The 113,862-nt window shown below is 60.4% G+C and carries 107 protein-coding genes, 1 tRNA gene and 1 pseudogene (1 of these 109 running past the window's edge); 61 read left to right on the top strand and 48 right to left on the bottom strand.

Features of this window, described 5'->3' with window-relative positions; all coding sequences use genetic code 11:
• Window positions 1-167: 167 nt before the first annotated feature.
• Entirely contained in the window at window positions 168-1,736 is a 1,569-nt protein-coding gene (locus tag CPH57_RS23170; RefSeq protein ID WP_096242748.1) for an ABC transporter substrate-binding protein, read from the bottom strand.
• 196 nt (window positions 1,737-1,932) lie between these two features.
• Window positions 1,933-2,952, bottom strand: a complete 1,020-nt coding sequence (gene argF, locus CPH57_RS23175; RefSeq protein ID WP_096242749.1) for an ornithine carbamoyltransferase — start codon at window positions 2,950-2,952, stop codon at window positions 1,933-1,935.
• A gap of 162 nt (window positions 2,953-3,114) precedes the next feature.
• On the opposite strand from argF, the gene rraB reads away from it, so the two are divergent.
• Complete coding sequence (rraB, locus tag CPH57_RS23180) at window positions 3,115-3,540, top strand: ribonuclease E inhibitor RraB (RefSeq protein ID WP_004933365.1); 426 nt, start codon at window positions 3,115-3,117, stop codon at window positions 3,538-3,540.
• Between the two features lie 180 nt (window positions 3,541-3,720).
• Window positions 3,721-4,485, top strand: a complete 765-nt coding sequence (miaE, locus tag CPH57_RS23190; protein WP_015376459.1) for a tRNA isopentenyl-2-thiomethyl-A-37 hydroxylase MiaE — start codon at window positions 3,721-3,723, stop codon at window positions 4,483-4,485.
• A gap of 15 nt (window positions 4,486-4,500) precedes the next feature.
• On the opposite strand, the gene CPH57_RS23195 is transcribed toward miaE, so the two are convergent.
• From CPH57_RS23195 to pepA, 5 genes are all read right to left on the bottom strand, one after another.
• Window positions 4,501-6,108, bottom strand: coding sequence for a GMC family oxidoreductase (locus tag CPH57_RS23195; protein WP_096242750.1), 1,608 nt, complete (start codon window positions 6,106-6,108; stop codon window positions 4,501-4,503).
• A 227-nt stretch (window positions 6,109-6,335) separates the two neighbouring features.
• The gene (locus tag CPH57_RS23200) at window positions 6,336-6,839 is read right to left on the bottom strand and encodes a GNAT family N-acetyltransferase (RefSeq protein WP_033636872.1); all 504 of its coding nucleotides are present in this window, start codon (window positions 6,837-6,839) and stop codon (window positions 6,336-6,338) included.
• Between the two features lie 200 nt (window positions 6,840-7,039).
• Window positions 7,040-9,916: a valine--tRNA ligase gene (locus CPH57_RS23205; RefSeq protein WP_096242751.1), complete on the bottom strand. Its 2,877-nt coding sequence runs from the start codon at window positions 9,914-9,916 to the stop codon at window positions 7,040-7,042.
• A 12-nt stretch (window positions 9,917-9,928) separates the two neighbouring features.
• Complete coding sequence (locus CPH57_RS23210) at window positions 9,929-10,378, bottom strand: DNA polymerase III subunit chi (RefSeq protein ID WP_042783579.1); 450 nt, start codon at window positions 10,376-10,378, stop codon at window positions 9,929-9,931.
• A gap of 84 nt (window positions 10,379-10,462) precedes the next feature.
• Window positions 10,463-11,974, bottom strand: coding sequence for a leucyl aminopeptidase (pepA, locus tag CPH57_RS23215; protein ID WP_004933352.1), 1,512 nt, complete (start codon window positions 11,972-11,974; stop codon window positions 10,463-10,465).
• 282 nt (window positions 11,975-12,256) lie between these two features.
• Between pepA and lptF the strand changes: the two genes are divergently transcribed.
• The 6 genes from lptF to CPH57_RS23245 all read left to right on the top strand — a co-directional run bounded on the left by lptF (window position 12,257) and on the right by CPH57_RS23245 (window position 17,482).
• Window positions 12,257-13,351 (top strand): LPS export ABC transporter permease LptF, encoded by a 1,095-nt coding sequence (gene lptF, locus CPH57_RS23220; RefSeq protein ID WP_033641697.1) that lies wholly within the window; start codon window positions 12,257-12,259, stop codon window positions 13,349-13,351.
• Complete coding sequence (gene lptG, locus CPH57_RS23225) at window positions 13,351-14,421, top strand: LPS export ABC transporter permease LptG (protein WP_033641698.1); 1,071 nt, start codon at window positions 13,351-13,353, stop codon at window positions 14,419-14,421. Before lptF ends, lptG begins: the two co-directional genes overlap by 1 nt.
• A 151-nt stretch (window positions 14,422-14,572) precedes the next feature.
• The gene (locus CPH57_RS23230) at window positions 14,573-15,292 is read left to right on the top strand and encodes an autoinducer binding domain-containing protein (RefSeq protein ID WP_096242752.1); all 720 of its coding nucleotides are present in this window, start codon (window positions 14,573-14,575) and stop codon (window positions 15,290-15,292) included.
• 993 nt (window positions 15,293-16,285) lie between these two features.
• A tRNA-Leu gene (locus CPH57_RS23235) sits at window positions 16,286-16,370 on the top strand.
• 213 nt (window positions 16,371-16,583) lie between these two features.
• Window positions 16,584-17,105, top strand: a complete 522-nt coding sequence (locus CPH57_RS23240; protein WP_072626407.1) for a type IV secretion protein Rhs — start codon at window positions 16,584-16,586, stop codon at window positions 17,103-17,105.
• Window positions 17,102-17,482, top strand: coding sequence for a putative T6SS immunity periplasmic lipoprotein (locus CPH57_RS23245; protein WP_096242753.1), 381 nt, complete (start codon window positions 17,102-17,104; stop codon window positions 17,480-17,482). Before CPH57_RS23240 ends, CPH57_RS23245 begins: the two co-directional genes overlap by 4 nt.
• Window positions 17,483-17,559: 77 nt before the next feature.
• On the opposite strand, the gene CPH57_RS23250 is transcribed toward CPH57_RS23245, so the two are convergent.
• From CPH57_RS23250 to CPH57_RS24760, 7 genes are all read right to left on the bottom strand, one after another.
• Window positions 17,560-20,694 carry a type I restriction endonuclease subunit R gene (locus CPH57_RS23250; protein ID WP_096242754.1) on the bottom strand — a complete coding sequence of 1,045 codons (3,135 nt, stop codon included), beginning with the start codon at window positions 20,692-20,694 and terminating at the stop codon, window positions 17,560-17,562.
• Window positions 20,694-21,875, bottom strand: coding sequence for a DUF4268 domain-containing protein (locus CPH57_RS23255; RefSeq protein ID WP_096242755.1), 1,182 nt, complete (start codon window positions 21,873-21,875; stop codon window positions 20,694-20,696). The genes CPH57_RS23250 and CPH57_RS23255 overlap by 1 nt, the downstream gene beginning before the upstream one ends.
• On the bottom strand, window positions 21,868-23,250 hold the full coding sequence (locus CPH57_RS23260; RefSeq protein ID WP_096242756.1) for a restriction endonuclease subunit S: 1,383 nt from the start codon (window positions 23,248-23,250) through the stop codon (window positions 21,868-21,870). Before CPH57_RS23260 ends, CPH57_RS23255 begins: the two co-directional genes overlap by 8 nt.
• Complete coding sequence (locus tag CPH57_RS23265) at window positions 23,240-24,949, bottom strand: class I SAM-dependent DNA methyltransferase (RefSeq protein ID WP_096242757.1); 1,710 nt, start codon at window positions 24,947-24,949, stop codon at window positions 23,240-23,242. Before CPH57_RS23265 ends, CPH57_RS23260 begins: the two co-directional genes overlap by 11 nt.
• 183 nt (window positions 24,950-25,132) lie before the next feature.
• On the bottom strand, window positions 25,133-26,050 hold the full coding sequence (locus CPH57_RS23270; RefSeq protein ID WP_096242758.1) for a restriction endonuclease: 918 nt from the start codon (window positions 26,048-26,050) through the stop codon (window positions 25,133-25,135).
• A 91-nt stretch (window positions 26,051-26,141) separates the two neighbouring features.
• A complete protein-coding gene (locus CPH57_RS23275) occupies window positions 26,142-27,260 on the bottom strand; it encodes an HNH endonuclease signature motif containing protein (protein WP_096242759.1) in 1,119 nt (372 codons plus the stop codon).
• A gap of 230 nt (window positions 27,261-27,490) precedes the next feature.
• Complete coding sequence (locus CPH57_RS24760) at window positions 27,491-27,808, bottom strand: hypothetical protein (protein WP_096242760.1); 318 nt, start codon at window positions 27,806-27,808, stop codon at window positions 27,491-27,493.
• Window positions 27,809-28,345: 537 nt separating this feature from the next.
• Here CPH57_RS24760 and CPH57_RS23285 point away from each other — a divergent pair.
• Genes CPH57_RS23285 through CPH57_RS23295 form a run of 3 tightly spaced genes read left to right on the top strand, consistent with a single transcriptional unit; the run spans window position 28,346 to window position 29,748 of the window.
• Window positions 28,346-28,879, top strand: a complete 534-nt coding sequence (locus CPH57_RS23285; protein ID WP_096242761.1) for a type IV secretion protein Rhs — start codon at window positions 28,346-28,348, stop codon at window positions 28,877-28,879.
• An 11-nt stretch (window positions 28,880-28,890) separates the two neighbouring features.
• The gene (locus CPH57_RS23290; protein ID WP_096242762.1) at window positions 28,891-29,316 is read left to right on the top strand and encodes a putative T6SS immunity periplasmic lipoprotein; all 426 of its coding nucleotides are present in this window, start codon (window positions 28,891-28,893) and stop codon (window positions 29,314-29,316) included.
• 12 nt (window positions 29,317-29,328) lie between these two features.
• Window positions 29,329-29,748: a putative T6SS immunity periplasmic lipoprotein gene (locus tag CPH57_RS23295; RefSeq protein ID WP_096242763.1), complete on the top strand. Its 420-nt coding sequence runs from the start codon at window positions 29,329-29,331 to the stop codon at window positions 29,746-29,748.
• A gap of 15 nt (window positions 29,749-29,763) precedes the next feature.
• Here the strand turns inward: CPH57_RS23295 and CPH57_RS23300 are convergent, their stop codons facing one another.
• Window positions 29,764-31,194 carry a 6-phospho-beta-glucosidase gene (locus tag CPH57_RS23300; protein WP_096242764.1) on the bottom strand — a complete coding sequence of 477 codons (1,431 nt, stop codon included), beginning with the start codon at window positions 31,192-31,194 and terminating at the stop codon, window positions 29,764-29,766.
• Window positions 31,195-31,338: 144 nt separating this feature from the next.
• Complete coding sequence (ascF, locus tag CPH57_RS23305; protein WP_096242765.1) at window positions 31,339-32,781, bottom strand: PTS cellobiose/arbutin/salicin transporter subunit IIBC; 1,443 nt, start codon at window positions 32,779-32,781, stop codon at window positions 31,339-31,341.
• A gap of 284 nt (window positions 32,782-33,065) precedes the next feature.
• Between ascF and CPH57_RS23310 the strand changes: the two genes are divergently transcribed.
• Complete coding sequence (locus CPH57_RS23310) at window positions 33,066-34,088, top strand: LacI family DNA-binding transcriptional regulator (RefSeq protein WP_142001843.1); 1,023 nt, start codon at window positions 33,066-33,068, stop codon at window positions 34,086-34,088.
• Between the two features lie 15 nt (window positions 34,089-34,103).
• Here CPH57_RS23310 and CPH57_RS23315 read toward each other — a convergent pair whose 3' ends face one another.
• The 5 genes from CPH57_RS23315 to CPH57_RS23335 all read right to left on the bottom strand — a co-directional run bounded on the left by CPH57_RS23315 (window position 34,104) and on the right by CPH57_RS23335 (window position 38,791).
• Window positions 34,104-34,835, bottom strand: coding sequence for a Fic family protein (locus CPH57_RS23315; RefSeq protein ID WP_096242766.1), 732 nt, complete (start codon window positions 34,833-34,835; stop codon window positions 34,104-34,106).
• The gene (locus tag CPH57_RS23320) at window positions 34,832-35,095 is read right to left on the bottom strand and encodes a hypothetical protein (protein ID WP_047025142.1); all 264 of its coding nucleotides are present in this window, start codon (window positions 35,093-35,095) and stop codon (window positions 34,832-34,834) included. Before CPH57_RS23320 ends, CPH57_RS23315 begins: the two co-directional genes overlap by 4 nt.
• A 109-nt stretch (window positions 35,096-35,204) precedes the next feature.
• Window positions 35,205-36,167: a GTPase gene (yjiA, locus tag CPH57_RS23325; RefSeq protein WP_096242767.1), complete on the bottom strand. Its 963-nt coding sequence runs from the start codon at window positions 36,165-36,167 to the stop codon at window positions 35,205-35,207.
• Between the two features lie 21 nt (window positions 36,168-36,188).
• Window positions 36,189-36,392 carry a YbdD/YjiX family protein gene (locus CPH57_RS23330; protein ID WP_004953088.1) on the bottom strand — a complete coding sequence of 68 codons (204 nt, stop codon included), beginning with the start codon at window positions 36,390-36,392 and terminating at the stop codon, window positions 36,189-36,191.
• Window positions 36,393-36,610: 218 nt separating this feature from the next.
• Window positions 36,611-38,791 carry a carbon starvation CstA family protein gene (locus tag CPH57_RS23335; protein ID WP_047025144.1) on the bottom strand — a complete coding sequence of 727 codons (2,181 nt, stop codon included), beginning with the start codon at window positions 38,789-38,791 and terminating at the stop codon, window positions 36,611-36,613.
• Window positions 38,792-39,227: 436 nt separating this feature from the next.
• On the opposite strand from CPH57_RS23335, the gene sfnG reads away from it, so the two are divergent.
• Window positions 39,228-40,322 carry a dimethylsulfone monooxygenase SfnG gene (sfnG, locus tag CPH57_RS23340; RefSeq protein ID WP_025305137.1) on the top strand — a complete coding sequence of 365 codons (1,095 nt, stop codon included), beginning with the start codon at window positions 39,228-39,230 and terminating at the stop codon, window positions 40,320-40,322.
• A 4-nt stretch (window positions 40,323-40,326) separates the two neighbouring features.
• Here the strand turns inward: sfnG and CPH57_RS23345 are convergent, their stop codons facing one another.
• The 9 genes from CPH57_RS23345 to CPH57_RS23385 all read right to left on the bottom strand — a co-directional run bounded on the left by CPH57_RS23345 (window position 40,327) and on the right by CPH57_RS23385 (window position 50,050).
• The gene (locus CPH57_RS23345; protein ID WP_096242768.1) at window positions 40,327-41,211 is read right to left on the bottom strand and encodes a LysR family transcriptional regulator; all 885 of its coding nucleotides are present in this window, start codon (window positions 41,209-41,211) and stop codon (window positions 40,327-40,329) included.
• 27 nt (window positions 41,212-41,238) lie between these two features.
• A complete protein-coding gene (locus tag CPH57_RS23350; protein WP_019453282.1) occupies window positions 41,239-41,931 on the bottom strand; it encodes an MgtC/SapB family protein in 693 nt (230 codons plus the stop codon).
• 111 nt (window positions 41,932-42,042) lie between these two features.
• Complete coding sequence (locus CPH57_RS23355) at window positions 42,043-42,822, bottom strand: ABC transporter ATP-binding protein (RefSeq protein ID WP_096242769.1); 780 nt, start codon at window positions 42,820-42,822, stop codon at window positions 42,043-42,045.
• A 585-nt stretch (window positions 42,823-43,407) separates the two neighbouring features.
• On the bottom strand, window positions 43,408-44,490 hold the full coding sequence (locus tag CPH57_RS23360) for a porin (protein ID WP_096242770.1): 1,083 nt from the start codon (window positions 44,488-44,490) through the stop codon (window positions 43,408-43,410).
• 31 nt (window positions 44,491-44,521) lie between these two features.
• On the bottom strand, window positions 44,522-45,313 hold the full coding sequence (locus CPH57_RS23365) for an ABC transporter ATP-binding protein (RefSeq protein WP_046688160.1): 792 nt from the start codon (window positions 45,311-45,313) through the stop codon (window positions 44,522-44,524).
• A 16-nt stretch (window positions 45,314-45,329) separates the two neighbouring features.
• Window positions 45,330-46,856, bottom strand: a complete 1,527-nt coding sequence (locus CPH57_RS23370) for an ABC transporter permease subunit (RefSeq protein ID WP_089192526.1) — start codon at window positions 46,854-46,856, stop codon at window positions 45,330-45,332.
• 677 nt (window positions 46,857-47,533) lie between these two features.
• Entirely contained in the window at window positions 47,534-48,223 is a 690-nt protein-coding gene (locus CPH57_RS23375) for a trehalose-6-phosphate synthase (RefSeq protein WP_046688161.1), read from the bottom strand.
• Between the two features lie 13 nt (window positions 48,224-48,236).
• On the bottom strand, window positions 48,237-48,647 hold the full coding sequence (locus CPH57_RS23380) for a GNAT family N-acetyltransferase (RefSeq protein WP_042783609.1): 411 nt from the start codon (window positions 48,645-48,647) through the stop codon (window positions 48,237-48,239).
• 32 nt (window positions 48,648-48,679) lie between these two features.
• The gene (locus tag CPH57_RS23385; protein WP_069100380.1) at window positions 48,680-50,050 is read right to left on the bottom strand and encodes a glutamine synthetase family protein; all 1,371 of its coding nucleotides are present in this window, start codon (window positions 50,048-50,050) and stop codon (window positions 48,680-48,682) included.
• Window positions 50,051-50,286: 236 nt separating this feature from the next.
• Between CPH57_RS23385 and CPH57_RS23390 the strand changes: the two genes are divergently transcribed.
• Window positions 50,287-50,586: a hypothetical protein gene (locus tag CPH57_RS23390; RefSeq protein ID WP_096242771.1), complete on the top strand. Its 300-nt coding sequence runs from the start codon at window positions 50,287-50,289 to the stop codon at window positions 50,584-50,586.
• 15 nt (window positions 50,587-50,601) lie between these two features.
• On the opposite strand, the gene CPH57_RS23395 is transcribed toward CPH57_RS23390, so the two are convergent.
• Genes CPH57_RS23395 through CPH57_RS23405 form a run of 3 tightly spaced genes read right to left on the bottom strand, consistent with a single transcriptional unit; the run spans window position 50,602 to window position 52,089 of the window.
• Window positions 50,602-51,003 (bottom strand): putative T6SS immunity periplasmic lipoprotein, encoded by a 402-nt coding sequence (locus CPH57_RS23395; RefSeq protein ID WP_089195423.1) that lies wholly within the window; start codon window positions 51,001-51,003, stop codon window positions 50,602-50,604.
• Entirely contained in the window at window positions 51,000-51,200 is a 201-nt protein-coding gene (locus CPH57_RS24610) for a hypothetical protein (protein ID WP_157993251.1), read from the bottom strand. Before CPH57_RS24610 ends, CPH57_RS23395 begins: the two co-directional genes overlap by 4 nt.
• Window positions 51,172-52,089, bottom strand: coding sequence for a LysR family transcriptional regulator (locus tag CPH57_RS23405; protein WP_047572821.1), 918 nt, complete (start codon window positions 52,087-52,089; stop codon window positions 51,172-51,174). Before CPH57_RS23405 ends, CPH57_RS24610 begins: the two co-directional genes overlap by 29 nt.
• 168 nt (window positions 52,090-52,257) lie before the next feature.
• On the opposite strand from CPH57_RS23405, the gene CPH57_RS23410 reads away from it, so the two are divergent.
• From CPH57_RS23410 to CPH57_RS23440, 7 genes are all read left to right on the top strand, one after another.
• Window positions 52,258-52,956: a CoA transferase subunit A gene (locus tag CPH57_RS23410; protein WP_004933280.1), complete on the top strand. Its 699-nt coding sequence runs from the start codon at window positions 52,258-52,260 to the stop codon at window positions 52,954-52,956.
• 11 nt (window positions 52,957-52,967) lie between these two features.
• Entirely contained in the window at window positions 52,968-53,621 is a 654-nt protein-coding gene (locus tag CPH57_RS23415) for a CoA transferase subunit B (protein WP_089197641.1), read from the top strand.
• A 14-nt stretch (window positions 53,622-53,635) separates the two neighbouring features.
• A complete protein-coding gene (locus CPH57_RS23420; RefSeq protein ID WP_060660003.1) occupies window positions 53,636-54,820 on the top strand; it encodes an acetyl-CoA C-acetyltransferase in 1,185 nt (394 codons plus the stop codon).
• A gap of 18 nt (window positions 54,821-54,838) precedes the next feature.
• Window positions 54,839-55,762 carry a 3-hydroxyacyl-CoA dehydrogenase family protein gene (locus CPH57_RS23425; protein ID WP_096242772.1) on the top strand — a complete coding sequence of 308 codons (924 nt, stop codon included), beginning with the start codon at window positions 54,839-54,841 and terminating at the stop codon, window positions 55,760-55,762.
• A gap of 42 nt (window positions 55,763-55,804) precedes the next feature.
• Window positions 55,805-57,199: a GntP family permease gene (locus CPH57_RS23430; protein ID WP_197705155.1), complete on the top strand. Its 1,395-nt coding sequence runs from the start codon at window positions 55,805-55,807 to the stop codon at window positions 57,197-57,199.
• A gap of 12 nt (window positions 57,200-57,211) precedes the next feature.
• Entirely contained in the window at window positions 57,212-57,982 is a 771-nt protein-coding gene (locus CPH57_RS23435) for a 3-hydroxybutyrate dehydrogenase (RefSeq protein WP_096242774.1), read from the top strand.
• Window positions 57,983-58,351: 369 nt separating this feature from the next.
• On the top strand, window positions 58,352-59,488 hold the full coding sequence (locus CPH57_RS23440) for a porin (RefSeq protein WP_046688171.1): 1,137 nt from the start codon (window positions 58,352-58,354) through the stop codon (window positions 59,486-59,488).
• 36 nt (window positions 59,489-59,524) lie between these two features.
• Here CPH57_RS23440 and CPH57_RS23445 read toward each other — a convergent pair whose 3' ends face one another.
• Window positions 59,525-60,346 (bottom strand): helix-turn-helix transcriptional regulator, encoded by an 822-nt coding sequence (locus tag CPH57_RS23445; RefSeq protein ID WP_096242775.1) that lies wholly within the window; start codon window positions 60,344-60,346, stop codon window positions 59,525-59,527.
• Window positions 60,347-60,466: 120 nt separating this feature from the next.
• Between CPH57_RS23445 and CPH57_RS23450 the strand changes: the two genes are divergently transcribed.
• The 5 genes and pseudogenes from CPH57_RS23450 (at window position 60,467) to idi (ending at window position 63,868) form a co-directional block, all read left to right on the top strand.
• On the top strand, window positions 60,467-60,844 hold the full coding sequence (locus CPH57_RS23450; protein ID WP_046688173.1) for a hypothetical protein: 378 nt from the start codon (window positions 60,467-60,469) through the stop codon (window positions 60,842-60,844).
• A gap of 10 nt (window positions 60,845-60,854) precedes the next feature.
• On the top strand, window positions 60,855-61,730 hold the full coding sequence (locus CPH57_RS23455) for a helix-turn-helix domain-containing protein (protein WP_033641740.1): 876 nt from the start codon (window positions 60,855-60,857) through the stop codon (window positions 61,728-61,730).
• Window positions 61,731-61,963: 233 nt separating this feature from the next.
• Window positions 61,964-62,881, top strand: a pseudogene (locus CPH57_RS23460) (L,D-transpeptidase family protein); the annotation flags it as partial.
• Between the two features lie 142 nt (window positions 62,882-63,023).
• Complete coding sequence (locus CPH57_RS23465; protein ID WP_096242776.1) at window positions 63,024-63,251, top strand: non-oxidative hydroxyarylic acid decarboxylases subunit D; 228 nt, start codon at window positions 63,024-63,026, stop codon at window positions 63,249-63,251.
• 41 nt (window positions 63,252-63,292) lie between these two features.
• A complete protein-coding gene (gene idi / locus CPH57_RS23470) occupies window positions 63,293-63,868 on the top strand; it encodes an isopentenyl-diphosphate Delta-isomerase (protein WP_069100389.1) in 576 nt (191 codons plus the stop codon).
• 55 nt (window positions 63,869-63,923) lie between these two features.
• On the opposite strand, the gene CPH57_RS23475 is transcribed toward idi, so the two are convergent.
• The gene (locus CPH57_RS23475) at window positions 63,924-64,226 is read right to left on the bottom strand and encodes a hypothetical protein (RefSeq protein WP_004933246.1); all 303 of its coding nucleotides are present in this window, start codon (window positions 64,224-64,226) and stop codon (window positions 63,924-63,926) included.
• Between the two features lie 542 nt (window positions 64,227-64,768).
• On the opposite strand from CPH57_RS23475, the gene CPH57_RS23480 reads away from it, so the two are divergent.
• The 6 genes from CPH57_RS23480 (at window position 64,769) to CPH57_RS24495 (ending at window position 71,494) form a co-directional block, all read left to right on the top strand.
• A complete protein-coding gene (locus tag CPH57_RS23480) occupies window positions 64,769-65,176 on the top strand; it encodes a biopolymer transporter ExbD (protein ID WP_021504179.1) in 408 nt (135 codons plus the stop codon).
• Between the two features lies 1 nt (window position 65,177).
• Complete coding sequence (locus tag CPH57_RS23485; protein ID WP_096242777.1) at window positions 65,178-65,918, top strand: energy transducer TonB; 741 nt, start codon at window positions 65,178-65,180, stop codon at window positions 65,916-65,918.
• Between the two features lie 39 nt (window positions 65,919-65,957).
• A complete protein-coding gene (locus CPH57_RS23490; RefSeq protein ID WP_096242778.1) occupies window positions 65,958-68,201 on the top strand; it encodes a TonB-dependent receptor in 2,244 nt (747 codons plus the stop codon).
• 46 nt (window positions 68,202-68,247) lie between these two features.
• On the top strand, window positions 68,248-68,898 hold the full coding sequence (locus CPH57_RS23495; protein WP_033641743.1) for a MotA/TolQ/ExbB proton channel family protein: 651 nt from the start codon (window positions 68,248-68,250) through the stop codon (window positions 68,896-68,898).
• Window positions 68,891-70,138, top strand: a complete 1,248-nt coding sequence (locus CPH57_RS23500; protein ID WP_096242779.1) for a phospholipase D-like domain-containing protein — start codon at window positions 68,891-68,893, stop codon at window positions 70,136-70,138. Before CPH57_RS23495 ends, CPH57_RS23500 begins: the two co-directional genes overlap by 8 nt.
• Window positions 70,139-70,297: 159 nt before the next feature.
• Window positions 70,298-71,494, top strand: coding sequence for a hypothetical protein (locus tag CPH57_RS24495; protein ID WP_150130719.1), 1,197 nt, complete (start codon window positions 70,298-70,300; stop codon window positions 71,492-71,494).
• Window positions 71,495-71,542: 48 nt separating this feature from the next.
• Here the strand turns inward: CPH57_RS24495 and CPH57_RS23505 are convergent, their stop codons facing one another.
• From CPH57_RS23505 to CPH57_RS23520, 4 genes are all read right to left on the bottom strand, one after another.
• Window positions 71,543-72,652, bottom strand: a complete 1,110-nt coding sequence (locus tag CPH57_RS23505; protein ID WP_033641745.1) for a P1 family peptidase — start codon at window positions 72,650-72,652, stop codon at window positions 71,543-71,545.
• Between the two features lie 2 nt (window positions 72,653-72,654).
• Window positions 72,655-74,031, bottom strand: coding sequence for an APC family permease (locus CPH57_RS23510; protein ID WP_096242780.1), 1,377 nt, complete (start codon window positions 74,029-74,031; stop codon window positions 72,655-72,657).
• 125 nt (window positions 74,032-74,156) lie between these two features.
• Window positions 74,157-75,665: a CoA-acylating methylmalonate-semialdehyde dehydrogenase gene (locus CPH57_RS23515; RefSeq protein ID WP_089195433.1), complete on the bottom strand. Its 1,509-nt coding sequence runs from the start codon at window positions 75,663-75,665 to the stop codon at window positions 74,157-74,159.
• A 10-nt stretch (window positions 75,666-75,675) separates the two neighbouring features.
• Entirely contained in the window at window positions 75,676-77,016 is a 1,341-nt protein-coding gene (locus CPH57_RS23520; protein ID WP_033641748.1) for an aspartate aminotransferase family protein, read from the bottom strand.
• A gap of 135 nt (window positions 77,017-77,151) precedes the next feature.
• Here CPH57_RS23520 and CPH57_RS23525 point away from each other — a divergent pair, with 135 nt between their 5' ends.
• On the top strand, window positions 77,152-78,081 hold the full coding sequence (locus CPH57_RS23525) for a LysR family transcriptional regulator (RefSeq protein WP_033641749.1): 930 nt from the start codon (window positions 77,152-77,154) through the stop codon (window positions 78,079-78,081).
• Window positions 78,082-78,216: 135 nt separating this feature from the next.
• Here CPH57_RS23525 and CPH57_RS23530 read toward each other — a convergent pair whose 3' ends face one another.
• On the bottom strand, window positions 78,217-79,344 hold the full coding sequence (locus tag CPH57_RS23530; RefSeq protein ID WP_096242781.1) for an iron-containing alcohol dehydrogenase: 1,128 nt from the start codon (window positions 79,342-79,344) through the stop codon (window positions 78,217-78,219).
• A gap of 229 nt (window positions 79,345-79,573) precedes the next feature.
• Here CPH57_RS23530 and CPH57_RS23535 point away from each other — a divergent pair, with 229 nt between their 5' ends.
• From CPH57_RS23535 to CPH57_RS23545, 3 genes are all read left to right on the top strand, one after another.
• Window positions 79,574-80,332 carry a helix-turn-helix transcriptional regulator gene (locus tag CPH57_RS23535; protein WP_046898053.1) on the top strand — a complete coding sequence of 253 codons (759 nt, stop codon included), beginning with the start codon at window positions 79,574-79,576 and terminating at the stop codon, window positions 80,330-80,332.
• A 101-nt stretch (window positions 80,333-80,433) separates the two neighbouring features.
• Window positions 80,434-81,735, top strand: a complete 1,302-nt coding sequence (locus tag CPH57_RS23540; protein WP_096242782.1) for an FAD-binding oxidoreductase — start codon at window positions 80,434-80,436, stop codon at window positions 81,733-81,735.
• 18 nt (window positions 81,736-81,753) lie between these two features.
• On the top strand, window positions 81,754-82,119 hold the full coding sequence (locus CPH57_RS23545) for a cupin domain-containing protein (RefSeq protein ID WP_015376517.1): 366 nt from the start codon (window positions 81,754-81,756) through the stop codon (window positions 82,117-82,119).
• Window positions 82,120-82,157: 38 nt separating this feature from the next.
• On the opposite strand, the gene CPH57_RS23550 is transcribed toward CPH57_RS23545, so the two are convergent.
• From CPH57_RS23550 to CPH57_RS23565, 4 genes are all read right to left on the bottom strand, one after another.
• On the bottom strand, window positions 82,158-82,964 hold the full coding sequence (locus CPH57_RS23550; protein ID WP_033641754.1) for an alpha/beta hydrolase: 807 nt from the start codon (window positions 82,962-82,964) through the stop codon (window positions 82,158-82,160).
• Between the two features lie 95 nt (window positions 82,965-83,059).
• On the bottom strand, window positions 83,060-84,172 hold the full coding sequence (locus CPH57_RS23555; protein WP_033641755.1) for a class II histone deacetylase: 1,113 nt from the start codon (window positions 84,170-84,172) through the stop codon (window positions 83,060-83,062).
• A complete protein-coding gene (locus CPH57_RS23560; protein WP_033641756.1) occupies window positions 84,169-85,356 on the bottom strand; it encodes an MFS transporter in 1,188 nt (395 codons plus the stop codon). The genes CPH57_RS23555 and CPH57_RS23560 overlap by 4 nt, the downstream gene beginning before the upstream one ends.
• Window positions 85,357-85,496: 140 nt before the next feature.
• Window positions 85,497-86,144: a LuxR family transcriptional regulator gene (locus tag CPH57_RS23565; RefSeq protein ID WP_049294794.1), complete on the bottom strand. Its 648-nt coding sequence runs from the start codon at window positions 86,142-86,144 to the stop codon at window positions 85,497-85,499.
• A gap of 482 nt (window positions 86,145-86,626) precedes the next feature.
• On the opposite strand from CPH57_RS23565, the gene CPH57_RS23570 reads away from it, so the two are divergent.
• From CPH57_RS23570 to CPH57_RS23600, 7 genes are all read left to right on the top strand, one after another.
• A complete protein-coding gene (locus CPH57_RS23570; RefSeq protein ID WP_096242783.1) occupies window positions 86,627-88,339 on the top strand; it encodes an arylsulfatase in 1,713 nt (570 codons plus the stop codon).
• The gene (locus tag CPH57_RS23575; RefSeq protein WP_096242784.1) at window positions 88,336-89,520 is read left to right on the top strand and encodes an anaerobic sulfatase maturase; all 1,185 of its coding nucleotides are present in this window, start codon (window positions 88,336-88,338) and stop codon (window positions 89,518-89,520) included. Before CPH57_RS23570 ends, CPH57_RS23575 begins: the two co-directional genes overlap by 4 nt.
• 129 nt (window positions 89,521-89,649) lie before the next feature.
• Window positions 89,650-91,143, top strand: coding sequence for an APC family permease (locus CPH57_RS23580; RefSeq protein ID WP_096242785.1), 1,494 nt, complete (start codon window positions 89,650-89,652; stop codon window positions 91,141-91,143).
• Window positions 91,118-91,708: a DUF3156 family protein gene (locus CPH57_RS23585; RefSeq protein ID WP_096242786.1), complete on the top strand. Its 591-nt coding sequence runs from the start codon at window positions 91,118-91,120 to the stop codon at window positions 91,706-91,708. The genes CPH57_RS23580 and CPH57_RS23585 overlap by 26 nt, the downstream gene beginning before the upstream one ends.
• Window positions 91,701-92,483: an SDR family NAD(P)-dependent oxidoreductase gene (locus CPH57_RS23590; protein ID WP_096242787.1), complete on the top strand. Its 783-nt coding sequence runs from the start codon at window positions 91,701-91,703 to the stop codon at window positions 92,481-92,483. Before CPH57_RS23585 ends, CPH57_RS23590 begins: the two co-directional genes overlap by 8 nt.
• 10 nt (window positions 92,484-92,493) lie before the next feature.
• Window positions 92,494-93,291 (top strand): molybdenum cofactor biosynthesis F family protein, encoded by a 798-nt coding sequence (locus CPH57_RS23595; RefSeq protein ID WP_004933186.1) that lies wholly within the window; start codon window positions 92,494-92,496, stop codon window positions 93,289-93,291.
• Window positions 93,292-93,295: 4 nt separating this feature from the next.
• Complete coding sequence (locus CPH57_RS23600) at window positions 93,296-94,087, top strand: SDR family oxidoreductase (RefSeq protein WP_096242788.1); 792 nt, start codon at window positions 93,296-93,298, stop codon at window positions 94,085-94,087.
• A 104-nt stretch (window positions 94,088-94,191) separates the two neighbouring features.
• Here the strand turns inward: CPH57_RS23600 and hpaR are convergent, their stop codons facing one another.
• A complete protein-coding gene (gene hpaR, locus CPH57_RS23605; protein ID WP_042783637.1) occupies window positions 94,192-94,644 on the bottom strand; it encodes a homoprotocatechuate degradation operon regulator HpaR in 453 nt (150 codons plus the stop codon).
• Window positions 94,645-94,972: 328 nt separating this feature from the next.
• On the opposite strand from hpaR, the gene CPH57_RS23610 reads away from it, so the two are divergent.
• From CPH57_RS23610 to hpaC, 11 genes are all read left to right on the top strand, one after another.
• Window positions 94,973-95,605, top strand: coding sequence for a fumarylacetoacetate hydrolase family protein (locus CPH57_RS23610; protein WP_047572761.1), 633 nt, complete (start codon window positions 94,973-94,975; stop codon window positions 95,603-95,605).
• A complete protein-coding gene (locus CPH57_RS23615; protein ID WP_096242789.1) occupies window positions 95,602-96,366 on the top strand; it encodes a fumarylacetoacetate hydrolase family protein in 765 nt (254 codons plus the stop codon). Before CPH57_RS23610 ends, CPH57_RS23615 begins: the two co-directional genes overlap by 4 nt.
• Window positions 96,363-97,817, top strand: coding sequence for a 5-carboxymethyl-2-hydroxymuconate semialdehyde dehydrogenase (gene hpaE / locus CPH57_RS23620; protein ID WP_033651367.1), 1,455 nt, complete (start codon window positions 96,363-96,365; stop codon window positions 97,815-97,817). Before CPH57_RS23615 ends, hpaE begins: the two co-directional genes overlap by 4 nt.
• Window positions 97,818-97,867: 50 nt before the next feature.
• On the top strand, window positions 97,868-98,725 hold the full coding sequence (hpaD, locus tag CPH57_RS23625) for a 3,4-dihydroxyphenylacetate 2,3-dioxygenase (protein ID WP_015376537.1): 858 nt from the start codon (window positions 97,868-97,870) through the stop codon (window positions 98,723-98,725).
• A 9-nt stretch (window positions 98,726-98,734) separates the two neighbouring features.
• On the top strand, window positions 98,735-99,121 hold the full coding sequence (locus tag CPH57_RS23630) for a 5-carboxymethyl-2-hydroxymuconate Delta-isomerase (RefSeq protein WP_004933172.1): 387 nt from the start codon (window positions 98,735-98,737) through the stop codon (window positions 99,119-99,121).
• A 14-nt stretch (window positions 99,122-99,135) separates the two neighbouring features.
• Window positions 99,136-99,939, top strand: coding sequence for a 2-oxo-hept-4-ene-1,7-dioate hydratase (gene hpaH / locus CPH57_RS23635; RefSeq protein ID WP_033641768.1), 804 nt, complete (start codon window positions 99,136-99,138; stop codon window positions 99,937-99,939).
• 76 nt (window positions 99,940-100,015) lie between these two features.
• Window positions 100,016-100,810 carry a 4-hydroxy-2-oxoheptanedioate aldolase gene (hpaI, locus tag CPH57_RS23640; RefSeq protein ID WP_033641769.1) on the top strand — a complete coding sequence of 265 codons (795 nt, stop codon included), beginning with the start codon at window positions 100,016-100,018 and terminating at the stop codon, window positions 100,808-100,810.
• Window positions 100,811-100,813: 3 nt separating this feature from the next.
• Window positions 100,814-102,184, top strand: a complete 1,371-nt coding sequence (gene hpaX / locus CPH57_RS23645) for a 4-hydroxyphenylacetate permease (RefSeq protein WP_096242790.1) — start codon at window positions 100,814-100,816, stop codon at window positions 102,182-102,184.
• Window positions 102,185-102,218: 34 nt separating this feature from the next.
• Window positions 102,219-103,115 (top strand): 4-hydroxyphenylacetate catabolism regulatory protein HpaA, encoded by an 897-nt coding sequence (gene hpaA, locus CPH57_RS23650; protein ID WP_004933161.1) that lies wholly within the window; start codon window positions 102,219-102,221, stop codon window positions 103,113-103,115.
• Window positions 103,116-103,293: 178 nt separating this feature from the next.
• Window positions 103,294-104,856, top strand: coding sequence for a 4-hydroxyphenylacetate 3-monooxygenase, oxygenase component (gene hpaB, locus CPH57_RS23655; RefSeq protein ID WP_019454961.1), 1,563 nt, complete (start codon window positions 103,294-103,296; stop codon window positions 104,854-104,856).
• A 16-nt stretch (window positions 104,857-104,872) separates the two neighbouring features.
• Window positions 104,873-105,388 carry a 4-hydroxyphenylacetate 3-monooxygenase, reductase component gene (gene hpaC / locus CPH57_RS23660; protein WP_004933156.1) on the top strand — a complete coding sequence of 172 codons (516 nt, stop codon included), beginning with the start codon at window positions 104,873-104,875 and terminating at the stop codon, window positions 105,386-105,388.
• A 34-nt stretch (window positions 105,389-105,422) separates the two neighbouring features.
• Here hpaC and ampH read toward each other — a convergent pair whose 3' ends face one another.
• Window positions 105,423-106,565 carry a D-alanyl-D-alanine-carboxypeptidase/endopeptidase AmpH gene (gene ampH, locus CPH57_RS23665; RefSeq protein WP_033651366.1) on the bottom strand — a complete coding sequence of 381 codons (1,143 nt, stop codon included), beginning with the start codon at window positions 106,563-106,565 and terminating at the stop codon, window positions 105,423-105,425.
• A gap of 125 nt (window positions 106,566-106,690) precedes the next feature.
• Window positions 106,691-107,449 (bottom strand): FadR/GntR family transcriptional regulator, encoded by a 759-nt coding sequence (locus CPH57_RS23670; RefSeq protein WP_033641770.1) that lies wholly within the window; start codon window positions 107,447-107,449, stop codon window positions 106,691-106,693.
• Between the two features lie 235 nt (window positions 107,450-107,684).
• Here CPH57_RS23670 and CPH57_RS23675 point away from each other — a divergent pair, with 235 nt between their 5' ends.
• Genes CPH57_RS23675 through fucP form a run of 7 tightly spaced genes read left to right on the top strand, consistent with a single transcriptional unit; the run spans window position 107,685 to window position 113,846 of the window.
• Window positions 107,685-108,425 carry an SDR family oxidoreductase gene (locus tag CPH57_RS23675; protein ID WP_047572748.1) on the top strand — a complete coding sequence of 247 codons (741 nt, stop codon included), beginning with the start codon at window positions 107,685-107,687 and terminating at the stop codon, window positions 108,423-108,425.
• Window positions 108,426-108,450: 25 nt separating this feature from the next.
• On the top strand, window positions 108,451-109,296 hold the full coding sequence (locus tag CPH57_RS23680; RefSeq protein WP_060558517.1) for a fumarylacetoacetate hydrolase family protein: 846 nt from the start codon (window positions 108,451-108,453) through the stop codon (window positions 109,294-109,296).
• A 14-nt stretch (window positions 109,297-109,310) separates the two neighbouring features.
• A complete protein-coding gene (locus CPH57_RS23685) occupies window positions 109,311-110,588 on the top strand; it encodes an L-fuconate dehydratase (protein WP_096242791.1) in 1,278 nt (425 codons plus the stop codon).
• 14 nt (window positions 110,589-110,602) lie between these two features.
• Window positions 110,603-111,466, top strand: coding sequence for an amidohydrolase (locus CPH57_RS23690; RefSeq protein WP_096242792.1), 864 nt, complete (start codon window positions 110,603-110,605; stop codon window positions 111,464-111,466).
• Window positions 111,444-112,220, top strand: a complete 777-nt coding sequence (locus CPH57_RS23695) for an SDR family oxidoreductase (protein WP_046688200.1) — start codon at window positions 111,444-111,446, stop codon at window positions 112,218-112,220. Before CPH57_RS23690 ends, CPH57_RS23695 begins: the two co-directional genes overlap by 23 nt.
• Window positions 112,217-112,576: an L-rhamnose mutarotase gene (locus tag CPH57_RS23700; RefSeq protein ID WP_096242793.1), complete on the top strand. Its 360-nt coding sequence runs from the start codon at window positions 112,217-112,219 to the stop codon at window positions 112,574-112,576. Before CPH57_RS23695 ends, CPH57_RS23700 begins: the two co-directional genes overlap by 4 nt.
• Window positions 112,577-112,616: 40 nt before the next feature.
• Window positions 112,617-113,846, top strand: coding sequence for an L-fucose:H+ symporter permease (gene fucP, locus CPH57_RS23705; RefSeq protein WP_096242794.1), 1,230 nt, complete (start codon window positions 112,617-112,619; stop codon window positions 113,844-113,846).
• 1 nt (window position 113,847) lies between these two features.
• Here fucP and CPH57_RS23710 read toward each other — a convergent pair whose 3' ends face one another.
• Window positions 113,848-113,862, bottom strand: the 3' end of a protein-coding gene (locus tag CPH57_RS23710) for an MFS transporter (RefSeq protein ID WP_096242795.1). 1,188 nt of this gene lie beyond the right edge of the window; the window shows 15 of its 1,203 coding nt (coding positions 1,189-1,203); the start codon falls outside the window, past its right edge; its stop codon occupies window positions 113,848-113,850.

Genomic DNA, 113,862 nt, shown 5'->3' on the forward strand with positions numbered 1-113,862 from the left:
ATAGGCAGTCGGTTTTGTCGATTGCGGCTAACAAAACAAACGTCGTTTTTCATGCTTTCTCCTGGCAAATTGTGGCGCATTATACTCGCGCTTTTCGCCACTGCAAGCGTTAAAACGCCGTTTTTTGCCGCCCCGCAATCGATTGGCCGGCGATGGCCGCCTGCGGGCTATTTGCTGACGCGATCGTAGTAGACCATGTCGGCGTTCAGCCCCTGCTGGTAGCCTTTGACGTTGTCGCGCAGCACCACTTCGGTTTTGGCCTGATCGATAAACACGTACGGCGAACTGCGCTGCAGCTCCTGCTGCATGGCGGTGTACAGCGCGCGGCGCTTGGCCGGATCGGCTTCGGCCAGTGCCGCCAGCGTCTGCTTATTCAACTGCGGGATCTGCCAGCCGTTCAGCCCGGCCACCGTGCTGCTCTTGCCGTCGTTGTAGGCAAAGGCGCTGGCGTTGGAGTGGGCGTCGAAGTAATCCGGGATCCACAGGCGGATCGCCGCCTGATGCTGCCTGGCGCGCACGCGGGAGTAAACCTGGCTGCCCGCGGCCGGCAGCAGCTCGACCTTCACGCCGGCAGCGGCGAAGCTACCCTGCAGCGCCTGCGCGATGGTGATGAACGGCGGTTTGTTCTCTACGTCCAGCGTAAAGGCGGCGTGGGTGATGCCCGCCTTGGCCAGAATGGCTTTCGCCTTGGCCGGATCGTAGCGGAACGGGTTGGTCTCCAGCGCGCCCGGCAGCCCGACCGGCAGGAAGCTCTGATGCACGAAGTATTGGCCCTTCAGCAGATCCTGGGTGATGCCCTGATAATCCACCAGGTAGCGCGCCGCTTCCCAGAAGGCCGGGTTGTTCAGCAGCGGATTGGCGCCGTTGCCGGTGTTGAACACCAGGTAGTTTTGTTCGGCGGACGGGATCTCCAGCACCTTAACCCCCGGCTGGTTCTTCAGCGTGTCGGTCTGGTCGGCGCCCAGTTCGCGGGCGATATCGGCGTCGCCCTGCTGGACCAGCAGGCGGCGGGTGGCCGGATCCGGCACGTTCTTGATGATGATGTTTTTCAGCTGCGGCTTGTCGCCCGGCGTCGTGGGGTTGGCGTCCAGCACGATCGCCTGATGCGGCTGATAGACGCGCATCTTGAACGGGCCGCTGCCGGCGGAGTGCATTTTCAGCCAGGCGTTGCCGAAGTCGCCGTCTTTGACGTTGGCCAGCGCCGCCTTGCTGTCGACGATCGAGGCGATCGGCGTCGAGAGGATATTCAGCGCCACCGCCGGGCTGACGTCCGCCGTCCAGCGCAGCTGCACGGTATGGTCGTCGATCTTCTTCAACTGCGCGTCGATGTTGTCCGGCTGCCAGCCGAGCACGTTGAGGATGAACGCCGGCGACTTGTTCATTTTCACCGCGCGGCTGTAGGAGAAGATCACGTCGTCGGCGGTCAGCGGGTTGCCGGAGGCGAACGCCGCCTGCGGCCGCAGTTTTACCGTCAGCGTTTTGGCCGCCGCATCGCTCTGCCAGCTTTCTGCCAGCACCGGTGCCACCTTGGCCGGATCGTCGCGATCCGCCTGCACCAAGCGCTGGTACAGGCTGGGCACCGTCTGGATGCTGGAGAGTTCGTTGGCTTCCGCCGGATCGAGGCTGACGATGTCATCCAGCGATTGCACCACCACCAGCGTATTCGGCGGCGTGGCGGCTAACGCGGCGGCGGGCAAGGCGGCGAGAAGGAACAGCGGCAAGAGTTTGGCTTTCATCGGTGTGTATCCCCTGAAGGCGCCGCAGGGCGGCGCTGAGAACGGTTTGTTATCGTTGGTTTTTACGGCGCGGGCGCCGTCGGCCTGTCACGGTAGAACCTTTGCCGGCGGCGGGCAAAGGCCAATGCGCTATTTGATATTCCAGGAATATATTAGCCGCCCTGGCCGGGGGCGCCAGGGCGGAGGGAGAGGCGTGTCAGAGCGTTGCGCTCAGCGTGGCGACCAGCACCGCCTTGATGGTATGCAGCCGGTTTTCCGCCTGATCGAACACCACGCTGTGCGCCGACTCGAACACTTCGTCGGTCACTTCCATGCCGCCGTGCAGATCGTACTGCTGCGCCATCTGCTTGCCGAGCGTGGTTTGATCGTCGTGGAACGCCGGCAGGCAGTGCAGGAACTTCACGTTCGGGTTGCCGGTCAGTTTCAGCATCGCCATGTTGACCTGATACGGCCGCAGCAGCGCGATACGCTCCTGCCAGGTCTCTTTCGGTTCGCCCATCGACACCCACACGTCGGTGTAGAGGAAATCGGCGTCTTGCACCCCTTCGGCGATGTCTTCGGTCAGGGTGAGTTTCGCGCCGGTTTGCTGCGCCAGCGCCTGGCATTCGGCCACCAGCTCCGGCTGTGGCCAACAGGCCTTCGGCGCCACCAGCCGCAGATCCATGCCCGCCAGCGCGGCGGCTTCCAGCAGCGTGTTGCCCATGTTGTTGCGCGCGTCGCCGACGTACGCCAGCTTCACTTCGTTCAGCGCCTTGCCCGGCAGGTGTTCCTGCACGGTGAGCAGATCCGCCAGCAATTGGGTAGGGTGGAACTCGTCGGTCAGGCCGTTCCACACCGGCACGCCGGCGTGTTCCGCCAGGGTTTCCACCAGCGCCTGGCCGTAGCCGCGATACTGAATACCGTCGTACAGGCGGCCCAGCACCCGGGCGGTGTCTTTCATCGACTCTTTATGGCCGATCTGGCTGCCGCTTGGGCCGAGATAGGTCACCTGCGCGCCCTGATCGAATGCGGCAACTTCGAAAGAGCATCGCGTGCGGGTCGAGTCTTTTTCGAAGATGAGCGCAATGTTTTTGCCCTGCAGCCGGCGCTGTTCCTGCCCCAGCTTTTTGGCCTGTTTCAGATCGGCCGCCAGCTTCAGCAGCGCCTGCAGTTCGGCGGGGGTGAAATCCATTAACCTCAGAAAGTGACGTTGGTAGAACGCATTGCCGGTGCTCATAGTCCGATTCCCTGATTGTGTAATTGAATTAAAATTCACTTTATATGTATGAATATTCAATTTCAACCCCGGCGAGGAAATCTTTCACGTTTATCGTGGAAGCAACGTCGGCGGTGTGTGAAAATAGAAGGAATGAAGGCCATTTGACTTGAGGATATAGGCATGGCAAACCGCGAATTGCTGGAAGAACAACGTGAAGAGACCCGCCTGATCATCGAAGAGCTGCTGGAAGACGGCAGCGATCCGGACGCGCTCTACACCATCGAGCACCATCTGTCCGCCGAGAAATTTGAGGTTCTGGAGCAGGCCGCCGTTGAAGCCTTCAAGCTGGGCTACGAAGTGACCGACGCCGAAGAGCTGGAAGTGGAAGACGGTTCGCTGGTGATGTGCTGCGACGTGATCAGCGAAGTCGGCCTGAACGCCGAGCTGATCGACGCCCAGGTAGAACAGCTGGTGGCGCTGGCGGAGCGCTGCGGCGTCAACTACGACGGCTGGGGCACCTACTTCGAAGATCCGAACGGTGAAGACGGTGAGGATGACGAAGACGGCGACTACATTGACGAAGACGACGACGGCAAACGCCACTAATTCCTTTCCTATTAATGCCTGTGGGCCGGCTCTCGCCGGCCCCTGATATCCCCGTCGTCTTTCAAGCTGCAGCGTTGTTGGCTGCACTCTCTCACCCCAGTCACTTACCTGAGTAAGCTCCTGGGGATGAGTGAGCTGGCCGCCTAGCTGCAACTTGAAATACATAGGGCAATGAAGCCGATGACATACCAATCCCTGCTAGCCCCGATTTTAAGCTTCCTGCACTGTGAAACTCCCGACGCCTGGATCGACGCCGCGCGCCGTCCGGAAAACCTGCAGCTGTTGCTGACCGACCACCTGGTGTGCGAGCTGAAAGCCGCGCAGACCGGCATGTGGTTGATCCGCCGCTACGTGGCGGACAAAGAGAGCGGCGACGCGCTGTTGGCGCTGCTGCGGCCCTACGAGGCATTTCTGCACGAAGCGCAGGGCGCGCCCGACACATTGTTCCGTCAGGGCCAGTTCACCCGTAAGATCCTGCCGAAAAATGGCTCGGCCTACGGCCAGGATCTGGCGGATCGCATGGTGCTGCTGATCAAGGAAGAACTGCATCACTTCTCGCAGGTGCTGGAGATCATGCAGGCGCGCGGGATCCCGTATCGTAAGATCACCGCCAGCCGCTATGCCAAGGGTATGATCCGCGAGATCCGCACCCACGATCCGGCGACGCTGATCGACAAACTGATCTGCGGCGCCTACATCGAAGCGCGATCCTGCGAGCGCTTCGCCAAACTGGCGCCGCACCTGGACGATGAGCTGAACCGCTTTTACGTCTCGCTGCTGCGATCCGAAGCGCGCCACTATCAGGACTACTTGACGCTGGCGGAACAGATCGCCGGCGGCGACATCAGCGAACGGGTGGCGCATTTCGGCCGCCTCGAAGCTGAACTGATCCTGTCGCCGGACAGCGAGCTGCGTTTCCACAGCGGCGTGCCCGCCGCCGCCTGACGTTGAGGCGCGCCCTTACTGCGGCGCGCCCAGCAACAGATCCACCGCCTTTTCCGCCAGCATAATGGTCGGCGCATTGGTATTGCCGCTGGTGAGCTGCGGCATCACTGAGCAGTCGATCACCCGCAGCCGTTCAAAACCGTGCACCCGCAGCTGCGGATCGGTCACCGCGTCCTGCGGCGACGGCCCCATGCGGCAGCTGCCCACCGGGTGATACACCGTCTTGCAGAAGTTGCGCACAAAGGCTTCCAGCTGTGCGTCGTCGCGCGTCCACTCCGGCTGCGGCATCAGCAGATCTTTGATCAGCGGTTTCAGCGCCGCGGTTTGCAGGAAGCCCAGGCCGAACTTCACCGCGCGCACGCTACCGGCCAGATCGTCCGGGTGGCCGAGGTAGTTAGCGTGCAGCTTGACCGGATCGCGCGGGTTGCTGCTGCGCAGCAGCACTTCGCCGCGCGCCTTCGGTTGCAGATAGCCGACCTTGAGCGTGAAGCCGTGAATGTTCGGCAGCGGCTCGCCGGGCACGTCGTCCCAGCTGTCCAGCAGCGGCAGAAAGTGGATCTGCACGTCCGGCCGGCCGTCGCCCCGGCTGTCGGTGAAGGCGGCGCCTTCCAGCACGTTGGATGAGAGCACCCCGCTGCGAAACGCCAGCCACTGCGCGCCGTGGCTCAGCGCCTGCAGGCCGCGATCGGCGCCGAACAGGCTGATCGGCTCGCGGGTGCTGACGTTGATCGACATGTGCAGGTGGTCGTGGAAGTTTTTACCCACCGGCAGATCCGCCCGCACCTCGATGCCCAGCTGCTGCAGGTGGTCGCGCGGGCCGATGCCGGACAGCATCAGCAGCTTCGGCGAACCGACCGCGCCGGCGCTGACGATCACCTCTTTGGTGGCGCGCGCGGTCACTTCCGCGCCGCCGTTCTGGCTGTAGACCACGCCGGTGGCGACGTTGCCCTCGAAGGTCAGCCGGTGCGCCAGGGCGTTCAGTTTCACCACCAGCCGCCGTTCGTCGCGCACCGCCTTCAGGTAGGTGCGGGCGGTGCTGGCGCGCTCGCCGTTGCGGGTGGTGGTTTGGTAGAAACCGACGCCGTGCTGGCTGTCGCCGTTGAAGTCGTTGCGATAGGGCAGGTTCAGCTCCTGGCCGGCGCGGATAAACGCCATGCTGAGCGGGTGGCGATAGCGGTTTTCGCTGACCGGCAGCAGCCCGTCGGCGCCGTGGTAGTCGTCGGACAGGCTTTCGTTGGCCTCGGCGCGTTTGAAGTAGGGCAGCACCTCCCGGTAGCTCCAGCCGGCGCAGCCATAGCGCTCGGCCCAGTCGTCGTAATCTTGCGGCTGGCCGCGCAGGTAGATCATGCCGTTGACCGAACTGCTGCCGCCCAGCACTTTGCCCTGCGCGATCTGCATGCGGCGGTTGTTGGCGTGCGGTTCCGGTTCCGTTTCGTAGGGCCAGCTCTTTTTGGCGATGATCTTGGCCACGCCGGCCGGCATCTTGATAAACAGGTTATTGTCGTCGCCGCCGGCTTCCAGCAGCAGCACCCGCGCCTGGGTGCGGCGGATCAGCTGCGCCGCCAGCACGCAGCCGGCGGAACCGGCGCCGACGATAATGTAATCAAAGGTGTTTTCCGACATGACAGCTCTCCGTGCGCGATTGGGATACTGGCAGAGTAGCGCGGAGGAGCAAGCGGTCAATTTACGATCGTTAATTTATTAACGAACTTCACATTAAATTTACATCGCGGTTTTTAACGTCAGTTTATCTGCTTGAAAAACGGCGTTATAGCGAGTTTTACTGATTGATTGCGATATTAATAAAAAAGGCGCAGCAAGCTGCACCCTGATGAAGAGGCGGGGGGCGATTACAGCGTTTTCAGCATGGTGACTTCGCAATCGACGTGGCCGGTGGCGCCCATCGCGTGGTCGATGTGTTCAAAGCCCAGGTGTTCGTACAGCGCGACGGCCTGCGTCAGGCTGGCGGTGGTCTCGAGGTAACAACAGCGGAAGCCGTGCCGGCGGGCGAAATCCAGCGCCTGCAGCGCCAGGCGTTTCGCCAATCCCTTGCCGCGCAATACCGGCAGGAAATACATCTTCTGCAATTCGCAAATATCGTCTGCGCCGCCCTGCAGCGGCGCGATGCCGCCGCCGCCGGCGACCTGGCCGTCCACCTCGATCACCCAGTAAGCGCTGCGCGGCAGGCTGTAGAGCTGATACAGGGCGTCCAGATTGGGATCGGAGACGGTATAGCCTTTATCCGCCGTCAGGCCGTGCTCGGCGGAGACTTCGCGAATGACGTGAGCAATGGCGGCATTGTCTTCCGCCGTGATGGGGCGCACCAGCAGGCGCGCCGGGGTTGCTGTTGTCATGTTTACACTCGCCATTGAAAGAGACCACGTTCGTTTTTCGTTTTTATCGCAGCACGAAACGCGCCGGGGATTATTTCCCGGCGGCGTCCCTGCAGCAGTAATATCTTGTAATAACATCTAACCCGGCCCGGATGCAACGGCGATAAAAAAACAGCGGGGAAGACCCCGCTGTTTTTCAGGCGTTGGCGTGAGCCGGTGGATTACAGCGCAGCGATGGTCGCCTGCTGTTCCTGCAGCTTCACTTTGCCTTCTTTGCAGGCCGCCAGACGATCGCGTTCTTTGGCGACCACCGCCTCCGGCGCGCGCGCCACGAAGCCTTCGTTCGCCAGCTTGCCTTCGATCGAAGCGATTTCCGCATCCAGTTTACCCATCTCTTTGGCCAGACGCGCGATCTCGGCGTCCTTGTCGATGAAGCCGGCCATCGGGATCAGCAACTCGGCGCCGTCCACCAGCTTGGTGACGGAGACCGGGCCTTTCTCTCCGGCCGGCAGCAGCGCGATGGATTCCAGGCGCGCCAGACGGGCGATAAAGCTTTGGTTCTCCTGCACGCGGCGCTGGGCGTCGGCGCTGCAGTTGCGCAGCAGCACGTCGAGCGTTTTGCTAGGCGCGATGTTCATCTCGGCGCGGATGTTGCGCACGGCGATGATGGTTTGCTTGATCCACTCCAGATCGTTCAGCGCCTGCTCGTCTTCCAGCGCGGCGTCGTAGGCCGGGAACGGCTGCAGCATGATGGTGTCTGCGGTCGTGCCGGTCAGCGGCTTCACGCGCTGCCAGATGGTTTCGGTGATGAATGGAATGATCGGGTGCGCCAGGCGCAGCAGCGCTTCCAGCACGGTAATCAGCGTGTGGCGGGTGCCGCGCTGTTCCGCTTCGCTGCCGTTGCTCACCACCGGCTTGGTCAGCTCCAGATACCAGTCGCAGAACTGGTTCCAGGTGAATTCGTACAGGATGTTGGCCGCCAGATCGAAGCGGTAGGTGTCCAGCGCTTCGCGGTAGGCTTTCACCGTGCGGTTGAATTCGGCCAGGATCCAGCGATCCGCCAGCGACAGCACTTTCTCGCCGCCGTTGAAGCCGCAGTCGTGCGCTTCGGTGTTCATCAGCACGAAGCGGCTGGCGTTCCACAGCTTGTTACAGAAGTTGCGGTAGCCTTCCAGGCGCTTCATGTCCCAGTTGATGTCGCGGCCGGTCGATGCCAGCGCCGCCAGGGTGAAGCGCAGGGCGTCGGTGCCGTGCGGCTCGATGCCGTTCGGGAATTGCTTCTCGGTGCGCTTGCGGATTTTCTCCGCCAGCTGCGGCTGCATCATGTTGCCGGTGCGTTTTTCCAGCAGATCTTCCAGCGAGATGCCGTCGACCATGTCCAGCGGATCGATCACGTTGCCTTTGGACTTGGACATCTTCTGGCCTTCGTCGTCGCGGATAAGACCGGTCATGTAGACGGTCTTGAACGGCACCTGCGGCTTGCCGTTTTCATCCTTGATGAAGTGCATGGTCAGCATGATCATGCGCGCGATCCAGAAGAAGATGATGTCGAAGCCGCTGACCATCACGCTGGTCGGGTGGAAGGTTTTCAGCGCCTCGGTCTGCTCCGGCCAGCCCAGGGTAGAGAAGGTCCACAGGCCGGACGAGAACCAGGTGTCCAGCACGTCTTCGTCCTGGGTCAGCACCACGTCGGCGCCCAGGTTGTTCTCGCTGCGCACTTCTTCTTCGCTGCGGCCCACGTAGACTTTGCCGTTCACGTCGTACCAGGCCGGGATGCGGTGGCCCCACCACAGCTGACGCGAGATGCACCAGTCCTGGATGTCGCGCATCCAGCTGAAGTACATGTTTTCGTACTGCTTCGGTACGAACTGGATGTCGCCCTGTTCGACCGCTTCCACCGCCACTTTGGCCAGCGGCGCGGTGCGCACGTACCATTGGTCGGTCAGCATCGGTTCGATCACCACGCCGCCGCGGTCGCCGTAAGGCACCGTCAGGTCGTGCGGTTTGACCTCGTCCAGCAGGCCCAGATTATCGAAGGCGGCAACCACCGCTTTCCGCGCCGCGAAACGCTCCAGGCCGCGGAACTCGGCCGGGATTTCGCTGCAGTAGTCGGTGCAGACTTCGCCCAGGGTGTTGAACACTTCCGCTTCCTGACGGATGTCGCCGTCGAAAGTCAGAATGTTGATCATCGGCAGGCCGTGGCGTTTGCCGACTTCGTAGTCGTTGAAATCGTGCGCCGGGGTGATCTTCACGCAGCCGGTGCCTTTTTCCATATCGGCGTGTTCGTCGCCGACGATGCGGATGCGGCGGCCGACCAGCGGCAGAATGATCTCTTTGCCGATCAGGTCTTTATAGCGCGGATCTTCCGGGTTGACCGCCACGCCGGTATCGCCCAGCACGGTTTCCGGACGGGTGGTGGCGACCACCAGGTAGTCTTTGCCCTCGGCGGTTTTCGCGCCGTCGGCCAGCGGGTAGCGCAGGTGCCACATGGAGCCTTTGGATTCGCGGTTTTCCACTTCCAGATCGGAGATGGCGGTGCGCAGCTTCGGATCCCAGTTCACCAGGCGCTTGCCGCGGTAGATCAGGTCTTCTTTGTGCAGACGGACAAACACTTCGCGCACCGCGTTCGACAGGCCTTCGTCCATGGTGAAGCGCTCGCGCTCCCAGTCCACGGAGTTGCCCAGACGGCGCATCTGGCGGGTGATGGTGCCGCCGGATTCCGCCTTCCACTGCCAGATTTTGTCGATGAACGCGTCACGGCCGTAGTCGTGGCGGGTTTTGCCTTCTTCCGCGGCGATCTTGCGCTCCACCACCATCTGGGTGGCGATGCCGGCGTGGTCGGTGCCCGCCTGCCACAGGGTGTTTTTACCCTGCATGCGCTGATAGCGAATCATGGTGTCCATGATGGTCTGCTGGAACGCGTGGCCCATGTGCAGACTGCCGGTGACGTTCGGCGGCGGGATCATGATGCAGAAGCTTTCCTGGCTGGTGTCGCCGTTCGGCTTGAAGTAACCCTGACTCTCCCAGTGATCGTACAGCTTCTGTTCGATCTGTTTTGGGTCGTATGCGGTGTCGAGCTGACTGTTTGTCTTTTCCATTCTTTATCGTATTCAGTGAGTTGGCGGCGTAGCCGTGGTCAAATGGAAGCCGACGCTGCGATAGGCCTTGTAGCGGTCGCGCGCCAACTGTTTCAGAGTGTCTTCGTAAGGAACGAAGTCTACCACTTCATGGAAAGCGGTAGCAAAATCGGCAAACTGCGGCAGCAGGGCGATCAGCAGATCGCGCGGGGCGTTGCCGCGCTTGCCGGGCCAGCACAGTTCCACCGGCGCGCCGTAGTGCGGCCCTTCGCCGGCCAGGTTGTGCGGCACGAATTCATGCGGCTCGCGCTGCCACAGCGCTTCGTCCAGCCGCTGGGCCTGCTCCTGACTCTCGCAGGCGATCAGCACCCGCTTGCCGGCGCGGAAGCCGCTGGCGGCAACGGCGCAGGCCACGGCCTCATGGGCGCTGAGCGCGCCTGACGGTTCCGCGTTGTCGAGCAAATAAAACGTCGCCTGTTTCATTAAGGATCCACCGCTGCCGATAAAAAAATGTAGGGGCACAGCATGCTGTGCCCCTTGGGATTATACCTGAATTACCGCTCAGATTTAATCGTCGCCGTTCAGGCCTGCGCGGTTGAGCAAGAACTGAGACAGCAGCGCCACCGGGCGGCCGGTCGCGCCCTTGGCTTTACCAGAGCGCCAGGCGGTGCCGGCGATGTCCAGGTGCGCCCAGGTGTACTTGCGGGTGAAGCGCGACAGGAAGCAGGCGGCGGTGATGGCGCCGCCAGGGCGGCCACCGATGTTCGCCATGTCGGCGAAGTTGGAGTCCAGCTGCTCGTAGTACTCGTCGGCCATCGGCAGGCGCCAGGCGCGGTCGCCGGCCTGCTCGGAAGCGCCCAGCAGCTCGTGCGCCAGCGGGTTGTGGTTCGACATCAGGCCGGTGATGTGGTGGCCCAAGGCGATCACGCAGGCGCCGGTCAGGGTGGCGATGTCGATCACCAGCTCCGGCTCGAAGCGCTCGACGTAGGTCAGGGTGTCGCACAGCACCAGGCGGCCTTCGGCGTCGGTGTTCAGCACCTCGACGGTCTGGCCGGACATGGTGGTCAGCACGTCGCCCGGACGATACGCCCGGCCGCCCGGCATGTTTTCACAGCCGGCCAGCACGCCGATCACGTTCAGCGGCAGGTTCAGCTCCGCCACCACGCGCATCACGCCGTACACGGTCGCCGCGCCGCACATGTCGTATTTCATCTCGTCCATGCCGTCGGCCGGTTTGATCGAGATGCCGCCGGAGTCGAAGGTCAGCCCTTTGCCTACCAGCACGATCGGCTTAGCGTCCGGATTTGGGTTGCCCTTATATTCCATCACCGACATCAATGATTCGTTCTGCGAACCGGCGCCGACCGCCAGATAGGCGTTCATGCCCAGCTCTTTCATCTGCTGTTCGCCGATGACGCGGGTGGTGATGTTAGTGCTGAAGGCGTCCGCCAGTTGGCGGGCCTGCGAGGCCAGGTAGCCGGCGTTACAGATGTTCGGCGGCATGTTGCCGAGATCTTTGGCCGCCTTGATGCCGGAAGCCACCGCCAGGCCGTGCTGGATGGCGCGCTCGCCGCTGGTGAGCTCACGGCGGGTCGGCACGTTGAACACCATTTTGCGCAGCGGACGACGCGGCTCCACCTTGTTGCTTTTCAGCTGATCGAAGGTGTAGAGCGTCTCTTTGGCGGTTTCCACCGCCTGACGCACTTTCCAGTAGGTGTTGCGGCCTTTCACGTGCAGTTCGGTCAGGAAGCAGACCGCTTCCATCGAGCCGGTGTCGTTGAGGGTATTGATGGTTTTCTGGATCACCTGCTTGTATTGGCGCTCATCGAGCTCGCGCTCTTTGCCGCAGCCGATCAGCAGGATGCGCTCGGAGAGAATGTTGGGCACATGGTGCAGTAGCAGCGTCTGCCCGACCTTGCCTTCCAGTTCGCCACGGCGCAGCAATGCGCTGATATAACCATCACTGATTTTGTCGAGTTGTTCTGCGATAGGGGACAGGCGGCGCGGTTCGAAAACGCCGACTACAATACAGGCACTGCGCTGTTTTTCCGGGCTACCGCTTTTTACACTGAACTCCATGCACTCTCCTGAATCTTAAAGACAAAGGCGGACGCTACGGCTAGAATAACCGACTCCGTAACGATCTCCTGCCATTTGAGTTAACGGATTATGTTAACCTGAACGGCATAAATTGCTCTGTTTTGGCGACTATAAGCAAGTTCCTATAGGACACCCAAACGGCTTGATGTTGTAATACTATTTTAGCTGTGAAGGTTGCCATATGATGAGAATAAATGGCGGATTAACGATGAAATTATCGATTTTCCTGCAAAAAGACAAGTTTTCACAGGCGTAATAAGCGTGATCATCATAAGATATCTGGTACGGGAAACGCTCAAGAGCCAAATCGCCATCCTGTTCATCCTGCTTCTGATCTTCTTTTGTCAGAATTTGGTCAGGGTGTTGGGCGACGCGGTGGACGGCAATATCCCGACAAACTTAGTACTCTCTCTGCTCGCGTTGGGCGTGCCGAAAATGGCGCAGCTCATCCTGCCTTTGAGCCTGTTTCTCGGCTTGCTGATGACGCTTGGGCGGTTGTATACCGAGAGCGAAATCACCGTCATGCACGCCTGCGGGCTGGGCAAACGCACCCTGATTATCGCCGCCATGATCCTGGCGTTGCTCACTTCTGCGATCGCGGCGGTGAACGTATTTTGGGCCGGCCCCTGGGCCTCGCGCTATCAGGACGTGGTGGTGAACGAAGCCAAGGCCAACCCGAGCATCGCCGGGCTGGCGGAAGGGCAGTTCAAACCCTCGCAGGACGGCAACGCGGTGCTGTTTATCGGCAACGTGAAGGGCAGCACCTTCAACGACGTGTTCCTGGCGCAGCTGCGGCCGAACGGCAACCAACGCCCGTCGGTGGTGGTGGCTGAGCACGGTAACATCGTGCAGCAGAAAGACGGCTCGCAGGTGGTGACGCTCGACAAGGGCACCCGCTTTGAAGGCACCGCGCTGCTGCGCGACTTCCGCATTACCGACTTCACCGACTACAAGGCGGTGATTGGCCACCGCACCGTGGCGGCGGACAACACCGAATCCGAACAGATGTCGATGCAGACGCTGTGGGAATCCGACGATCCGGACGCGCGCGCCGAATTCCACTGGCGCCTGACGTTGGTGGTGTCGGTGGCGCTGATGGCGCTGCTGGTGGTGCCGCTCAGCGTGGTGAACCCGCGCCAGGGCCGCGTGCTGAGCATGCTGCCGGCCATCCTGCTGTACCTGATCTTCTTCCTGCTGCAGACCTCGCTGCGTTCCAACGCCGGCAAAGGCAAGCTGGATCCGATGCTGTGGCTGTGGCTGGTTAACGGCGTTTACTTCGCGCTGGCGCTGGCGCTGAACCTGTGGGATACCGTGCCGATGCGCAAGCTGCGCGCACGCCTGAGAGGAGCGGCCTGATGTTTGGCGTATTAGACCGTTATATCGGTAAAACGATTTTCAACACCATCATCATGACGCTGTTCATGCTGGTGTCGCTGTCCGGCATCATCAAGTTCGTCGATCAGCTGCGCAAGGTCGGCCAGGGCGAATACACCGCGCTGAGCGCCGGCATGTACACCCTGCTGAGCGTGCCGAAAGACATCGAGATCTTCTTCCCGATGGCGGCGCTGCTCGGCGCGCTGCTCGGCCTGGGCCAGCTCGCGACGCGCAGCGAACTGGTGGTGATGCAGGCTTCCGGCTTCACCCGCCTGCAGATCGCCGGCTCGGTGATGAAAACCGCCATTCCGCTGGTGCTGCTGACCATGGCGATCGGTGAGTGGGTGGCGCCGCAGGGCGAGCAGATGGCGCGCAACTACCGCGCCCAGCAGATGTACGGCGGCTCGCTGCTCTCCACCAAGAGCGGGCTGTGGGCGAAGGACGGCAACGACTTCATCTACATCGAGCGCGTCTCCGGCGATAAAGAACTCTCCGGCGTGAATATCTACCACTTCAACGATCAGCGTCGCCTGGAGACGGTGCGCTATGCCGCCACCGCCAGCTTCGAGAACGGCCTGTGGCAGCTTTCGCAGGTGGACACCTCGGATCTGACCAACCCGAAACAGGTGACCGGCACCCAGACGCTGACCGGCGAATGGAAAACCAACCTGACCCCGGACAAGCTGGGCGTGGTGGCGCTGGATTCGGATTCGCTCTCCATCAGCGGGCTGCACAACTACGTGAAGTACCTGAAGCAGAGCGGCCAGGAATCCAACAAATACCAGCTCAACATGTGGCGAAAAATCTTCTCGCCGCTGTCGGTGGCGGTGATGATGCTGATGGCGCTGTCGTTCATCTTCGGCCCGCTGCGCAGCGTGCCGATGGGCATCCGCGTGGTGACCGGCATCAGCTTCGGCTTCCTGTTCTACGTGCTGGATCAGATCTTCGGCCCGCTGAGCATGGTTTACAGCATGCCGCCGGTGCTGGGGGCGCTGCTGCCGAGCATGCTGTTCCTGCTGATCAGCGTGTATATGCTGCTCAAACGCAAGTAGCGGGGCGATCGGTATGGGAAAAGGCGTGGCTGCGGGGCCGCGCCTTTTTTGTGGGTGCTGTATGCCCCCGGTGAACCACTCCCCCGACCTGTCGCTTTTCGGCGTGCTATAGTCAACCCTGCGGCATGCGGATAGAGGGAGCGGGCAGTCAATGGAAGACGAATACAATCTCAGCAATATCATCGGCAAGCGCCTGGAAGCGGCGTTGGGGGAGTTGGGCGAGCTCCTGTGGGCGTATGTGGTGTTATCCAAAAAAGACATTTCCTGTATTTTTGGCGTCACCAACTACCCGACTGAATGGGTCAACAAGTATCAAGAGCAGGGGTTGCAGTACATTGATCCGGTGGTGATTACCGCCCGCAACCGCCTGACCCCCTTCGCCTGGGACGAGCAAATCATGGCGGACGCAGGGCTGCATTTTCCCGAACTGTTCGAGCAGGCCCGCGAGTTTGGCGTGACGCACGGCTATACCTTCGTATTGCACGATTACAACAACAATCTCGTCACGCTTTCCTTTGCCTTCAGCGCAGAACAGAAAGCGGAAATCGTCCCGGCGCTCATCGAACGTAAAGGTGAAATCTCGGTATTGCTGGCCTCAATCCATGAGTCGTATCTGGCGCTGGCCCCGCCGTCAGATAAAAACGCCGCAGCGCTGGAGGGCAACGCCCGCTTTACCGACAGGGAAAACGAAATCCTCTATTGGGCCAGCGTGGGTAAAACCTACCAGGAAACGGCGATGATCCTGGGCATAAAGACCGGCACCATCAAGTACCATATGTCCAACGTCGTCAAAAAGTTGGGGGTCACGAATGCCCGACATGCCGTGCGCCTGGGGATGGAGCTGCGGCTGATTAAACCGGTGGATGGATAGGCTGCTCGCTCACGGCAGCTTTCGAACCGGGAAATGACGGGCGTTAATCGGTATTGAGTGGGCAGCGTGGCGGCTTACGAGAGGGAAGCAATACAGCACCGGCCCCGATTTCTACGATGTGAAATAATAACCTGCATGAACTGATAAAGGTCTAGTAAGGGACTGTACTTTAGTCTAACTAGTTTCTCACCCCTTAAGGCGATACACTTTCCCGGTAATGTTTTGATAAAAAATATAAAAAAAAACCTGACCGCGTAGGTCAGGCTGCCAATATTGGCCAACACCAGGGAAAATTTTCTTACATCATCTTAAAGCTATTAACTCTGCAGAGGCAAGTGTTCTCTGCTGGTTTTTACGCCTTGAGTTGCTATTTTGTTACGTATGTACGCTATTTCCTGGTGATTTTAGATAACCCCCCCATCTAACCGAAATAGCGTCTCTCCCCTGAAGGCAGCATTCCGCTTCTTTATTTCCCATCTGATATTCATTAATGAAAAATAGTGTTCTTGGAATGTTGCGCAACCTCATTCTTTATTCGCTGACACATTGGCGTGCAATTATTTGCAGCATTGCCATTACGGCTGGGGATTATTTTGTTTTTGCCAGGCGCAGGGTGAGACAGTGGCGATGGGGGAGGCGGGTTGCGGCCTGCGGCGTGCCGGGCTCCTGAACCTGTTTCGCCAGTTGGGCGAGCGGTTCTGGTTCGTGGGAGTGAATGACGTTCGGCACAGGAGCCATCATTGCTCTGTGCAACGATGCTGAAACCTAGGATCGGATGGTATTGCGTGAGTGTGGCGCCTTATCCTGGATGCTCGTTGCAATGCAGTATGCTCATCATCAATGTGGTTGGGAGGGGTGCACAGCGAGAGGATGGGGCGGGCAAACGCGCGTGGCGGCGGTTTTTTCGACACTTAACTCATTGAACAACGGATAAGTGTTGCGTGCTGGTCGCGGGAAGGTATAATTCACCCGTTTTCCGCATACTACTTCAGTGCCGAAGTGGCGAAATCGGTAGACGCAGTTGATTCAAAATCAACCGTAGAGATACGTGCCGGTTCGAGTCCGGCCTTCGGCACCATTAAGTACCGCGCGAACAAGAAGCCACCGAAAGGTGGTTTTTTTGTGCCTGGAATCTGCCCGCCGCCTCTAGCTGCCCACTTTACTCTGTATTGACGCATTTCTCATCCCCGTAAAAACCGGATCTTCCTGATGCTTTCCTAAGGCCTATCTGATTGACCTTAAAGGTTAAAATGACGTTTCATTAGACTCTTTCGCATCAAGGAGTTCCAGGATGGAGCCGCAACAGGAAGGGATCACGCGGGCGTTAACGCCGGGCGAAGTCAATCTGGCGCGTTCGGTGTTTGGCAGCACCATTTTCTATCAGAGTGTGTTGGTTCACTGCGACAGCTACCTGCCGTTTGGGCTACAGAATCAGTACACGGCGATGAGCCCGAATGGGGAATTGTATTTTCGCAGGGCTTTATACCGACCTGATTTTACGGTGCATCATTTGGCACAGCACCTGTTTATCCACGAGATGGCACATGTTTGGCAGCATCAAAGAGGCATGTGGGTGCGTACCCGTGGGCTTCTCAGTTGGGCGGTGAGCTATCAATATCGGCTCGATCGGTTGCTGTTGCGTGAGTATAGTATGGAACAGCAAGCATCGATAATTGCAGACTATTTCTATCTCAAGAAGTTTGGCGTTAGCGATTTTATCGGTTTATACGGTAGGAATTACTCAGGGATAGTAGACAGAAGTACATTGTCAAAATTTCAACCCATAATCAGAAGCGCAGGGCTGCCACTATGAAAAAACTCCTCTTACTCTTTATTCCTCTTTTTATCTCTGGTTGCCCTATGGGGGATAAAGTCAATTTACGCCCGGCAAAAGCAACGACTGTCGGTAGCAAGATCTGCGTTTTTGTCGATAAGAATGACATGGAAAAAGAGGAGTCCATTCTCACGGTAGCCATATGGAAGTATGGCAATGATAATTATGTCTATGAACAGTCATATGCAAACACGCCTGTTGCATTGGAACCTGGGAAGTGTGTTCCTGGCATCGATGGGTATGATTTTATCCCTGGTGAAGGGTACAGTGTTATTGTCAGTACGCCTCTGCATCCTTATGAGGCCGGGTTTATCGTGTGGAAACGGGGTGAGGAGGTTATGTTGGAGCCGTATTAGGTTTTAATATGATAATATGAGTGGTTTATTTATGAATTTCATAAAGGGAAGTTTCATCTTCCCTTTATGAGTGAAATTTAAATCGTCCAACTATTCGAAACAACCTCGGCTTGTTTCAAAATAAGCTCAACGGCACCTGCGGTTTTATCCGGAGGATATTTATATTTACGCAGTGTTTGTCTTACCAAAATACGCAGTCTGGCACGCACACTTTCTCGTACTTGCCAGTCTACCGTAGTGGACTGCCGCAGTTTCAAGGTAACTTCAATTGCCAGTTTTTTGAGCGTTTCGTCACCTAGTTCACGCACAGCACTTTCGTTTTCTGCTAATGCATCGTAGAACGCGATCTCATCCGGATTGAGACCTAGAGCATCGTCGCGTGCCATGGCTTCTTGGAACTCTTTAGCCATCTGTATAAGCTCTTCAATTACCTGTGCAGTTTCTATTGCGCGGTTATTGTACTTAAGCAATACGGCCCTAAGGCGATCTGAATACTTTTTCTCCTGTACTACGTTATTTTTTGTACGAGCATGAATGCCGTCGTTCAACAATTTCTCTAGCAATTCAACGGCCAGATTACGCTGAGGCATTTCACGCACTTCTTCTAAAAACTCTTCTGAAAGTAAGCCGATATTGGGTTTTCCCAACCCCGCCAGTGCAAACACATCATCCACCCCGGTCGCAATAATAGCGTTATCAAGGATTTTACCGAGCAGCGTGTTTTTCTCTGACTGGCTGAATTTCTTGTCGGTTGTCGTCAGCTTGATAATCGCCACTTTCACCGCTGACAGAAACGCTATCTCTTTTTGCAATGGTTTGGCTTCATCCAGCGTACTGCACAGTGACCAGGCTTTGTTCATTGCCAGTACGACATCAAAAAAGCGTTTTTTACCATCATCGAGGCCCAGCACGTAATCTGCAGCTTTGAGTAAAAACCGTTGGGGTACTTCTTCAAAACCAGTGTAATCAAACCCGGCAGCGGTTGGTGTTTTGGCAAACATGCCGTGAATCACATCCAGCTTTTCAAGCAGAATAGCGAAAGCTTCATGAGCATCGATAGTGGTCTGCCCCTTACCTTTTGAATCGGTATAGGTTTTCAAAGCTTGCTTCAGCTCGTTAGCAATCCCGATGTAATCGACCACCAACCCGCCAGGTTTGTCTTTAAAGACTCGGTTAACGCGTGCAATGGCCTGCATTAGGTTATGTCCGCGCATTGGCTTGTCGATATACATGGTATGGCAGCAGGGGGCATCAAACCCGGTAAGCCACATATCGCGCACAATCACCAGTTTTAGCGGATCGTTGAGATCTTTAAAGCGCGCTTCAAGGCGTTTTTTGGTCTGCTTATTGTAGATGTGCGGCTGCAGGAATTTATTATCGGAGGCTGAGCCGGTCATGATGATTTTGATTTCACCCTTCTCAACATCATCGCTGTGCCATTCCGGACGTAAGGTGACCAATGAATTATACAGTTTCACGCAGATTTCACGGCTCATGGCAACAATCATCGCTTTGCCATTCATTGTGGCATTACGGGCCTCAAAATGCTGAACCAGATCGGCAGCCACCTGATTGATACGCGGTTCAGAACCTACAAGTTTTTCCAGGCGGCTCCAGTCGCCTTTAGTTTTCTCTTTCTGATCGGTCTCTTCGTCTTCGACCAGCTCATCAACTTGCTCAGAGAGCGTTTCCAGCTCTTCGTGGTTAAGGTCGAGTTTTGCCAGACGTGATTCATAGTAGATAGGCACGGTTGCGCCATCTTCCACCGCATCCTGAATATCGTAGATAGAGACGTAATCACCAAATACCGCGCGAGTATCTTTATCTTCGGAAGATACAGGTGTTCCGGTAAAGCCCATAAACGATGCATTGGGTAATGCATCGCGCATATGTTTGGCGTAACCGTACTTATAAGCGCCTGTTTCGCGATCCAACGTGGCATTAAGGCCATATTGACTGCGGTGCGCCTCATCGGAAATGACGACGATATTGCTGCGTAGATTGAGCGCTGGGTGAGTTTGTTCGCCGTCCAGCGGGGCAAATTTTTGTACGGTGGTAAAAATAATTCCGCCTGATTCGCGGGCATTAAGCATCTCGCGGAGCTGGTCGCGGTCGTTCGCCTGCAACGGTTCCTGCTTAAGCAAATCTTGCGCCTGGCAGAACGTGGCATAAAGTTGTCCGTCGAGATCGTTACGGTCGGTCACTACCACGATGGTCGGGTTGTTCATTTCTGCCTGTTGCAGCAGCTTCCCGGCGTAGCAGCACATTGAAATACTCTTCCCAGAACCTTGAGTATGCCAAACTACGCCCGCTTTTTTACTGCCTGGCGTGATGTTGCTGCGTAGCGGCAAATGTTTACCGGTAGAGGCCACAATTGTCGCTGCTACCGCTTCTCGCACGGCATGGAATTGATGATAAGCGGCAATCTTTTTAATCAGTCGTTTGCCGTCGTTTTCAAACAGGATGAAGTAGCGAATATAGTCGAGCAGCAATTCACGGTTAAAGAATCCTTTAACTACCGTTTCAAGTTGCCACTCAAACAGCGGCTTGTCGTCTTCGTTAGACAGCGTTTTCCACGGAAGAAAACGCTCTTCGTTCGCGGTAAGGGAACCAATGCGGGCGTTATAGCCGTCGCTGACTACCAGCGCTTCGTTGCAGATAAACAAATCGCTGAGTTCGTTTTTATAGGTCTGTAGCTGATTGAATGCAGCCCAGATATCGGCATTGGCATCGATTGGGCTTTTCAGTTCAATCACTGCCACCGGCAACCCGTTGATATAGCAGATGACATCCGGGCGACGCACCTGCTTCGTTCCCTGGATGGCTACCTGATTGACCACCGTAAAACGGTTATGGTTCGGGTGGTAAAAATCCATCAACAGTGCTTTATCGTGGATAACGTTATCGTCCTGCTTATACTGTACCGGCACGCCGTCGAGCAGCAGGTGATGGAAGGCTTTGTTACTGACGATTAGGTCCGGGCTTTGTGCATGGGCGATACGCAATATCACCTCATCCAGCACGGCAACCGGGAGATGCGGATTAATTTTTTGCAGCTGTTCCAGCAATAACGGACGCAAAAACACATCGTGGAACGAAGCACGCAGCGGATTATCACTGTCGGGCGCGATATCCGGGCCATGTAATACCTCCCAACCCAGTTCAGCAAACCACTGTAGGCTTTGCTGTTCTAAATCGTCTTCACTCAGCATTACTCTTCCTCTCCCTCGGTAATTAACCCTGTTTGCTTAAGCTCAATCGCCAGTTCTAATAAGCTCGGGCGGATCGCTTTTTCTAGGCGGTTCATGCCATCCGTCATCCAGTCAATAATGGTGGGCCAGAGTGCTTTATTCCCGCCATCAAATATTTTTGAGCAGACAATCTGACAGCTTTTCCTCTCTGGTAGCAGTCGCCAGTCGAGTGGTTCACCAAATAGCGATTCAATATGCGTTTTGCGTTCCTTCAGACGTTCAAAAAGCCAGGTGTTTTCAAGCGCATCTCCGCGGGAAATATTAAGCTGCACACGAGCATCTTTTTGCGAAAAAATTAGTTCAAAAGGCACTCCACTTAACCCGGAGCCAGCTGCAAGCCAGTGGTCGGTGGATGGTGCTCTGTTGTTAAACAATGAGCATGGGCTGGTACGGAATTTTTCCAGTGCCATCGCCCAGAATTCGCGGCGCAGATAATGTCGCTGTTGCAGCTCACTGCTGCTGGAAGTAGATTGTTCTTCCGCCTCTTTTTGTGCCATGCCGATCATGTACGATTCTGCTTCCGGCGTTGGGATCACCTGGCGAATATCGACAAAAACATCATCGCCGAAACGGTAGGGTGTCACCTTGAAGCACTGCGCCCTAATACCAAATTGCATCAACCACAGTGCGGTATTGGTGACCTCTTTGCGGAAATTGGCTGCTACCATGATGACGCGCTGAGTACCTTTACGGTTGAGCACCCCTTCTTTCAGGCTTTCCCATCCCATAAACTCCGCAATGATATCAGCCGCTTGACGTTTTTCATTCGGATCATAAAGATCGAGATACATCTGAAAGATTTCAACCACGCTTTCCTGACGCAGATTAGCGCAGTATCCGGCATATTTCAGTGCTTGCCACACCACGTCGCGCCCAGAATCATCAAGCTTGTTCTCGATGATCACCAGATTGCCTTTTTTATCAAGAGCCAGCAGGTCGAGTCTCTCTTTGGTATCGTCGAAACCTGCAAACTCTTTCTGGATAATCAGCAGTTCGTCTTCTTTGTCATCTTTCTTGGTCAGCGCCTGCGGATTTTTTGCCAACCATTCTTGCAAATGATCGCGCTCACGAAAGCCGAGGCTGCTAAAAGAAACTTCGAGCAATGATTGAAGGGTATTGTTAGGGCGGTCAATTTTATACATTTTCCACCTCACCTATAGCCTGCTCGACTTCCGGCAGAGTGATTTCACCGGAGAGGAGTTTGGGGAGAAGGGTGTCACGGAGTTGGGTTAACGTTTTATTCTGCGCATTGTTAATTTCAATGAATGAATAATATTCACCAACTGCTTTTGAAAAAGCGTTTGAAATTTTCTTATCAGGATGTACGCACTGCCAGTCCATTATGGCTTTTTTATCACCCCGAGGCATTTTCACACCTTTAGAGGTAAGCATCATGAAATTAAAGAAAACCTCTTGATAAAGAAGGTTGTAAACATATTCTACATTGACTGAATCTCGTGCTTCAAAGGCTAGTACATCCGCCGAACGTCCTCCCTTGAAACGAGCCAACCAAATTTTCTTAAAATAAGGACGAATATTGGAAATTAGAACGTGTCTACATCTAAATTCAGGAACGCTATTTACTGAGGGCAGTGAGGAGGCTGTAGAAATACCAGCCCGATTTTCCAGCATATTTTCAGTAGAAATATACGTTTCAGGCGTCAGAGAGCAAACATCGACTTTACCGTTGGCAAAAGTAGCAATGTCGCTCAAGGGCCCATGACACCATCCCTCAGGAATCTCCCCCAACTCACTATTCTGTATCGCAGACGGAAACAGCTCTGCCGTAGCTTTTAACTCAGCATATTGCTCTGGGTGTTCACGTTCAAACACCACCAGTGCATCGGCATTTTTCCCAGAAATCGCCGTCATGGCCGCCAGCGTCGCGTCTTCCTGAGAACCTCCCGATTCAAGCACCGCGATTTTAGCTTTTACCGGTTCAAAATCGACAAACCAGCTTTTGAACAGGGCTTGCGCCATTTGCTCGAGGGTTTGGTTGATTTTTTTATTTATCTGAGATTTCAATGCTAAAGAAGTCATTGTTTTTGCAATCCAAGACTCAGCTACTCCCAATCGAGGAATTTTCAAATCCTTGAGTACAGGAATTCGCACATTGCTTACTGTTGTTCCCGTACCTTCATTCCAAGAAATTTGATGTTGCACATAGGGAGATTGTAAGGCCCAAAATAAATAGTAAGGATCAACTTTACTATTAGCTCTTAATAATACTTGGCGCTGGCCAAGGCAACACTCAATACCTTCAGGAATTAAGCAAACCTCGCCCATTGGGGCTTCGCGAGTAAAAACGATATCATTCGCCTTAGGTTTTGCCCGCTTAATTCTGTTCTTGTAGCCATCTTCATCTGTAAAACTCGGTGTTGAGAGATCTAATACACCATTACGAATATTTTGATTTCGAAGAACAATAAAACCCTCATCCGTCCATTTTGGCGTGGAGTGGGGGCAATCAATAACTAATTCGCAAAGCTCCTCGAGACGCTGTTCTTCAAAACTCATAACCCAGCCCCCACAGGTTCGTCTTAATCTGTGCTTCCAGTTTAGCACTCTCTTCCATCTGAGTTTTAAGCTGCGCCGTCAGTCGCGCCATCTTCTCTGCAAATTGCTCATCATCTTCTGCCTGCTCAGCAGCGCCAACATAACGCCCTGGGGTTAACACAAAGTCGTTTTTCTGAATATTCTCCAGCGTGGCTGAGAAGCAGAATCCGGCTTCGTCCTGGTAATCTTTATCTTCCTGCCAGCCGTGGAAGGTGTCGGCAATTTTGGCGATATCCTCGCGGGTGAAATCACGCAGTACGCGGTCTTTCATAAAGCCAATTTGTCGGGCGTCGATAAACAGCACTTCGCCCTTACGGTGCGCTTTACCGTTGCCGCCGGATTTATCCTTGGTCAGGAACCAGATACAAGCCGGGATTTGGGTGTTAGTAAACAGCTGCCCCGGCAGTGCTACCATGCACTCCACCAAATCCGCTTCGATCAGGTTGCGACGGATTTCGCCTTCGTTATTGGTGTTGGAACTCATCGAACCGTTGGCCAGCAGCAGCGCCATCGAGCCTTTCGGGGCCAGATGGTGGATCATGTGCTGCATCCAGGCGAAGTTAGCGTTGCCCTGCGGCGGTGTGCCGTACTTCCAGCGCACGTCGTTTTCCAGCTTTGCGTTCCACCACTCTTTCATGTTGAACGGCGGGTTAGCCATCACGAAGTCGGCACGCAGATCCGGGTGCTGATCGTCTAGCAGGGTATCGGCGTTTTTCGTACCGAAGTTAAAGTCGATTCCGCGGATCGCCATGTTCATCGCTGCCAGTTTCCAGGTGGTCGGGTTAGACTCCTGGCCGTAGACGGAGATATTGCGCTTCTGTTCAGCAGCGTTGTAATTTTTCTCACCCGCGTGTTCTTCAATAAAACGATCGCTAGAGACGAAGAACCCACCGGAACCCATTGCCGGGTCATACACGCGCCCGTTATACGGCTGCAGCATTTCGACAATCAGCGTAACGATACTTTTTGGTGTGTAGTACTGGCCGCCTTGTTTGCCTTCCGCCAGTGCAAACTGGCCGAGGAAATATTCGTAAACGTGTCCAAGAATATCTTTGCTTTTTAAGCTTAGCTTCTCGCCGTTATATTCTGGTTTGCTGAAGTTTGCGTCGGAGAAGGTGTTGATGAGGCCAGTCAAAACCTCATTGCCCAGTTGGAATTGGCTGATGCGGTTCAAAATACCTTTCAGTTTTGGGTTGGTTTTTTCAATTTCATCCAGCGCATTGTCGATAAGCCAAGAGACCGATCGCAGTTTAATTTCTTGGCCTGTGGTCTTATCGACCCACAATACCGTCCCGGTCGGCAGCATGGCTTTGTTTTTCAGCGTTTCCCAGCGTGCGGCTTTGGGTACCCAGAAGACGTTTTTCTCGGTGTAGTAATCTTCGACCTCTAGTTCTTCCTGGATCGCTTGAGCGTACTCTTCATCAGAATCGTAATCGTCGCGTGACATGGCATAGATGTTGTCCGGGTTGCCAACATCGCGGAACAAAGTGATCAGCTCCTGCTGGCGAGCCTCGAAGGCATCGGAAACATATTTTAGAAAGATCAGCCCCAGGACTACATGCTTGTAGTTGGCGGCATCCATATTGGCACGCAGCTTATCGGCGGCCTTCCAAAATTTGTTATCCAGCTCGTTTAAGAAAAGCTGCTCGTTGTTATTCATGAAAATCCTCAAGAAACGCTAAATCTGAACTAGTCATTTGGAATGTGTATCGCAAAATGATACCCGCAAGCAGAGCAATCTTAAACGACATAAGCCAACTAAAGGGACAAAATACGGCATGGCCACACATCGGCCAGGAGATATGTGCTCGACCTCTAAGAAATTACCGATTTTGCAAGGGGATCACTGGTCGAAGTAGTCGCTATCGAGTTTAGGAACCTTCAGCAACGTTGAACTAACACCCACCTCATTATCCATCATCAGATGTACCAATCGGTTACCGTCGATAAGTACCATGCCTTCCAGCGATTGCGCATAGGCAACGGCATGCTTAGTAAAGCCAGAGGTCGTGATGAATACCCCTCGTTTGGCCTTTTGCCCCACAAGTGCACCGTAGAAGGCATGCAACTCAGGGCGACCTACGGTGTTTTGCCAGCGTTTGGCTTGCACATACACTTTTTCTAAGCCGAGCTTGTCTAAAGAAATTACGCCATCAATCCCCGCATCACCGCTGCCTCCGACTCGCTTTAAATCATCGCGGTGGCCGCCGTAGCCCAAACGGTGCAGCACATCCAGCACGATGACCTCGAAGCGGCCTGGGGATACTTGGCTCAGGTTCTCTAGCAGTTCTGTCGCAACCGCATCGCGGATCTCTTTGATTGATTGTTCCAGGCGATCGTCTGGGCTATTTGTTAACATCGCTTCGGTGAGAAGAGGTTCTGTTACCGGGTCCAAATCCACCGCATCACTATTTTGTTGAAGTTTGACGTTGGTATAAGCCAAAGCGAGATGCTCGACTTCTGCTGCAGTGAGCGGGTTTGGATGCTGCTTTAACCAGTCGATGCCTTTGGCGGTTAAGCACCATTTGCCTCTGGATAAGCTGTGCGAGAGCCCTGCACGTTTCAAACGATCGTGAGCCCAGCCGGTACGGTTCTTATAAACCAATTGGCCGCTGGCAATGGTTTCTGCTCGTTGTTCTTCGTTTAGGTTGAGTATGTCTGCTGCTGCATCTTGCACATCTCGAGCAAGTGCGCCTTCGGGCTTGGTTGCCAAAAAGCGAAGCACTGGCTCGATGAATTGGTCGTAGGTAGGTACTGACATGCTGAGGTTCCCTGTTTTTCCTTATTATTCCTATGATACTGTACAAACTCGGTTTTGAAGTTGACAGGTAGCACGCTGTTGCAGGCAACTTTTAACCGCTAGTGGCCTCTTTCAACTCCAACTTCACCATCAGCTGTTTATTCACCTCTTTCCCATCTACCCCGCTATGAATCCGGCGATGGCAAGTCGGGCAGATGGCGCCTACCCACTGCGGGTGATCGGGGCCTTCGTCGGCTAAGCGTTTGGTGTGATGGGGTTCGAGGTAGGGCTCGCCGTTCCTTTTCTTGAATGGTGCCGGCTGATCGCAGGCTTCGCAGATGCCATTGGCGCGCTTGAGCACGTATTTTTTTACGTCTTCGCTGCGTTTGAACCAGGATTTTTTGCTGTCGCTCTGTTGGCGCTGGCCTGATTGCTTTGAGGACTGCAGTGCCTTCTTGCGTAACTGTTCGAGCGTCTCTGTCTGCGTATCGGTTTCATCGGTGTCTGCTTCTTCTTCAAACGCATGCAGTGATGAGACTTTGAAAAGGTTAAAGGTAATGCCTTGCCGCATGTTATTTTCGAAGTCTAAGCACTGAATGTGATCCCAAGAATCACACTCGAACATGCCAAGATAGCGAACGCCTTTTTCTTTCTTGTTGTCTTCGAACAGGAAGATGTCTTTGCCGTCTTTTTTATGGTCGCGGATGGATTTATTACCCCGAATAAATTCCATAGGGCCTTTTTGGCCTTCTCCCGTATAAGAGAAGCTGCCTTCGGCTGTCCATCCATCTTTGTAGCCGTAGGTTTCACCGCTTTCTCCGGTGAAGATAAAGATCACTGGGAATTCCCGCGGGGTCCAGATACCGCCTTGCAACTGCCCGCCGTAGAGCTCGATAAGCGCTTTGCGTGTGTACAGTTTGCCTTCGGTTAAATAGTCAAAAGGATGCGGTGTTTCGACGATCTCAAAACCGAGATCTTTGAGAAATTGGATGGCTTTTTCCGTGCCGCTATCGGCATTGATTCCTTTAAACGGATAGCCATGCTGCTCACGGTATGCTCTAGCGGCAATGCCTCGGATGTCGTACTTCTCGCCATTATAATGAAGGGTGTATTTTTTAAATCGTTTTATTTCATGTTGTTTTAAGAATTCATCTCGGCCAAGTTTTTTATATTCTTCGATGGCTTTTAAAACGGATTCTTTTGAAGATAACGCCTCTATTGCAGTTGCCAAAACCACTCCCTCACATTGCCGAGTTGGCTCTGAGCAATGTGCTTGCTGACGAGAGCAGTATGCATCAATACCCAGCAGTTAACTCATCGATTTACCGAATGCGTTAACTATGCCAGGTAGGGGAGGAAATGCCTAACTTGATGAATGCTTTTGTTGTGATATGTCAGTCAGATCTATTGGAAAAGCATGATTGGGAAGGGCGATGAGCATCGCCCTGATTGTCGCTTACGTTAGCCGCAGGCTTCCATCTCCCGCAACGCCCGCCCATAAAGATTACAAAGCGCAGGAACCAGATGCGCTGTAGCGTTGAGATAGCGGTTCAGCTGTTCCCAGCCTTCGGTATCCAACTGCGGGGTCTCTTGCAGTAAATGGCCGAACAGCATCAGCCCGTGGCACAGCCCTTCTGCTTGCTCGGCAGAAAGTGCGGCCAGGTCTAAAAGTTCTGAAGGGTTAAAAGCGCTGAGATCGAGGTGGTTGAACAGTTGGCGATAGAGAGTGAGGGTGTTGGGGATGGTTTCAGAAGCGTTGGGTAAGTTTGTGTTTTCCATATCGGCTATTTCCATTGGGAGAGAAATACCGCTACCAGAAGAGACGCTAAACTCGGGTGGTAGCTCGAACGGCGTTAGCGTACCGGCCCCAACGGATACCGGCCTTCCCGGAGGAAGCACCGCCCGAGCCACCATTGTTTGGGTGCGCATCGGCATGTTCGAATTTATACCATATTCGATCAGGGTTGGGGGATTCGGAACGCTAACTCCGGCTGCGGATTTTGCCGCAGCAGAAAAACTATAACGTTATCAGTAAAAGGAAAAAATAAGCTGTATGGAATTACAGGCTGTTTACTCATGAGGTTGGAATGCAGATCGCAGTTATTAAATTTTAATTCAGGCTAATCAGTTAGGATAATTCATTTGCTAAATGAATTATTAAATCTGTGAATTTTGTTGTCACGAAATACGTTGAAGTGAATGAATGTAAAAAGAATGGTTGAATGTTTATCCTGTGTACCTAGGGTGCTATTATCAACCTCTTTGTTAATACTCGCGGTAGTGAGTTTTTTAAAATAATGACAGGGATGCACTACGATGGAAAAGAAAGAGGGGGCTTTAAGGCTATTAACCTCCGGGGAGATCGGCCTTGCGAAGTCGGTATTTGGTGGTTCAATTATTTATGGGAAAATCTGGGTTCATCACGATAGCTACTTCCCCTTTGGCTTACAAAATCGAAACACTGCGATGTCACCCAATGGTGAGCTGTATTTTAGAGACTGGTACGTGCCCGATTTCTCAAAGGAAGGGTATAGTCATAAACATCTTTTCATCCATGAAATGGTTCATGTTTGGCAATACCAGCGTGGTATGTGGGTTAAGACTCGAGGCCTCTACAGTTGGTTGGCAAATTACAGTTATGAACTGGATGGATCCAAACATCTAAAGAACTACGCTATGGAGCAACAGGCTCAGATCGTTGCTGATTATCATTTGTTGACCTCTTCAGGTTATGCTGTTTGGAGAAATCGCTTCGGCAAGGAAGTGACTTATAGCGGTAATGACTATGCCGATGTGAGAAAAGTAAAAGAAAAATATGAGAAAGTGTTAGTCGGTTTTCCTTACAAGTAAGAGGATTGATTATGAAGGCGAGATTGTTCTGTGCCGTTGTTGGTGTGACCTTGCTAAGCGCCTGTGTAGGCGATCGTCTCGATCAGCGCTATGCGCCGGATATCCCTATCACCGCCCATGCTAAAGCGAATGGCGACATCTGCATCTATCCGTCACCAAAGGAAAACGAAAGGCCAGATACGCTCTTTCTCAGTGGTGATGCTGATGAGAAATTGATTGAGGTGGGGAATCAGGATCTTAAAAAGGGTATTTGCGTTACGCAGAACGATTACCCGTTTCAGGAAAATCATACCTACAGCATGAGGCTAAATTTTGTGCCGATTGAGAAGCGCAGAAACCTGCAGGATGTTTCCGGCAGGGCCTTTATTGCTCACTTCAAAGTGACAAAGCTCAATGGTGTTTACGAAATTGAAAATATCACACAGGGCAGCAGATAACGCAGAGACAAAATGAAACGGATCTTCCCCCTCGCATTTCCCTTCCTGCTCGCAGGCTGTCCGTCGATAGGCGATCGTATCCCCGTAGACTACCCCGCCACCGCCAACCTGCGTGAGGGCAAAGTATGCATCACCGTTCAGCCGCAGGGAGACGAAAAGCTCGCTGGCATCTCGATCTACCGATTGAATGAGGCGCAGAGTCGTACATTCAAATTCTTCGATCCGCTGCGGGATGTAGCCCCCGATCAGTGCGTCCCTGATGAGGGCTACGTATTTACGCCGGGGCAGCAATACCATTTCTCCGCGAAGCTGGTCTCCCAGAAGAAACAGCAGGCAGGTGAGTTCCCCTCTGCACGTGAATTTGTCGCCGAATTCGTTGTGCAGCAGGAAGGCAATCAACTTAGGTTGGAAGCCCTCCGCACCCCACGCTAACCCCACCGCCCAAACCTACCCCAAATCCCCCCCATTGCTGGCGATCACTTTCTTATACCACCAGAACGATTTCTTGCGGGTGCGGGCGAGAGTGCCGTTGCCCTGGTCGTCGCGGTCGACGTAGACAAAGCCGTAGCGCTTGCTCATTTCGCCGGTCGAGGCGGCCACCAGGTCGATGCAGCCCCAGGTGGTGTAACCCAGCACCGGCACGCCGTCGGCGATGGCGTCGGCCATGGCGCGGATGTGTTCGCGCAGGTAGCTGATGCGGTAGTCGTCCTCAATCTCGCCTGCTGCATTGAACTCGTCGTGCGCGCCCAGGCCGTTTTCCACCAGGAACAGCGGCTTTTGGTAGCGGTCGTACATCATGTTCATGGTGATGCGCAGCCCCAGCGGATCGATGCCCCAGCCCCAGTCGCTGCGCGGCAGGTGCGGGTTCGCCAGCGATTTCACCACGTTGGCGGCGCTGCTGTTGTTGTCGTTCATGTCGGCGGAGGCGCAGCGCGAGGCGTAGTAGCTAAAGGAGACGAAGTCGACGGTGTGCTTCAGGATGTCGGCGTCTTCCGGTTCCATGACGATGCTCACGCCTTTCTCGCGGAAGACGCGGGCAGCGTAGGAGGGATAAGCGCCGCGCGCTTGCACGTCGATAAAGAACAGGTTCTCGCGGTCTTTCTCCAGCGCGGCCCACACGTCTTCCGGCTTGCTGGACCACGGGTAGAAGTTGCCGCCGGCCAGCATGCAGCCTACCTGGTTGGCGGGGTTCACTTCGTGGGCGATGTGCGTCGCCAGCGCGCTGGCCACCAGTTCGTGGTGCGCGGCCTGGTATTTCACCTGTTCGGGGTTTTCGTCCGCTTCAAACACCAGCCCCGCGCCGGAGAACGGGCTGTGCAGCAGGATGTTGATCTCGTTGAAGGTCAGCCAGTATTTCACCAGCCCGTCGAAGGCTTCGAAGCAGGTGCGGGCGTAGCGGGTGAAGAACTCCACCATCCTGCGGTTGCGCCAGGAGCCGTATTCGGTCACCAGGTGCATCGGCACGTCGAAATGGCACAGGGTCACCAGCGGCTCGATGCCGTATTGGCGGCACTCTTCGAACAGGCTGCGGTAGAAGGCGATGCCTTCGGCGTTGGGCGTCAGCTCGTCGCCGTTGGGGTAAATCCGGCTCCAGGCGATGGAGGTGCGGAACACGGTAAAGCCCATCTCCGCCATCAGCGCGATGTCGTCGCGGTAGCGGTGGTAGAAATCGATGGCGTCGTGGCTGGGGTAAAACTCGTCGTCGCGCAGGCTAAAGCGCTTCTCCAGCCCGAGTTTGACCGCCATGCGGTTGGTGCCGTGCGGGATCATATCGACGGTGGTCAGCCCTTTGCCGCCCTCGCGATAGCCGCCTTCCGCCTGGTTGGCGGCTAAAGCGCCGCCCCATAAAAATCCTTTAGGGAATGTTGAGTCAGACATGCAATCCTCAATACCCGTCATACTTGAAGCTGCATCCGTGTTGGCTGCGTTCACTCACCCGAATCACTTACTTGTGTAAGCTCATCGGGATTCGCTCTCTTGCCGCCTTGATGCCGCTCCAACTATTTAGGGTATAAATATACGTTAATGCGTTGCGCTGGCGGCGTTCGCCGCCGGTGCGGTTTGGCCGGGCGCGGCGACGTTTTCCGGCAGATCCTCGAAGCCCAGCATCAGCGTGAGCGCGAACGACAGCACCACCGAGAGCGCCATCACCGCCACCACCCACACGATGCTCATCGGGTTGGCCGGATCGAAGAACTGCACGCTGGTGAACAGCCCGGGCGAGGCCATCGAATGGCTGGCCAACCCGCCGATGCCGGCGACCGCGCCGCAGACGAAGCCGCTGATCAGGCTGGCGACCAGCGGCCGTTTCAGGCGCACCGCCACGCCGTACAGCGCCGGTTCGGAAATCCCCGCCACGATGGCGGAGGCGGCGGCGGCCAGCGCGGTCTGGCGCAGCTCGCGGTTCTTGGTTTTCAGCGCCACCGCCAGCGAAGCGCCGCCCAGCGACAGGTTGGCGCCGATCTCCGAAGGCATCACCATGCCCTCTTTGCCGGTCTCGGCGATGGTCTGGATGATGGTCGGGGTGAACACCCGGTGCATGCCGGTGATCACCAGCAGCGGCCAAATCGCTCCCATGATGGCCACGGAAAGCCAGCCCAGGTAGCCGTGCACGGTGTAGACCAGCGCCGAAATGCCGCTGCCGATCCAGATGCCGAGCGGGCCGATAAGCAGAATGGCGATCGGCGCGGCGATCAGCACGATCAGCATCGGCTTGAGGAAGTTCTTGGTCACCGCCGGGGTGATGCGATCCACCCCGCGTTCGATGTGCGACAGGATCCAGGTCATCACCAGCGCCGGGATCACCGTGTAGGTGTATTTCACCGCCGTCACCGGGATGAAGGCGAATTCCACCGCCTGGCCCTGCGCCGCCTTGGCCATCAGATCGATAAAGTTGGGATGCACCAGCACCCCGGCGATGGCGATCGCCAATGACATGTTGGTTTTGAACTTCAGCGCCGCCGAGGCGGCGACCATCACCGGCAGGAAGAAGAACGCGCCGTCGCCGATCACGTTGAGGATGACGAGGGTCGAGGAGCCTTTCTCGAATACCCCGGCCATATCCAGGATCATCGCCAGCAGCTTCACCATCGAGCCGCCGATGATGGCGGGGATCAGGGGCGACATGGTGCCCACCAGCGCGTCGAGAATGCCAGCGCCGATGCCCTTCAGGGTGAGCTTGCGTTTCTCCGGGGCAGCGGGGGCCGCCGCGCCCGGCATGCCGAGCGCCAGCACCGCCTGATAGGCCTTGGCCACCTCGTTGCCGATGATCACCTGGCACTGCTCGCCGCTGTGCACCACGCCCAGCACGCCGTTGATGGCCTTCAGCGCCGGCGTGTCGATCCGCGCTTTGTCTTTCACCACGAATCTCAGGCGGGTCATGCAGTGGGTCACGGCCTCGATATTGCCCGTGCCGCCCAGGGCGGCCACGATGGCGTGCGAGATCTCTGCGTAGTTCTTCGGCATGGCGTGTCGTCTCTCAGATAGCAATTCGGATAGCCCAAAGGCGAATATTTACTGCCTGGGCGATCCGTCGTTCCATCCGTATGAAACGCCCATAAGAAACCGGTTTCACAAAATCATGTATTGGTGTTTTGTAGTTGGCAAGAACTATGATTTTTGGCGTTTCGTTTTCGTGATCTGGATCGTCAGAGGTAAGTGCGCACCGACGTGCAGGGGCGCGAAAGCGTTCCAAACGCCGGGCGTCTTGGGTAGACTGCGCTGAACCCATGGATTTTGGCGGCGCACAGATGGCAACGATACTCGAGGTGGCGAAAAAGGCCGGCGTTTCAAAGGCGACGGTGTCGCGCGTTTTGTCCGGCAGCGGCTATGTCAGCGAGGAGAAACGCGCGTTGGTGGATAAAGCCATCGCGGAAACCGGCTATCGGCCCAACCTGCTGGCGCGCAGCCTGGCGACCAACACCACCCAAACCCTCGGCCTGGTGGTCACCAACACCCTCTACAGCGGCAACTATTTCAGCGAACTGATGGCGCAGTCGGCGCGCATCATGGAGGCGAACGGCCGCCAGCTGATCCTGGCGGACGGCAAGCACACCGCCGAAGAGGAGCGGGCCGCCATTCAGTTTTTGCTGGATCTGCGCTGCGACGGGGTGATCATCTATCCGCGTTTTCTGTCGATCGCGGAAATGGACGAGATCGTCTCCCAACACCGCCAGCCGATTCTGGTGATCAACCGGCGGCTGCGGCTGAACGACAGCTACTGCATCTTCAGCGATCAGCACGCCGCCGGCGCGGCGGCGGTGGCGCACCTGATCGCGCGCGGCCATCGAGACATCGCCTTTATCACCGGCTCGCTCGATTCCCCCACCGGGCTGGAGCGGCTTTCCGGCTATAAGTCCGCGCTGGCGCAGCAGGGCATTGCGGTTAACGAGGCGTTGATCGTCGAAGGAAAATGGAACGCGCAAAGCGGCGTGGCGGCGGTCGATGCGCTGCTGGCCGGCGGGCAGCCGTTCAGCGCCATCGTCGCCGGCAACGACGAAATGGCCATCGGCGCGATGAAGCGGCTGGCGGAGCGCGGCGTGGCGGTGCCGGAGGCGGTATCGGTCATCGGCTTCGACGACATCCCGCTGGCGCCCTATACCGTGCCGTCGCTGTCGAGCATGAAGATGCCGGTCACCGAGATGATCCAGGAGACCATCAACCGATTGCTGTCGATGCTGGACGGCGGCGAGCTCAGCAAGCGCCCCAGCTTCCCGGCCAGCCTGATCGAGCGCGAGTCGGTGGCGGCGGGGCCGTATTTTCAAAAGGGGTAAAACGGTAGGGTTGGCTTATTGTTCGCCACGGTAAGTCATATAAATTTTCTGCACTTCAGGATCGTCCATGTTGCCGTAGGAGATATTTTCTTTATCTAAACCATCCAGTCCTTTTATTCCACCGATTATGTTTGGCCAATCATCGCGGCTGGCTATGTCGATGACAAAAGGTTGCAGATATTGGTCGAGATGTCTCTGAGCGGGGGCGTTTATCTCGTCAGTCAAAGCCTGGAGGTAGTCATGCTTATTCGTTTCCGCCCAGTTAATGCTGAACCCGGCACGGAAGCTGAGCTCCATGAAGACTAACAAAATTGTGCGGCCGTTGCCGTCCAGAAAGGGATGTGCGAAAGCCAATAATCCCATGACTTCCCCTGGCCGTTCCCTGAAGCGTTGTTCGTCTGCTGCAAGCCGCAGCGCATAATCAACGGCTCTGCGGATAGAATCAGGACGTTCGAAGACCGTATGGCGTGGTTCGTTCTTTGAGCCTTTGAAGACGGCAATATGGGGGACCAGCGTGTTTCTGTCCTTTCCCGCCCAAGGATAGAAACCAGAGAACAGGATTTCGTGAACTTTCAGAATAGACGGGTAGTCTATGCGCTGCGTTTGGGCGAGGTAGCTGAGGGCGTCTTCGATGCTTAATTCGAATGAAAGATGTTCTGCCTTTTTTATTTCATCGGGATCTTTAAGCTTCAGGCTATTTTGCAAATAGCCGTTGGCATCAAAATCGCCGAAAGGATCAAACATCATGCTTTGAATTTCTTACGAACGGCCCTCTGTTCGCGGAAATAACGCCCCTGAAGGCTGAGAATTTCAGATTTGGTCAGGATACCTTTTCGTTTAAGGTTAACCAGTAATTGTTCCACCTCATCCAATTCGACAGCGTCGTCAGCCAGGCCGGTAATGGCCACCGCCATACGGCTCATGCCGTCGCGGGAATGTGTAATTTCATGGTCTTTAGCCAGTTGATGAACATAGTTGGCAACGCTAACGATGGCTCTTTGGGTCATGGGGCATCCTCCATTATTGGTCATATTTTAGCATGCCAATACGGCGATGTCGCTAAAGCGCAGCGCGTTGCGATGCGTCAGCGTGCCCCATGGGCGCGTTTTTTCGCCCTTACCCCAACCCCCCAATCCGCTCCCGAATCTCCTCCTCCGGCAAATCCACACCGATAAACACCAGCGTGCTCTTGCGCTCTTCCTCAGGCAGCCATTCCCGATCCCAGTCGGCGTTATACAACCGCTGCACGCCCTGGAACAGCAGGCGGCGCGGTTCGTCTTCGATAGACAGAATGCCTTTGTAGCGCAGCAGGTTGTCGGCGTATTCCAGCAGCAGGCCTTCCATCACGTCGGAGATTTGCATCAGCGGCAGCGGGCGTTCCAGCGTCACGACAATTGAGCGGATGTCGCTCTGTGGCTGCGGGATGCGGCGGAACAGCGGGGTGGCTGGCGTCAGGTTCAGCTTGTCGTTCAGCGTGAAGCCTTCGATGTCGAACAGCACGCTCAGATCGATATCGCCGTGCGTGACCTTGTAGACCGGCGCGCGGGCGTTCATCCGCTGCAGCCGCTGGATCAGCGCCTCGCAGTCCGGCGCCACGTCGGTTTTGGTCAACAGGAGGCGGTCGGCGTAGCCCACCTGTGCCTGGGCGATGCTGAACTGGCTCAGCTGCTGCTCGGCATGCGCCGCGTCCACCAGGGTGATGATGCCGTCCAGCAGGAAGCGCTCGCACAGGATTTCGTGCGAGAAAAAGGTCTGGGTAATCGGGCCGGGATCGGCCATGCCGGTGCATTCGATGATCAGCCGATCGAACGCCAGCTGGCCGCTGTCGACGCCGTCCAGCAGATCCAGCAGCGCGTCCGCCAGTTCGTTGGACTTGCTGCAGCAGATGCAGCCGTTGCTCAGGGTGGTAATGCGGCTGGCGCGATCGCCGATCAGCGCGTCGTCGATCGGCACTTCGCCGAACTCGTTCTCGATGACCGCGATTTTATAGCCGTGGTCGGCGTTCAGGATGTGGCGCAGCAGGGTGGTTTTGCCGGCGCCCAAAAAGCCGGTCAGGATGGTGACTGCGATGGGTTTCATACGGGTCCTTGTGACTGCGGGTTAACAGCAGCGCATGCCGCCTTTGCCGTCGCCGCCGTAGCGCGCTTGTTGGCGCTCGCGGAAAAATTCTTTATAGGTCATCACCGGCTTGTCCGGGTGGTTGTCTTTCATGTGCTGGACGTAGGTATCGTAGTCAGGCACGCCCACCAACATGCGCGCCGCCTGCCCGAGGTACTTCCCCGCCTGGCCGAGATTTCCGAACATAAGCCTTCTCCAACTCTACCCTGCATCACTACAGCGCTTGCTTTAGCCTGATATTAGGGGAAGCCGGGGGATGGGGTTCCCGCAGGGATGCCCCACCTCCGGGTCGCCCCGGGTATCTCGATTACATCGCGCCGCACGCCTGGCATCTTGCGATGCACAGGCCGTGCGGCTTTGGGTACTGCTTAACGTTTATTATGCAGGGTATCCGTTAAATCACATCAATGCTGGGTCGAAACTTTGACCTCCCCCTCAGTTACGCCGTCGGCGGGCGCGGCCTGCGGCACCGGCACGTAAGGCGTTTCCTGATCGGTGCGTTTCGGGTTCTTGTGCGCCGCCATCGCGGTTTTCACCCCGTAGAAGATGATGCTGTACACCACCAGCAGGAACAGAATGCTCAGCCCGGCGTTGGTGTAGTTGTTCACCACGATGTGGTTCATGTTGGCGATCTGCTGGGCGCTCAGCTCGGCGCCGCCCTCGGCGATTTTGCGTTTGTATTCGCCGGCCAGGAAGAAGAAGCCTTCCAGCTGCGGGTTGTCGCTGAACAGCTTCAGGCCCAGCGCGTAGGTGGTGCAGATCAGCAGCCACGCCGCCGGCAGCACGGTCACCCAGATGTATTGCGCGCGCTTCATCTTAATCAGCACCACGGTGCCCAGCACCAGCGCCACGGCGGCCAGCATCTGGTTGGAGATGCCGAACAGCGGCCACAGGCTCTTCACGCCGCCGAGCGGATCCACCACGCCCTGATACAGCAGGTAGCCCCACAGCCCGACGCAGCCGGCGGTGCCGATGATGCCGGCCACCAGCGAGTCGGTTTTCTTCAGGAACGGCACGAAGTTGCCGAGCAGATCCTGCAGCATAAAGCGGCCGGAACGGGTGCCGGCGTCCAGTGCGGTCAGGATGAACAGCGCCTCGAACAGAATGCCGAAGTGATACCAGAAGCCCATGTTGGCGCCCGGAATGATCTGGTGGAACACGTGGGCGATGCCCACCGCCAGCGTTGGCGCGCCGCCGGCGCGGTTCAGCACCGAAGGTTCGCCGATGTCGGTGGCGGTCTGCAGGATCTGTTCCGGGCTGATGACGAAGCCCCAGGAGCTGACCGCCGCCGCCGCGTGCACGGTCACGTCCTTCAGCGAAGCCATGATCATCGGCGCGTCTTCGGTGCCCAGGCGGTGCAGATCCGGCATGGTGATGCCCAGCGCCGCCGGCGGGGTGTTCATGGCGAAGTACAGGCCCGGCTCGATGATGGAAGCCGCCACCAGCGCCATGATGGCGACGAAGGACTCCATCAGCATCGCGCCGTAGCCGATAAAGCGCGCGTCGGTCTCATTGGCCAGCAGCTTCGGCGTGGTGCCGGAAGCGATCAGCGCGTGGAAGCCGGAGACCGCGCCGCAGGCGATGGTGATGAACAGGAACGGGAACAAGGTGCCTTTCCACACCGGGCCGGTGCCGTCGACGAACTGGGTCACCGCCGGCATTTTCAGCTCGGGATTGAGGATCACGATGCCGATCGCCAGCCCGACGATCACGCCGATTTTCAGGAAGGTGGCCAGGTAGTCGCGCGGCGCCAGGATCAGCCACACCGGCAGCAGAGCGGAGACGAACGCGTAGCCGATCAGCGTGAAGGTGATGGTGGTGTCTTTAAAGGTCAGCGCCGGGCCCCAGTACGGGTCGTGCGCCACCACGCCGCCGAACCAGATGGCGGCCACCAGCAGCACGATGCCGATGATTGACACTTCACCCACGCGGCCGGGGCGCAGGTAGCGCATGTAGATGCCCATAAACAGCGCGATCGGCACGGTGGAGCAGACGGTGAACACGCCCCACGGGCTTTCCGCCAGCGCTTTCACCACGATCAGCGCCAGCACCGCCAGGATGATGATCATGATCAGGAAGCAGCCGAACAGCGCGATGGTGCCCGGTATCGGCCCCATCTCTTTTTTGATGATCTCACCGAGCGAGGCACCGTTGCGGCGCGAGGAGATGAACAGCACCATAAAGTCCTGCACCGCCCCCGCCAGCACTACGCCGCCCAGCAGCCACAGCGTGCCGGGCAGGTAGCCGACCTGCGCGGCCAGCACCGGCCCCACCAGCGGCCCGGCGCCGGCGATGGCGGCGAAGTGGTGGCCGAACAGCACGTTCTTGTTGGTCGGCACGTAGTTGAGGCCGTCGTTGTTGACCACCGCCGGGGTGGCGCGGCCGGCGTCCAGTTTCATCACCCTGGTGGCGATGTACAGGCTGTAGTAGCGGTAGGCCACCAGATACACCGCCACCGAAGCGACGACGATCCACAGCGCGCTGATGTGTTCGCCGCGGCGCAGCGCCACCACGCCGAGGCAGGCTGCGCCGAGTATCCCCAGCAGCATCCACGGAATGTGCTTTAAAATCCCCTCTCGTTTCATGAGGTATCCTTAATTCCAGTCTGCAAAATATGAATGAACTCATCCGCTTGTAAGAGATGTCAGAGTGGCGCGGTGAGCCGTAGCGTCTTTCCCGAGGTAAGGCGGGTTTAGGAACAGCTCATCATCGCCGGGGGTAAGGGGGGAAGACAGGCGTATTTCGGTCAGCGGTCAGATCCGCCGGGTGAACGGTTGGATTGGCGGGGTGAGCGGTTTGTTGCATAACCAACAGCCGCCCGTCAGCCGCTGTTGCCAATGCAGCACCCGCCCGCACCCGTCGGCTTTAAACGCCCGGTTTTTCAGCCAGATGCCTTAACGTGGCGATTGGCACGCATCCTGCTATCGGTTTTATAACCAAAACAAGGTTTTCAATATTTGGAAATCAATAATGGTTATATGCGCGCCGCATAACGGCGCCGACGGTCAGAGGGAGAGAAGCATGTCAGCAGCAAACCACTCGCAGCAGCCGATTCAGTTCGCCTACTGGGTGCCGAACGTTTCCGGCGGCCTGGTGATCAGCAATATCCCGCAGCGCACCGGTTGGGACATCGGTTATAACCGCAAGCTGGCGCAGATCGCCGAGCGCGCCGGTTTCGACTACGCGCTTACCCAGATCCGCTTCACCGCCGGTTACGGCGCGGAGAACCAGCACGAGTCGGTGTCGTTCTCACAGGCCCTGCTGGACGCCACCGAAAAGCTGAAAGTGATCGCCGCATTGCTGCCGGGGCCGTGGAACCCCACGCTGGCGGCCAAACAGATCGCCACCATCAGCCATCTTTCCAACGCGCGCATCGCGGTGAACATTGTCAGCGGCTGGTTCCGCGGCGAGTTCAAGGCCATCGGCGAGCCGTGGCTGGATCATGAGGAGCGCTACCTGCGCTCGGAAGAGTTTATCCGCTGCCTGCGCGGCATCTGGACTGAGCCCAGCTTCACCTTCGCCGGCGATTTCTACCGTTTCCGCGACTACTCGCTGAAGCCGAAGCCGCTGGCGCCGTTGCCGGAAATTTTCCAGGGCGGCAGCTCACGCGCGGCGCGCGACATGGCGGCGCGGGTCTCGGACTGGTATTTCACCAACGGCAACAGCGTGGAGGGCATTCGCCGGCAGGTGGAGGACATCCAGAGCAAGGCGCAGGCCAATCACCATCGGGTGAAGGTGGGGGTGAACGGTTTCGTCATCGCCCGCGAGAGCGAACAGGCGGCGCAGGCGGTGCTGCAGGAGATCATCGATCACGCCAACCCGGAGGCAGTGCAGGGCTTCGGGCACGAGGTGAAAAACGCCGGGGCGGCCTCGCCCGAGGGCGAGGGCAACTGGGCCAAGTCCACCTTCGAAGATTTGGTGCAGTATAACGACGGCTTTAAAACCAACCTGATCGGCACGCCGCAGCAGATCGCCGAGCGCATCATCGCGTTGAAAGACGCCGGGGTGGATCTGCTGTTGCTGGCGTTTCTGCACTTCCAGGAAGAGGTGGAGTACTTCGGCCGTGAAGTGATCCCGCTGGTGCGCGAACTGGAGCGCCAGCGGGCGGCGGCCTGAGCGTTCAACCCGTTTGCAGGGTTTGCAGCAGGTGGATAAAGGCGGCGCTGAGCGGCGGCGTGGCCGGCTCATGGCGGGTAAAGACATAAAAGCGCGCGCTGATGTCGATCCCCTGTGTCGGGATTTTCTGCAGGTGCAGCTGCGGGGCGTAGTGCGCGACGACCCGATCGCTCAGCAGCGCGATATAGCCCTGCCGCCTGACCAGGCACCAGGTCGCCAGAAAGGAGTCGGTCTCGACGATCTGGCCGTGCGGCGTGTAACGCTCGGCGATCTCGCGGATGGCGGCGTGCCCCACCGAGCAGGAGCGCGGCACCACCCATTTGGCTTCGGCTGGCGGCTGCCCGGCGGCGGTCAGGTCGCCCCCTTGATAGAGCGAGAAGCGCTCGCTCTTCAGCGCCTGCATCGCCAGATCGGCGCCGCCCGCCGCGCCGTTCAGGCTGCTGACCGCCAAATCCAGCTCGCAGTTTCTCAGCCGGGCGAGCAGGCCTTCCGGGCCGTCTTCCACCACCGTCACCCGGGTATGCGGGTAGCGGCGGTTGAAGCCTTCGAGCACCTGGGGCAGGTAGCACAGCAGCGGATCGACGCTCATCCCCACCCGCAGGCGCTTCTCGCCGCCGGCGCTCATGCCGCGCAGCTCGTCAAACGCGCTGAGCAACTGATTGGTGGCGGCGTCTATCCGCCGGTAAAACAGCTCGCCGACCGCCGTCAGGCGCACGCCGCGGTTGCTGCGCTCCAGCAACCGCGCGCCGATGGACATTTCCAGCTCTTTGAGCACCCGGCTGAGCGTCGGTTGCGAGACGGCCAGTTTTTTCGCGGCATCGTGCAAACTTCCGCAGTGAACGATGTCTTTGAACATCGTCAGATGAGCCAGTTTTGGCATGGTTTTCATGGTGGATCTCCTTGGAAGTGAACGGCATTAGCCGGAGCCGGCGATGCGGCTGTAATAGGCCTGTTTCATCATGCTGTCGTTCAGCAGTTTATTGATGGTCTGGTCGAGCACCGGCGTGGTGACGGAGGCCGGCATCAGCGTGGCGGTGATCTCCACGTCGTCGTCGCCAAAGGGTTCGATATCCAGATGCGAGATAAAGCAGTTTTCTCCTTGCAGCACCTGTTTGAATTTGGCCAGCGCTTCACGCTGCTCATGCTCGAAGGCAATGACGCAAATCTGGTAGGTGGATTCGCCGTTAACGTCATTGAAGGGCTGTTTGTTGACCATATTGACCAGAGGGCGCAGCAGGGTGTTGGCGGCGAGCACGAACAGCGTGGCGGCCAGCGCATCGCCGTACAGGCCGCAGCCGGCGCAGGCGCCGACCGCCGCGGAGCCCCAGAGCGTGGCGGCGGTGTTCAGGCCGCGGATGTTCATCCCTTCTTTCATGATGGCCCCGGCGCCGAGAAAGCCGACGCCGGAGACCACGTAGGAGATGACGCGCACCGCGCCGCCGCTGCCGTCGATGGTCATGGCCAGGTGGACGAAGATCGCCGCGCTGGTGGCCACCAGCGTATTGGTGCGCAGCCCGGCAGTGCGCTGGCGGAATTGTCTTTCATAGCCGATGGCGGCGCCCAGGACGGACGCGGTCAGCAGCGTCAGCAGTGTATGAATGAAATGCATGATAATAACTCGATGTATTATCCGCTTATCATGAGCCACCCGTGGCGGGGTGACTCTTGATAAACAGGTAGTTAAGTTGGCGGGATCCGTCCCGCCAGGCCAGGGCGGCGCTCAGTGCGCGGCGGCGATCTGCCGGCTGAGCGTCTCGCTGATTTTGTCCGTCAGCGGCTGCATCCCCTCGCGGGTGCGCGTCTCGCGGCGCTGCGCGATGTGATAGCAGCCGTCGAGGGTGCCGGCGCCCAGCAGGAAGATGCGATCAGACATCATCACCGCTTCCTCTACGCTGTGGGTCACCAGCACGATGGAGCGGGTTTTGATCTGGCGCGTGCTCCAGATGCGCAGCAGATCGCTGCGCAGGTGTTCGCCGGTATAGACGTCCAGCGCGGAAAACGGCTCATCCAGCAACAGCAGCATCGGTTCTACCGCCAGCGCGCGCGCAAAGCCGACCCGTTGGCGCATGCCGCCGGAAAGCTCGCGCGGGTAGGCGTCGCGGTAGGGCGCGAGCCCGACCAGATCGAGCATTTTCAGCGTCTGGGTTTCGACCACCTGCGGCGGCAGATCCTGCGCCTGCAGCCCGAAGGCGATATTTTGGTAGACGTTCAGCCACGGGAAAATGGCGAAGGTCTGGAACACCATGTTGATCTGCGGATTCGGCCCCGAGACTTTTTTATCCCCCAGCATCACGGTGCCCAGATCCGGCGCGATCAGGCCGGAAAGTATGCGCAGCAGGGTGGATTTGCCCGAGCCGGACTGCCCCAAAATGCTGACGACCTCGTTATCGTAGAGGCGCAGGTTGATTTCATTCAGCACCAGGCGTTTTTCTTTACCGGTAGGCTGAACGCTTTTGCTGACGTTATTAACCGTCAGCAGCGTGGTTTTTTTTACCATCATGATGTTTCTCCACTCAATTAAAAATATGAGCATGGAAAAATGGCCGATAGTTATCGCCGCGCAGGGGTAAAATAAATGCGAGCGCAAATAAGCCTGAGCGTTATCGGACTGTTAATAAGCGTATGCTGGAAGGATTAGCCTGTCAGGCGCGCCGGAGCGGCGTGCGCGGAGGCCATGCGCTGAAGGGGTAAAGCGAAGGGATGTGGTAACTGACGCATATCCTGACACTTTCAGGATGCAATGGGATGACTATTGCTCCTGTGACCTCAGCGATTCCAACAATAAAATAAACAACCAACTGTCGCCGTCCATATCATTTCCCCGTTATTTTTCGTGTGGCCATAATACGCGTGATATTGCCTGTGATTCAATGTGGTTAGGCGGAATTATCGCGGCAAAATGTAATTTAATATGAATGCGGGAAAGTTTTTCTTTATTTATTAAACGGGGCGTCAACGAAAATCATGAGAGTGAATATAGGCGCTATTTTATGGAAATATAAACCTGAATTAAACGAGAGAATAACAGGGCGGGCGCAAGACAAATAATGAACCGGCCGCAGCGCGCGCTGCGGCCGGTATCGGGTCAGAACTGATACATGATGCCGGTTTCGACAATGTCGTCGGCGCCGGCGCCGACGGCGTTCTGCCGTTGCAGCAGGTTGAGCTTGTACTCCACGTAGGTCGACATATTGGCGTTGAAGCTGTAGTTCAGCGCCAGATCCAGGTATTTGACCAGATCGGCGTCGCCGATGCCGGGCAGGTTACGGCCGCGCGTTTGCAGGTAGGCCACCGAGGGCGTGACGCCGGAATCGAAGTGATACTGCGCGACCGCCTCGACGGCGTCCGCGCGGGGGGCGAAGCCGGCGTAGCGATCGCCGTCGACATAGGTCATGTTTTCGGTGCGCGCATAGCTGGCCGCCAGGTAGAGGTTGTCCAGATCGTATTTCAGCCCCAGCGTCCAGGCCCGGGCGCGATCGCCGTCAGCCAGGCCGAAGCGCTGCTGCGCCAGGGTGCGCGCAGAGTTGGCGTAGGCGGCGCCAAAGTTTAGCCCCGCGCCGGTGTCGTAGGTGGCGGAAAAGGCGTAGCCATCGCCGTTTTGCGTCTGAATATCCTTCGCCCGCAGAGCGTCGCCCCCCCGATTCTTCCCCTGATATTGCAGGCCGAGATCCAGACCGTCCAACAGCCCGCCCAGGCTGCGGTTGTGGTAGGTCAGCAGGCCGTTGGCGCGGCCGGTCATAAAGTTGTCGGCCGCTTCGTAGCTGTCGTTGCCGAATTCGGGCAGCACGTCCGTCCAGCCGGCCACGTCATACAGCAGACCGTAGTTGCGGCCGTAGTCCAGGCTGCCCCAGCGGCCGAACGTCAGCCCGGCGAAGCCCAGCCGGGTATAGCTATTGCCCGGCCCGGCGCTTTCCGCCTGATCGAGCCCCGCCTGATATTCCCATTGACCATACCCTGTCAGCCCGTCGGCGATCTGCGTCTCGCCTTTGAAACCGAAACGGGTGTAGGAGCGATCGCCGTTATTGTCGGCATCGCTGCTGAAGTAATGCACTCCGTTCAGTTGGCCGTAGAGATCCAGTTTATTGCCGTCTTTATTGACGATTTCTGCCCCGGCGGCGGCTGCCGGTATCAGGATGACCAGCGCCATCAGTAAGCTTTTATGTTTCATTTCACGACCCTGAGTTAACGAAAATGCGGCCTTATCCGGCCGGTTGCGCCTGCGCGATTTTTTTGTACAGGCAGCTGCGGATCCGATCGGTGAGGTGCCGCAGGCTGTCCCGGTTGCGCGCCGCGCGGGGAATATTGATGCTGAATTCGTCATCGATCCGTTTGCTGGTTGCGTCCAGGATCAGCACCCGATCGGACATCAGCACCGCCTCTTCGACGTCGTGCGTCACCATCACCATGGCGCGCGTGCGCAGCCGGTTGTCTCCCCACAGCGCCAGCAGGTCGCCCCGCAGTTTTTGCGCGGTAAAGATATCGAGGGCGGAGAAGGGTTCGTCCAGCAGCAAGAGGTCGGGCTCTACCGCCAACGCCCGGGCGAAGCCCACCCGTTGACGCATGCCGCCCGAAAGCTCGCGCGGCCAGGCGTGCTCATAGCCGGTCAGGCCCACCAGGCGCAGCAGCGCCCCCAGCCGCTCGGCGATCGTCTGCGGCGGCAGCTTTTGCGCCAGCAGCCCGAAGGCGATGTTGTCGTACACCGTCAGCCAGGGATAGAGCGCGTAGGACTGAAACACCATGCCGACGTTGGCGCTCGGGCCGTCGACCGGTTTGCCCGCCAGCGTGAGCGTGCCGTTGTCCGGTGGGATCAGCCCGGCCAGCATGCGCAGCAGCGTGGACTTGCCCGAGCCGGATTGCCCCAGAATGGTGACGAACTCGCCGGCGTGTACGGTCAGCGATACGTCGCGCAGCACGGGTTTGGGGCGCTTGTTTTCGCCGATAAACGTCTTGTTCAGCCGGCGGGCGCTGATAATTACCTCTTGAGTCACCATGTGCTTCCCCCTTTGATCAGTCATATTTGAATTTGGTTTCCGCAATGCGATACAGCGGTTGCCAGACGAAGATGATGCACAGCGCTACCAGCGCGCACATGGCTGCGCAGCCCAGCGCGGACTCCGGGTTCTTGCCGGCGTCGGTGACGACGGAAATGAACGCGCCCAGCCCGGTGGCGCTGAGGGTGGTGCTGCCCCACTGGATCACCTCGGCGGCGATGGCGCTGTTCCAAGCGCCGCCGGCGGCGGAGATGATGCCCGTCACGATGTAGGGGAAGATCGCCGGCAGCATGTAGTAGCGCCACCAGCGGAAGCGGCGCAGCCCGAAGGTTTCGCTGACCTCGGTGATCTGCGTCGGAATGGCGGAAACGCCGGCGATCACGTTGAACAATACGTACCACTGGGTGCCCAGCATGATCATCGGAATGGCCCACCAGCCGAGATCCTGATGATAAATGGCGATGAAGGCGGCGATCAGCGGGTAGAAAATGTTGGGCGGAATGGCCGCCAGGATCTGGATGATCGGCTGGAAGATCTTCACCAGGCGCGGATTCAGGCCGATCCACACCCCCAGCGGCGTGAAGATCGCCACGCTGAGCAGCATGGCCGCGGCCACGCGCGCGGTGGTGAGCAGCATCCACTCCGGCAGCATGGCGAAGTACTGTTTGGGGAAGTATTCCCACAGCCGGTAACCGAACCAGACGCAGGCCAGCACCACGCCGAGATACCACAGGCTGCGCCACAGCCAATTGCCTTTGGCGGCGAGGCGAAACAGGCGGTGCAGGCCGAGGGCGTACCACAGCCGCGGCAGCTTGAACAGCCACAGATCAGCGAGCGCGCGCAGCGTGCGGCCGAGCGCCGCGCCGACGTGCGAAAAGGCCAGACTGTTGTAGAACCACGGATTGCCGAGCGCCCGATTGGCGGTGACGTCTTCGTATTTGAAGCGGGCGGTGTAACGCACCAGCGGGCGGAAAACCAGCTGATCGAGCAGCACGATGTTGGCGGCCAGCGCGACGATCGCATACAGGATCGCCGGCACGTTCTGCTGCGCCAGCGCTTCGGCGATATAGGAGCCGACGCCGGGCAGTTCGACCGAGCGATCGCCGACCGGAATGGCTTCGGAGGCCACCAGGGCGAACCAGGCGGCGGATTGCGACACCATGGCGTTCCACAGCAGGCCCGGCACCGAATAGATGAACTCCAGCCGCCAGAAGCGTTGCCACGGGTTGTAATTGAAGCTGCGGGCGGCTTCGTCCAGCTCCTTGGGCACGATGCGCAGCGTCTGATACAGCGTCAGCATCATGTTCCAGGCCTGGCCGGTAAACACCGCGAAGATGGCGGTGCACTCCAGCCCCATCACGCTGTGTGGGTAGAGGTTGAGAAAGTACACGGTCGTGAAGGTCAGGAACCCCACCAGTGGCACCGACTCCATAAAGTTGACGAAGGGCAAGATCACCCGGCGCAGCGGCGCATAGCGCGCGGCCAGCACGGCGAACACCACAGAAAACAGCAGCGACCAGGCCATGCCGAGGAGAAAACGCATGCTGGTTCTGAGCGAATAATAAAGCAGGTTCCAGGCATCGAGACTAATGGCAGAGACATTTTGTTCATTGAAGTCGCCGTGCATGTCGCCCCACGCGCGAATAAAAAAGGCAATGAAGAAAACGCCGATGGCGATAACGATAAAGTCATTTAAATAAGACTTTCTGAAAACAGATGTACCCCGGTTATTTTGCATAACGCAATACCTTATTTTTCCCATAAGAAATCCGTCGGCGCTCGGGTAATAGGCCCGGCGACATCAGATAAATACCGCCACAGCGGTTGAGACAAACGTTATTTTCGCAGCGAGGCGATGGGTGGGCAGGCAGAGCGGGAAAGGCCGTCAGAAGGGGAGCGGTTGCCGCATTCCGTATCTTTCAGAATGCAACGTGGATGGCATTACTGAAAGGTGCCCAATAGCATTAGCGTAAAACTAAAACTTTCATCGCCCATAGGGCCCTCCTCGGTTTAAATATGGCACGGAGAGGGTAATGTGTTTTGCTAATAAAAAGCAATTGGCGGCGCGCGGTTTTTACGGTTGATATGTAACAGGATGAATATTCATTTTTTAATCGCTATATTCAGAAAATAAAATAACCTATTTTGATGGCGGTAAATGCGGTGAAAATAAATCGCGGCGAAATAAAACGGCGCGCCTGAATACCGCGCGCCGTAACATTAATAAACCTGCCTGCCATTGATGCCGGCGGGGAAAATGCCGGTGGCGAAGAGATGCCCGTTGGCCTGGATCTGGTCGTCGGCCAGCATCTCCAGCGGAAACTCGGCCGCCAGGCAGTTGAGAAAGGCGTTGCGATCGTCGGTGGTGGTAAAGCCGATCAGATCGTAGAACAGCAGCGAAGCGATCAGCTGGCGATGTTCCGGGATGCGCCGCAGCAGCGCCGCCGACGGGAACGGCAGATGGAAAAAGAACGCGCAGTCGTTCAGCAGCCCCTGTTCCTTCAGCGCCTGGGCGCAGGGCAGCAGCTGGTAATCGTCGATGCAGACGATGTCGCCCGGGCACAGGTGTTCGCAGGCGATATCGGCAAAACGGCGATTCAGCTGCCGGTAGGCGCGGTAGTTTTCCGGCGTGAAGTGCGCCTTCTCCGGCTGGTTGTGGAACACCGGCCACAGGCCGTCGTGGTAGTAGCCCTGATAGTGGCGGCGGAACTCTTCGATCGACAGCGGGAAGGTCACCTGATCGTAACCGGCGTCTTGACGGCAGTGGATCGGGCGCTGCGCGAAATTCTGCACGTCGCCGTTCCAGCCGAGCCACAGCCCCGGTTCGGCGTCGGCCGCCAGCGTCCGGCCGGCGCAGGCCAGATCCTTACCATCGCACTGCTTGTTGGAAATCAGCACCAAACGAGACATGGGGGTCTCCTTATCAGTGAAGGGCGCGCGGGGCGTGCGCCGCGCAGTCGGCGCGCCAGGGCGCTTGCAGCGCGGGCAGCGTGACGCGCAGGCCGCGCAACGCCGGATGCGCCAGGCAGCAGCGCGTCAGCCAGCTTCCCAGCCCGACGCCGCGGTATTCGGCGCTGACGAACAGTTCGCTCACCGAGGCGAAGGTGGCGTAATCGGTCACCATGCGGGCGAAGCCGAGCTGGTGGCGTTTGCGATACAGGCCAAAGCACAGGCCGTGGCGCGCCAGGCGCTCCGCCGCCGCCCGATCCGGCAGGCTGAGAAAACGCTGGATCGCGTCGATATCCAACAACTGCCGATCGGTGCTGATATGAAAAACGCCTTTGCGCCAGCAGAGCAGCGGCTGTGCGGGCGCCCGTTGCGGTTGCATATTCATGATTATCCTTAGGTTAACGAATCAGTGGGCGGTTACAGCATCCAGCCGAGTTCGGCGGCGGTGACCTGTTCCTCGAAGCGGCGCAGTTCGGCGCTTTTGCAGGTGTGCCACAGGGTGCAGAACGCCGGGCCGAGCAGTTCGCGCAGCGGATCGCTGTGGCGGAACAGCGCCAGCGCCTCCTGCTGGCCGAGCGGCAAGGGCGCGGCGTTGTCGCTCTCGCAGCCGTTGGCGGCGGGCGGCAGCGGCAGCGGGTGTTCCAGCCCGTGCAGCAGGCCGCCGAGCATCACCGCCAGCGCCAGATAGGGGTTGGCATCGGCGCCGGCCAGGCGGTATTCGATGCGCTGGTTGGCGCTGTCGGCGCAGGGCAGGCGCAGCGCCACCGTGCGATTGTTGTGGCCCCAGGAGGCGCGCAGCGGCACGTGCATGCCGGGTCGGAAGCGGCGAAAGGCGTTGATGTTGGGCGCCAGGATCGCCATCGACGCCGGCATCAGCGCCAGCATGCCCGCCATCGCCTGCTGCATGTTGTCGCTCAGTTCGCCCGGCGCGCCGGTCAGCAGGTTCTCGCCGTGCTCGTTCTGCAGGCTGATGTGAAAATGCAGCCCGCTGCCGGCGGCATGGGCGCAGGGCTTGGCCATAAAGCAGGCGTGCTGGTGATGTTGCTCGGCAATCTGCCGCGTCAGGCGCTTCAGCGCCATGATCTGGTCGCAGGCTTCCAGCACGCGCCGGCTGTGATGCAGGTTCAGCTCGTACTGGCCGGAAGCGGCTTCGGCCACCACGCCGGTCAGCGGCAGGCTTTGCAGCCGCGAGTGCCGTTCGATGTCGCTCAGCAGCGCATGGTGGCGCTCGGGCGCATCCACCGCGAAGCTCTGCGTCGGGCAGGCTTCCGCCTCGGCGGGGCGCTGCGGATCCTGCAGGTAGAACTCCAGTTCGGCCGCCACCACCGGGAAGCAGTTGCGCTCGTGCAGGCGCTTCAGCACCCGTTGCAGCACCACACGCGGCTCCAGCTCGCAGGCGTCGCCGTCGGCGTTTTGCATCGTCAGCAGCAGCTGGGCGTGGCGTTCGGGATCGCGCGCGCAGGGGCGCAGCGTGCCGGGCACCGGCAGGCACAGCCGATCCGGCTCGCCCGCCCGTTGCCCCAGCCCGCTTTCTTCAATCACCCGGCCGTGCAGATCCAGGGCGTAGATCGACAGCGGGAAGTAGCAGCCTTTTTCCAGGCCAAAGGCTTCGGCGATCGGCAGGCGCTTGCCGCGCAGCTGGCCGTTCAGATCGTGCAGATAAATATCCAGCTGTTCGGTATCCGGATAGCGCTGCAGGTAGTGTTCCAGCTCTTTGCGAAAGGTGCGCGTCGGCGATGCGGGCAGCTCCGCCAGCAGAGGATTGAACCCGATAATATTAGAATGCATGGCGCGCTCCAGAACGAAGACCGGTCACGGCCAGAGGCAGGGATAAACGCATGAGACAACTCTCTTGTGAGGCCATAGCGGCGATGTGGAAAGGGTATCTGCGGCGGCAAAAACTGTCTGTAAAAACGCCGTAACGTTAACGGGGCGCGGAATAAAAATGCCGTAAAGAGCGCGGCGGGTTGGCCGGGGCGGCACGGTCTATACTGGCGAGACGGGCCGTAGAAGGAGAGATAACGATGAAGAGAATAGGGTTGCTTATCGCCGCGCTGGCCGCGTTCCACGCCACCGCGTCTTCCCCACAGGCGTGGGCCGAGAGCGAACGGGCGATGCGCGCCGCCTGCCTGAAAGCCAGCGGGCTAAAAAACGCCAGGGTGGAAGGGGAGATTATTCACTACGGTGATGACGTCGGCTATTCGGCGCTGTTTATCGGTGGGCGCTACCCACAGCCGTTTATGAAAAACGAGCCGGGCAGGGAGCTGTGCTTATATCAGCGCGCCACGCAGAAGGTGGCGGTGCAGGCGGTGGCGGGGGAATAAATAATCCCAGTCTCCTTACTGTAGCTGTATTTCTCCCTTGGGCTTAATTCTTAAGTTGAATTCTTTCATGTATTTACGCCTTTCCGTATCGTTATTCATCGAGACGCCGAGCAAGACCGAGTATTCTCCCGCAGCCCAGTTTACCTGCGGATAAGTGACGCATTGCCCTGGTTTCAGGTCGGGCAACGGAGTGACTTCTGGTGAGGCCCAGACGATATGCCATTGCTGTTGTTCCTGTCGTGAGACGATCACCCCCCGGTTTTGCAGGCTGTCACCGCTGCGAACGCTGTTGATGGGCACGGCAAAGCAAGGTTGGTTGTCTTTGAGCGAGACGTCCAACGGATGGTACCAGGGCTGAGTGGATTGGCAGCCGTTCAGCAGCAGTGCGCACAGTAAAGAGAGATAAAGTCTTGTCATAGCAAGGTGTTCCGGTTCTTTGGATTGTTCAGGAAAGCTCGCAATACCCATTCATAACGTTTTTTGATGTCTGGCTCAATAATGCCGCTGTAGTTGGTGGCTACGTGGAAGCGATGGGCGGCACGCTGCGCCTGGACATTGAACGGCCGGGCGGCAAGCACGTCGGGTTTACGGTTTAAGCGCAGGCTGCCCGCCACTCCCCGCCATCTCCCGTTCGATTACCGTCGCCAGCGCCTGCGCGGCGGAAGAGAGTTGGTGCTGCGCCAGGCGGATCAGGCCCACGCGCCGTTCGATGATCGGGCCGATCAGCGGCACGCAGACCGCCCCCAGCTCATCCATCTGTTGCTCGCACAGCGCCGGCACCGCGCTGGCGCCGAGGCCGTTGGCCACCATGCGCCCGACCGTCACCAGCTGGTGGCTCTCAAACGCCACCTCCAGCGTTCGCCCGCTGCGGGCCAGTTCCTGCTCCAGCAGCAGCCGCACCGCCGATGGCCGCTGCAGGGTGATGAAATCCAGCGTCAGCAGCTCCTTCCAGCTCACCTGTGCCTTGCGCGCCAGCGCCGAATCCTTCGGCACCACCGCCAGAAAGCGATCGCGGCACAGCGGGGTGAAGTGCAGGGTGTCGCTCGGCTCCGGCTCGAAGGCGATGCCCATCTCCACCCGGCCTTCGCGGATCATTTCAAACACCTGTTCGTTGATGACGTCGTGCACCGCCACGTTGATGCCGGCATAGCGATCGCGAAACGCCTTAAGGATCGGCGGCAGCGGGTTGCCGGCGAACGACGGCATGGCGGCGATCGCCACCTTGCCCATCTGCAGGGTGAAGCGCTGACGCATCGCCTCTTCCGCGTTATCCCAATCCGCCAGCAGCTGGCGCGCCATCGGGAAGAAGGTTTCTCCTTCCGGCGTCAGCGTCACCCGGCGGGTGGTGCGCAGCAGCAGCGGCCCGCCCAGCGCGTCTTCCAGCCCACGGATCGCCAGGCTGAGCGCCGGCTGAGAAATATTCAGCCGCTCGCTGGCCTGGGCGAAATTCAGAGTGTGAGCTACCGCTAAAAATGCGCGTAACTGTTTGATGCTCATTTTCATTTTGGTTGGCGTTAACTCTTTGTTAATTGTCGGTTAACGAGTGATTAATAAAAATTCTAAATGAATGCGGCATAAAAACAAAATTAACAAATCATTTTTGTGACCTGAAGATGCCCTCACGCAAGCCAGGGCATTTCGCCCTGCGCCGCAACATGCAGGGGCAACGATATGGCAGGGCTCGACAAACGCGTCGGCAGCTACCAGGAAGCGCTGGCAGGCCTGACGGACAACATGACGGTGCTGGCGGGCGGCTTTGGCCTGTGCGGCATCCCGGAGAATCTGATCGAAGAGATCCGCCGGCGTGGCGTGCGCGGGTTGACGGTGGTTTCCAACAACTGCGGCGTCGATGGGTTCGGCCTCGGGCGGCTGCTGGAAACCCATCAGATCCGCAAGGTGGTGGGATCTTACGTCGGTGAAAACGCGCTGTTCGAGCAGCAGGCGCTCAGCGGCGAGCTGGAGGTGGATCTCACGCCGCAGGGCACGCTGGCGGAGAAGATCCGCGCCGGCGGCGCCGGCATCCCGGCATTCTTCACCGCCACCGGTTACGGCACGCCGATCGCCGAAGGCAAAGAGGTGCGCGAGTTCAACGGCCGCCCCTACATCATGGAAACCGCCATCACCGGCGATTTCGCCATCGTGAAAGGCTGGAAGGCCGATCACTTCGGCAACGTCATCTACCGCCACACCGCGCAGAACTTCAATCCGCTGATGGCGACCGCCGGGCGCATCACGGTGGTGGAAGTGGAAGAGATCGTCGCGCCGGGCGAGCTGGATCCGGCGGCGATCCACACCCCCGGCATCTATGTCGATCGGCTGATCCAGGGCACCTTCGAAAAGCGTATCGAACAACGCACCCTGCGGGCATAAGGAGAATTCGCATGCTTACCCGTGAACAAATGGCGCAGCGCGTGGCGCAAGAGCTGAGGGACGGTTACTACGTCAACCTGGGCATCGGCATCCCGACGCTGGTGGCCAACTACGTGCCGGCGGGCATGGACGTGATGCTGCAGTCGGAAAACGGTCTGCTGGGGATGGGCGAGTTCCCGACCGAGCAACAGCTGGACGCCGACATGATCAACGCCGGCAAGCAGACGGTCACCGCGCGCCTCGGCGCGTCGATCTTCGATTCGGCGCAGTCGTTCGCCATGATCCGCGGCGGCCATGTCGATCTGACCGTGCTGGGGGCGTTTGAAGTGGACGTCGAGGGCAACATCGCCTCGTGGATGATCCCCGGCAAGATGGTCAAGGGCATGGGCGGCGCGATGGATCTGGTGGCGGGGGCGGAGAACATCATCGTGGTGATGACCCACGCAGCGAAGGGCGGCGAGTCCAAGCTGCTGCCGCGCTGCACGCTGCCGCTGACCGGCGCCAACTGCATCCGCAAGGTATTGACCGATCTGGCCTATCTGGAAATTGAAGACGGCGCCTTCGTGCTGCGCGAACGCGCGCCGGGCGTCAGCGTGGCGGAGATTATCGCCAAAACCGCCGGCCGGCTGATCGTGCCGGAGCAAGTGCCGGAAATGCGTTTCTGAAACGGGAGGTGAATGTGCAACAACGTGAAGTGGTGATCGTGGCGGCGACGCGCACGCCGGTCGGCAGTTTTCACGGCGCGCTGGCGCCGCTGACGGCGGTGGAACTGGGCACGGCGGCGGTGCAGGGGCTGCTGGCGCAAAGCGGCGTGGCGCCGCAGCAGATCGATGAAGTGATCCTCGGCCAGGTGCTGACCGCCGGCTGCGGGCAGAATCCGGCGCGCCAGACCGCGCTGAACGCCGGGCTGCCGTTTACGACGCCGGCGCTGACCATCAACAAAGTGTGCGGCTCCGGGTTGAAGGCGGTGCATCTGGCGGTGCAGGCGATCCGCAGCGGTGACGCCGACGCGGTGATCGCCGGCGGCCAGGAGAGCATGAGCCGGTCGCCTTACCTGATGGCCGGCGCGCGCGCCGGTCTGCGCCTCGGTCACGCGCAGATGGTGGACAGCGTGATCCACGATGGCCTGTGGGACGCGTTCAACGACTATCACATGGGCATCACCGCCGAAAACCTGGCGGAGAAATACGCCATCAGCAGAGAAGAACAAGACAGGTTCGCGCTGCGTTCGCAGCAGAAGGCGCTGGCGGCGCAGCAGGCCGGGTGTTTCGCGCAGGAGATCACGCCGGTGACGGTGCCGCAGCCGAAGGGCGAAGCGCTGCGGGTAGAGCGCGACGAACAGCCGCGCGACACCAGCCTGGAGGCGCTGGCGCGGCTGCGCCCGGCGTTTCGCAAAGAGGGCACGGTGACCGCCGGCAACGCCTCGTCGCTCAACGACGGCGCCGCCGTGGTGCTGCTGATGAGCGCGGAAAAAGCCGCCGCGCTGCGTTTGCCGGTGCTGGCGCGCATCGCCGGTTACGCCTCGTTGGGCGTCGATCCGGCGATCATGGGCATCGGCCCGGCGCCGGCCGCGCGCCGCTGCCTGGAAAAAGCCGGTTGGCGGCTGGAGGAGGTCGATCTGATCGAAGCCAACGAAGCCTTCGCCGCGCAGGCGCTGGCGGTGGGCAAAGAACTGGGCTGGGAGGCGGAGCGGGTGAACGTCAACGGCGGAGCGATCGCGTTGGGGCATCCGATCGGCGCGTCCGGCTGCCGCATTTTGGTGTCGCTGCTGTACGAAATGCAGCGCCGCGAGGTGAACAAGGGGCTGGCGATGCTGTGCATCGGCGGCGGGCAGGGCGTGGCGCTGGCGGTAGAGCGCCCGTAAACAACCGAGGAAGGCACGATGCAGTCATCTGACTATGCGGTACTGGGCGCCGGGCTGATGGGGGTGGGTATCGCCACCCACTTTATTCGCCACGGCCATGAGGTGCTGCTGTATGAACCGGATCCGCAGCGCCGGGTGGAAGCGCCGACAGTGGCGAGCGGCATTCTGGCCGAGCTGAGCGACGTCGGGCAGTTTGATCGCGGTGAGCGCGACGCGGCGCTGGCGCGGCTGCGCGTGACCGGCGATCTGAACGCGGTAGCGCGCGCCCGGCTGCTTATCGAGGCGATCCCGGAACGGCTCGAGCTGAAGCACGCGCTGTATGAGCAGTTGGAAGGGCTGATCGCTGACGACGCGGTGATTGCCAGCAACACCAGCGGCTTGCCGCCGGACGAGCTGGCGGCGCGCATGACCCATCCGCAGCGGCTGCTGATCGCCCACTTTTGGCACCCGCCGCACCTGATCCCGCTGGTGGAGATTGTGCCCGGCCGCGCCACCGAGCCGCGCCATCTGGCGGCGGTGCAGGCGCTGCTGGGCGAGATGGCGCTGGAGGCGGTGCTGCTGGAACGCGCCGCGCCGGGGTTTGTCGGCAATCGGCTGCAGTTTGCGGTGCTGCGTGAAGCGCTGCACATCGTCCACAGCGGCATCGCCAGCGCTGAGGTGGTGGATCAGGTGATGCGCGCCTCGCTGGGGCGGCGCTACGCCATGGTCGGCCCGCTGGAGGCCGCCGACATGACCGGGCTCTCGACGGTGGCGGACATCGCCCGCCACCTGTTCCCGGAACTGGCGACCGGCGACGAGATGATGGCGCTGGTGGAACAGCGGCTGCAGCGCGGCGATATCGGCCAGCGCAGCGGCCGGGGATTTTATCTTTGGGATGAAGCGCGCAGGGAACGCATTCAACGGCGACGGGCGCATCAGCTGCGCTTTGCGCTGAAACCGTAATTTCGCACGCCGTACCTGACAATAACAACGATAGCGAGGTGCCTGATGAGCGTTTTGATTGCCCTGGCAGCACTGGGATTACTGATGCTGGCCGCCTACCGCGGCTACAGCGTGATTTTGTTCGCCCCGATAGCCGCGCTGGGCGCGGTGCTGTTGACCGACCCCGGCGCGGTGGCGCCGACCTTCACCGGGCTGTTTATGGAGAAGATGGTCGGCTTCGTGAAGCTCTACTTCCCGGTGTTCCTGCTGGGGGCGGTGTTCGGCAAGCTGATCGAGCTGTCCGGCTTCTCCCGTTCGATCGTCGTGGCGGCGATCCGCATTCTCGGCCGACGCCACGCCATTCCGGTGATCGTGCTGGTGTGCGCGCTGCTGACCTACGGCGGGGTGTCGCTGTTCGTGGTGGCGTTCGCGGTTTATCCGTTCGCCGCCGAGCTGTTCCGCCAGAGCGGCATCCCCAAGCGGCTGATCCCGGCCACCGTGGCGCTCGGCGCCTTTTCTTTTACCATGGACGCCTTGCCCGGCACGCCGCAGATCCAAAACATCATCCCGACCAGCTTCTTCGGCACCAACGCCTGGGCCGCGCCCTGGCTGGGGCTGATCGGCTCGCTGTTCATCATCGCGGTCGGTTTGCTGTATCTTGAACGCCAGCGGCGCAAGGCGCAGCTGAAGGGGGAGGGGTACGGCAGCGATCTGCTGAACGAGCCGGAAACCCCGGACGACATCAACCTGCCGAACCCGCTGATCGCCATCCTGCCGCTGATTTTGGTCGGGGTATTCAACCTTGGCTTCACCCATTGGATCCCGCAGTGGTACGGCACCAGCCACGAGCTGACGCTGCCGGGGCTGGCCAAGCCCATCACCACCGATGTGGCGAAGATCACCGCCATCTGGGCGGTGGAAGCGGCGCTGGTGTCGGGTATTCTGCTGGTGGTGGCGTTCGGCTTTCGCAATATTCGCGGGCGGCTGGCGGAAGGCAGCAAGACGGCGGTCGGCGGCGCAATTCTGGCGGCGATGAACACCGCCTCCGAATACGGCTTCGGCGCGGTGATCGCCGCGCTGCCGGGCTTTTTGGTGCTGTCGCAGGCGCTGTCGACGATCCCCAATCCGCTGCTGAACGAAGCGATCAGCGTCACCCTGCTGGCCGGCATCACCGGGTCGGCCTCCGGCGGCATGAGCATCGCGCTGGCGGCGATGGCCGATAACTTCGTGGCCGCCGCCCATGCGGCACACATTCCGCTGGAAGTGCTGCACCGGGTGGCCTCGATGGCCAGCGGCGGCATGGACACCTTGCCGCACAACGGCGCGGTGATCACCCTGCTGGCGATCACCGGCCTTAGCCACCGGCAGGCCTATGGCGGCATTTTCGCCATCACCCTGATCAAAAGCGCCGCGGTGCTGTTTGTGATTGGCGTGTTCTACCTGACCGGCATTGTTTAAAGGAGCGATACCATGAGTGTACAAGGCAAAACCGCGCTGGTGACCGGCTCGACCAGCGGCATCGGCCTCGGGATAGCGTCCGTGCTGGCCGCCGCCGGCGTGCGTGTGATCCTCAACGGCTTTGGCGATGTGGAAGCGGCGAAGGCGCAGGTTGCCCGGCTGGGCACCGCGCCGGGGTATCACGGCGCCGATCTCGGCGATGCGGCCCAGATAGCGGACATGATGCACTATGCCGAGCGTGAGTTCGGCGGCGCGGACATTCTGGTGAACAACGCCGGCATTCAGCACGTGGCGCCGCTGGATCAGTTCCCGGTGGAGAAATGGAACGCGATCCTCGCCATCAACCTGTCGGCGGTGTTCCACACCTGCCGATTGGCGCTGCCGGGTATGCGCGAGCGCAACTGGGGGCGCATCATCAACGTGGCGTCGGTGCACGGGCTGGTGGCGTCGAAAGACAAGTCGGCCTATGTGGCGGCCAAGCACGGCGTGGTGGGGCTGACCAAGACGCTGGCGCTGGAAACCGCCCGCACGCCTGTCACCTGCAACGCCATCTGCCCCGGCTGGGTGCTGACGCCGCTGGTGCAGCAGCAGATCGACAAGCGCATCGCCGCCGGCACCGATCCGCAGCGGGCGCGCGATGAGCTGCTGGCGGAGAAGCAGCCGTCGCAAGCGTTCGTCACGCCGGAGCAACTCGGCGAGCTGGCGCTGTTCCTGTGCAGCGACGCGGCGGCGCAGGTGCGCGGCGCCGCCTGGAACATGGACGGCGGCTGGCTGGCGCAGTAGTGAGATTTTCCCCGGAGCGCGCAACGCGCTCCGTCGTTATTTCCCACCATTAATTAATTCCCTCGCGTGACGGTTTACCTGCGGCAATAATATTTATTTGTTATTTGCTATCTTTATTCCCGGATAATCACGCCGGGTTATTTTGGGTAAAAGATGCGGATTGGTTTATTTCGTGCTGCGGTTATTACATTATTTTTCTCCGTGTTACAGGTGAACACGTTTCTGCTGAAAATAAGCCCAACCTGAAATAATGGCAGATTATGATGTGAATTTTTATATCTTGCGTGCGCTGTTGACATCGGGTAATTATTTCCGCGTGGCTTAAGATCACCGTGTTTATAACAATAATTTTTTCGGGCAGGGGTAATAATGAGAAAGAACACAACGCCAATATTCATTGGCGGCGTCTTGCTGTCGGCGTTATCCGCCGGCGCACAGGCCGAGATCACCATTCTGGATAAAAACCCGCAGAGCAATGTGTTGCTGGCGCCGCTCAGTTTAAAGGTGGGCGGCAGCATTCGCCCCGAGTGGATCTTCAATAACGGCCCGGAGCCGGGCTATGACAAAAACGGTCACGACGGCGGCACGCGTTTTCGCTTCAGCGGCGACTATGCGCTGACGCAGGACACCTCGATCATCGGCTATTACGAGTGGGGCGTCGATCTGGCGCACGCGCTCAGCTGGGACGGGCACTACAATGAGGACGGCAAACGCGACTATCAGCGCCAGCTGTACGCCGGTTTCAAGGACGATCGTTACGGCACCCTGACCTATGGCCACCAGTACGGCATCTATTATTCCGTGGTCGGCATCAAAAGCGACGTCTGGGATAACGACGGCCACGCGGGCGGCACCGGCATCGGTATTTCCGGCGATTATGACGGCGGCAATAAACCGAAAAACAGCATCAAATACACCAATGATTTCGGGCCGGTAACGCTGTACGCCAACTATTTATTGCCGGAAGACGATCTGCACACCGCGGATAACCTGATTTACCGCCGCAAGGGCGGTGGCGGGCTGGGCTTCGATTATAAGGTGACGAAGGATTTCACCTTCAGCGCCGCCTACAGTTATACCGACGCGAAGATCAAAGATAATCTGTACAACGAAAAGGATTATCACCAGCAGCTGTCCGGCACCGCGTTGACCTGGCAGCCGAACAACTGGTACATCGTCGGCACCGCCAGCTATTACAAAGACTATGTGCCGAGCACCCGCCAGCGCACGCTGTCGCACTTCTTCGCCGGCGACGGCTACGGGCTGGAAGGCTTCGTCGGTTACACCTTCAATATCGACAAGCCGTTCCTCAAATCCGTTCAGCCTTACGTCGCGGCGGACTCGCTGCGGCTGAAAGGAGACGAGGCGTATCACGCCAACCACGTCTACCTCGGCGCGGGCACCACCATCGGTTACGGTCTGTCGGTGTATGTGGAGCGCACGCTGGCCAACAGCAGCGACAACGAGCCGGATTCCACCTGGATAACGGTGTTCTACGACTTCTGATACGCCTCTTGCCAGGCCGGCGCGGGTGCCGGCCGTTCACATGCTGATCGCGCCGCCCAGGGGTTGCCCTGAGGCGTTGCGTTCCGCCAGGTAGCGCGCCGGCGGTTTGCCCACCGCCTTTCTGAACATGGTGACGAAGCCGCTGGCGCTCTCGTAACCCAGATCCAGCGCCACCGTCTGTACGCTCTCGCCCTGCGTCAAGCGCTGCAGCGCCAGCATCACGTGCAGCTGACGCCGCCAGTGGCCGAAGCTCATGCCCATCTGCTGTTGCAGCGTGCGGCTGAGGGAGCGCTCGCTCATGCCGATGCGCTGCGCCCACTGGCCGAGGGTGGATTTGTCCGCCGGGCAGCTCAGCATGCCTTCGGTCAACTGCCGTATGCGCGCGTCGTCGGATACCGGCAGATGCAGATTCTCGATCGGTGCGGCCACCAGCTGATCCAGCAACACCGCCGTCAGGCGCCCTTCGGCGCCCTGTTCGTCGTAGAGCGGTTCGAAGGTGGTGGCCTGCAGCAGCAGTTCGCGCAGCAGCGGCGAGACCGACAGCGTGCAGCAACTCTGCGGCAAGCCGGCGACGACGTGTTGATCGACGAACAGGCAGTAAGCCTCGGTCGAGCCGGCGCCCTGGGCGTTGTGCAACACGTTGCCCGGCATCCACAGCGCGCACTGCGGCGGCACCAGCCACAGGCCGTTTTCCACTTCGCAGCGGATCATGCCGCGCACGGTATAGATCAGCTGCGCCTTTTGATGACGATGCGGCTCGACTTCCCAGTCCTGCTCGATGGTGGAACTCTGCACGGCGAACAGCGGGCGCGGCACCTGATCGATATCGATATTGCGGCGTGGGATCTGGACTTTCATGAGAACAATTCTCAATTTGGCGGAATTGAAAAGTATTATGTCCTGATTGCGCAATGTGGTCTAGCGCCGGTGCCGATAAAGTAAGCGCCAGTCCTAAACCCTTTCGCGAGGAAACTGATTATGTCACTCGATACCGCCGATTTTCCGCTGGTGTGGATGCGCCGAAACGGGCGCGATACCCAGGCCGAGCTGGCTGAATTCAGCGCGCTGCTGGCGCGCGCCGAGCCTTTCGTCCTGATGACCGATCGCAGCGTCGGCGATGAAGGTGAAGAGCACGATCGCGACGCTCGCACTCAGGTGGCGCTGTGGAAGCGCGATAACCGCGCGGCGCTGAAGCGGTGGGCGAAAGGCATGATCATGCTGGAACCGGACGACGCCAAACGCGTGGCGGCGGAAGCATTCGCCGAATACGGCGCCAAATTCTGGGGCTATCCGATACTGGTGGCCGCCGATGAAGCCGCAGGCCGGATGTTGGCGCTGACATTACTGAGCAAATAAGGGGAACACCATGCACCAGCAACAGGTGATTGAGCAGCTGCTGGCCTGGATCGAGCAGAGCCTGGATCAGCCGCTGACGCTGGACGACATCGCCGCCAGGTCCGGCTATTCCAAGTGGCATTTGCAGCGGATGTTCAAGCAGCACACCGGCCATATCCTCGGCACGTACGCCCGCCGCAGAAGGTTGACCGCCGCCGCGCGCGAACTGCGCCTGACCGGCACCAGCGTGGCCTGTATCGCCGATACGTACCAGTTCGATTCGCAGCAGACCTTCACCCGCTGCTTCCGCAAGCAGTTTGGTCTGCCGCCGGCCAGCTATCGTCGCAGCCAGGATTGGTCGAGCTACGGTCTGCAGCCGCCGCTGCGGCTGACCGAAGCGCCGCTGCCGCAGGCCGATATCGTGACGCTGCCCGCCATGCAACTGGTGGGCAACACGCAACGCCGCAGCTTTACGCTGGGGCAGTTGGCGGCTTCCAAATGCGAGCTGCGTCGCCATGCCTGGCGGCAACTGCTGCGGCCGCAGACGCTGCCCGAAGTGATGTATGGCCTTACCAGCCTGGAGATCGACCGGCAGCGTCGGGGCTGCCCGCGCATGGCGTATACCGCCGCTTTGCCGGACGAAGGGGCGGTGGGGGAACGGGTGACCATCGAACAGGGGGAGTACGCCCGTTTCACCTATCAGGGGCAGGCGGAAGGGTTACAAAACTTTATTGTCCGGCTGTATGACACCGCCATGCCGCAGATGAACGCCATCCGCCGGCCAGGGCAGGATATCGAGCGGTTCTACCCGGCGCAGGAGGGCAGTTGCCCGCTTGGCGGCGCGGCGATCCGTTGTGAATATCTGATCCCCATTCGGCGGGCGGAGGCGCTGGCCGCCGCCAGTTAGGCGGCGGTTCTCGCAGAAAATCGCCTTCGTGGCGCGTCAGGTTACAAAAAATTGCGATATTACATCGGTAATGGTTCACACTTTGATTGATGTGCACATATAATGCGCATCCGGTCAAATCCCCCCTGGTTTTTCAGGCCGCAGCGCCGTTGGCTGCCGGCTGAAATTCAACGGGGCAAAGTGGCCGTAGAAACCAATACCCATAATCGCCAGTGGCCTTGACCAACACGAAGATGAAAATGAGCATTCGCGCGTTATTAACCCTGTTTACGGCACTGGTTGCATTCAGCCAGGCTGCCTTCGCCGTCGTCTACCCGCTGCCGCCAAAAGACAGCCGTTTGGTGGGCGAAAATATCCAAATCACCGTACCGGAAGACAGCAAACTGCCGCTGGAGAGCTTCGCCGCCCAGTATCAGATGGGGCTGAGCAACATGCTGGAGGCCAACCCGGGCGTGGATCCGTTCCTGCCGAAGGCCGGCAGCACCCTGACCATCCCGCAACAGCTGATCCTGCCGGACGCGCCGCGTGAAGGCATCATCATCAACAGCGCCGAAATGCGTCTGTACTACTACCCGAAAGGTTCCAACACCGTCGTGGTGTTGCCGATCGGTATCGGCCAGCTGGGTAAAGACACCCCGCTGAACTGGACCACCACCGTGCAGCGCAAGAAAGACGGCCCAACCTGGACGCCGACCGCCAAAATGCGCGCCGAATACGCGGCTGACGGCGAGATCCTGCCTGCGGTGTTCCCGGCCGGCCCGGATAACCCGATGGGGCTGTATGCGCTGTATGTTGGCCGCCTGTATGCCATTCACGGCACCAACGCCAACTTCGGCATCGGCCTGCGCGTGAGCCACGGCTGCGTACGTCTGCGCGCCGACGACATCAAGTACCTGTTCCAGAACGTGCCGGTCGGCACCCGCGTGCAGTTCATCAACGAACCGATGAAGGCCACCGTCGAACCGGACGGCTCGCGCTACGTGGAAGTGCACAACCCGCTGTCGGCCAACGAAGAGCAGCTGCAATCCAAGGATCCGGTGCCGCTGACCATTTCCGCGCCGGTCGGCAAAGTGCTGATGGACGCCGGCGTCAACCAGAGCGAAGTGGATGCGGCGATCAAGGCCCGTTCCGGTATGCCGGTGAAAGTGAACTGATCGCCTCGGGCTTCAGTGACAATACCAAGAAGACGCCTGCGGGCGTCTTTTTTTATGATTTTTGTACCCTCTGATGAGGCCGGCCTGGGGGGAGAGACAATTAACCGCCATGCCGGCTAACCGTCCTTAAGGCGATCCTATGATTTGCCCTTGTCGGGCCGATAAACAGACAGACATCATGATACATTCACCGGTGAAGGGCGTAGGGACGGTATATCAATGCCAGCACTGTCTTTATAGCTGGCGGAATACCGAGCCTGCTGGCAGAACGGAACGGGAGCATTATCCGCCTGAGTTTCGCATGACTCAGCAGGATATCGATAATGCGCCGGACGTGCCGGCCATTCCTCCTCTTTTGACGAAATGAGACTGAAGGCGGGCAAGCGTCCGTCTTTTATGGAAATCGCGATGATGAATAACGAAGACGTCGTTTTGCTCGATGCCGCCTGGCAGCCTTGCGGGACGATGCCGAAAAATCAGGTGCACACGCACCATACGCCGCTGCATTTGGCCTTTTCATGTTACCTCTTTACCCCAGAGGGCAACGTGCTGGCCACAAGACGTGCGTTGAGTAAAACCGCCTGGCCGGGGGTTTGGACCAATTCCTTTTGCGGCCATCCCTTGCCGCAAGAGGCGCTGGCACAGGCGGTGAGGCGCCGCGCTCAGGTTGAACTGGGCACGGAGGTGGAGCAGATAATGCTGTTGAGCGAGGCATTCAGCTACCAGGCTACCGACGCGTCCGGCGTGATGGAGAATGAAGTTTGCCCGGTATTTGCCGCGCAAATTAAAGGCACGCTCCATGGCAATCCGGATGAGGTTGCGGATTATGCCTGGGTCGAGCTCAATCATTTAATGGCGGCGGTAAAATTAACGCCTTTCGCTTTCAGCCCGTGGATGGTTTCGCAATTGAATACCGAGGCGATAACCTCAGGCTTGAAAGAATATCGGGATGCGATAATGATAACGCGTTCAGCGGGCGCGTAGGGTGAGGTTGGCAATAAAATAAATAGCCACCGCGAGGGTGACTATCTATTCGTGCTTATAGGCTGCCGCCGACCGAGGTCGAGGTGGAGCCGATAGTTTCGCGGAAATGTTTTGCGTAGTCCGCCACTTCCTGCTGCGTATGCGTCAGGCCATACAGCCCCAGCCCCACGCCGCCTGCGACGCCGCCGATAATGGTACCGACCAGTTGGCCGACGGCGCCGGCAATAAAGCCGCCGGCCCCTGCGGATTTGCCTGCAATCAGCGCGCCGGTCATAGCGCCGTCCAGCAACCCATCCCAGGCCGCGTTCAGATCGCCACCGCTAACGTACTGCTCTTCATATTGACTAAGTACTTTCATATACAATCCTTATAAATAAAAGGGTGACTTAGTGAGTTTAATTAATACCGAAAATAACGCTGACGCGCTATTTCAATTTAAAAATATAACAGCTGATAAGCCGTTGGCAATAATATATCCAACGTGGAATATTGTTTGGTTATATATGCGAGTATTTATTTTCTGTCGATATTTTTATGACGGGAATTGAGAATCTTCTTGGCTAAAAAAGGTGATATCACTGGAGGCAGCGGTGGAAAGCATCATAATGCCCTTATTGCGGACGGGCTGAGGCGATTTCTTCTCGTCGTTGCCCTGGGCCCGGTGCGGCTGTCACTATTTTCACATTTCAGGCTCTGCTACCCGTTAGGCGAGTGCGTCCGTCCTGTGATTATTCCATTAAAAACTATAGCTAATTAATAAGTTATATCTTCTTCGTTATCGCCTGCCATTGAAAAAATTCTCGCAAAAAATTCGCACTGTGAAAATAAGATCACACAAGCGTAACAAAAGGTAAACAAACCCCTCCTATATTGGCTGCTTCGCTTTTGTGAGGGAGTGTCATGCGTAACTGGAACGAACCGAAAAAGAACAAAGCGCACATCGAACTGATCCCGATGATCGACGTGATGATGTTTTTATTGGTGTTTTTCGTCTTGATCAGCCTGAACGTCATTCCGGCGCTCGGGTTGAAAACGCAGCTGCCGTCCGCCGGCAGCGCGCAACAGCTGAAACCGCAGAAGAAAGCGATTATCACGCTGGGGGCCGACGAACAGCTGCAGCTGGATGGCCAGCCGATCGCGCTCGACGCGTTGGTCACGACGCTCAAGCAACAGCAGCAGGCCAACCAGACCACCACCATCATCGTCAACAGCGACAAAGGCGTAGCGGTCGAGCGGCTGGTGGCGGTCATGGATAACCTGCGCCAGGGCGGTTTCTTCTCCGTCTCCATCGCGACACGGAAGCTGTGACATGTATCTGCTCTATCGCTCACGTCATCTTTTCAGCTGGTTGCCGGCGCTGATTGTCGCCGGCTGCCTGTTGTTCGCCAGCCAGCAGGCGGCGCTGAAGATCCAGCCGCGCTACGACGAAACCGCCATCGAACTGGCGCTGGTGGAGCCTGAACCGGCGCCTGAACCTCAACCGCAAATGCCGCCGGACCCCCAGCCCGAACCGCCGCCGCCCGAGCCGGAGCCGATCCCCGAACCGGTGGTGCCGGCGCCGGAACCGATCGTGGAAGCCAAGCCGGTGCCGAAACCGCAACCGAAGCCCAAACCCAAGCCGGTGAAAGAGAAAGCCAAACCGGTGGAAAAGCCTAAACCGGCGCCCGCCGCGCCGCGCGCGCCGGTCAGTAAACCGGCGGCGCAACCCGCACCGGCCGCCCCGGCGGCGCCGAAGGTGAATGCGCAGGCGATTGAAAACGGCTATCTGCTGGCCTTGCGCCGCGAACTGGAACAGCGCAAGCGCTACCCGACCGGCCGTCAGGCCTCCCTCGAGCGCCCGCAGGGCAACGTCGAGGTATGGCTGGAGGTCGATCGCAGCGGGCGGGTGGTCTCTTCCGGCATCGCCAACAAAGCCGCCAGCATGCTGCTGAATCGCGCGGCGATGAGCAGCCTGCAAAGCATCAGTTCAGTAAAGCCATTCCCGAGCGACGCGTTCGCCGGGCAAACAACCAAAAGATTTACCGCGACGTTCAATTATCAGGCGCCTTAGCGCAAGGGTTAATCGTTTGATTTTTAAGGGATGCACACCATGAAATCGTTCAATCGTTCTGGGATCTATCTGGCGGTGATGTCGGCGATGCTGCCGGGCGCCGCGCTGGCGGCCGACGGCACCGACGTCGGCACCATCAGCGTCAAGGGGCAGTCGCTCGGCGGCGGCATGATGGTGCAGGACGACAGCGCCAAGGCGCGCTCCACCGTCACCAAAGAGGCGATGGATAAAATGCCGTCGGCGGCCAACGCCATCGACAAGCTGAAGTTCACGCCGGGCCTCAACGTCAACAGCAATGACGCCAGCGGCCTGAGCGGCGTGGACTACACCATGCGCGGCATGAACTCGGATCAGATCGGCCTGTCGATGGACGGCATCCCGATCAACGACTCCGGCAACTACGCGGTATACCCGAACCTGCTGGGCGATGCGGAGAACCTGGAAGAGGTGTTCGTCACCCAGGGCTCTTCCGAAGCGGACGGCCCGCATATCGGCTCCAGCGGCGGCAACATCGGCCTGGTAACGCGCCGCCCGGCGAAAGACTTCGGCGGTTTCGTCAAGCAAACGCTGGGCAGCAACAGCCTGAGCAAAACCTTCGCCCGCCTGGACACCGGCGAGTACAACGGCTTCAGCAACTGGCTCTCCTATTCGCACACCGAGGCGAAGAAGTGGCGCGGCGAGGGGCGGCTGTACTCCGACAAGTTCGAGATGAACTCGCTGTACGAAGACGGCAACGGCAACAGCAGCAATCTGGTGATGAAGTACAACCGCCAGAACAACACCAACTACAACACCCTGAGCAAGGCGCAGTTCCAAAACGACGGCCGCGACACCGACTATGCCACCACGCCGGAGTACAACAGCCGCGGACAGTTGAACAAGTATTACAAGCTCGAGCGCAACCCGTTCGAGAACTTCACGCTGTCGTTCACCCAGAAGCTGCAGCTGCGCGACAACCTGTCGCTGACCCTGCAACCGTATTACTACTGGGGCAACGGCGGCAGCTTCAACGGTCAAACCGCGTCGGTATTGTCCAGCACATCGGACAGGGCAGGGCAGTACGATCTCAGCAACCTGAAATCCAACACCTACTACCGCCCGTCGTGGACGCAGACCTGGCGGCCGGGCATCACCACCAAGCTGAAGTGGGACATCAACGATCAGCACAGTCTGGATATCGGTTACTGGTATGAGCGCGCGCGCCAGCTGCAGACCCAGCCGTTCATCAGCATCAAGGGCGACGGCAACCCGTCGCAGATTTGGGGGCCGCCGGGCGGTTCCGATCAGGTGAAGGACGCCAACGGCAACACCGTTCAGGGGCGCAACCAGTACACCATCACCCCGGCGCAGAAGGTGTGGCTGCAGGATACCTGGTTCGCCACGCCGGACTGGACCTTCGTCGGCGGCCTGGCCTATCAGTACGTGGAACGTAAAGGGGACAATCGCGGCAGCCTGTACAACGCGCCGGAGAAACGCAAAGCCACCTATCATGAATTCCTGCCGAACTTCAGCGCCAGCTATAAGGTGAACCAGGAAAACCAGGTGTTCTACAACCTGACGCGCAACATGCGCACGCCGCCGAACTATGTGCTGTACAACGTCGGCGATTCGCTCAGCACCAAGCCGGAGCTGAGCTGGAACCACGAGCTGGGCTGGCGCTTCCAACACGAAGACATGCTGCTGAGCGCCACGCTGTTCTACATGCGCTACAGCGATCGCCAGATCTCCACCACCAACGCGGCCGGCGACTACGAGATGATGAACATCGGCAACGTGGAGAACAAAGGGCTGGAGCTGGAGTGGAGCGGCCAACTGCCGCATAACTTCAACTACTACACCTCCTATACCTATACCCAATCGAAGCAGAAGAGCGACATCGTCAGCAACGGCGGGTTGCCGCTGCCGACCTCCGGCAAAGAGGTGCCGAACGTGCCGAAAAACCTGCTGAACATGACGCTGGGTTATGACGACGGCCTGTACTACGGCAGCGTCAGCGGCAAGTACGTCAGCGCGTTCTATGGCGATCTGACCAACGACGAGAAGATCGGCGGGCGCACGGTGTTCGATCTGGCGGCGGGGGTGCATCTGCCGGTGGACAAGAAAATCGTCAAAAGCGCCGCGCTGCGTTTTGGCATCAGCAACCTGTTTGACAAGGAATACCTGACCTCGGTGCGCACCACCACCTTCAACGCGGCGCCCTACGGCGGCGTGAAGGCCAGCACCCCGTATTACAACGTCGGCGAAGAACGCACCTTCAGCGTCTCGCTGGAAGCCACCTTTTAACTGAATGCCCCGCCGTCTGCCCGGCGGCGGGGAAGAGGAACCCTGTATGGACGCCAATCTGTTGCACGACATTATTTTCTACGTGATGTACGCCGCGCTGGCGATCGCGCTGGTGATCATCATCGAACGTACGCTGTACTTCGCCTATACCCAGCGCCAGGCGCGCAGGCTGGAGCAGGCGCTGACGCCGGAGGTGCGCCGCGCCGCCGATCTGCCCGACGCGCTGACGCAGCGCAACAGCCTGCCGATGGCGGTGATCGCGCCGGTATTGGCGCAGAAGCACCGCGCCGGCGATCGTGAAACGATCGGCGATCTGATCGACGCCCAGTACCTGCTGAGCAAACCGCCGATGGCGCGCGGCCTGTGGCTGCTGGAAACCGTGGTCACCGCCGCGCCGCTGCTGGGGCTGCTGGGCACGGTGATGGGGATCATCGAAACCTTCAAGGCGCTGGCCGCCTCGGGGGTGTCCGAGCCGAGTCTGGTGTCGGCCGGCATGGGCACCGCGCTGTACGCCACCGGGCTGGGCATCGCCATCGCGTTGCTGTGCCTGGTGGCCAACAATTTCCTGCAGAGCCGCATGGAGCGCATCAACGAACTGCTGAAGGTGCTGCTGATCCGCGCCGGTCAACCGGCCAGCCGTCCGGAGAGCGGCAGCGGCGAACAATGGGTTGACAGCGGAGCGCCGCGCTATGCCTAATGGCCATCCAGTACGGCGGCCGAGAGGCCGCCTTTATACGGCATTGTGGAGCGGTTGTTTGTTGATGTTGAGCCAGAGCGCTGCGGCGCGTTTTGCTATTCCCGGTTACGAGCTGGTGTACACCGCGCCGGTGGAAACCGCGCTGCAGGCCGACGACCTGCGCAACACCGCCGAAGTATGGCGCGAGATGTTCGACGCGGCGAAAACCCGCATCGATCTGGGGCAGTTCTACGTGGCGAATCAGGACGGTTCGCTGCTGGACGGCGTGCTGCAGCACCTGAAGTCGGCCGGCGAACGCGGGGTGAAAATCCGCTTTTTGCTGGAAGAGAAGGGCATTCGCCTCTCCACCGCCGAGACGCTGGAACGGCTGAAGGCGATCCCCAATCTGGAGCTGCGCATCATCCCATACCAGAAGCTGAGCGGCGGCATTCTGCATGCCAAGTATCTGCTGGTGGACGGCGAGCAGGCGTTCGTTGGCAGCCAGAACTTCGACTGGCGCGCGCTGGAACACATTCACGAAACCGGGCTGCGCATCAGCGACGCCAGAGTGGTAGGGCAGATCCAGGCGATCTTCGAACAGGACTGGCGGGCGCAGGCGCTGCTGGCGCAGGATAAGCCGGTGCCGACGCTGCCCGATTCGCCGCCGACGGTGCCCCCGCAGGGCAACTATCTGGTGGCCAGCCCGCGCGCCTACAACCCGGCGGGCGTGCTCGATTCGCAGGCCGAGCTGCCGCGTCTGCTGGCCGACGCCAAACGGCGGGTGCGGGTGCAGGTAATGGATTACGCGCCGCTGTCGTTCGGCCCGGAGCGCAGTCGCCCCTTCTATGCGGTCATCGACAACGCGCTGCGCGGCGCGGCGGCGCGCGGCGTGCAGATCGAGTTGATGGTAGCCAACTGGAACACCAAAAAGCCGGATATCGCCTGGCTGAAGAGCCTGGCGCTGGTGCCGAACGTGCAGATCAAGGTGGTGACCATTCCGCCGGCCAGCAGCGGCTTCATCCCGTTTGCCCGGGTGATTCACAGCAAGCTGATGACCATCGACGATGAGATTGCCTGGGTGGGCACCAGCAACTGGACCGGCGGCTATCTGGACAACTCGCGCAATCTGGAGCTGGTGCTGCACAGCACGGCGATGAGCGGGCGGTTGGACAGGCTGTACCAACAGCTGTGGGACAGCGTCTACGCCGAGCCGTTGAAGCTGGATTACGATTACCCGACGCCCAAACCGGGCGGCGAATAGATCTCAGTAAGTTGCTGGGGTAAAATAATTAGGTAGTAGTATTATTGAATAGCCAGCTAATTTCCCGCAATTTTTTAAGTGGCTTTGAATACTGGAAGTTGAGTGGGTAATTATATATCATTTCATTTTTACTGGAATGATATATAACAAGGATGGTTTATGGCTGGTAAACTTACGCGAAAAATAAATTACTCTGTTGGATATAAAAAACCGTCTCCAACTAAGTTTGATTCATTGTCATTTTTTAACTCTTGTATCAAGCCGGTGACTGTTTTTTCCATGTTTCTTGGTGTTTTTAATTACTGGTCATATTTAGATGTTATTGGCCGTCTTGATTTTATGCTTGGTAGCATTGGTAATGTGAATTCCCTTCTTCTATTCTCTTTCGTTTTTATTTTATTTCTTGTTTCCCTTTGTGCATTATTGTTTGTTCCGTCTATTTTTATTTCACTAGTAAATCAAGAAGATATTGAAAGGGATAATCCCAAGGCAACTCTTTGCGTTGGGCTTTCATTTTTCTTCTCATTGTTGTTTCTACTTATTGGATGCATTTCAACAGGTGTGATTAAGAGTCTTTCCGTTTTTATGCTCTATTTGTTCAGTCTGGTTATTTTGTGGATGGTGGTTATAAATAGAATAATCAAACGGGTAGGAGAGGATTGGTTTAAAAATTTGTTTACTGGCTTTTTCTGTGGGCTTATCTCTATTTTTTGCCTGATGATTGTGTTTTCCCTTAGTAGTCTTTCTGGATTAAGCGAGGATGTGCAATTTCTTATTGTTTTCGTAGTTATGCTATCACAGTTAGTTCCTGGCAAAATATTTTTTAATCCCAAGAGAACAGGTACAGCTAAAAAAGTACAAAGCAAACGTAATGGATTTATTCTTGCTTTTGGTTTTGGTGTGTACATGGCTTTCTTACTTATTCCTGGAACTGCATTTTATTCTCAACTATCTACGTTTAAGACTCTTGGTGTAATCAGTCTTGATAATCATGTCTTTAGGGTTTCTGAAAGTGTTTTTGATGATGTGGTTTTTGATAAGGCCAAATGGAAGATTGAATCCACTTCAGGTAAAGATAATGTACCGATTGTACTTAATAATTTTAAAAAAATGGATGGTAGTATACTTATTGTAGGTACTATTGGATTTAGAACAACTGAACGTGTATTAGTTTGTCCACCTTCGTATGCTAAGACAGTTGATGATTATGCGCATGAGGGGATGTTAAGATTTAAAACTTTATTTGATAATAAGAAAATTGATCTGGCTAGCGAGACGATGAATTGCGTCTTACTAGTAAATAGCGCTGATCTCCAGCAGGATTTGTTATATAGCGAATTTATGAAGCAAACCTGAGGCTGATGAATCTGATCAGCCCCTGATTGACTTGGGTCGCTGATGACGTTACCGCCGCCAGCCGGCCTTCTCCAGCGCCGTCACCAGCTGTTCGGCGCTCAACCCTTCCGCCCGATGGCCGTTGCCGCTGACGGTATTGGCCGCCAGCAACGCATTGACGATCGCCTCTTCCACCGCTTCCGCCGCCGCGGCGAACAGCGCCGAAATGTAGTCGTTGTTCACCATGCGCAGCGGCGTGGTGAAATTGCCTTTATTGGCGTAGTCGGCGGGCGGCAGGCCGTCGTTGCCGGTGGCGAAGGCGATAAAGATATCGCCGCTCGAATCCTCGGTGCCGCCGCCGGTGCGGGCGATGCCGATGCTGGCGCGCTGCGCCAGCCGCGCACACTGGTGCGGCAGCAGCGGCGCGTCGGTCGCCAGCGCCACCACGATGGAGCCCATGCCGGGATGCGGCAACTGCGGCGTGAACGGCGAGGGGAGATGCCCCAGGTGGCGGCCCACCGGGTAACCGCCGACCAGCAGCGACTCTCGCTTGCCGTGGTTGGCCTGCACGATGGCGCCCACCGTCCAGCCGCCTTGATCGGCGGGCAAGCGGCGCGATGCGGTGCCGCTGCCGCCCTTGAATTCATGACAGATCATGCCGCTGCCGCCGCCGACCGCGCCTTCCTGCGGCAAGCCGCCTCGGGCCGCCTGCTGCGCCTGGCGTACGTGCTCGGCCTTGACGTGAAAGCCGTTGATGTCGTTGAGCAGGCCGTCGAAGGTTTCCATCACCACCGGCATATTCCAGTACACCGCGTTGTCGCTCGCGGGCAGCGTTTCACGCTCCAGCGCGATCAGCGCATCGCGCACTACCCCCACGCTGTGGGTGTTGGTGAAAGCGATCGGGCTGGTCAACAGGCCCGCTTCTCGCACCCATTCCAGGCCGGTGGCGTCGCCGTTGCCGTTCAGCACGTGCACGCCGGCGAAGCAGGGCGCGTGGCGAGCGGAGCCGGGGCGCGGTTCGATCACCGTCACGCCGGTGCGCACGCTGCGCCCGTCCGCCAAATCGGCATGAAGGCTGGCATGGCCTACGCGCACGCCGGGCACGTCGGTGATGGCGTTCAGCGGGCCGGGCGTGCCCTGGCCGATGGTGATGCCCAGATCCTGAGCGCGCTGCGTCATGGTTATTCTCCTTCTATTGAGGGGGGGGCGAGGGGCGCCGTCTGGCGGCCGCGCAAGTGGTTCAGCGCCAGCCCGAAGCCGATGATGCCGGCAATGATAATAAAGTCTTTCAGGCTGCTGGCGATCAAAATCGTCCACAGCACGTACAGGCAGCACAGCAGCGCCGCCGCCACCGGCAGCGGCCACAGCGGCATCAGGTACGGGTGATGGAAGTGGCGGCGACGGCGGCTGATCAGCGCCGCCACCGCCATGATGATGTACACCAGCAGCAGCAGGATCACGGTGAATGAGGTCAGCGATTCGAGGTCGGAGCAAAACGCCAGCAGCGCCGAGGGGACGCCGAACAGCAGGGTGGCGATCCAGGGGGTGCCGAAGCGCGGGTGGATGATTTTCAGCGCGCGGTTGAACGTCGGCAGCCAGAAGCCGTCGCGCCCGCTGGCGAACATCATGCGGCTGAACTGCGCCACGATGGCGATGATGGCGTTGAATACCGACAGGTAGATCGCGCCGCTCACCACCCGCGCCAGCGTCGGGCCGCCGAGCTGGGTGACCACATAACCGACCGGATCGGCCTGTTTGGCCATCTCCGCCAGCGACGGCGAGCCGATCAGCAGGGCGGTGAACGGCACCAGTTCCACCAGCACCACGATGACCAGCGTCAGCATGATCGCGACCGCCATCGGTTTGCCCTGCTCGCGCATATCTTCCGCCATGTACACCGCCGCGCCGTAGCCGTTGTAGGAGAACAGCGCGACCCCGACCATGGCGACGATCAGCGGCAGCGACACCGGCGCCAGGCTGCCCTGCGCGTCCAGCATCACCGGCGCGGTGAGGATCTCCGCGCTTTGATGCGGATGGCTGAAACCGAGCCAGGCGATCAGCGCCAGCACCGCCACTTCCACCACCAGAAAGGCGCCGGTCAGCAGGGCGTTGGCCTTGATGTTGAAAATGGCGCAGGCGCCGCCGATCAGCACGGTGATCATGCCGGCGGTGGAGGCGTCGAATGAGGTGCCCAGCGCGGTATTCAGATAGGGCACGGCGCCGGTGGCCAGCACCGCCGGCACGAACAGCGCGGCGCTGAGAATAAACAGATAGGTCTGCAACCCGCACAGGGTGCCGAACAGGCGTTTGATGATGCTGTATTCGCCGCCGGCGCTGGGGTGCGCGGCGCCGAGCTCGGCATAGCACAGCGCGATGGTGGCGGCGACGCAGGCGGCGATCAGAAACGACAGAAAGGCGCCGCTGCCGGCGCTGGCGATCGCCAGCGGCGCGATGACGAAGATCGAGCTGGCCGGCGTTACGCCGGAAGCGGTGATCATCACCACGTCGAGGACGCTGAGATTGCCTTTGAAAGTGTGTTCAGGGGCGGACTCTTTCATGGTTAACGACTCCATTAACGTGTGAGTGAGTAATTGTTTTGCTGCACAGGCTGTACGCAGAAATCAAATGGAGCGCGCTAAATGCCGGGGAGCGTTGCTCCCCGGAAGTTTATTGTTCTTATGTGTTACCCCTGCCCCGACGGGAAGCTGAAGCTGGCGCGGCGGGCATCACCGGAGGCCGGCCAGCGCTGGGTAATGGTCTTGCGTTTGGTGTAGAACCTGACCGCGTCCGGGCCGTAGGCGTGCAGATCGCCGAACAGCGAGCGCTTCCAGCCGCCGAACGAGTGGTAGGCCACCGGCACCGGCAGCGCCACGTTGATCCCCACCATGCCGACCTGAATGCGGCTGGAGAAGTAGCGCGCCGCTTCGCCGTCACGGGTAAACAGACAGGTGCCGTTGCCGTATTCATGGGCGTCGATCAAGGCCATCGCCTCCTGCAGCGACGCCGCGCGCACCACGCCGAGCACCGGGCCGAAGATCTCCTCCTGATAGATGCGCATGCCGGGCGTCACGCGGTCGAACAGCGTCGGGCCGAGGAAATACCCCTGGCTGGGGCGGCCGTCGGCGTCCGTCACGCGCAGTTCGCGGCCGTCCACCAGCAGCTCGGCGCCTTCGGCCACGCCCTGATCGATATAGCCTTTCACCTTCTGATAATGCTGTTGAGTCACCAGCGGCCCCATGTCGTTGCGGTTGTCGCTGCCGGGGCCGACGCGCATGGCGGCCATCTGTTGCCGCAGCCCGGCGATCAGCGCGTCGGCGGTGCCGTCGCCCACCGCCACCACCAGCGGGATGGCCATGCAGCGCTGGCCGCAGGAGCCGAACGCCGCGCCCATCAGCGCGCCGACCGCGCCGGGGATATCGGCGTCCGGCAGCACCACCGCGTGGTTTTTGGCGCCGCCCAGCGCCTGCACCCGTTTGTTTTGGCCGCAGCCGGTGTGATAGATGTGTTCCGCGACCGGCGTCGAACCGACGAAGCTTATCGCCTTCACGCGTCCGTCATGCAGCAGCGTCTCTACCGCTTCGCGATCGCCGTTGACCACGTTGAGCACCCCCGGCGGCAGCCCGGCCTCCGCCGCCAGCCGCGCGATATACAGCGCGGCGGAAGGGACGCGCTCGGAAGGTTTCAGCACGAAAGTATTGCCGCAGGCGACCGCCATCGGCCACATCCACAGCGGCACCATCGCCGGGAAGTTGAACGGGGTGATACCCGCCACCACCCCGAGCGGTTGAAACTCGCTCCAGCTGTCGATGCCCGGGCCCGCCTCTTTGCTGTGTTCGCCTTTCAGCAGTTCCGGCACATAGCCGGCGTATTCGATATTCTCGATGCCGCGTTGCAGTTCGCCCAGGGCGTCGCTGAGCACTTTGCCGTGCTCGGCGGTGATCAATTGGCAGATGGCGTCGGCGTGCTGCTCCAGCAGATCCTTGAGCTTCATCATGATGCGCGCGCGCTTCAGCGGCGGCGTGTCGCGCCAGGCGGGATAAGCCTGCTCGGCGGCGGCGATGGCGCGCTCCACCGTGGCGCGATCGGCCAGCAGCACCTCCTGCGCCGATTGGCCGGTGGCCGGGTCGTAAACCGGCTGGCTGCGTTCGCCGCCGGCGGCGGGTTCGCCGTTGATCCAATGGGTAATGGTCATGGTTCGCTCCTTATTCGGTGGCGTTGAGGGCATCGCCGACGGCGTTGATCAGCGCATCGATCTGCGCTTCGCTGCTGATGAACGGCGGCGCCAGTTGCAGGGTGTCGCCGCCGTAGCGCACGTAAAACCCGCTTTCCCAGCAGCGCATCGCCGCTTCGAAGGGCCGCCGCGCCGGTTCGCCGGGCCGCGCCGCCAGCGTGATGCCGGCCGCCAGGCCGATATTGCGAATGTCGGCGACGTGTTTGGCCCCCTGCAGGCTGTGCACCGCGCGCTCGAAGTAGGGCGCCAGCGCCTGTACGCGCTCCACCATTTGTTCGCGCTGCAGGATGTCCAGCGTCGCCAGCGCCACCGCGCAGCTGACCGGATGGGCGGAGTAGGTGTAACCGTGCGGGAATTCGAGCTGGTAGTCCGGCTCGCCGCCGTTCATGAAGGTTTGGTAGATCTCCGGCCGCACCACCACTGCGCCCATCGGCTGCGCGCCGTTGGTCACCTGTTTGGCGATGTTCATGATGTCCGGCGTGACGCCGAACGCCTCGGCGCCGGTCATCGCGCCGCAGCGGCCGAAGGCGGTGATCACTTCGTCGAAGATCAGCAGAATGTCATGCTGGGTACAGATCTCGCGCAGGCGCTGCAGATAGCCGACCGGCGGCACGATCACCCCGGCGGAGCCGGAGAACGGTTCGACGATCACCGCGGCGATCGTCGAAGCGTCGCGCAGCGCGATGATGCGGTTGAGCTCTTCCGCCAGCTCCGCCCCCTGTTGCGGCATGCCGCGCGAAAAGGCGTTGCCGGCCAGCAGGGTGTGCGGCAGATGGTCCGCCTCGGCGCCGGCGCCGAACGCCTTGCGGTTGCCGGCGATGCCGCCGACCGAGATGCCGCCGAAGTTAACGCCGTGGTAGCCCTTTTCCCGGCCGATAAAGCAGGTTTTGCCCGCCTGGCCTTTGGCGCGCCAGTAAGCGCGCGCCATTTTCAGCGAGGTGTCCGCCGCTTCCGAGCCGGAGCCGGTGAAGAACACGTAATCCAGCCCCGCCGGCGTCAGCGCCTTGATTTTGTTGGCCAGCTCGAACGACAGCGGGTGGCCGAACTGAAACGCCGGCGAGTAATCCAGCGTCGCCAACTGGCGCTGGGCGGCGTCGGTGATTTCCTGCCGGCCGTGCCCCAATCCGCAGCACCACAATCCGGACAGGCCGTCGAAAATCTTTCTGCCGTCGTGGCTGGTGTAATACGCCCCTGCGGCCTGAGTAATGATGCGCGGCTGCGCTTTAAAATTGCGGTTGCCGGTAAAAGGCATCCAATGGGCTTCTAACCCTTCGGCATCGAGACGATTAAGCGAATAATTTTCAGCGGCCATGTTTTCCTCCGGGCAGGAAAATAAGTGCGATTAATTAAATAAAATGAGTTGTTAACGAATTGTTGTACGAAATTGACTATGTACCGCTTGTTCTCTACTGTGAATAATCATATGTCGAAACTTACTTAAGGTTTTATGCAAGTAAAAAAGCGCGCGTTGCTGGGACAATTGTCGGATATGGATCTGCGTTTGCTGCGGGTATTCAAGGCCGTGGTCGACTGCGGCGGCATGAGCGCCGCCGAACTGGAGCTGAATATCAGCCTGTCGACCATCAGCAAGCACATCAAGGATCTGGAGCAGCGGCTGGGCCTGACGCTGTGCCAGCGCGGGCGCGAGGGCTTTGCGGTCACCGACGAGGGGCTGATTATCTACCAGGAAACCGTCAACCTGCTGGCGGCCACCGAGGCGTTCCGGCGCGGGGTGGACGAGGTGCACCAGCGCATGGGCGGGCAGCTGCACGTGGCGATATTCGACCATACGGTCAGCAATCCGCAGGCGCAGATCGGCCGGGCCATCGCGTTATTCAGCGAGCGCGCGCCGGAGGTTTCTTTGCAAATGTACGTGGAGCCGATTAATACCATTGAACGTGGCGTTATTGACGGGCAATTTCAGGTTGGCGTTATTCCCATGCACCGCAGCGCGGAAAGTTTATCTTATCATTCGTTATTCAGTGAGAGGATGTTCTTATATTGCGGCGCGCAGCATGAATTATTTTCCGCCCGCCATGAAACATTAAATTGGGATCTGCTGCACAATTATGCTTTCGCCGGATTGGGCTACCATTCGCCGAATATGGAACTGAGCCTGCAGCAACATTTGCATCGCAAGGCGACGGGGTTCGCGCAAGAGTCGATCGCCACGCTGATCCTGTCCGGCAGATACGTCGGCTTTTTGCCGGATCACTACGCGGCGTTTTTTGTGGCGCAGAACCTGATGCGGGCGATCAAACCGGCGCTGTTCCGCTATCACTGCGAGTACTCCAGCGTGCTGCGCCGCTCGCCGGTGCCGCAACGGGTGGTGAAGCTGTTCCATGAGTGCCTGCTGGCGGCCCACGGAACAGCGTGACGCTTACTGCTCTTTCTTCTTGCCGAAGATTCTGATCAGCGCGCCGACCAGGATGCCGACCGCGATGCCGGCGAAGATCCAGCCGATGATGCCCATTTCCTTAACTCCTGCTAGTGCGTTGATCTGATTATATAATCATTCGACGCGAAACGCCTCTTCGATCATCCGTTGCCGCTGCGCCGGCGCATAGTCGATCCAGGAATTCTTGCTGTTGGATTTCTCCAGCGCTACCGCCAGCTCCTGGCCGGAAATCGGCAAATCGTCCTGCCAGAACGGCGCGATGGCGTGGCGGGTGATGAAATCGGTCAGGTAGCTCTCCGGGCTGCCCTGCCAGTGCGGGTACAGTCTGGCGGCCAGCTCGGCCATCAGCGCGCGCTGCTGCGGCTGTTCGCTGGTTTCCAACAGGGCGAGGAACGGCAGCAGTAGGCGACCGCAGACCTGCCCGTGGTGGTAGTCGCGCAGCGCGCCGATCTCGCCGGCGATGCCGTGAATGACCCCCAGCCCGGCGGCGCTCAGCGTCAGCCCGCCGAGGTAGGAAGCCTGCATAATGGCTTCGCGCGCCGCGTCGCTGCGGTTAAGCGCCGGCCAGGCGGCGAGGAAGTGGCGGATGCCGCTCAGCGACATATCGCGCGTCATGGCGCCGGCGGTTTTCGACAGATAGGCCTCGAACAGGTGGGTGAAGGCGTCGATGGCGCAGTAGGCCAGCACCTTGTCCGGGGCGCCCGTCAGCAGCTGCGGGTCGAGAATGGCGGTGTGCGGCACGAAGTTGTTATGGCGCAGCGAGGCTTTCACCTTGCTGACCTGGGTATCGGTGATCACCGCGTTCTGGGTCACCTCGCTGCCGGTGCCGGCGGTGGTGGGAATGGCTATCAGCGGCAGGGTGGCGCCGCTGATTTTGCTGTCGCCCACCTTTTCCATATAGCGCAGCGTTGGCAGCGGGTGCTCAACCAGCGCGGAGAACGCTTTGGCGGCGTCCAGCACGCTGCCGCCGCCGATGGCCACCACGCGCCGCGCCTGGCCGCGCCAGCGTGCCACCCAGGCGTCGATTTCCTGCGGCGACGCCTCGTGGCTGACGATTTCTGTGCCGATGAGCAGCGGCGTCAGCGCTTCGCGCAGGCCGGCGTACACCGGGCCGTTGAGAAAAGAGCGGCAGCTGAACAGCAGCGTCGGCTGCGGGTCGGCAAGCAGCAGCGGCGGCAGCTGCTGGATGCTGCCGTGGCCGAACCAGGTCTGGCGGTTGGCGATGATGTGGCTGACGGACATGAGGTCTCCTTGACGGCGTTGCAGGTCGCGATGCCACAGCATAAGCCAGCGGGCGCGGAGCGGCCACCGCTTTCCCCGCCGCGGCAACCTGTGAGTTGTTTAACATGTAAACGATCGCGCTCTTGCATTTCGGCGCTGCGGATGCTTTTTTTAACAGTACCGGCCGTCGTGCGGCCAACCCCATCCGAAATCGGTAGATTGTTAATGTGTTAATAATGGCGAGGCGGGTATGGAAATTCAGGTTGAACGCTTGTCTGCGGTGATCGATGCGGTGGCCAGCCCACGCTTTTATCCCAGCCTGTTGAACTGGCTGGAAGGGTTTTTCGCCTTCGACAACGCCATCGTCTATGCCTTCGAACGCGGCCGGCCGCCACGCTGCCTGATTAAAACCGAGCGCGAAAACAGCGACGCGGTCAATCAGCTCTACCAGCAGGGCGCCTACCTGCAGGATCCGTTTTACCGCGCGCTGAACGACGGCGGCGAAGGCGAGGTGCTCACGCTGCGCCAGCTAGCGCCCTGCGGGTTTTATCACAGCGACTATTACCGTAATTTTTATCGCAAGACCGGCTGGCACGACGAGGCCGGCGTGCTGCTGCAGCTGACGCCGGAGCGCGGGCTGGGCGTCTTTTTCGGTTCGGCGCGCCGCACGGTGGCGGTGCGCTACCCGCAGCGGGCGGATTTGCGCAGCGCGTTGACGCTGGTGAAAAGCGTGGCGCGGTTGCACGGCGAAGTGGTGGCGGCGCCGGCCGAGGCTGCGACGGTGAACGATGACGGCGCCCAGGCGCGCTATCTGCTGACGCCGCGTGAGCGCGAGATTGTCGATCTGATCCTCGCCGGCTGCGGTTCGCAGCAGATCGCCGACCGGCTGTTCATCAGCCTCGGCACGGTAAAAAACCACCGCAAGAACATCTACGGCAAGCTGAACATTGGTTCGCAGGCCGAACTGTTCAGCCTGCTGCTGGCCGCCCCGCAGCGGCGCAGCGCGTGAATGTTAATTTTTTGTAGCGAATGTCCCTAAGGGGACATAGCGGACGATCCCACCGCTCCCGATAATCCGATGTCATGGCATAGGCAATCGGGAGTGCGGCAGTGAACAACGAAATCGAGTCCTTAACCTACTACGCGGCGACCAAAAAATACGATCTGCGCTTCCCGACGCTGGAAGAGGATCTGGACGTTGACGTGGTGATCATCGGCGGCGGCTTCTCCGGCATCAACACCGCGCTGGAGCTGGCGGAGAAGGGCATCACCAACATCGCCATTCTCGAGGGTCGTTATCTGGGCTACGGCGGCACCGGGCGCAACGGCGGCCAGGTGATGGCCGGCATCGGCCACGATCTGGAGAAGATCAAACGCCACGTCGGCCCGTCCGGGCTGGAAACCATCTTCAAGATCAGCAACCTCGGCGCCGGCATTATCCGCGAGCGCATCAAGAAATATGACATCGACGCCGACTTCTGCTTCGGTTACGGCTACCTCGGCAGCAACGCACGCCAGGAGAAGACCCTGCGCGGCTGGCTGAAGGAGTTCAGGGCGGTGGCGCCGCAGGAAGAGATCGAACTCTACACCGGCGCGGAAGTGAAGCAGGTGGTGGGCTCCGACGCCTACACCTGCGCGCTGAAACACATGGGCGGCGGCCATGTGCATTCGCTCAATCTGTTGCTGGGCGAGGCCAAGGCGCTGAGCGGCTATGGGGTGAAAATCTTCGAGAACAGCAGCGTGCTCGACGTGGAGTATGGCCCGCGCATCACGGTGCGCACCGCCATGGGCTCGGTGCGCGCCAACAAGATGCTGTGGGCCTGCAACGGCTTTCTCAACGGCATGGAGCCGCAGATCTACCGCAAGACTATCAATACCTACGCCTTCCAGCTGGCCACCGAGCCGCTGTCTGACGAACTGATCCGTCAGATCAGCCCGATCCGCGGCGCCTACAGCGACATCCGCCCGGTGATCGACTATTACCGGGTGACCAACGAGAACCGGCTGCTGTTCGGCAGCGCCACCCGCCTGATCGAATACTTCCCGTCGGATCTCAAGGCCTGGAACCGTAACCTGATGCTGAAGGTGTTCCCGTACCTGAAAGACGTGAAGATCGATCTGGCCTGGGGTGGCCCGCTGTGCTGCAGCGCCAACCTGTTCCCGCAGATCGGCACGCTGCCGGATCGCGACAACGTGTTTTACGTGCAGGGCTACTCCGGCTTCGGTGTGACGCCGAGCCACATCGTGTGCAAGGTGCTGGCAGAGGGCATGAGCGAAGGATCCGATCGCTACGATCTGATGAGCTCGATCCCGCACGTCAACATCTTCGGCAAGGACAAGCTGCGGCGGGTGATGACCACCGCCGGTAAGGTTTGGCACCAGACATCCGGCTACTGGAAAGGCCGCCGTTAACCCTCAGAGGAGAATCACATGAAACCGTTACTGCTTAAACAACCGCTGCCTGAACTGCTGGAGATCGGCAGCGTCAGCAACCTGGGCGCCACGGTGATCGCCGGCACGCCAAACGTCGGCGTGGCCAGCATCTTCGGCGAACCGACCGACAACCTGAACTGCGGCGTGTTCAGCTGCACCCGCGGCAGCTTCGTGATGGAGTATCCGTTCGCCGAGCACGCCACGGTGTGGGAAGGCAGCGCCACCCTGACCAACGAACGCACCGGCGAATCGGTGCAGTATCAGGCCGGCGACTCCTGGTTCGTCGAGAAGGGCACTCCGGTGCGTTGGGACATCACCTCGGATCGCTTCGTCAAACACTACCTCGCCATCGTCGAGGGCTGACGCTTTTATGCCCCCTCAGCATGCTGAGGGGGAACGCCTTAGCCCAGCGCCCGCGCAATAAAATCGGTCACCCGCTTGAGGATCTGATCCTTATTGGTTTCGTTAAAGCTCTCGTGCCGCCCGCCTGCATTGATCAGCTGTTCGAAGTCGTCGCCCTGCAGACGATCGAGCGCGGTTTGCGTTTCGCTCATCAGCACCAGCCGATCGTCATCGCCGTGGATCCACAGCGTGGGCAGCGCGCCGAAGCCCGGCCCGGCGTTGATGGCGGCGAGCATCCGCTGCATGGCGCGCAGGGTGGGGCGCTTGAACGGCCCGTGCCACACCAGCGGATCCTCCTGATAGGCCGCGCCGACCGCCGGATCGCGCGCCAGGGTGGCGGTATCCAGCGGCGAGTCGGGGATCGTCGGCAGTTCGGCCAGATCGGAAATCGCCGTTCTGTCGCCGAGCAGCGGGCCGGACAGCACCAGCGCGCGCACTTCCTCGCCATGGCGCTGCACGTAGCGGGTGGCAATCATGCCGCCCATCGAGTGGCCGATCACCACCAGCGGCAAGGTGGGATATTGCTGCCGGAAATGGCTGACCACGCGCTGCACGTCGTCGACCACGGCGTCATAATCTTCGATCAGCACGCGTTCGCCCTGTGACAGGCCGTGGCCGAGATGGTCGGGGCCGAACACCCGCGCGCCCTGCGCCTGCAGCGTGCGCGCCACGTATTGATAGCGGCCGAGGTGCTCGCCGTAGCCGTGCACCAGCAACGCCAGATAGCGCGGCTTGTCGTTTCCCCAGTCGTGCACGGCGATATCGCCGTGACGGCCTTTGATAAAGCTGACGGTTTGTTCGGACATGTTATTGTTCTCATGGTGGTAGGGTTGCCCTTCAGCGTAGCGGCTGGCGGCGAGGTTGTCAGGGGCGCCGGGTGCGGCGCCCGCAGAGAGGGGGGTTACAGGCCGAACTGGCGCGCCAACGCGTCGAGCGCTTCGCGCTGGAAGCGGTTGAACGCGTCGCGCGGCTGCTGTTGCTGGATGAACGCCAGCAGCGGATCCTGCACTTCCGTGCGCACGCCGCTCAGCTGTTCCATCACCGCCAGCCCGCAGAACGGCACGTAGGATTCGGCGTAGCCGCCTTCATGCACCATCACCAGTTTGCCGCCGCACAGCCGATCGGCGGCCTCCTGCACCAGCGCGGTCATGGCGCGGAAGCTGTCGCTGTGCAGCTGCATGCGCGCCAGCGGATCGAGCGCGTTGGCGTCGTAACCGCAGGCGACGATGATCATTTCCGGCTCGAATTTTTCCAGCGCCGGGATGATGATGCGCCGCATGGCGTGCAGGTAGCCGTCGTCGCCGGCGCCGGCCAGCATCGGCACGTTGACGTTGCAGCCCGCCCCGGCGCCTTCACCGCGATCCTGTTCGCCGGAATAGCCCGCCGGGAAGCAGCCGTCCTGATGCAGCGACAGCGTCAGCACGTCGCCGCGCCGCCAATAGATGTGCTGGGTGCCGTTGCCGTGGTGCACGTCCCAGTCGAGCACTGCCACTTTTCCGAGGCCGTAACGGGCCTTGGCGCGCTCGATGGCGATCGGGATATTGGCCAGGAAGCAGAAGCCCATCGATTGATCCGGCAGGCAGTGGTGGCCCGGCGGGCGCGACAGCGCATAGGCATTATCCAGCTCGCCCTGCAGCACCGCCTCCACCGCCGCGCAGGCCAGCCCGGCGGAGAGTTTGGCGATTTCATAGCTGCCCGGCCCCAGCGGCGCCTCTTCCCCCAGCAGGCCGCCGCCGCTGTCGCTCACCTGTTTGAAGCGCTGCAGATAGTGGGCGGGGTGGATGCGTAGCAGGTCTTCTTCCGTCGCTGGTTCGGCGCTCAGCAGGGTGAGCTGGCGCGACAGGCCGGACACGTCCATCAGGTTCTTCATGCGCCGTTTGGTTTCCGGCGATTCGGCATGGCCGGCGCCCGAGGGCGGTTGCACCCAGCCGCCGACCGGCAGGGTGGTGGCGTGCAGGCCGGTGCTGTGCCAGAAACAGCGTTCATCAAACAAGAAACCGGTTGTTCTTTTCACCTTTCTCCTCCTGTTATACGGCGCGGTGCGCGCGGTGCAGCCAGCGAAATCAACAGCAGCGACAGCAGCGCGCAGCCCAGCGCGCCGAACAGCAAGGCGTTGAAACCGCCGGAAGATTCGATCAGATAGCCGGCCAGCGTCGGGCCGATGGCCATGCCGCCGCCGATCACCAGGTTGATGCCGTTCATCAGCTTGCCGTCGTTATCCAACCCGGCGACCCGCGCCAGAATGAACGGCAGCACGAAGGTCCAGGTGAATTTGAACAGCAGGGCCGCCAGGGCGAAGCGCAGCAGCAAGGGTTGACCCACCAGCAGCGCCACGCTGGCTAGCAGCAGGGCGTAACCGAGCGCGATCGGGCGCCCGCCGCCGAAGCGCGCGCCGATCAACGCTGCGGCGCCGGCGCCGACGATGCCGAGCAAGGTGGCGACGGCCAGCACCTGGCCGCTGTGGGCCGGCGACAGCCCGGCGCCGGCGGCGATGCCGCCGATAAAGGTCCAGACCGCGCTCAGGCTGATGTAAAAGGTCAGCACCGCCAGCACGGCGCACAGCTTGCGCGTCGGCGAGGCGGCGGCTCCGCTGCGGGCGCTGCGCGCGGCGGTGAAACCGTTGGGAAACGCCGGGATGAGCGGCAGGCAGCACAACATGATGGCGGCCAAAATCAGGTAGACCGCCATCAGGCCGAAGTGCGCGAACAGCGGCGGCAGCGCCAGCAGCCCCACCGCGCCCAGCACCAGCTGGCCGAGCACCCAGAAGGCATAGACGCGGCTGGGATTGGCGGTGCCGGCGGCGCAGGTGATGCACAGGATCATCAGGGTGCCGCCCGCCAGCGAGGCGATAAAGCGCAGCGGCAGCAGCAGGGTGAAATCCTGCACCAGCGCCGAAGCCAGGTTGCCGGCGATAAACACCAGCGCCGACAGCGCAGCGACCCGCCGCCAGTTGATGCGCCCGATCCACCACCACGCCGGCAGCGTGGCCAGGCTCATGGCGCCGAGTTCGGTGGAGAACAGGCGGCCGATCTGCGCCGGGCCGAGCTGCCACTGCGCGGCGAGCTGGGCGGCCACGGCGGGGGCGGTCATCAGAATGCCCGGCGCGATGGCGGCGAAGACGATAATGGCGGTCAGCAGCCGCGGCGGGCAGGGGAGCGCCGCGCTGGCGGCGGGCGCGGAAACCGAATCACTGGACATAAACCTTATTCCCCAAGCGTTGAGTGACGATGAAATATCCCGCCCGGCCCGATTGCGGGCAGGGGGGAGCCGCGCCATAAATGGCGAATACGTTTTGGCGTTATTTTCCGGCCGCCGGCAGCGGCGGCCGTTATCGGACGTTAACCGTGGGCGAGAAAGCCGCCGGCGACCAGCTCGGTGCGGTTCACCACGTCGGTTTTGGCGAAAATATTGCGCATATGGGTTTTCACCGTGGACAGCGAAATGCCCAGCTTCAGGGCGATGCGCTTATTGCTGGCGCCTTCGCGCACCAGGTTGACGATCTCTTGCTCTTTGGCGGTCAACAGCTGCGCCTCGCTGTCGGGCAGCAGATCGCGCGTCGCCAGCTCGATCAGCGGCAGCACCGCGCGCAGGCGGCCGCGCTCCACTTCGGTAAACGGCGTATCGCGGATCAGCGACACCCCGGCGACGATGCGTTTGCGTTGGCGAATGAAAATCTCCGTCATGTCGCGCATGTCGTTCGGCAGCATAAAGTCGTGGTAATAGCGGCGGTTGCCGGCGATCGCCGCCGGGCTCATGCCGACCATGGTGATGTCCTGGCGATGGAAATTGGCCGGCTGCAGCGGGTCTATCTGTTGGAAGTGGTTCAGGTACTGCTGATGCGTTTTATCGGGCATGCCGTGCAGGATGTAGTGATCTGGCCGCAGGTCGCGATCGACCAGATAAAACACCCCGGCAGACACCGGGATCAGGTGCGTGATGGTCGCCAAACAACTGTTGATAAAGGCATCGGATGCTGTGCTGTGCATGATTCGTGTTCCTCCCTTTATCGTTCAATCTGGAGAATGTTGGCGGTCAATATATGAACGATACAAGCATAGTTGTAGCAATTTGGCAACACAATAAAAACATATTAACAACGTGAGGCCGATTGCAATAAAACACATAAATAACAAGATGACACTGCGTTAATCAGGGCTTTTCAGTTCGGATTTATCGCGATTTTCATTAATAGGTTAATGAAATAATTCGCCGCTTTTCCCGCTGAATTTACAGCGCTTTTCACTGCTTGCCTGGACGAAGCCCTCGCCGCCCTGCGCGTGCTACAACCGGCACGACCGTCGCCGCCCCTCGTTCTTAAGAACGATAGCCAGGCTTTTCCACCGCTTCCTACACTGCGAATTGAAGATAGCGCCAGGCGGCGCCAAACGTATAAGACGAAAAAATGATGACCTTTCTCGGGCTGAGGCGTCGGGTTGTTCAGTCCACATGACCATACGGGGAACGAACGATGCAGAAAAAAACGCTGGCGGTGGCGTTGAGCGGTGCCTTATCGGGCCTGGCTCAGGGGGCGGACGCCGATCGCCCCAATGTGCTGATCATTCTGGTGGACGACATGGGCTATTCCGACATCAGCCCGTTCGGCGGCGAGATACCGACCCCCAACCTGCAGGCGCTGGCCGAACGGGGCGTGCGCATGAGCCAGTACTACACCTCGCCGATGTCGGCGCCGGCGCGGTCGATGCTGATGACCGGCAACACCAATCAGCAGGCCGGCATGGGCGGCATGTGGTGGTATGAGAGCACCGCCGCGCAGCCGGGCTATGAAATGCGGCTGACCGACCGCGTGACCACATTGCCGGAGCGTTTTCGCGACGCGGGTTACGCCACCATGATGGCGGGCAAATGGCACCTGGGCTATGTCGACGGCGCCAAACCGACCGATCGCGGCTTCGAGCGCGCCTTCGCCTTTATGGGCGGCGGCACCAGCCATTTCGACGATGCGAAACCGCTGGGCACCGTGGAGGCGTTCCACACCTTCTACACCCTGAACGGCAAACGCGTGCCGTTGCCCAAAGATTTCTACTCCAGCAAGGCCTATGCCGATCAGCTGGAACAGTGGATCCGCGATACGCCGCAGAATAAGCCCGTCTTCGCCTATCTGGCGTTCACCGCGCCGCACGATCCATTGCAGGCGCCGGATGACTGGATCGCCAAATTCGACGGCAAATACGACGCCGGTTACCAGCAGGCCTATCAGCAGCGCATTCAGCGCCTGAAAGCGCTGGGGTTGATTTCCGATCGCACGCCGATACCGACGCTGGCGCTGGATAAGGCCTGGAACGCGCTGACGCCCGAGCAGCAAAAATATGAAGCCAAGACCATGCAGGTGTACGCGGCGATGATTGCTTACATGGACGATCAGGTTGGCGCGGTGCTGAACACCCTGAAGCAGACCGGCCGCGACCAAAATACGGTGATCGTGTTCGCCACCGACAACGGCGCCAACCCGGCCAGCGGCTTCTACTACGGCTCGAAGCCGGAGTATTGGCGGCAGTTCGACAACAGCTACGCCAACCTCGGCCGCAAGGGATCGTTCATTTCCTACGGGCCGCACTGGGCCAACGTCAGCAATGCGCCGTACGCCAACTACCACAAAACCACCAGCGCGCAGGGCGGCATCAATACCGATTTCATCATCTCCGCGCCGCGGCTGAAGGGGCGCGGCGGCATCGACCGTACGCCGATGGCGGTGTATGACATCGCCCCGACGCTGTACGACTATGCCGGCATCGACGCCAACAAACCGCTGAAGGCCAAACCGACGCTGCCGATGGTCGGTGTCAGCTTCAAGCGCTATTTCAGCGGCGAGGCCAACGGCGTGCCGCGCGCGACCTACGGCGTGGAGTTGCATAACCAGGCCGCCTATGTGGACGGCGTCTGGAAGCTGCGGCGGTTGGTGAAGGCCGGGCCGACGGCGCAGATGGCGCCGTGGGGGCTGTTCAACCTGCATGACGACCCGCTGGAAACGCGCGATCTGGCCGCCGCCAACCCGGATCAAGTCAAACGGCTGAGCGAGGCGTATCGCCGCTTTGCGCTGCAGGGCATGGTCATTGAAGCCAAAGGCGCAGCGATCGACTACCTCGGCGTAGACGCCAGCACCGGCGACTACATTGGCTTGGATCCGCAGACCCACAAACCGTTACCGCAGGCGGCACCATGAACCTGGCCCAGCTGCGCGCGCAGCAGATCCCGGTAGAGAGCGAACCGCGCGCGGCGGCGCCTTTTCATTTGCTGGTGAAGCCGATCGGCGCCGGCTGCAACCTGGGTTGCCGCTACTGCTACTACCCGCAGCGCCAGCAGGAGCGGACGCGCAAGATGGACGACGACCTGCTGGCGGAATTTATCCGCGGCTACATCGCCGCCCAGCCGCGTTACAGCCGCGAGATCAACTTCGTCTGGCAGGGCGGTGAGCCGCTGCTGGCGGGGATCGGTTTTTACAAGCGGGCGCTGGCGTTGCAGCGCCGCTACGCGCCGCCGGGCGTGCGGATCAGCAACAGCCTGCAGACCAACGGTACCTTGCTGAACGACGCCTGGTGCCGGCTGTTCCGGCAGCATCACTTTATCCTCGGCGTCAGCCTGGACGGCGATCGCGAGGTGCAGGACGCCCACCGGCCGGACAAGCGCGGCGGCGCCAGCTATGACGCCGCGTTGCGCGGCATTGCGTTGTTGCAGCGCCATCAGATCGACTTCAACCTGCTGATGGTGGTGCACGACGGCGTCGCGGATCGCGCCGAGGCGATCTACGATCATGCGGTGGCGATCGGGGCGCGTTATCTGCAGTTTCAGCCGCTGATGCTGGAAGGGGATGCGCCCACCGCCGGTTACGGACTGAGCGCCGCCAACTGGGGGCGCTTCATGCTGGCGGTGTACCGCCGCTGGCGTAGCCGCGGACACGTTGGCCGGGTCTTCGTGATGAACATCGAACAGGTCTACGCGCAGTATTTCACCCACGTCAGCCCCAGCTGCGTGCACGCCGAACGCTGCGGCGGCAATCTGGTGATGGAGCCGGACGGGCGGCTTTACGCCTGCGATCATCTGATCAATGCGCAGCATCTGCTCGGCCATGCCGATCGCCACACGCCGCTCGCCACCCTGGCGGCAAGGGCGGTGGAAATGCCGTTCGGTAAAAACAAGAGCCTGCGCCGCGAGTGCCAACGCTGCAGCGTGAAAAGCGTCTGCCAGGGCGGCTGCCCGGCGCATGTGGGCGAAGATCGCTACAACCGGCTGTGCGCCGGCTATTACGCCTTCTTTTCCGCGCTGCTGGCGCCGCTGCGCGCCTACCCGCGCAGCCCGCAGGGGGCGATGCAATGGCGCGCCGCCGTGAGCGCCACCGCAGGTTGAAACCGTCTCGTCCTTAAGGACGATAGTCAGCATTTTCCTTTCCTCTCTATAGTGAGATTACCGCCGCTGGCGGTGAAAAACCTGCAAGCACCTGCATGCATCAGGCCAAAACTATAAGAGGAAATAACCATGAACCTGTCGTCGCGGTTGCACGCCCACCTGGCTCGAGGCAAGGTCGGCTTTCCCACCACCCTGGCCAGTTCGGTCGGGGTGATCATGGCCAGCCCGGTGATCCTGACGGTCACCAGCGGCTTCGGCATCGGCGGCGACACCTTCGCGCTGGCGATGCTGATCGCCTTCATCATGATGCAGGCGCAGCTCACCACCTTCTCCGAAGCGGCGTCGCTGCTGCCAACCTCCGGTTCGGTTTACGACTACATCTCCTGCGGCATGGGGCGCTTTTTCGCCATCACCGGCGCGCTGTCGGCCTACCTGATCGTGCACATCTTCGCCGGCACCGCCGAGACCATTCTCTCCGGCATCATGGCGCTGGTGAACTTCGAGCACCTCAACACCCTGATGGAAAGCCACAATGCCTCCTGGATGGTCGGCGTCGGGCTGGTAATCGTGTTCGGCCTGCTCAACGCGTTCGGCATCGAGGCCTTCGGCAAGGCGGAGATCGTGCTGACCTTCGCCATGTGGAGCACGCTGGTGATTTTCGGCATCGTCGGGCTGCTGTCGCCGCATGCGGTGCCGCTCGAGGGCTGGTTCGGCAGCACGCTGAGCCTGAACGATCCCTTCGCGGTGTTCAGCCTGATCGGCATGGCGATGTTCATGTTCGTCGGCTGTGAGCTGGTGACGCCGATGGCGCCGGAGATCAAACGCTGCGATCGGGTGATCCCGCGCGCGATGGCGCTGGGGCTGTGCGGCGTGGCGGTGTGCATGGCACTGTATGGCGCGGCGCTCAGCCATCAGGTGGAAAACGTGGTGATCGACGCCGCCAGCGGCACGCGCCTGCTGGAAACGCCGATGGCCATCCCGGCGTTCGCCGGCCAGGTGATGGGCCAGTTCGGCAAATACTGGCTGGGCGTCGGCCTGCTGCTGGCGGGCGCCGCGACCATCAACACGCTGATGGCGGCGGTGCCGCGCATTCTGTACGGCATGGCGCTGGACGGCGCGCTGCCGCGCATGTTCGCTTATCTGCACCCGCGCTTTAAAACGCCGGTGGTCGGCATTCTGGTGGCGGTGTTGATCCCCTGCGTACACGCCTTCGCCATTCAGGGCAACCTCGACAGGATCATTCCGCTGGTGCTGGCGGCGGTGTGCGCCTGGGGCGTGGCCTACCTGCTGGTGACCTGCTCGGTGGTGATCCTGCGCGTGCGCCGCCCCGACCTGCCGCGCGCCTATAAATCGCCGTGGTTCCCGCTGCCGCAAATCGTCTCCAGCGTCGGCATCGTGCTGGCCATCGTCTACATCACGCCGCCGGGGATGAACCCGAGCGACATCTACATTCCCTTTGGCTGGATGATCGGCCTGACCGCCGCCTATGCGCTGTTCTGGACGCTGTGCGTGCAGAAAGTGAATCCGTTCAAGCCGGTGCCAGTCGAGCAGGTGCTGGAGAACGCGTTCGCCAAGGGTGAAAACGAGGAGGCGCAGTTTGATCGGCTTACTTCCCTCATTTAATCGCGCCTGGCGGCGCGCGCCGTCGGGCTATCGGCCGGGCGCCGCGCTGGATCGTCTGGCGCGCAATCTGGAACCCTACGCGTGCGAACGCCTGGCGCCGGGCCTGCTGCGGCTGACGCTACCGCAGGGGCCGCAGATCGAGATCGGTGAACAGGTGCAGGGGCTGTTTATGGCGCATATCGTCAGCCACCGCTTTCGGTTGCAGGGCACGTGCGCAGCGCAGCCTCCGCTGACGCTGGACGTGGTGACCGGCGGCTGGCTGCGGCGGCGCGGGGTGCGTTATCTGTTGCGCCAGCGCCATGCGGCCGCGCAGCGGGTGCTGGACGGCCTGCAGCGCTACCCGCAGATCGGCGAGACGCTGGCGCAGCTGGATTTTCGCCGCGTGCGGCTGACGGTGAACGACGGGCGCTGGCAGGTGGATATCGAGCATTTCGCCGCGTCGGAGGTGGTCAGCCGTTTACCGGCCGGCCGCCGCTATCTGCGGCTGGATGCCGAACAGCGGCGGCTGCTGTTGAGCAGCCTGCTGATGATCGGCCAACTGATGGAGAAGCTGAATCATGAATAGAGTGGTTGTGATTACCGGCGGCGGTACCGGCGTCGGCGCCGCCTGCGCCCGCCTGCTGGCGGCGCAGGGCGATCGGGTGTTCATCATCGGCCGCCGCCCGGAACCGCTGGCGGCGCTGGCGCAAGAGATCGGCGCGCAGGCGCTGGTGGGCGACGCCGCCAGCGGCGAGAGCTGGAACCACACGCTGCTGCCGGCGATTCTGCGCGACGCCGGGCGCATCGACTGCCTGATCGGCAGCGCCGGCGGCATGGGCTTCAAGCGCATCACCGAGATGACCGACGCGCAGTGGCAAGGGGCGATGGACAGCAACCTCAACAGCGCTTTCGCCAGCGCGCGCGCCTGCCTGCCGGAGCTGATTAAAAGCGGCGGCAACCTGCTGTTCGTGGCCTCGATCGCCTCGCTGGCCACCGGGCCGGAGGTCTGCGGCTACGTCACCGCCAAGCACGCGCTGATCGGCCTGATGCGCTCCATCGCCCGCGACTATGGCCCGCTGGGCGTGCGCGCCAACGCGGTGTGCCCGGGCTGGGTGACCACGCCGATGGCGGACGAAGAGATGCAGCTGTTGATGGACGCCCATCAGATTTCGCTGGAGCAGGCTTACCAGATGGTCTGCCGCGACGTGCCGCTGCGCCGGCCGGCCAGCGCCGAGGAGATCGCCCGCGTCTGCCGTTTCCTCTGCTCCAGCGAAGCTTCAATCATTACCGGCGCGACGCTGGTGGCCGACGGCGGCTCCACCATTGTCGATGTGCCGACCCTGGCTTTCACTTCCCTATAAGGAGCATTCCATGAGTTCAGAAGCGGTATTCATTCAGGTTGGCGCGCTGGCGGAAGGCTTTGCGCCGCACAGCAATACGCTGGAACGCCAGCACGGCCTGGCGGGCACCACGCTGACGCTGCGTTTCAGCGACGGCGCGACGCAGCGCTGCCGGTTTACCGACGAGCAGACGCTGGAGTGGGGCGAACGGCGCGGCGTCGCCTATCGCGCCACCAGCATTCGCCCCGGCGTGCTGTTCATCGATTTTCTCGATCCTGCCCGCGCCAACGCCAGCATTACGCTGGTATGCGACCGCAATCAGGGCAACTTCACTGCGGTATACGGCCAGCTGCCGGACGAAGCGCAGGCGCGGCTCGACGCCTTCAGCCGGGTGGAGCAGGGGCTGCCGCTGACCGCGGTCGAGGCCGAATTCCGCTTCGGCACGCTGGATGACGCCGACGTGGCGCCACCGGGCTTTACCGATGAGCTGATCGGCATGCGCAACATGTACACCTACAGCCCGACCGAACGGTACGAGCACATCTACCTGAACGACAACTTCTACGCCTGGCAGTGTCTGGACGGAGTGGAGAAGGGGCTGGCGGACGTCGATCGCTGCCACTACGTGAAGGTGGCGGAGCAGCTTTATCTGTTCGTCTGGCGCGAGAAAATCATCCCGACGCTGGGCGTGGTGATGATCGATCTGCAGGGCATGCGCACCGACGGCAAAATCCTCGGTTATCAGGGCAGCGATTTCAGCGCGCTGAGCAACTTTGCGGTCGGTGCCCACGCACAGGTGCTGAACACCACGCGCCACCCGCGAGGATAGGCCGATGAGCGCAACCTATGCGGCCGACGCCTTCGCCGGGCAGGCGGTGCTGGTGACCGGCGGCGCGCAGGGCATTGGGCTGGCGATCGTCAGCGCCTTTGCCCGGCTGGGCGCCGAGGTGACGATCGCGGACGTGCAGCTGCCGCAGGCGCAGGCGGCGGCGCAAACGCTGCGGGGCGAAGGGTGGAACGTACAGGCGCTGGCCTGCGATCTGGCCGAGCCGGGGCAGATTGCCGAGTTGGTGGCGGCGGTGGGCGAGCGGCACCAACGGCTGGACGTGGTGATCCACAACGCCGCCTATTTTCCGCTGACGCCGTTCGCCGCCATCGACGCGGCCCTGTTGCAACGCACGCTGAGCGTCAATCTGATGGCGCCGTTCTTTCTGGCGCAGGCGGCGCTGCCGTGGATGCGCCGCGCCGGCGGCGGCAGCCTGCTGGTGACCTCGTCGGTGACCGGCCCGCGGGTGGCGTATCCGGGACTGGCGCATTACGCCGCCTCCAAGGCCGGGGTAAACGGCTTTATTCGCGCGGCGGCGCTGGAGTTGGCGGCGGAGAACATTCGCGTCAACGGCGTGGAGCCGGGGATGATCCGCACGCCGGCGATGGCCAACCTGGGCGACGCGCAGGTGAATCAGGCGATCGCCGCCGCGGTGCCGCTCGGGCGGCTGGGGGAACCGGAAGACATCGCCGCGGCGATGGTGTTTCTCGCCTCGCCGGCGGCGGCCTACATCACCGGCCAGACGCTGGTGGTGGACGGCGGCGCGCTGTTGCCGGAAACGAATGCTCTGCTTACTTGACGCAGCCACGCACCCCCGTCGCTTACTTGAGTAAGCGACGGGGGATTTACGCTTTGGCCGCCTGGCTGCAACGCCAATTAATGTGAGAATTCCGGTTGGTTAAATCACTTCTTGGCGGGATGCGCGGTGACGTTGGCGGGCAGGCTGTCGCCCAGGGTGATCAGCTCGTCCAGCAACGTCATCAACTGGTCCATTTTTTGCCGCGAAAAGGCGGCTTCAATCTCGGCGTAGCCTTGCTCCACCTGATGGCGCGCCACTTCATACAGCTCCTGACCCTGCTGGGTCAGCGACACGTACAGCTTGCGCTGATCGTTGACCGGTTTGAGGCGGAAGATCAGCTTATCGCGCTCCATGCGCGACAGAATGCCGGTCAGGCTGGGACGCAGGATGCAGGTTTCCGCCGCCAGTTCGTGGAATTCGATCGAACGGCTGTTGGCCAGCACGCGGATGATGCGCCACTGCTGCTCGGTGAGATTGTGGCTTTTCAGGATCGGGCGGAAGAACCCCATGGCGGTTTCACGCGCCTGCAGCAGGGCGATGGTTAACGATTCATGCATAAGTTTGGCCTTAGCTATCAAGGTGTTCGTTGTTACGGCGCTCGTTATGGGGGCGCCTGCCCCGCAAAGCCCGATTTTGTTAATAACTTAATAGTAGCCAAAGTTACCCGTAGGGATAAAGCAAAAATGCGAGGCGCAGCTAAAAATGGCGTGAAAAATGGTTAATGCATTGAATAATCACGCTAATGTTCGTAATTTGTGAATATTTTGTTATCACGATCACAAATCACTCCAAGCGCGTTGCGTAAAAGCTGCACAGCGTATAAAAGTAATCATTAATATATTAATGAATGCCGGTTGTCATGTTTTTGCCATTGGAGGAGTTCGCATGAAAGGCACCGTATTTTCCGTTGCGCTGAACCACCGCAGCCAACTGGACGCCTGGGATCAGGCGTTTCACCAGCCGCCGTATCAAACCCCGCCCAAAACCCCGGTGTGGTTTATCAAACCGCGCAATACCCACCTCGCCAACGGCGGGGCGATCCCGTTTCCGGCCGGTGAAACCGTGCAGAGCGGCGGCACGCTGGCGGTGATCATCGGCGACACCGCGCGCAAGGTGCCGGCGGCGCAGGTGAGCCGTTATCTGGCCGGTTACGCGCTGGCCAACGACGTCAGCCTGCCGGAGAGCAGCTTCTATCGCCCGGCGATCAAGGCCAAATGCCGCGACGGCTTCTGCCCGCTGGGGGAGATGGGGCAGTTGGAGAACGCCGATCGGCTGGAGATCGTCACCGAGATCAACGGCGTGGAGCAGGATCGCTGGTCCACCGCCGATCTGGTGCGCTCGGTGCCGGAGCTGATCGCCGCCATCAGCGACTTCATCACTCTGCAGCCGGGCGATGCGGTGCTGATCGGCACCCCGCACCAGCGGGTGGAGATCAAACCGGGGGATGAGGTGACGGTGCGCGCCGCCGGCCTGCCCACTCTGACCAACCGCGTCACCCAGGCAGGAGCCGCATCATGAAACATGCTCGTATTCGCCATCATGGCCAGGTCTTCAACGTGCAGGTGGATGACCAGCTGCGCGTCACGCTGCCGAACGGCGAGGTGCTGCAGGAGCGCGAAGTGGAATGGCTGCCGCCGGCGCAGGGCACGGTGTTCGCCCTGGGGCTGAACTATGCCGACCACGCCAGCGAGCTGGAATTCAAGGCGCCGGAAGAACCGCTGGTGTTCCTCAAGGCGCCGAACACCCTGACCGGGCACCGTCAGGTGTCGGTACGCCCGGCCGGCGTGGAGTACATGCATTACGAAGCCGAGCTGGTGGCGGTGATCGGCAAGACCGCGCGCAACGTCAGCCGTGAGCACGCCATGGAGTACGTGGCGGGTTACACCCTGTGTAACGACTACGCCATCCGCGACTACCTGGAGAACTACTACCGGCCGAATCTGCGGGTGAAGAGCCGCGACACCCTGACGCCGATCGGGCCGTATATCGTCAATCGCGACGACGTCGCCGATCCGCATCGGCTGGCGCTCAGCACCTACGTCAACGGTGAGCTGCGCCAGCGCGGCAGCACCGCCGACATGATTTTCGACATTCCGTTCCTGATCGCCTACCTGAGCGAATTCATGACGCTGCAGCCGGGCGACATGATCGCCACCGGCACGCCGAAAGGGCTGGCCGACGTGCAGCCGGGCGACGAAGTGGTGGTGGAGATCGAGGGCATCGGCCGTTTGGTTAACCACATTATCAGTGAAAAAGATTACGAGGAGAGCCTGCGATGAAAACCATCAACCACTGGATCAACGGTAAGAACGTCGCCAGCAAAGAGTATTTCACCACCACCAACCCGGCGAACGGCGAGGTGCTGGCGGAAGTGGCCTCCGGCGGCCAGCTGGAGATAGACCAGGCGGTGGCCGCGGCGAAAGAGGCGTTCCCCAAGTGGGCGAATACGCCGATGAAAGAGCGCGCGCGCCTGATGCGCCGTTTGGGTGAACTGATCGACCAGAACGTGCCGCAGATCGCCGAAATGGAAACCGCCGACACCGGTCTGCCTATCCATCAGACCAAAAACGTGCTGATCCCGCGCGCCTCGCACAACTTCGAATTTTTCGCCGAGGTGTGCCAGCAGATGAACGGCAAGACCTACCCGGTGGACGACAAGATGCTCAACTACACGCTGGTGCAGCCGGTGGGGGTATGCGCGCTGGTGTCGCCGTGGAACGTGCCGTTCATGACCGCCACCTGGAAAACCGCGCCTTGCCTGGCGCTGGGCAACACGGCGGTGCTGAAAATGTCCGAACTGTCGCCGCTGACTGCCGATCGCCTGGGCGAGCTGGCTCTGGAAGCCGGCATTCCGGCCGGGGTGCTGAACGTGGTGCAGGGCTACGGCGCCACCGCCGGCGACGCATTGGTGCGCCATAAAGACGTGCGCGCGGTCTCCTTCACCGGCGGCACCGCCACCGGCCGGCGCATCATCGAAAGCGCCGGGCTGAAGAAATTCTCCATGGAGCTCGGCGGCAAGTCGCCGGTGCTGATCTTTGAAGACGCCGACATCGAGCGGGCGCTCGACGCCGCGCTGTTCACCATCTTCTCGATCAACGGCGAACGCTGCACCGCCGGTTCGCGCATCTTCATTCAGGAGAGCATCTACCCGGAATTCGTCAAACGTTTCGCCGAGCGCGCCAACCGTCTGCGCGTCGGCGATCCGCAAGATCCCAACACCCAGGTGGGCGCGTTGATCAGCCCGCAGCACTGGGAAAAAGTCTCCGGCTATATCCGCCTCGGGGTGGAGGAAGGGGCGACCCTGTTGGCCGGCGGCCCGGATAAACCGGCCGGCTTGAGCCACGGCAACTTCCTGCGCCCGACGGTGCTGGCGGATGTCGACAACCGGATGCGCGTGGCGCAGGAGGAGATTTTCGGGCCGGTGGCCTGCCTGCTGCCGTTCAAATCAGAAGAAGACGGCCTGCGCATGGCCAACGACGTGGAGTACGGCCTGGCGTCGTACATCTGGACGCAGGATGTGAGCAAGGTTCTGCGCCTGGCCCGCGGCATTGAAGCGGGCATGGTTTTCGTCAACACCCAAAACGTACGCGATCTGCGCCAACCGTTCGGCGGCGTGAAAGCCTCCGGCACCGGCCGCGAAGGCGGGGAATACAGCTTCGAAGTGTTCGCCGAGATGAAGAACGTGTGCATTTCCATGGGTGATCACCCGATCCCACGCTGGGGCGTTTAATCAGGCCCCGGCATCGTTCACGGAATCATTTTTGTTTCATGTGAGGACTTATGGGTAAGTTAGCGTTAGCCGCCAAGATTACACATGTGCCATCGATGTATCTGTCGGAAATCCCTGGGAAAAACTTTGGCTGCCGGCAGGCGGCCATCGACGGCCATAAAGAGATCGGCGCGCGTTGCCGCGAGATGGGCGTCGACACCATCGTGGTGTTCGACACCCACTGGCTGGTGAACAGCGCCTATCACATCAACTGCAGCGCGCATTTCTCCGGCGTGTACACCAGCAACGAGCTGCCGCATTTCATCCGCGACATGACTTACGACTACGACGGCAACCCGGCGCTGGGCCAGCTGATCGCCGATGAGGCCTGCAAGCGGGGCGTACGCGCCAAGGCGCACGACATCCCGAGCCTGAAGCTGGAATACGGCACGCTGGTGCCGATGCGTTACATGAACGCCGACAAGCATTTCAAGGTGGTGTCGATCTCGGCGTTTTGCACCGTGCATGACTTCGCCGACAGCCGCCGGCTGGGCGAGGCGCTCAAAAGCGCCATCGAGAAATACGACGGCACCGTGGCGGTGCTGGCCAGCGGCTCGCTGTCGCACCGCTTTATCGACGATCAGCGCGCCGAAGAGGGCATGAACAGCTACACCCGTCAGTTCGACCAGCAAATGGACGAACGGGTGGTCAAGCTCTGGGAAGAGGGGCGCTTTCGCGAGTTCTGCGAAATGCTGCCGGAGTATGCCGATTATTGCTACGGCGAAGGCAACATGCACGACACCGTGATGCTGCTGGGCCTGCTCGGCTGGGACAAGTACGACGGCAAGGTGGAGTTCATCACCCCGCTGTTCGCCAGTTCCGGCACCGGGCAGGTCAACGCCGTGTTCCCTTTGCCCGCTGAAGCCTGAGGTGTGTGAATGCCCCATTTTTACGCTGAATGTACCGACAACATCCGCCGCGAGGCGGATTTGCCCACCCTGTTCGCCAAGGTCAACGAGGCGCTGGCGGCGACCGGCATCTTCCCGCTGGCCGGCGTGCGCAGCCGGGCCATCTGGCTCGATACCTGGCAGATGGCCGACGGCAAGCAGGATTACGCCTTCGTGCACATGACGTTGAAAATCGGCCACGGCCGCAGTCTGGAAAGCCGTCAGCAGGTGGGCGAGATGCTGTTTGCGCTGATCAAGGAACACTTCGCCGCGCTGATGGCGCAGCGTTACCTGGCGCTCTCTTTCACCATGGAAGAGCTGGATCCGGTGCTGAATTACAAACAGAACAATGTCCACGCGCTGTTCAATAAAGCGTGAATAAGGGGTCGTAAATGCTGGATAAAGAGCAGGTTAACCGCGCCGTGCAGCGCCTGCATCAGGCGGAAAAGAGTCGTGAGCAGATCCGCGCGCTGTCGCTCGATCATCCCGAGATCACCATCGAAGACGCCTACGCCATTCAGCGGCAGTGGGTGGCGCTGAAGATCGCCGAGGGGCGTGCGCTCAAAGGCCACAAGATCGGCCTGACGTCGCGCGCCATGCAGGTCAGCTCGCAGATCACCGAACCGGACTACGGTGCGCTGCTGGACGACATGTTCTTCAACGACGGCAGCGATATTCCGATCGATCGCTTCATCGTGCCGCGGGTGGAGGTGGAGCTGGCGTTCGTGCTGGCCAAGCCGCTGCGTGGGCCGAACTGCACGCTGTTCGACGTCTACAACGCCACCGACTACGTCATTCCGGCGCTGGAGATCATCGACGCGCGCAGCCACAACGTCGATCCCGAGACGCAGCGGCCGCGCAAGGTGTTCGACACCATCTCCGACAACGCCGCCAACGCCGGGGTGGTGATGGGTGGGCGGCCGATCAAGCCGGATGCGCTGGATCTGCGTTGGATCTCTGCGCTGCTGTACCGCAACGGCGTGATTGAAGAGTCCGGCGTGGCGGCGGCGGTGCTCAATCATCCGGCCAACGGCGTGGCCTGGCTGGCCAACAAGCTGGCGCCGTATGAGGTGGAGCTGGAAGCGGGGCAGGTGATCCTCGGTGGTTCCTTCACCCGGCCGGTGCCGGCGCGGCGCGGCGATACTTTCCACGTCGATTACGGCCCGATGGGCTGCATCAGCTGCCGCTTCGTCTAATAAGCAGGCTCGGCGAACCGAGCCGCAATAACCGGGCGGGGGCCACGCGCCGCGCCCGCTTGTCAGGGAGAATGCGATGTTAACCAACCACTTCAAGCGAGCGCTGCAGGAAAAACGCCCGCAGATCGGGCTGTGGCTCGGGCTGTGCAGCAGCTACAGCGCCGAACTGTTGGCCGGCGCCGGTTTCGACTGGCTGCTGATCGATGGCGAACATGCGCCCAACAACGTGCAGACGGTGCTGGGGCAGCTGCAGGCGGTCGCCCCTTACCCGAGCCAGCCGGTGGTGCGGCCGCCGTGGAATGACGCGGTGATCATCAAGCAGTTGCTGGATGTCGGCGCGCAAACCTTATTGATCCCGATGATTCAGAACGCCGAACAGGCGCGCGACGCGGTGCGCGCCACGCGCTATCCGCCGCATGGCGTGCGCGGCGTCGGCAGCGCCCTGGCGCGCGCCTCGCGCTGGAACCGGGTGCCCGATTACCTGCAGCAGGCCGACGAGCAGATGTGCGTGCTGGTGCAGATTGAAACCCGCGAGGCGGTGAAAAACCTGGAGGCGATCCTGCAGGTGGAAGGGGTGGACGGCGTGTTTATCGGCCCGGCGGATCTCAGCGCCGACATGGGCTTCGCCGGTAATCCGCAGCATCCGGAGGTGCAGCGCACCATCGATGACGCCATTGCGCGCATCCGCGCTGCCGGCAAGGCGCCGGGCATTTTGATGGCCAACAAGGCGCTGGCGCAGCGCTATCTGGAAGCCGGCGCGCTGTTCGTCGCGGTAGGGGTGGATACCACCCTGCTGGCGCGGGCGGCGGAAGCCCTGGCGAACGAGTTCAAACAGGGCGGGGCGCAAGCGCCTTCATCGGGAGTCTACTGAACCATGAACCACGTCGATTCGCTGCCGCCGGCCAACCCGGCGCAGCAACATAAAGCGTTAACCGCCGCCGAGCAATCGGTGATTAAAAAGTTGTTTCGGCGCCTGATTATTTTCCTGTTCGTGTTGTTTGTTTTCTCTTTCCTCGACCGCATCAACATCGGCTTTGCCGGGCTGACGATGGGCAAGGATCTCGGCCTCAGCTCGACCATGTTCGGGCTGGCGGCGACGCTGTTCTACGCCACCTACGTGATCTTCGGCATTCCGAGCAACATGATGCTGAGCCGGGTCGGCGCGCGGCGCTGGATCGCCACCATTATGGTGCTGTGGGGCATCGCCTCCACCTGCACGATGTTCGCCACCGGGCCGACCAGCCTGTATGTGCTGCGCATGATCGTCGGCATCACCGAGGCCGGCTTCCTGCCGGGCATTCTGGTGTACCTCACCTACTGGTTCCCGGCGTTTTACCGCGCCCGGGCCAACGCCTTGTTCATGATCGCCATGCCGGTGACCATGGCGATCGGCTCGCTGGTCTCCGGCTATATTCTGGCGCTGGACGGGGTGATGAACCTGAAGGGCTGGCAGTGGCTGTTCCTGCTGGAAGGGATCCCGTCGGTGTTGCTGGGCGTGGTGGTGTGGTTCTACCTCGACGACACCCCGGCCAAGGCCAAGTGGCTGACCGACGAGGAAAAAGCCAGCCTGAAGGCGATGATGGAGGCCGACAAGCTGCAGCTGGTGCAACCCAACGGGCCGAGCAGCCACCGCGCGCTGCAGCAGCGCAGCCTGTGGCGCGAGATCTTCACGCCGATCGTGCTGATGTACACGCTGGCCTATTTCTGCCTGACCAACACCCTGAGCGCGATCAACATCTGGACGCCGCAGATCCTGCAGAGCTTCAACCAGGGCAGCAGCAACGTGACGATCGGCATTCTGGCGGCGATCCCGCAGATCTGCACCATCGCCGGCATGGTGTGGTGGAGCAAACGATCCGACAGGCTGCAGGAACGTAAGCATCACACCGCGCTGCCGTATCTGTTCGCCGCCGCCGGCTGGCTATTGGCTTCCGCCACCGATCACAGCCTGATCCAACTGCTGGGGATCGTGATGGCGTCGGTCGGTTCCTTTACCGCCATGGCGATCTTCTGGACCACGCCGGATCAGTCGATCAGCCTGGAAGCGCGGGCGGTGGGGATCGCCGTGATCAACGCCACCGGCAATATCGGATCGGCGCTCAGCCCGCTGTTGATCGGCTGGTTCAAGGACATGACCGGCAGCTTCAACTCCGGGCTGTATTTCGTCTCGACGCTGTTGATCGTCGGCGCCGTGCTGGTGTGGCGCATCCCGATGAAGGATTCGCGCCCGAGAGCGACGCCTTGATACTCAGATAGGCAGGATTGCAGGAGGTAATGAGGTGCGGAAAAGTACCGGTTTTATCGCCAACATCGATATTTGCAAAGAGTATGACGCGCGCTACGCCGCCGACGAGGTGCACTACGAAACCTTCGCCGGGCTGGCGGCGTTCTTCGGCCGCGACATGCAGGTGCACTGGCACGACTGCTTCTTCCAGGTGCATTTTCTGGAGACCGGCAAGATAGAGCTGCAGCTCGACGATCAGCACTATTCGGTGCAGGCGCCGCTGTTCATCCTCACGCCGCCGTCGGTGCCGCATGCGTTCTTCACCGAACCGGACAGCGACGGCCACGTGTTGACGGTGCGTCAGGAGCTGATTTGGCCGCTGCTGGAGCGCCTGTATCCCGGCAGCAATCTGGCGCTGGACATGCCGGGCATCTGCCTGTCGCTGGCCGATGCGCCGCAGGAGCTGACGGCGCTCAGCCATTATTGGGCGCTGATCCGCCGCGAGTTCGCGCAGAACCTGGCCGGGCGCGAACAGACGCTGGCGCTGTTGGCGCAGGCGGTGTTCACGTTGCTGCTGCGCAACACCGCGCTGGAAGACAGCGCCAACAGCGGCGTGCGCGGCGAACTGCAGCTGTTTCAACGCTTCAACAAGATGGTGGACGAGCGTTTCCGCGAGCATCTGCCGGTGCCGGAGTATGCGCAGGCGTTGGGCGTGACCGAATCGCGGCTCAACGACCTGTGTCGGCGCTTCGCCAACCGGCCGCCCAAGCGGCTGATCTTCGATCGATTGCTGCGCGAGGCCAAGCGCATGCTGCTGTTCAGCGCCTGCACGGTGCATGAAACCGCCTACAGCCTCGGCTTCAAGGATCCGGCCTATTTCGCCCGTTTTTTCAATCGGCTGGAAGGCTGTTCCCCTTCAACCTACCGCGCGGCGCAACACGCCCTTTCGTAACCGCGATCACAGTTTGCCGCGAAAGCGGCAAACTGACCTGAAAAGTACCGGCGATTGCCGCAAAAGTCTCTTCTCGAAACCGGCTTTGGCAGCTTCAATTAAGCAACCAAAAGAAAACATTATTTTAACAAATGGCCGGCTCCACGGCCTGAAAAATGCCGATTACGAGGAAGACCCGATGAAACCAGAAGACTTTCGTGCCGACAGCAAGCGTCCGTTCACCGGCGCCGAGTACCTGAAAAGTTTGCAGGACAGCCGCGAAATCTACATTTACGGCGAACGCGTAAAAGACGTCACCACCCACCCGGCGTTCCGCAATGCGGCGGCCTCGGTCGGCCAGCTGTACGACGCGCTGCACGATCCGGCCAGCCAGGATCGCCTGTGCTGGAATACCGACACCGGCAACGGCGGTTACACCCACAAGTTCTTCCGCTATGCCCGCAGCCCGGAAGAGATGCGCCAGCAGCGTGACGCCATCGCCGACTGGTCGCGCCAAAGTTACGGCTGGATGGGGCGCACGCCGGATTATAAGGCGGCCTTCGGCTGCGCGCTGGGCGCTTATCCGGAGTTCTACGGCCAGTTCGCCGACAACGCGCGCCACTGGTACAAACGCATTCAGGAAACCGGGCTCTATTTCAACCACGCCATCGTCAACCCGCCGATCGACCGCCACAAGCCGGTCAACGAGGTGAAGGACGTCTACATTCAGGTGGAGAAAGAGACCGACGCCGGCATCATCGTCAGCGGCGCCAAAGTGGTGGCCACCAACTCGGCGTTGACCCACTACAACTTCATCGGCTTCGGTTCGGCGCAGGTGATGGGCGATAACCCGGACTTCGCGCTGATGTTCGTGGCGCCGATGGACGCCGAAGGGGTGAAGCTGATTTCGCGCGCCTCCTACGAGCTGGTGGCCGGCGCCACCGGATCGCCGTTCGACTACCCGCTCACCAGCCGCTTCGATGAGAACGACGCGATCTTGATCATGGATCATGTGCTGATCCCGTGGGAAAACGTGCTGATCTACCGCGATTTCGATCGCTGCCGCCGCTGGAGCACCCAGGGCGGTTTCGCCCGGCTGTTCCCGCTGCAGGCCTGCGTGCGCCTGGCGGTGAAGATGGACTTTATCACCGCGCTGCTGCAAAAGAGCCTCTCGTGTACCGGCGTGCTGGAGTTCCGCGGCGTGCAGGCCGATCTGGGCGAAGTGGTGGCCTGGCGCAACCTGTTCTGGTCGCTGAGCGACGCGATGTGTGCCGAAGCCACAAAATGGGAAAACGGCGCCTACCTGCCGGATTCCGCCGCGCTGCAGACCTACCGCGTGATGGCGCCGATGGCCTACACCAAGGTGAAACACATCATCGAGAAGAACGTCACCAGCGGCCTGATCTACCTGCCGTCCAGCGTGCGCGACATGAACAACCCGGAGATCGACAAGTACCTGGCGCGCTACGTGCGTGGATCGGACGGCATGGATCACGTCGAACGCATCAAGATCCTCAAGCTGATGTGGGATGCGATCGGCAGCGAGTTCGGCGGGCGCCACGAGCTGTATGAGATCAACTACGCCGGCAGCCAGGATGAGATCCGCCTGCAGTGCCTGCGCCACGCGCAGGGATCCGGCAACATGGATCGCATGATGCAGATGGTCGACAAGTGCCTGGCCGATTACGATCAGCACGGCTGGAAGGTGCCGCACCTGCGGAACAATGACGATATTAATCAGTTGGATAATCTGCTGAAGTAATTCAGGGGGAGGTTGTATGTCTCAGGAAAATGAACAGCGCCTGCGCTTTCGCGACGCCATGGCCAGCCTGTCGGCGGCGGTGAATATCGTCACCACCGACGGCCCGGCGGGGCGCTGCGGCATCACCGCCACGGCGGTGTGCTCGGTAACCGATACGCCGCCGACGCTGCTGGTGTGCATCAACCGCAACAGCGCGATGAACCCGGTGTTTCAGGAAAACCGCAGGCTGTGCGTCAACGTGCTCAACCACGAGCAGGAACTGATGGCGCGCCACTTCGCCGGCATGACCGGCGTCAGCATGGAAGATCGTTTCCGGCTGGAAGAGTGGCAGCTCGGCGCGCTGGGGCAGCCGGTGCTGCGCAATACCCTGGCCAGCCTGGAAGGGGAGATCGAGCAGATCCAGAGCATCGGCACCCACCAGATGTACCTGGTGCAGATCAAGCAGATCGCGCTGAGCGAAGCCGGCAACGGCCTGATCTACTTCAAGCGCAACTTCCATTCGGTGATCCATCAGATGGCGGTGCCGGCCTGACGCCTGGGGGCGCAGCCAGCTGCGCCCCCCCATCTCAACTCTTGTTGGCCGCCAGATCGCTCACCAGGCGGTTGACCGGATCGCTCATGTTGGTGAACTTGCTCAGCTCCGAACGGGTCACCACCACGAACACCCCGACGTTTTTCGCCGGGATCATCGCCATGTAGGTGATGAATCCGCCGCCGCCGCCGGTCTTCTGAATGATGCCCGGCAGCCCGTCCTTCGGCGCCATATACACCCAGCCCAATCCCAATGCATCCGCTTGTCCCGGCACGTCCATGCCCTTCAGCGACACCAGATCGTGGCGCTGGAAGTACATGGTTTGCTCGCTGGCGGCGGTGGCTTTGCGCGGGCCGCTGGCGCTGGAGGAGAGGAACTGCTGCATCCAGCGCTGCATGTCGCGCGGGGTGGAGTAGACGCCGCCGCTGCCGGCCGCGGCGGTGGTGTCGCGACAGGCGCTTGGGCCGGCCGCCGCCACCATCAGGCGCGAGCATTGTTCAGGGCTCGGCGTCAGCGTGGTGTCGACCATGCCGAGCGGTGCGGTGATTTTCTCTTTCAGCAGCGCGTTGTATGGCTTGCCCGCGGCGCGCGACAGCGCGTCGGCCAGCAGATCATACGCCAGGTTGGAATACGCGGCGTGCACGCCCGGCGGCGTCGTGATGTTGGCATGCGCCAGCCACTGCCAGCGCTGGGCCTTGGTCGGCCAGGTGAACACCGGCGTTTTCGGCGGCTTCTTGCCCGGCTGCTCGCGCGGCAGCGCGCTGGTGTGGGTCGCCAGGTTCAATAAGGTGATCGGCTGGCCGGCGTTGTAAGCCGGCACATAGGCGCCCTTGGGGGCATATTTGCGCAGCGGGTCGGTCAGCTTGACCTGGCCTTCCGCCGCCATCTTCACCATCACTTCGCTGGTCATCAGCTTGGTGATCGAGGCGATGCGGATCAGCGAATCCGGGCGCGGGCGCAGGTTGTTGCCGGGCTTGGTGTCGCCAAAGCTGCGGTTAACCACTTGATTGCCGTCGATCACCACCAGCGCCATGCCGGTGGCGCCGCTGTTGTAGAAAATATGTTCGGCATACTGGTCGACGATTTGCGAAGCCAGCTGCGGGGGCGCGGCCTGCACGGCCAGCGGCGCGGCGCACAGGCCCAGCGCCAGCAATAAAGCGGAGACAGAGTTCTTCAACGGTCGTTATCCATTTAACAATGCAGCGGGAAAGGGCGTTATTCGTCGCCCAGTGTAATGCCCCGAGGCCCCTGCTGCATGTAGAAAAAAGAGCGGTGGCGATAAAAATTTTTAACCGCCGCGGCCTATTGCGCGCGGGCGAAAATGGCGATCACTTCGTCCAGGTGCGCCTTCATCGCCTTGCGGGCGCCGCGCACGTCGCGCGCTTCAATTGCCGCCAGGATCGCCCGGTGTTCCAGCTCGGAACGGTGCGGCATGTCGTCCGGCGTATAGTGGCGCTGCAGCACGCGGAACATGCTGCCGTAACGGTGGCCGAGCAGGTGCCCGATGATGAACGCATAGGCCGGGTTGCCGCTGGCCTGGGCGATGCGGATGTGGAACAGCCGATCGCCGGGGTGGGTGGCGGAGCCGGCCCGGTTATCGCGGCAGTTCTGCTCATAGGCGGCGCGGATGCCCGCCAGCTCTTCGTCGGTGGCGTGGCGCGCGGCCAGCGCGGCGGTCTCCGGTTCGATCAACAGGCGGGTTTGCAGCAGTGAAAACGGCGGCAGCTCGGCGTTGAAATCCAGCTCGATATTCAGTTCGTCGTCGATTTCCGCCCACTGGTTGCGGCCGGCCTGGGCCATGACCGGTTCTTGCGACGCCGGCGGCGGCGTTTGCGAACGCACGATCACCCCGTTGCCCACCTTGACGTCCACCAGGCCAATCACTTCCAACGCGATCAGCGCCTCGCGCACCGACGCGCGGCTGACCTGCAACTGCTGGGCAAGATCGCGCTCCGAGGGCAGGCGGCTGCCCGGCGGAAATTCGTTGTTCTCGATAAGACGTTTGAGCTGGTCAGCTATCTGTCTGTAAATCCTTGGGTTTTCCAGTCGGGTAATCGGCATTTTTGACCTTTGACGATTCGGCGTTCAGTGATTTGGCGCACAATTATGCGACAAGGCGCTTGAGTAATCGTTATTCAAGTGTAAAAAAATGGTTAATTGAAATGCAGTTTCAAGGCTGTTTTATTAACTTCTTCCCCCAACGATAACGCGTAAAGCGTCTTTTGTCATGTTAGAGGCCTGACCTTTAACCGCCTTTAGTGGCCTGACCATTAGACCTTTAGGCCGAGGAGTCAAGATGGATTTAACCGGGAAACGCGTACTGATCACTGCCGCCGGGCAAGGGATCGGATTCACCACCGCCAGGCTGTTCGCCGCCGCCGGCGCCGACGTGATCGCCAGCGACATCAACCTCGAGCGCCTGCAGGACTGCGCCGGGATCCGCGCGCTGGCGCTGAACGTCACCGATCCGGCCGCCATTGCGGCGGCGGCGGAAGCGATCGGCCCGATCGACGTGTTGTTCAACTGCGCCGGTGTGGTGCACAGCGGATCGATCCTCGATTGCAGCGAGGATCAGTGGGCGTTCGCGCTCGATCTCAACGTGACCGCAATGTTCCGCATGATCCGCGCCTTCCTGCCGGGCATGTTGGCGCGCGGTAAAGGTTCGATCATCAACATGTCTTCGGTGGCCTCGAGCGTGAAAGGGGTGCCGAACCGCTTCGCCTACGGCGCCAGCAAGGCGGCGGTGATTGGCCTGACGCGCTCGGTGGCGGCGGATTACGTCACCCAGGGCATCCGCTGCAACGCCATTTGCCCCGGCACGGTGGAATCGCCGTCGCTGCGTCAGCGCATCGCCGAGCAGGCGCGCGAGCAGGGGCGTAGCGAGCAAGAGGTGTATCAGGCGTTCGTCGCCCGCCAGCCGATCGGGCGTATCGGCACCACCGAGGAAATTGCCCAGTTGGCGCTGTATCTGGCCTCCGACGCCAGTTCGTACACCACCGGCACGGTGCAGATCATCGACGGCGGCTGGAGCAACTGAGCCGCCATTTTTGAGAGAGGAACGCATGAAACTTTTACGTTATGGGGAACCCGGGCAAGAGCGCCCCGGCATGTTGGATGCGCAGGGCCGCCTGCGCGATCTGTCGCAGCATATCGCCGACGTGGGCGGCGCCGCGTTATCGCCGGCGTCGCTCGCCAAACTGCGCGCGCTGGACAGCGCCGCGTTGCCGCTGGTCGAGGGGCAGCCGCGCCTCGGCGCCTGCGTCGGCGGCATCGGCAAGTTCATCTGCATCGGCCTGAACTACGCCGATCACGCGGCGGAAACCGGCGCGGCCATTCCTGAAGAACCGGTGGTGTTCAACAAATGGACCAGCGCGGTGGTCGGCCCCTACGACCGGGTGGAGATCCCGCGCGGCTCGCAGAAAACAGATTGGGAAGTGGAGTTGGGCGTGGTGATCGGCCTGGGCGGGCGCTACATCAGCGAAGCGGACGCGATGCGCCACGTCGCCGGTTATTGCGTGATCAACGACGTCTCCGAACGCGAATATCAAATTGAGCGCGGCGGCACCTGGGACAAGGGCAAAGGCTGCGACACCTTCGGGCCGATCGGCCCCTGGCTGGTGACCGCCGACGAGATCGCCGATCCGCACAGCCTGAACCTGTGGCTGGAGGTGGACGGCAAGCGCTATCAGGACGGCAACACCAGCACCATGATCTTCCGCATTCCGCAAATCGTCAGCTACCTCAGCCGCTTTATGAGCCTGCAGCCGGGCGACGTGATTTCCACCGGCACGCCGCCGGGCGTCGGCATGGGGCAGAAACCGCAGCCCATCTACCTGCGGGCGGGCCAGACGATGCGTCTGGGCATTGAAGGGCTGGGCGAACAGCGCCAGCAAACCGTACAGGCTTAACCGGGAGCGCCGCCATGACCACCATTACCGCACTGCGGGTTGAAGACATTCGTTTCCCCACGTCGCTGGGGCTGGACGGATCCGACGCCATGAATCCGGATCCCGACTATTCCGCCGCCTACGTGATCCTGGAGACCGATCGTGCGGATCTCAGCGGCCACGGGCTGACGTTCACCATCGGCCGCGGCAACGAGATCTGCTGCGCGGCGATCCGCGCGTTGGAGCATCAGATCGTCGGTGAGCGGCTGGAGACGATCGCCGCTGACATGGGCGCCTTCTGGCGGCGCTTCACCAGCGACAGCCAGCTGCGCTGGATCGGGCCGGACAAAGGCGCTATTCACCTGGCGACCGGCGCGGTGGTCAACGCGGTGTGGGATCTGTGGGCCAAATCGGTCGGCAAGCCGGTGTGGCGGCTGGTGGCGGAGATGACGCCGGAGGAGCTGGTGCGCTGCATCGACTTCCGTTACATCACCGACTGCATCACGCCGCAGGAAGCGCTGGCGCTGCTGAAACAGCGTGCCGAGGGCAAAGAACGCCGCCTGGAACGGCTGCTGCAGGAGGGGTATCCCTGTTACACCACCTCCGCCGGCTGGCTGGGCTACCCGGACGACAAGCTGCGCCGCCTGTGCCAGGAAGCGGTCGACGCCGGTTTCTCCTACCTGAAGCTGAAGGTCGGGCGCGATCTGGAAGACGACATCCGCCGGGTGCGCATCGCCCGCGAGGTGATCGGCCCGGATCGCCGGCTGATGATCGACGCCAACCAGGTATGGGAGGTGGACGAGGCCATTCCGTGGGTGAAGCACCTGGCGTTCGCCAAACCCTGGTTTATCGAAGAGCCGACCAGCCCGGACGACGTGGAAGGGCATCGCCGCATCCGCGAAGGGGTGGCGCCGGTCAAGGTGGCCACCGGTGAGATGTGCCAGAACCGCATCATGTTCAAGCAGTTCATCATGCGTGGCGCGGTGGACGTGGTGCAGATCGACGCCTGCCGCCTCGGCGGCGTCAACGAAGTGCTGGCGGTGATGCTGATGGCGGCCAAATACCAGCTGCCGGTCTGCCCGCACGCCGGCGGCGTCGGGCTGTGCGAGTACGTGCAGCACCTGTCGATGATCGACTACCTGTGCATTGCCGGCACCCACGAAGGCCGGGTGATCGAGTACGTCGATCATTTGCATGAGCACTTTGTCGAGCCCTGCGTGATCAACGGCGCGGCCTACATGCCGCCGAGCCGTCCCGGTTACTCGATCGAGATGCATCCGTCGTCGATCGAGCAGTATCGGTTCCGCGGGTGAGGCGGGAGGATCGCATGCCGCGCATCGACGCTCACCAGCACTACTGGCGCTACCACCCGCAGCATTACCCGTGGATCGACGAGCGGATGCGCGTGCTGCGACAGGATTTCGATCCGCCCCGGCTGCGGCCGCTGTTGCAGGAACACGGCTTCGACGGCGCACTGGCGGTGCAGGCGCGCCCCAGCGAGGACGAGACGCTGGCCCTGCTGGCGCTGGCTGAGCAGAGCGAGGGCGTATGCGGCGTGGTGGGCTGGTTGGATATCGCCGCGCCGCAGCTGGCGCAGCGTCTGGAGGCTTGGCGGCCTTACAGCGCGCTGCGCGGGGTGCGTCATCAGGTGCAGGACGAAGCGGATCCGGCGGCCTGGCTGGCGCGGCCGGAGGTGGATCGCGGCATGCAAACGCTGCAGCGCGCCGGGTATGTGTACGAGATCCTGGTGACGCACCGGCATTTGGCGGCCGCGGCGGCGTTTGCCGGCCGCCACGACCAACACTGGCTGGTGCTGGATCACTTCGGCAAGCCGGACATCGCGCGCGGCGCGCGGCACTGGGCGCAGCAAATCCGGCCGTTGGCGGCGCTGCCGCACGTGGCCTGCAAGCTCTCGGGGCTGAGCACCGAGGCGCCGGGTGGCCGGTGGCGGGCGGAGGAACTGCTGCCGTTCTTCGACGCCGCGCTGGAGGCGTTCGGTCCGCAGCGGCTGATGTTCGGCTCCGACTGGCCGGTGTGCCTGCTGGCCGGCGACTACCGCCAGGTGGTGCAACTGTGCGAACGGGCGCTGTCGACGCTGGGGGCTGCCGAGCAGGCGGCGATTTGGGGCGATACCGCCCGGCGAATTTACGGGTTAACGGAGTCTGGTTATGGATCTGTATCTGCAAGATAAGGTGGTGCTGGTCACCGGCGGCGGTGCCGGCATCGGCGCGGCGATTGCTCATGTGCTGGCTGAAGAGGGGGCGATCCCGGTGCTGGTCACCAACGCCGCGCCGGAGGCGGCGTTGCTGGCCGATTTGCAGCGGCTGCAGCCGCGCACCGGGGTGATCCTCACCGAATTGTGCGACGAGGCGGCCTGCCGCCGGGCGGTCAGCCAGACGCTGGCGACCTTCGGCCGCATTGACGGGCTGGTGAACAACGCCGGGGTCAACGACGGCGTCGGGCTGGAGGCGGGGCGTGAAGCGTTCGTCGGCTCGCTGGAAAAGAACCTGGTGCACTACTACCTGATGGCGCACCTGTGCCAGGCAGCGCTGCGGGAGAGCCGGGGCGTCATCGTCAACATCGCCTCCAAGACCGCGCTCAGCGGCCAGGGCGGCACCAGCGGCTACACCGCCGCCAAGGGCGCGGTGCTGGCGCTGACGCGCGAATGGGCGGTGTCGCTGCGCCATGACGGGGTGCGGGTGAACGCGGTGGTGCCGGCGGAGGTGATCACCCCGCAGTACCAGCGCTGGCTCAACACCTTCGCCGACCCGCAGCGGCAGATGGAGAAGATCACCGCGCGCATTCCGCTCGGGCAGCGCATGACCACGCCGCAGGAGATCGCCGATACCGTGGCGTTTCTGCTGTCGTCGCGGTCATCACACACCACCGGACAGTGGCTGTCGGTGGACGGCGGCTACCTGCATCTCGATCGGGCGCTGACGTGAGCGGCGCGGCGGCAGGGCGGCGCCGTTTCTGCCAGGCGCTCGATCTGATTGACTCACCGGCGCTGATTGCGGAGTACCAGCAGCATCATCAGCGCATTTGGCCGGGCATCGCCGTGCATTTGCGCGAGCACGGCATTCTGGACATGGAGATTTACCGGTTGGGCACCCGGCTGTTCATGATCGTGGAGGTCAGCGCCGATTTCGACGCCGCGCGTTTTGACGCCGCCAGCCTGAACAACCCCGAAGTACAGCGATGGGAAGCGCTGATGTGGCACTACCAGGCCGCCACCCCCTGGACGCCGCAGGGCGAAAAATGGGTGGAAATGGCGCGGATTTTCTCTCTGCAACAGCAATAACGCCAACATCATCATCGCCAGACGATACGAGGGTATCACCATGCTTGCTGAAAAAAGTGCGGCCTCCGCGCAGCCGGGCGTCCCCGTGACCGCCAATCTGCGCTGGGCCTTTATCCTGGTCACCAGCCTGTTCTTCATGTGGGGGCTGTCCTATGGCCTGCTGGACGTATTGAACAAACATTTTCAGGAGACGCTGCACGTCACCAAGGCGCAGTCGGGGCTGCTGCAGGCGGCGTACTTCGGCGCCTATTTCCTGGTGGCGCTGCCCGCCGGTTATTTCATGGATCGCAAGGGCTATAAGGCGGGCATTCTGGTCGGGCTGTGCCTGTACGCACTGGGCGCGCTGCTGTTCGTGCCGGCGGCGTCGGCCAACAGCTTCGGCGTCTTCCTGTTCGCGCTGTTCGTCATCGCCAGCGGCCTGGGCTGCCTGGAAACGGCGGCCAACCCGTACGCCACGGTGCTGGGCGACGCGCAGGGCGCCGAACGGCGGCTCAACCTGGCGCAGTCGTTCAACGGCCTCGGGCAGTTTATCGGCCCGCTGATCGGCGGCACGCTGTTCTTCTCCGCCGGCCAGTCCGTCGGCGGCGGCGATCAGAGCGCGGTGAAGATGACCTATGTGGCGATCGCCGCGCTGGTGCTGCTGATCGCGCTGTTGTTCAGCCGCACCCGGCTGCCGGCGATCCGCGAGGAGGAAAAACCGGTGCATGGCGTGATAGCGCAAGGGTTGTGGCAGCATCCGCATTTCGTCGGCGGGGTTATCACACAGTTCTTCTACGTGGCGGCGCAGGTGGGCGTCGGGGCGTTCTTCATCAACTATGCCACCGAGCACTGGCGCGAGGTGTCTAACCAGAGCGCCTCTTACCTGCTGTCGATCGCCATGATCTGCTTTATGGTCGGGCGCTTCTTCAGCACCTGGCTGATGGGGCGAGTCAAACCGGCGACGCTGCTGGCGGCCTATGCGCTGATCAACATCGCGCTGTGCGGCGTGGTGATGCTGAGCGTCGATGGCGTGTCGGTGGTGGCGCTGATCGCGGTGTTCTTCTTTATGTCGATCATGTTCCCGACCATTTTCGCCCTGGGGGTGAAAAACCTGGGTAAACACACCAAGCGCGCCAGCTCCTTTATGATCATGGCGATCGTCGGCGGCGCCATCATGCCGTACTTTATGGGGGCGCTGGCCGACCGTTACAGCACCGCGCTCTCTTATCTGCTGCCGCTGCTGTGTTTCGCGGTGGTGCTGGTTTACGGCCTGCGGCAGCGCCGCGCCTGATTCAACCCGGCGGCGA

This window comes from Serratia sp. JKS000199, assembly GCF_900215455.1.
Taxonomy (GTDB): domain Bacteria; phylum Pseudomonadota; class Gammaproteobacteria; order Enterobacterales; family Enterobacteriaceae; genus Serratia; species Serratia ureilytica.

Bases quoted from the DNA above. Each gene is read 5' to 3' on its own strand.
- CPH57_RS23170 (WP_096242748.1), bottom strand. From the start codon at position 1,736: ATGAAAGCCAAACTCTTGCCGCTGTTCCTTCTCGCCGCCTTGCCCGCC.
- argF (WP_096242749.1), bottom strand. From the start codon at position 2,952: ATGAGCACCGGCAATGCGTTCTACCAACGTCACTTTCTGAGGTTAATG.
- rraB (WP_004933365.1), top strand. From the start codon at position 3,115: ATGGCAAACCGCGAATTGCTGGAAGAACAACGTGAAGAGACCCGCCTG.
- miaE (WP_015376459.1), top strand. From the start codon at position 3,721: ATGACATACCAATCCCTGCTAGCCCCGATTTTAAGCTTCCTGCACTGT.
- CPH57_RS23195 (WP_096242750.1), bottom strand. From the start codon at position 6,108: ATGTCGGAAAACACCTTTGATTACATTATCGTCGGCGCCGGTTCCGCC.
- CPH57_RS23200 (WP_033636872.1), bottom strand. From the start codon at position 6,839: ATGACAACAGCAACCCCGGCGCGCCTGCTGGTGCGCCCCATCACGGCG.
- CPH57_RS23205 (WP_096242751.1), bottom strand. From the start codon at position 9,916: ATGGAAAAGACAAACAGTCAGCTCGACACCGCATACGACCCAAAACAG.
- CPH57_RS23210 (WP_042783579.1), bottom strand. From the start codon at position 10,378: ATGAAACAGGCGACGTTTTATTTGCTCGACAACGCGGAACCGTCAGGC.
- pepA (WP_004933352.1), bottom strand. From the start codon at position 11,974: ATGGAGTTCAGTGTAAAAAGCGGTAGCCCGGAAAAACAGCGCAGTGCC.
- lptG (WP_033641698.1), top strand. From the start codon at position 13,351: ATGTTTGGCGTATTAGACCGTTATATCGGTAAAACGATTTTCAACACC.
- CPH57_RS23230 (WP_096242752.1), top strand. From the start codon at position 14,573: ATGGAAGACGAATACAATCTCAGCAATATCATCGGCAAGCGCCTGGAA.
- CPH57_RS23240 (WP_072626407.1), top strand. From the start codon at position 16,584: ATGGAGCCGCAACAGGAAGGGATCACGCGGGCGTTAACGCCGGGCGAA.
- CPH57_RS23245 (WP_096242753.1), top strand. From the start codon at position 17,102: ATGAAAAAACTCCTCTTACTCTTTATTCCTCTTTTTATCTCTGGTTGC.
- CPH57_RS23250 (WP_096242754.1), bottom strand. From the start codon at position 20,694: ATGCTGAGTGAAGACGATTTAGAACAGCAAAGCCTACAGTGGTTTGCT.
- CPH57_RS23255 (WP_096242755.1), bottom strand. From the start codon at position 21,875: ATGTATAAAATTGACCGCCCTAACAATACCCTTCAATCATTGCTCGAA.
- CPH57_RS23260 (WP_096242756.1), bottom strand. From the start codon at position 23,250: ATGAGTTTTGAAGAACAGCGTCTCGAGGAGCTTTGCGAATTAGTTATT.
- CPH57_RS23265 (WP_096242757.1), bottom strand. From the start codon at position 24,949: ATGAATAACAACGAGCAGCTTTTCTTAAACGAGCTGGATAACAAATTT.
- CPH57_RS23270 (WP_096242758.1), bottom strand. From the start codon at position 26,050: ATGTCAGTACCTACCTACGACCAATTCATCGAGCCAGTGCTTCGCTTT.
- CPH57_RS24760 (WP_096242760.1), bottom strand. From the start codon at position 27,808: ATGGAAAACACAAACTTACCCAACGCTTCTGAAACCATCCCCAACACC.
- CPH57_RS23285 (WP_096242761.1), top strand. From the start codon at position 28,346: ATGGAAAAGAAAGAGGGGGCTTTAAGGCTATTAACCTCCGGGGAGATC.
- CPH57_RS23290 (WP_096242762.1), top strand. From the start codon at position 28,891: ATGAAGGCGAGATTGTTCTGTGCCGTTGTTGGTGTGACCTTGCTAAGC.
- CPH57_RS23295 (WP_096242763.1), top strand. From the start codon at position 29,329: ATGAAACGGATCTTCCCCCTCGCATTTCCCTTCCTGCTCGCAGGCTGT.
- CPH57_RS23300 (WP_096242764.1), bottom strand. From the start codon at position 31,194: ATGTCTGACTCAACATTCCCTAAAGGATTTTTATGGGGCGGCGCTTTA.
- ascF (WP_096242765.1), bottom strand. From the start codon at position 32,781: ATGCCGAAGAACTACGCAGAGATCTCGCACGCCATCGTGGCCGCCCTG.
- CPH57_RS23310 (WP_142001843.1), top strand. From the start codon at position 33,066: ATGGCAACGATACTCGAGGTGGCGAAAAAGGCCGGCGTTTCAAAGGCG.
- CPH57_RS23315 (WP_096242766.1), bottom strand. From the start codon at position 34,835: ATGATGTTTGATCCTTTCGGCGATTTTGATGCCAACGGCTATTTGCAA.
- CPH57_RS23320 (WP_047025142.1), bottom strand. From the start codon at position 35,095: ATGACCCAAAGAGCCATCGTTAGCGTTGCCAACTATGTTCATCAACTG.
- yjiA (WP_096242767.1), bottom strand. From the start codon at position 36,167: ATGAAACCCATCGCAGTCACCATCCTGACCGGCTTTTTGGGCGCCGGC.
- CPH57_RS23330 (WP_004953088.1), bottom strand. From the start codon at position 36,392: ATGTTCGGAAATCTCGGCCAGGCGGGGAAGTACCTCGGGCAGGCGGCG.
- CPH57_RS23335 (WP_047025144.1), bottom strand. From the start codon at position 38,791: ATGAAACGAGAGGGGATTTTAAAGCACATTCCGTGGATGCTGCTGGGG.
- sfnG (WP_025305137.1), top strand. From the start codon at position 39,228: ATGTCAGCAGCAAACCACTCGCAGCAGCCGATTCAGTTCGCCTACTGG.
- CPH57_RS23345 (WP_096242768.1), bottom strand. From the start codon at position 41,211: ATGAAAACCATGCCAAAACTGGCTCATCTGACGATGTTCAAAGACATC.
- CPH57_RS23350 (WP_019453282.1), bottom strand. From the start codon at position 41,931: ATGCATTTCATTCATACACTGCTGACGCTGCTGACCGCGTCCGTCCTG.
- CPH57_RS23355 (WP_096242769.1), bottom strand. From the start codon at position 42,822: ATGATGGTAAAAAAAACCACGCTGCTGACGGTTAATAACGTCAGCAAA.
- CPH57_RS23360 (WP_096242770.1), bottom strand. From the start codon at position 44,490: ATGAAACATAAAAGCTTACTGATGGCGCTGGTCATCCTGATACCGGCA.
- CPH57_RS23365 (WP_046688160.1), bottom strand. From the start codon at position 45,313: ATGGTGACTCAAGAGGTAATTATCAGCGCCCGCCGGCTGAACAAGACG.
- CPH57_RS23370 (WP_089192526.1), bottom strand. From the start codon at position 46,856: ATGCGTTTTCTCCTCGGCATGGCCTGGTCGCTGCTGTTTTCTGTGGTG.
- CPH57_RS23375 (WP_046688161.1), bottom strand. From the start codon at position 48,223: ATGTCTCGTTTGGTGCTGATTTCCAACAAGCAGTGCGATGGTAAGGAT.
- CPH57_RS23380 (WP_042783609.1), bottom strand. From the start codon at position 48,647: ATGAATATGCAACCGCAACGGGCGCCCGCACAGCCGCTGCTCTGCTGG.
- CPH57_RS23385 (WP_069100380.1), bottom strand. From the start codon at position 50,050: ATGCATTCTAATATTATCGGGTTCAATCCTCTGCTGGCGGAGCTGCCC.
- CPH57_RS23390 (WP_096242771.1), top strand. From the start codon at position 50,287: ATGAAGAGAATAGGGTTGCTTATCGCCGCGCTGGCCGCGTTCCACGCC.
- CPH57_RS23395 (WP_089195423.1), bottom strand. From the start codon at position 51,003: ATGACAAGACTTTATCTCTCTTTACTGTGCGCACTGCTGCTGAACGGC.
- CPH57_RS23405 (WP_047572821.1), bottom strand. From the start codon at position 52,089: ATGAAAATGAGCATCAAACAGTTACGCGCATTTTTAGCGGTAGCTCAC.
- CPH57_RS23410 (WP_004933280.1), top strand. From the start codon at position 52,258: ATGGCAGGGCTCGACAAACGCGTCGGCAGCTACCAGGAAGCGCTGGCA.
- CPH57_RS23415 (WP_089197641.1), top strand. From the start codon at position 52,968: ATGCTTACCCGTGAACAAATGGCGCAGCGCGTGGCGCAAGAGCTGAGG.
- CPH57_RS23425 (WP_096242772.1), top strand. From the start codon at position 54,839: ATGCAGTCATCTGACTATGCGGTACTGGGCGCCGGGCTGATGGGGGTG.
- CPH57_RS23435 (WP_096242774.1), top strand. From the start codon at position 57,212: ATGAGTGTACAAGGCAAAACCGCGCTGGTGACCGGCTCGACCAGCGGC.
- CPH57_RS23440 (WP_046688171.1), top strand. From the start codon at position 58,352: ATGAGAAAGAACACAACGCCAATATTCATTGGCGGCGTCTTGCTGTCG.
- CPH57_RS23445 (WP_096242775.1), bottom strand. From the start codon at position 60,346: ATGAAAGTCCAGATCCCACGCCGCAATATCGATATCGATCAGGTGCCG.
- CPH57_RS23450 (WP_046688173.1), top strand. From the start codon at position 60,467: ATGTCACTCGATACCGCCGATTTTCCGCTGGTGTGGATGCGCCGAAAC.
- CPH57_RS23455 (WP_033641740.1), top strand. From the start codon at position 60,855: ATGCACCAGCAACAGGTGATTGAGCAGCTGCTGGCCTGGATCGAGCAG.
- CPH57_RS23465 (WP_096242776.1), top strand. From the start codon at position 63,024: ATGATTTGCCCTTGTCGGGCCGATAAACAGACAGACATCATGATACAT.
- idi (WP_069100389.1), top strand. From the start codon at position 63,293: ATGATGAATAACGAAGACGTCGTTTTGCTCGATGCCGCCTGGCAGCCT.
- CPH57_RS23475 (WP_004933246.1), bottom strand. From the start codon at position 64,226: ATGAAAGTACTTAGTCAATATGAAGAGCAGTACGTTAGCGGTGGCGAT.
- CPH57_RS23480 (WP_021504179.1), top strand. From the start codon at position 64,769: ATGCGTAACTGGAACGAACCGAAAAAGAACAAAGCGCACATCGAACTG.
- CPH57_RS23485 (WP_096242777.1), top strand. From the start codon at position 65,178: ATGTATCTGCTCTATCGCTCACGTCATCTTTTCAGCTGGTTGCCGGCG.
- CPH57_RS23490 (WP_096242778.1), top strand. From the start codon at position 65,958: ATGAAATCGTTCAATCGTTCTGGGATCTATCTGGCGGTGATGTCGGCG.
- CPH57_RS23495 (WP_033641743.1), top strand. From the start codon at position 68,248: ATGGACGCCAATCTGTTGCACGACATTATTTTCTACGTGATGTACGCC.
- CPH57_RS23500 (WP_096242779.1), top strand. From the start codon at position 68,891: ATGCCTAATGGCCATCCAGTACGGCGGCCGAGAGGCCGCCTTTATACG.
- CPH57_RS24495 (WP_150130719.1), top strand. From the start codon at position 70,298: ATGGCTGGTAAACTTACGCGAAAAATAAATTACTCTGTTGGATATAAA.
- CPH57_RS23505 (WP_033641745.1), bottom strand. From the start codon at position 72,652: ATGACGCAGCGCGCTCAGGATCTGGGCATCACCATCGGCCAGGGCACG.
- CPH57_RS23510 (WP_096242780.1), bottom strand. From the start codon at position 74,031: ATGAAAGAGTCCGCCCCTGAACACACTTTCAAAGGCAATCTCAGCGTC.
- CPH57_RS23515 (WP_089195433.1), bottom strand. From the start codon at position 75,665: ATGACCATTACCCATTGGATCAACGGCGAACCCGCCGCCGGCGGCGAA.
- CPH57_RS23520 (WP_033641748.1), bottom strand. From the start codon at position 77,016: ATGGCCGCTGAAAATTATTCGCTTAATCGTCTCGATGCCGAAGGGTTA.
- CPH57_RS23525 (WP_033641749.1), top strand. From the start codon at position 77,152: ATGCAAGTAAAAAAGCGCGCGTTGCTGGGACAATTGTCGGATATGGAT.
- CPH57_RS23530 (WP_096242781.1), bottom strand. From the start codon at position 79,344: ATGTCCGTCAGCCACATCATCGCCAACCGCCAGACCTGGTTCGGCCAC.
- CPH57_RS23535 (WP_046898053.1), top strand. From the start codon at position 79,574: ATGGAAATTCAGGTTGAACGCTTGTCTGCGGTGATCGATGCGGTGGCC.
- CPH57_RS23545 (WP_015376517.1), top strand. From the start codon at position 81,754: ATGAAACCGTTACTGCTTAAACAACCGCTGCCTGAACTGCTGGAGATC.
- CPH57_RS23550 (WP_033641754.1), bottom strand. From the start codon at position 82,964: ATGTCCGAACAAACCGTCAGCTTTATCAAAGGCCGTCACGGCGATATC.
- CPH57_RS23560 (WP_033641756.1), bottom strand. From the start codon at position 85,356: ATGTCCAGTGATTCGGTTTCCGCGCCCGCCGCCAGCGCGGCGCTCCCC.
- CPH57_RS23565 (WP_049294794.1), bottom strand. From the start codon at position 86,144: ATGCACAGCACAGCATCCGATGCCTTTATCAACAGTTGTTTGGCGACC.
- CPH57_RS23570 (WP_096242783.1), top strand. From the start codon at position 86,627: ATGCAGAAAAAAACGCTGGCGGTGGCGTTGAGCGGTGCCTTATCGGGC.
- CPH57_RS23575 (WP_096242784.1), top strand. From the start codon at position 88,336: ATGAACCTGGCCCAGCTGCGCGCGCAGCAGATCCCGGTAGAGAGCGAA.
- CPH57_RS23580 (WP_096242785.1), top strand. From the start codon at position 89,650: ATGAACCTGTCGTCGCGGTTGCACGCCCACCTGGCTCGAGGCAAGGTC.
- CPH57_RS23590 (WP_096242787.1), top strand. From the start codon at position 91,701: ATGAATAGAGTGGTTGTGATTACCGGCGGCGGTACCGGCGTCGGCGCC.
- CPH57_RS23595 (WP_004933186.1), top strand. From the start codon at position 92,494: ATGAGTTCAGAAGCGGTATTCATTCAGGTTGGCGCGCTGGCGGAAGGC.
- CPH57_RS23600 (WP_096242788.1), top strand. From the start codon at position 93,296: ATGAGCGCAACCTATGCGGCCGACGCCTTCGCCGGGCAGGCGGTGCTG.
- hpaR (WP_042783637.1), bottom strand. From the start codon at position 94,644: ATGCATGAATCGTTAACCATCGCCCTGCTGCAGGCGCGTGAAACCGCC.
- CPH57_RS23610 (WP_047572761.1), top strand. From the start codon at position 94,973: ATGAAAGGCACCGTATTTTCCGTTGCGCTGAACCACCGCAGCCAACTG.
- CPH57_RS23615 (WP_096242789.1), top strand. From the start codon at position 95,602: ATGAAACATGCTCGTATTCGCCATCATGGCCAGGTCTTCAACGTGCAG.
- hpaE (WP_033651367.1), top strand. From the start codon at position 96,363: ATGAAAACCATCAACCACTGGATCAACGGTAAGAACGTCGCCAGCAAA.
- hpaD (WP_015376537.1), top strand. From the start codon at position 97,868: ATGGGTAAGTTAGCGTTAGCCGCCAAGATTACACATGTGCCATCGATG.
- CPH57_RS23630 (WP_004933172.1), top strand. From the start codon at position 98,735: ATGCCCCATTTTTACGCTGAATGTACCGACAACATCCGCCGCGAGGCG.
- hpaH (WP_033641768.1), top strand. From the start codon at position 99,136: ATGCTGGATAAAGAGCAGGTTAACCGCGCCGTGCAGCGCCTGCATCAG.
- hpaI (WP_033641769.1), top strand. From the start codon at position 100,016: ATGTTAACCAACCACTTCAAGCGAGCGCTGCAGGAAAAACGCCCGCAG.
- hpaX (WP_096242790.1), top strand. From the start codon at position 100,814: ATGAACCACGTCGATTCGCTGCCGCCGGCCAACCCGGCGCAGCAACAT.
- hpaB (WP_019454961.1), top strand. From the start codon at position 103,294: ATGAAACCAGAAGACTTTCGTGCCGACAGCAAGCGTCCGTTCACCGGC.
- hpaC (WP_004933156.1), top strand. From the start codon at position 104,873: ATGTCTCAGGAAAATGAACAGCGCCTGCGCTTTCGCGACGCCATGGCC.
- CPH57_RS23670 (WP_033641770.1), bottom strand. From the start codon at position 107,449: ATGCCGATTACCCGACTGGAAAACCCAAGGATTTACAGACAGATAGCT.
- CPH57_RS23675 (WP_047572748.1), top strand. From the start codon at position 107,685: ATGGATTTAACCGGGAAACGCGTACTGATCACTGCCGCCGGGCAAGGG.
- CPH57_RS23680 (WP_060558517.1), top strand. From the start codon at position 108,451: ATGAAACTTTTACGTTATGGGGAACCCGGGCAAGAGCGCCCCGGCATG.
- CPH57_RS23685 (WP_096242791.1), top strand. From the start codon at position 109,311: ATGACCACCATTACCGCACTGCGGGTTGAAGACATTCGTTTCCCCACG.
- CPH57_RS23690 (WP_096242792.1), top strand. From the start codon at position 110,603: ATGCCGCGCATCGACGCTCACCAGCACTACTGGCGCTACCACCCGCAG.
- CPH57_RS23695 (WP_046688200.1), top strand. From the start codon at position 111,444: ATGGATCTGTATCTGCAAGATAAGGTGGTGCTGGTCACCGGCGGCGGT.
- fucP (WP_096242794.1), top strand. From the start codon at position 112,617: ATGCTTGCTGAAAAAAGTGCGGCCTCCGCGCAGCCGGGCGTCCCCGTG.